This window comes from Streptomyces sp. NPDC093097, assembly GCF_044754325.1.
GTDB lineage: Bacteria > Actinomycetota > Actinomycetes > Streptomycetales > Streptomycetaceae > Streptomyces.
In genome coordinates this window covers 229,034-341,993 of the sequence record NZ_JBIVOW010000007.1, presented here as the reverse complement: position 1 = coordinate 341,993, position 112,960 = coordinate 229,034, and the positions used below count along the sequence as shown (strand labels likewise).

Below are 112,960 nucleotides of genomic sequence, written 5' to 3'. Positions count from 1 at the left end.
CGGCGGCGGCACCGCACCGGCCAACGACTTCTCGGTGACCGCCGCGCCCGCCACCGGCTCGGTGACCGCGGGCGGCAAGGCCACCGCCACGGTGCGGACCGCGGTCACGGCCGGCGCGGCGCAGAAGGTGGATCTCACGGTCGGCGGCGCCCCCACGGGCGTCACCGCCTCGCTCAGCCCCACCTCGGTGACGGCGGGCGACTCCTCGACGCTGACCGTCTCCACGACCTCGGCGGCCGTCAACGGCACCTATCACCTGAGCCTCACCGGGACGAGTCCCTCCGGCAGCCACACCGCGGACTACGCCCTGACCGTCACCGGCGGGAGCGGCAACCAGTGCACGGCCGCGCCGTGGTCCAGCGGCGCGGTCTACACCGGCGGCCAGCAGGTCTCGCACAAGGGGCACACCTGGAAGGCGAAGTGGTGGACGACGGGCGAGGAGCCCGGCACCACCGGCCAGGAGGGTGTCTGGCAGGACCTCGGGGCCTGCTGACGCACGCCGCTCACCACCGCCTACGCAGGTGCAGCCGCACGCCCTCGGGCGTGCGGCTGCACCTGCGTACAGGGGGGTGATCACGCGCTCCAGGTGTCGGGGCGGGTCGGGTCGAGTGCCTGGAACTCCCAGGCGAAGTCCAGCAGGCGCCGGGCGGCGGCGGCCGGGATCGCCTCCTTGACCACGACGTGGCCGTAGGTCTGCCGGAAGGCGAAGTCCGCTTCGGACAGCACCCGCAGTTCGCGGGTCTTGCGCAGTTCCCGCAGCGGGGTGCGCGCCCGGTAGGTCTCGCCGTCCGCGCTGAAGTACGGGACGGGCGAGGGGGATCGGTACAGGTGGTCGTCGGTCGCCGGCATGCAGCGCTCCAGGGTTCGCGGGGTGCGGTGACGGTGCGGACGCCTCTCGGGCGGGTCGGTCCGCCGCCCGGGCAGGGGCGGATCCGGTCCCGTGGTCGGCGCCGCGCACGCAGTCCGCGCGCGCCGGCGTGCCGCACCGTCGCGAGGAGCGCGGTCGCGGCCGTGGAGCGGCGAGGCGGCCGTCCCGCCGCTCGCCGTGCGGCGACGCGGCGCATCCGCGCCCCCGGGGCGAGGGCCGGGCGACGGATCCCTTGACATCGCGGATTGGCCTAGGCCAATATCCGCTGGTCTGTACCAACCAACCCTGATCGATGCCTCGCCCCAACCGGAAGGCCCCGTCGATGTCCTCCACCACGCACAGCAAGGAGTTGCGACGTCTCGCGCTCTCCGTCCTCCAGCCGGGCTTCGTGGGCACCGAGGCACCGGACTGGGTCCTGCGCGCCATCGGTGACGGCCTGTCATCCGTGGTGCTCTTCGCCCGCAACATCGTCTCGGCCGAACAGGTCGCCCGGCTGACCTCTCAACTACGCGCGGAGAACCCGTCGTTGATCATCGCGATCGACGAGGAGGCCGGCGACGTCACCCGGCTCGAATCCGCGACCGGCGCCACCCGCCCCGGCAACTTCGCCCTCGGCACCGTGGACGACGTCGAACTGACCGAAGCGGTCGCCCACGACCTCGGGCGCCAACTGCGCGCCGCCGGGGTGAGCCTGGACTACGCGCCCAGCGTCGACGTCAACTCCAACCCGGACAACCCCATCATCGGCGTCCGGTCGTTCGGCGCCGACCCCGCGCGCGTCGCCCGGCACGCCACCGCATGGGTCCAGGGCCTGCAATCGGCCGGTGTGGCCGCCTGCGCCAAGCACTTCCCCGGGCACGGGGACGTCGCCGTCGACTCCCACCACGGCCTCCCCAGCTACGACGCGAGCCCCGACGAGATCGCCGCGCAGGCACTGCCGCCCTTCCGGGCCGCGGTGGCGGCGGGCGTGGGCGCGGTGATGAGCGGCCACCTCCTGGTGCCCGCCTACGACCCGGACCTGCCGGCCACCCTCAGCCCCCGCATCCTGGGCGACCTGCTCCGCAAGGAACTCGGCTTCGACGGCCTGATCGTCACCGACGCCATCGAGATGGGCGCCGTCGCGGACCGCTACGGACTCGGCGGCGCCACGGTCCGGGCCGTCGCCGCCGGCGCCGACGCGGTCTGCGTCGGCGGGGAGAACGCCGAGGAGGCCACCACCGCCCTCCTCGTCGAGGCGCTCACCGGCGCCGCGTCCCGCGGGGAACTCACCGCGGAGCGCCTCGCGGAGGCCGCCGACCGCGTCCGGACGTTCGCCGACTGGTCCCACCAGCTGGGCCGCACCCTCCCGGTGGATCCCGTCCACGGCGACATCGGCTTCGTCGCCGCCCGCCGCGCGCTCCGGCTGCGCGGCGCGGTGGACACCGCCCTCCCGCTGACCGCTCCCCCGCACGTGGTGGAGCTGGTGCCCTCGACCAACCTCGCCATCGGCAACGAGACCCCCTGGGGCGTCGCCGCCCCGCTGCGCGAGCGGCTGCCCGGCACCACCTTCGTCCGCCTGCCGCACCGGCAACTCGCCGACCGTCCGGCTGTCCTGCCCGACCACGCCCTGGCCCCCGCCGCCGGACGGCCGCTGGTGGTCGTCGTCCGGGACGCCGCCCGGCACGCGTGGATGGGCCGCGCCCTCGCCGACCTCACCGCGGCCCGTCCGGACGCGATCGTGGTCGAGATGGGCCTGCCGGGCGACTCCCTTCCCGGAGCGGTCCAGATCTTCACGCACGGTGCCACCGCCGCCTCCGGCGTCGCCGCCGCGGAGGCGCTGGCCGGCGGGCCCGCGGGCCGCGCCGCCTGAAGTCCCCTACGGACGGCGCCCGGTCGTCGAGGCGGCGGGGACGGAGCCGGCGGCGGTGCGGCCGGAGATCCGCCGGCGGCCCGGCGCCCGTTCACCGGCTCAGGCGTGCCGGCGGTGCGCGGCGTCGGCGAGCAGCCGGACGCAGTCCGGCGGCAGGTCCAGGTGATGGCTGACCCAGGCGGCGTCCCGGCCGTGGTCGAGCAGGATCCATGCCGTGTGCAGTTGTTCCAGGTCGGGAGCGTCGGGTGCGTCGAGCAGGGGCCGGAGTTCCTGGAGGGGGAAGCCTTCGAGGGCTTCGGTCTCGAACCACCCTTCAGGCCCGGCCCGCGGAGGCGCGGGGTGCCGGACCCCGTGGGCGGGGGTGTGTTGTCGGTTCCACAGTGCCCGGAACAGCACGAGTACCACGACGACGGTGCCGACGAGCGCGCCGCTGAGGGCGGTGTGCACCGGGCCCGGTGCCAGGCGCAGCACGGTGATCACGGCCGCCCCGCCGACGATGACGATCAGCGCGGCGGTGAGCTCGGGGCTCCAACGGCGCCGTGCGGGCCGCTGGTTCGGCGGGACCGGCGCGGGCCGCCGCTCCGCGGCGGGGCTGTCGTCGCGGTGGCGGAGGCGGAGTACGGGCATCTCGCTCATCCGATCTGGATCGCCTTGACCAGCAGCAGCAGGACGGCGATCACCAGGTAGCCGCGGAGCAGGCCCATGCCGAGTTTCAGCCCCGCGGACCAGGCGACCGGTTCGAGGAGGGCGAGCGGCGGCATCCGCCAACTCTCCCGTTCGGCACGGGAGAGCGCCGCGGCAGGCGGCCGGCGGGTGCGGGCCAGGCGTAGCCAGACGGCGGCGCCGAGCAGTCCGACGACGAGGCCGCCGCCGACCCACAGACCGACCTCGATGGCGTTCAGGGTCGGGAAGAGGGTGGTGGCGACGAGGATGCCGGAGAGCGCCAGCAGCACCGCGATGATCAGGGAGGCCACGGCGTTGAGCCAGCGCGGGTTGGTCCAGGGGCCCAGTACGGCGCGGTCGTTGCACAGGAGCAGCAGGAAGGTGCTGGCGGAGGGCAGCAGCAGTCCGGCCAGGGCCTGGACGGCGGTGGTGATGAGTCCGAGGGGGGCGCCGGGCAGGAGCACCACGGTGGCGGCCACCAGGACCATGCCGGTGTAGCTGGCGTAGAACGGCTTGGCCTCGCGGAAGCTGCGGTGCAGGGAGTGGCTGCGGTTGAAGACGTCGCCGAAGGCGTAGCTGGTGGCCAGCGTGACCGCGGCCGCGCCGATGATCGAGGCGTCCAGCAGGACGACGGCGAAGAGCGCCCCCAGGACCCGGCTGTGGTCGCCCAGGGCGTCGGCGACGCCGAGTGCGTCGGTGAAGTGGCCGGCCGCGGGGGTGCCGCGGACCGCGAAGTCGGCGACGAGGACGATCGCGATGGCGCCGCCGACCACGAGGAGGGAGCCCAGGACGGTGTCGGCGCGCTCATGGCCGATGAACCGCGGGGTGATCCGCTTGTCGATGATGTTGGACTGCTGGAAGAACAGCTGCCAGGGCGCCACGGTGGTGCCGACGATCGCGATGATCAGCAGCACCGCGAGCGGGGTGACGCCGCCTTGGACGCCGGGCACCACCAGGTGGTAGGCGGCCGCCCCGTAGCGCGGATGCGAGAGCAGGGCCAGGGGTATCAGCAGCAGGCTGACGGTGATGAGGACCAGCATCGCCCGTTCCCAGCGGCGGAAGCTCCCGGTCGCCGTGATCGCCACCAGCAGACCGGCGGAGACCGGCACGGCGACGTACTTGCTGATGCCGAAGTAGCCCAGGGCGAGCGAGATCCCGATGAACTCGGTGACAAGGGTGAGGACGTTGAGCACGAAGAGGTCGGCGACGCTGAACCAGCCCCAGAACCGGCCGAACCGCTCCATGATCAGCCGGGCGTGCCCGACCCCGGTGACGGCGCCGAGCCGCACCACCATCTCCTGGTTGACGATCAGCACGGGGACGAGCAGCAGCAGCACCCACAGCAGGCTGTAGCCGTGGTTCTGGCCGGCCTGCGCGTAGGTGGCGACGCCGCCCGCGTCGTTGTCGCCGACCATCACCACGAGCCCGGGGCCGACGATCGCCAGGAACGTCAGCAGGCGCCGTTTCAGGCTGCGGCCGACGACCGCGTCGTCGCCGCGGATGCTTCCCAGGGCGCCTTCGATGTCGCGGTCGCCGGTGGTCCGTGCGCCGTGCGCGGTGGCGCGGACCGCGGCCGGGCGCGGCCGTCGGTCGGCGTCGGCCCTGGTCCTGGCCGGTGGCGGGCGGGTCCCGGGCGCGGGGCCGGGGGCGGCGCGCGGGGGCGCCGTGGGGCGCGGGTGCGGGTCGCGGGGCGGTGCGGAGGGGTGGGTGCCGCGTTCGGGCGGCGGGGTCTGCCGCTCCTGGGGCAGGGGCGGCTCGGGCGTCCGGTGCGCGCCAGTCCGCGGGGCCGGTGCCGCGGCGCGCGAGGGCCGCTCGGGCCGCCGCCGCTCGCCGCCCGTCACGGCCGGTCCCCCTGGTGGGGCGCGATCGCGGTCCGGTGCACGGCCGGCGCCGGCGCCAGGTCCCGGCGCCGCCAGTCCTCCGGCAGCATCGCCGCCAGCACGTCGTCGACGGTGATCAGGCCCAGGAGGACCTCGTCCTCGTCCACGACGGGCAGGGTGGTCAGGTTGTAGTCGGTCATCAGCAGCACGACGTCCACCAGGTCGGTGTCGGGCCGCACCCGGACCGGATCCGGCTCGCTCACCTCGCCCAACTCGGCCTCCGGATCGGCCTGGAGGAGCTCCACCAGGCGCACCGCGGCCACCAGCCGCCCCTCGTCATCCGTGGCGTAGGCACTGGTCAGGGCCTCGGACTGGAGGTGGCGGGAGTTCCGCACCGCCGTCACGGCCGCGGCGACGCGGCTCTGCGCGGACAGGGTCAGGAAGTCCATCCCCATCAGCCCGCCCGCGGTGTCGGGATGGAACCCCAGCAGGGTCATCACCTTGGTGCGCTGCGCCGTCGGCAGCAGGTCCAGTACGCGGCGGCGACGGGGTTGCGGCAGGTCTTCCAGCGCGTCGGCGGCGTCGTCGGCGCACATCCGGCCGAGCACCGCGGCGATGTCCTGGTCGCTGCGGGTGCCCAGGAGCCGGGTGGCCCGCTCCTCGTCCAGCTCCTCGAAGACGTCCGCCTCCAGTTCCGGGTCCTGGTGGACACGGCCGAGGATCTCGTTCTCCTCGTCCTTGGAGGCGTCTTCGAGCAGATCGGCGATCTCCGCGGGGCGCAGGCCGCGGATCCGTGCCGTCGGGCGGCGGACGAGGACGCTGCCGCGGTGGCCGATCAGCGGCTCGAAGCCCTTCCAGTCCCGGCAGCGGTCCCCGCGGGGGTGGCCGCCGAGGGGACGCAGCAGGCCGCGGGGGCGACGGGTGTCGAGGCCGGAGAGCAGCCAACGGCCGTCGCGGGGGGCCAGTTCCACGTCCGAGGCCCGCACCAGCCGCGCCTTGGCCACGTCGATCAGCCGGTGGCCGAGCACATCGGCGCGCAGCAGCACCTCCCCCTCGCGCCGCCGGAACGGCCGCAGGTCCAACTTGGCGCTCTCCAGCAGCACCTGGCCTCCCCCGTCGAACGACCTCAGCTGCTCGACGGGGACGAACAGGTCACGGCGCCCGACCCGGACCACCAGCCCGGTGACCTCCGGGTAGTCCGTGCCGCGCAGCCGCACGATGACGTCCGCCAGCCGCCCGAGCGTGCGCCCCTGCCGGTCGGCCACGGGGCGCCGCACCAGTGCGGAGAGGTGCAGCACGGACGGCCGCCGGTCGGCGGGCGGCGGTGTGGAGATGAGGGGGCTGACGGCCATTGCTCTGCCCTGCCCGGGGTGTGCGGATCGGGGCGGCGTCGCCGCCGCGTGAGCGGCTGCGCGCCGGGGCACCTGCCCGCTGTCGCGCACGAGGCAGGCGCGTCGCGCGCAGGGCGTTTCCTCGGGGACGGAGCGGGTCCGCGCGCCGTCGCCGTCCCGTCGCGCCCTGCCCCTCCATCTTGCGAGGTGTCCGGCCCCGGCGCGACACCTCCCGGCACCGGCGCCCCGCGGCGCGCACGGAGCGGCGTCCCGCGGCGACGCCCCGCGTCTATTTGCATAAGAATGCAACAAGCGGCAGACTTTGCGCGGTTCCGCGGCACACGCGCGACACCAGGACCCAGGAAGGGAGACGGCCGTGAGCGACGACCCGCACCGTCCCGGCCGCCTTCCGGGCGGCGACTGAACTCCCGCTTCCTCCCCCTTCCTTCTCCTTCCCGTCTTCTCTGTCCGCCCTGCCGGCGCCGGCGTTCCCGGACCCGCGCCCCGACCGTTCCGTCGTGACCCGGCTGTGTCATCGTCGGTCCGCAGACCGCCGTGTTCCGGGGGGTGTCCCGTGACGTTTCCGCCGTTCTCCGCCGTGTCCCGCGCGCCGCTGCCCGCCCGGGTGGCCGGGCGGTTGGTCCGCCTGCCCTGGGTGGACGCCGCGGTGGCCGCCGCGGTGCTGGTGGGGATGTATCTGCTGCTGCGGGCGGGCGGGGGCACACCGGTGTCGTTCGACCCGTCCCATGTCGTCGCGGTGGACACCGACCCCGCCGAGCTGCCGTACTACGCGGCGCGGAGCCTGGCCCGGATGTTCGCCGCGCTGGCGGCCGCCGTCACCTTCGCCGTGGGCTACGCCTACGCCGCGGCCCGCAGCCGGCGGCTGGAGCGGGTGCTGATCCCCGCGTTGGACATCCTCCAGTCGGTGCCGGTGCTCGGCTTCCTCACGGTGGCGGTGGCCGGCTTCGTCTCGCTCTTCCCCGGCTCGCCCCTGGGCCTGGAGTGCGCCTCGGTCTTCGCGATCTTCACCTCGCAGGCCTGGAACATGGCCTTCGGCTTCTACCACTCGCTGATCACGCTGCCGCGCGAGCTGGACGAGGTGTCCCGTTCGCTGCGCTTCACCCGCTGGATGCGGTTCTGGCGGATCGAGCTGCCGGCCGGCGCGATCGGCCTGGTGTGGAACGGCATGATGAGCTTCGGCGGCGGCTGGTTCTTCCTGGTCGCGTCCGAGGCCATCAGCGTCGCCGGCCGCACCTACGCACTGCCCGGCGTGGGCTCGTTCGCCGGCACCGCCATCGCCGACGGGGACCTGGGCAAGGTCGGCTGGGCGGTGGCCGCCATGGCCGTCATGGTCATCGGGGTCAACTTCGTCTTCTGGCGCCCCCTGACGGCCTGGGCCGAGCGGTTCAAGAACGAGCAGTCCGAGGCCACCGACGTCCACCGCTCGCTGGTGCTGGACTTCCTGCGCCGCTCGCCCTGGCCGCGCCGGTGGGGCCGACTGCTGCGCCCGGTGGGCGAGTTGCTGGGCCGGGCCGGGCGGCTGCTGGGCACCGACGACCCGCCGCTGGCGGTCGGCCGGGCCCGCCGGCGCACCGGCGACCTGGTCTTCACGGCGGTGGCCGGCGGGCTGGTCGCCTGGGGCCTGGCCGACCTGCTGGGCTACCTCCACCACCGCACCGGACTCGGCGTGTTCGCCGAACCGCTGCTGCTGGGGCTGGCCACGCTCGCCCGCGTGGTGCTGCTGGTCGCGGTGGCCACGGTGGTGTGGGTGCCGATCGGCGTGCGGATCGGCTTCTCGCCGCGGCTGGCCCGGATCGCCCAGCCGCTGGTCCAACTGCTGGCGAGCTTCCCCGCCAACTTCCTCTTCCCGCTGGCCACCTGGGCCTTCCTGCGCACCGGACTGTCCCTGAACGTCGGCGGCGTCCTGCTGATGGCGCTGGGCGCCCAGTGGTACATCCTCTTCAACACCATCGCGGGGGCCGCCGCCATCCCCGCCGACCTGCGCGAGGCGATGGACGACCTCGGCGTCCGCGGCTGGCAGCGCTGGCGCCGCCTGATCCTCCCCGGGATCTTCCCGGCGTACGTCACCGGTGCGGTCACCGCCTCCGGCGGCGCCTGGAACGCCTCCATCGTCTCCGAGGTCGTCACCTTCGGCAGCACCTCGCTCTCCGCCACCGGCCTGGGCGCCTACATCTCCCGGGCGACCGCCGAGGGCAACTACCCGCATCTGCTCGCCGGGGTCGCGGTGATGGCCGGCTATGTCCTCGCCCTCAACCGGCTGCTGTGGCGCAGGCTCTACCGTCTCGCCGAGACCCGCTACGCACTCTGACCCCCACCGACGAAAGGAGCCGCGCCGTGGACCCGGACACCGCCGGGGGCGCCAGCGCCCGCCCGGCCGACGGCGAGGTCCTCCTCGCCGCCCGCGCCCTGGCCAAGTCCTATGCCGGCGCCGGCGGGGAACTCCCCGTCCTGGCCGGTATCGACCTGGAGATCCGCACCGGCGAGATCGTCGCCCTGCTCGGCCGCTCCGGCTCGGGGAAGTCCACCCTGCTGCGCTGCCTGGCCGGTCTGATCCCGGCCGGCTCCGGCAGCGTGGTCTACCGGGGCGAGCCGCTGTCCGGTGCCAACCCGGGCAGCGCCATGGTGTTCCAGACGTTCGCCCTGCTGCCGTGGCTGACGGTGCAGCAGAACGTCGAACTCGGGCTGGAGGCCCGGGGGTTGCGCCGCGCCGAACGGGCCGCGGCGGCCCTCCAGGCGATCGACCTGATCGGGCTCGACGGCTTCGCCTCCGCCTACCCCAAGGAGCTGTCCGGCGGGATGCGCCAGCGCGTCGGCTTCGCCCGCGCCCTGGTCGTCGAGCCCGACGTGCTGATGATGGACGAGCCGTTCTCCGCCCTCGACGTGCTCACCGCCGAGAACCTCCGCGGCGAACTGCTGGAGCTGTGGGAATCGGGCCAGTTCCCCACCCGTGCCGTCGTCATGGTCACCCACAACATCGAGGAGGCGGTGCTGATGGCCGACCGCGTGGTGGTCCTCGACGCCCGGCCCGGCCCCCTCAAGGCCGTCTTCGACATACCGCTGGCGCGCCCCCGCGACCGCGGCGCGCCCGCGTTCGGCGCCCTCGTCGACCGCCTGTACGGCGTGATGACCGGCCGCGCCCAGGAACCCGGGCCCGCCCTGCTGGGCCGTCCCGGCCCTCAGGCCGGCGGCCCCGGGCGCCCCACCCCCGCCAACACCCCCTTGCCGCAGGCCGGGGTCGACGGGCTGGCCGGTCTCGCCGAGATCCTGGCCCGGCACGGCGACCGCTGCGAGCTGGCCGACCTGGCCGACGAACTCGGGCTGGAGGTCGACGACTTGCTCCCGATGGTCGACGCCCTGGAACTGCTCGGCTTCGCCGTCGTCCACGGCGGCGAGCTGCTGCTCACCCCGGAGGGCAGCGGCTTCGCCGACGCGGACGTCCAGGACTCCAAGAAGATCTTCGCCGGCGCGGTGCTCGACGCGGCCCCGCTGGTCCGGCTCATCGTCACCAGCCTCCAGCGCCGGGAGGGCACCCTGCGCGCCGGCTTCTTCCGCGACCTGCTCGCCCACCACTACACCGGCGAGCAGATCGCCCAGCAGTTGGAGACCGCCACCGACTGGGGCCGCTACGCCGCGCTCTTCACCTACGACGCCGGCCCCGAGCAGTACACCCTCGACGAGGGCGGGGCCGCTTGGGACGTCCGGCCGCCCCGCGCCGCGGCCCCCGCCGGCTGACCGGCCGACGCGCCGCGGCCCGGGACCGCAACGCCCGTCAGCCGCCCGGCGCCGGCCGCGGACGCAGCCGGCCGCGCACCGCGCCCCGGGCCACCACCGCCTCGTCCGCCGCGGCGGCTGCCACCGGAGCCCCCTCGGTGACGCCCGCCGCCGGCGGCGCCTGCGCCGCCACCACCGCGCCCTCCAGCAACGTGCGCACATGGTCGCCCGCGACCCGGTAGAAGATCCTGGTGCCCTCCCGGCGCGAGACCACCAGCCCCACCGCCCGCAGCCGCGCCAGATGCTGCGAGACCGCGGCGACATGCGCACCGACCAGCTCGGCCAACTGCCCCACCGCGTACTCGCGTTGGGTCAGCGCCCACAGCACCCGGAAACGCGTGGTGTCGGCGACGGCCTTCAGCACGGCGACGGCCTGCTCGGATCTCTGGTCGGCATCGGGTGGGACTTGGGCATCCATGAAGGGAGTTTAACGACTGGCGCCCGCAGACAGCACGGGCCGGAAGACCTCTGTCCGCGCTGCCGGATGCCGGTGTCCGGTGCCGGTGTCCGGTGCCGGTCACGCCTCGGGCCGCCACCGGGCCTCCAGTCGGCGCCGCCCGTCGGGATCGGTGACGGTGTGCCAGTGGGCGCGCGGCCGCCGGGGAGTGCGCCGCGCCGCCTGCCGACGGACGGGCGGCGTCGCCACCGCGTGCAGCGCGGGACTGTCGGCGGCGCCCCGGGCGATGCGCGCGACGACTTCGCGCAGGACGGTCCGCAGGGCCGGTCCCGCGGACGGCCGCAGCGGACGGATGTGGATCGCGGACAGTACGGACATGACGCACTCACCTCCGTGCGGATGACTGGCCTCCGGGGCGGCGGTCGGTGGGCGCGCCGCCCCGGAGGCGGTCCGTGGCGCTCAGTGCCCCAGGGCGAGTTGGACGATGCGGACGGCGACCAGGACCATGGCGGCCAGCAGGTAGGTCCGCAGGGCGGTGAGGCCCACCTTGCGTCCGGTGGAGAGGATCGGCTTGGGCAGGTGGTCGAGCGGCGGCATCCGCCAGTCCTCCTTGCCCGTGCGGTCCACGGGCGTGGCCAGGGCCCAGCCCTTGCGGCGCCGGCGGGCCTCGGCGTAACCGAGGGCGAGGATGCCGGCGACGCCGCAGACGCCCATGATGTCCAGGATCGCGTCCGAGCTGATGTGGGGGAAGAGCACGGCGGCGGTCAGGATGATGGACAGGGCGACCAGGACGGCCACGACGACGGACGTGAAGGCGTTCATCGCCCGCCCGTTGACCCACGGGCCGAGTACCGCCTTGTCGTTGCAGAGCAGCAGCAGGAAGACCGAGGCGGAGGGCAGCAGCACCCCGGCCAGGGTCTGGACGCCCTCGGTGAGCAGGCCGAGCGGGGAGCCGGGGATGACCACGATGACCGCGGCGGCCAGGATGAGCCCGGCGAAGACGGCGTAGAAGCCCTTGGCGCTCCGCACGCCCCGGTGCAGCGAGTGCTTCAGGCCCATCACGTCGCCGATGGCGTAGGCGGTGGACAGGGAGACGGCGGAGGCGCCGATGATGGAGGCGTCCAGCAGCGCGATGGCGAACAGCACCCCGGCGGTGCGGCCGGCGTACTTCGTGAGGCCGGCGGCCACGTCCTCGGCGTCGGTGAAGTGGCCGAACTCGCCGTGCCCGGCGAACGCGGCGGCGCAGAAGCCCATCATCGCGGCGGCGCCGACCACCACCACCACGATACCCAACCACAGGTCGGCCTTCTCGTAGCCCATGAAGCGCGGGGTGATGCGCTTGTCGATGACGTAGGACTGCTGGAAGAACAGCTGCCACGGGGCGACGGTGGTCCCCACGATGGCGATGATCAGCAGCATCACGTCCGAGAGCTGGGAGTGCTGCGGCAGGCCCGGGACGACGAAGTCGTGCGCCATCTGCGCGGCCGGCGGGTGCACCAGGAAGTAGATCGGCACCAGCAGCAGCGATCCGGCGCACAGGGCGATGGCGGTGCGTTCGAACCGGCGGAACGAGCCGGTCGACGCGGCCAGCACCACGATCACCGCCGCCAGCAGCACGCTCGGCACCTTCGGCAGCCCGAGGTAGCCGACCGCCAGGGTGATGCCGATGAACTCGGTGACGATGGTGAGGGCGTTGAGGAGGAACAGGTCGATGACCGAGAACGCGCCCCAGAACTTCCCGAACCGCTCCAGGATCAGCCGGGCGTGCCCGACCCCGGTGACGGCGCCCAGCCGGAGCACCATCTCCTGGTTGACGTAGAGCACCGGCACGAGCAGCAGCAGCGTCCACAGCAGGCTGGTGCCGTAGTTCTGGCCGGCCTGTGTGTAGGTGCCGAAGGCGCCGGCGTCGTTGTCGCCGACCATCACGATCAGGCCCGGGCCGACGATCGCGAGCAGGGTCTTGAGCTTGGCGGACAGGCCGCGGCGGGGCGCGGTGTCGTCGTGCCTGATGGTGCCGAGCGCACCGCGGATGTCGCCGACGTGCGCGTCGTCGAGGACCGCGGAGGCGGGCTTCGGGGCGGGCGGGGCGGTGGTGGTGGACAGATCGGTCATGACAGCCTCCCGGTCCCCCGGTCTGGGGGAGGTTCGGGGCACGCGGCAGCACCGTTCCGCGGGCGGGCGGCCCGCGCCCGGGCGGCATGGAGCCGCACCGGTGCGGACTGCTACGGGGCGCGGAAGCGGGCGCGGGGAAGAGGGGTGTTATCGCGTGCCGGAGGTCAACGAGGACATGCGGATGCGGGGCCGACTGTGGCCCGGACTACTGCAATGGCCGTCCATGTCTCTCGCCTCCTCACGGCCGGGGCGCCAAGGGCGCCATGACGGACACGTCAAGGAGCGGACCGGCCGCATGGGCCGGCTCACCCCAACTCGTCAGAGCTTTGGCACTCCACGGCGTAATCCCCTTGCCGGGGCAGCCACTTGGGGTCACCCCTTAATCCGGGGAGACCTGTCCTGAACCTGGGCGTCTCTCGACGTCGTGGGGTCAGTGGCCTGTGTCCGTGCAGACGCCTCACCGAACGAGGTGCCTTCGAATTTCTCGAACGTCCAGCAGCATACCGACCTACTTGCGCATCGACGCAAGTACTTGACCGAACCTTGACGCCGGCACACACCGACGAACCCGGCGCGCACACCGCACGGTTGGACCTCCACGCAGGTCAACTGCCCCTCATTGTCCGGGAGTTGATCGTCGTTTCCTGGCACGCCGTCATGCGCCGGGAGCCCCCGGCGGGGCCCACGCCTCCACGGAACGGGCCCGAGCCGCCCGCTCCCCTCCCCCGCACGGGCCGCCGGCCTCGCCGCGCGGGCCCGCCACGGCCAGGCACCCCGCACCGGCCGCGGCCCCGGGCGTCCGGCGGGCGCGACGCGACGGAGCGCGCTCAGCACGAAGGGCCGCCCGGTCACTGTGGGTAGTGGGCCGCCCGGTGTCCGTCCACGGGCGGGCTCGCCCCGTCGGCAGGCGGGCCGGCCGGAAGGCGCCCGCACGGGGCAAGCAGGGCGGCAGGCCCGCCCGGGGAGTGTTAGAAATAGCAGCATGGCCGCAGGGTCCGGCCGCTACCGGCGCACAAGAGGACGGTCACTGACCGAACGACGCCCGCAGAGCGTCGCGGGGCAAGTCTTCCTGCTCCAGCTCACCGTGGGACTGCTGATCGTCCTGGTCGCTCTGGCGGCGCTGCTGCTGACCTCGCGGCACGACGCCGAGCAGGCGGCCCGCAGCCGCTCGGTGGCCGTCGCGGAGACCTTCGCCCACTCCCCCGGGCTCACGGCCGCGCTGCGGTCCCCCGATCCGGCGAAGGAGCTGCAGCCCCTCACCGAGGCGGCCCGGAACCGCGCGGGCGTCGACTTCATCGTCGTGCTCGACACCCATGGCGTCCGGTACACGCACCCGCAGCCCGGGCAGATCGGCAAGCAGTTCATCGGCAACATCGGTCCCGCGCTGGCCGGCCGGGTGCAGATCGAGAACGTGACCGGCCCGCTCGGCCACGAGGTGCAGGCCGTGGTCCCGGTCACCGATCCGCACGGCTCGGTGGTGGGCCTGGTGTCCGCGGGGATGAAGGTGGCGAGCGTCAGCCGCGCCATCGCCGGCCATCTCCCGGTGATCTTCGGGATCAGCGGCGCGACGCTGGCGCTCGCCACCGCCGCCACCGGGGTGATCACCACCAGGCTGCGGCGCCAGACCCACGGGCTGGGGCCGGTCGAGATGAGCCGCATGTACGAACACCACGACGCGGTGCTGCACGCCGTCCGGGAGGGCGTGGTCATCGTCGACGGCGACGGCCGTCTGCTGCTGGTCAACGACGAGGCCGCACGGCTGCTCGCCCTGCCCGGGGACGCCGAGGGACGCCAGGTGTCCCAGCTGCCCGACCTCGCCCCGGGCCTGGCCGAGCTGCTGTCCTCGGGCCGCAGCGCCACCGACGAGATCCACCAGGCCGGCGGCCGGCTCCTGGCGGTGAACCAGCGGCCCACCGACCCCGACGCCCCCGGCATGGGGACGGTCGCGACCATCCGCGACTCCACGGAGCTGCGGCTGCTCTCCGGGCGGGCGGAGAGCGCCCGCGAGCGCCTGGGCCTGCTCTACGAGGCCGGGGTGAGCGTCGGCACCACCCTCGACGTCACGCGCACCGCCGAGGAGCTCGCCGAGGTCGCGGTGCCGCGGTTCGCCGACTTCGTCACCGTCGACCTGGCGGCGCCCGTCCTGCACGGCGACGAGCCGGCCGGGGGCGGCGCCCACCAGATGGTCCGCTCCGCGGTGCACGGCATCCGCGAGGGCCTCGCGTTCTTCCCGCCCGGTACGCCGATCACGTGGGTGGAGGCCACGCCCCAGGCACGCGGCATGGTCAGCGGCCGCTCGGAGGTCGTGCCCGACCTGGCGGCGACCCGTGCCTGGCGGTTGCCCGACCCCGAGGGCGCCGAGGGCATCCTGGCGTACGGCATCCACTCGCTGATCATCACGCCGCTCAAGGCCCGCGGCATCATCCTGGGCGTGGCCAACTTCTGGCGCGCGCAGAAGCCCGAGCCGTTCGACGACGAGGACCTGTCGCTGGCCGAGGAGCTGGTGGCGCGCGCCGCGCTGAGCATCGACAACGCCCGGCGGTACACCCGGGAGCACGCGCTGGCGGTGACCCTGCAACGCAGTCTGCTCCCACGCACGCTGCCCGAGCAGAGCGCGATGGAGGTGGCCCACCGCTATCTGCCGGCCCAGTCGGGGGTGAGCGGTGACTGGTTCGACCTGATCCCGCTGTCCGGGAGCCGGGTGGCGCTCGTGGTCGGTGACGTCGTCGGCCACGGGCTGCACGCCGCGGCCACCATGGGCCGGCTCCGCACGGCGGTGCACACCTTCTCCACCCTCGACCTGACACCGGACGAGCTCCTCGGCCACCTCAACGACCTCGTCGACCAGATCGACCAGGAGGAGGCGGACACCGGCAGCGGCACCGCCATCACCGGCGCCACCTGCCTGTACGCGATCTACGATCCGGTCACCCGGCGCTGCGACATGGCCCGGGCCGGCCATCCTCCTCCGGCGCTCGTCCACCCCGACGGCACCGTGGAGTTCCCCGACCTGCCGGCCTGCCCGCCCCTGGGGGTGGGCGGCGTGCCCTTCGAGACCGCGGAACTGCGCCTGCCCGAGGGGACCCAGATCGTGCTCTACACCGACGGGCTGGTCGAGGAGCGCACCCGGGACTTCGACGAGGGCATGGAGCTGCTGCGCGGGGCGCTGTCCCATCCGGGCCGGTCGCCGGAGGAGAACTGCCGGGCGGTGCTCGACCGTCTGCTCCCGGACCGCCCGCGGGACGACGTGGCGCTGCTGATCGCCCGCACCCGTGTGCTCGGCCCGGACCGCGTCGCCGGGTGGGACGTGCCGTTCGATCCGGCCGCGGTCGCGGGGATGCGTTCCCGCATCGCGGACAAGCTCGCCGAATGGGGCCTGACCGAGGCCGTTTTCGCGACGGAGCTGGTGGTCAGCGAACTGATCACCAATGCGATCCGGTACGGCTCGCCACCGGTGGCGGTGCGGCTGCTGCGGGACCGCAGCCTGGTCTGCGAGGTGGCCGACGGCAGCAACACCTCGCCGCACCTGCGGTACGCGGCATCGACCGACGAGGGCGGCCGCGGCCTGTTCCTGGTGGCCCAGCTCACCGATCGCTGGGGGACCCGCTACACCGCGCAGGGCAAGGTCATCTGGGCGGAGCAGCCCCTGCCGCCGCCCCTCCCGAACAGCGGGGACGGGGGCGGGCCCGCCGCGCCGTAGCGGAACCGGTTCCCGCGTCGACCGGGGCGGAGCCCAACGCCCGTCGTGCGGCGTCGACTTGGGCGGCCGGTCAGCTCTCGGTGCGGCGGGCCGCGTCGAAGCCGGCGAGCATGGCCTCCAGCGCGAAGTCGAACCGGGAGTCGGCCCCCGAGCGCGGCCGTTCGGTGCGTGCGGCCGCGGTGAGCAGGGGGAACTCGTCGGGGTCCAGGTCGAGCAGCGGGTGCAGGTGGTCGGTGGCGGTCCGCCGGTCGTCGCGGCGGGCGGGGTCCGCCTCGGCGGCGACGTGCCCGACGACGAAGCCGGAGATGGCGTAGAGGACGTCCAGCGCCCGGTCCAGGGGGAAACCCGCGGTGCGCAGGGAGGCGAGGGCGTTCTCCATGGCTTGGAGGTTGCGCGGCGTGGTGGCCGGTCGGGACACCACCAGCGGGACCACGTGGGGGTGCGCGAGCAGCGCCGTGAGCAGGGCGTCCGCGTAGTCGCGCAGGTCGGCGCGCCAGGAGGCGGCCTGGAAGCGCGGCGGGGCGACCTCGGCGAAGACCTGCTCGACCAGGCCGTCCAGGAGGGCGTCCTTGCTGGCGACGTGGTGGTAGAGGGTCATCGCCTCCACGCCGAGTTCGGCGCCGAGGCGGCGCATCGACAGGGCCTTGAGGCCCTCGCGGTCGGCGAGGGCCAGGGCCGCTTCGAGGACGGACTGTCGGGTCAGCCCCGCACGTTGACCGCGGGTCCGGTTGCCGGGCATCGGGCCCGCCCTTCCCGTTTGACGATACTTACGGCGTAAGTCTAGCGTGAGGACACCGACTTACGTCGTAAGAATCGGGGTGCCGCGGATGGGTCGGCGCCCGAACGGGAGACAGAGGAAGCGTCTTGACTACGATCACGACTCCCCGTGCCACCCGGCCCGGTCTGCGCGCCAGTTGCGCGGGGCTGGTGCTCACCGTGGCCGCCACGCTGGCCCCGCTCGTCGACGTGGCCACGGCCGACAGCCTGACCGCCCATGTGCGGGCCGCCTACCCCCGCTGGTCCGCGGCCCTGGTGGCCGCCGACCGGAACGCCATCGTCACCTACCTCGCCGTCGTCGGCGCACTGGGCCTGCTGGCCTGGTCGTGGGCGATCCTGGGCATAGCCAGGCGCAAGCACTGGTCGCGCGGGCTCGTCACCACCCTCTTCGCCCTGGGACTGACCACCGCCGCCTTCGACCTCACATTCTCGGAAGGCGCGTACGCCCAGGTCATCCCGCGCCCGTACGGGCTGCTGGGCATGCTGCCCGTGGCGGCCGGGCTGGCCGCGGTCGTGCTGGTGTGGCGCCGGTCGCCACAGGCGCGCGGGTGAGCGTCGAGCGGTCGTGACGTGCGTGCGGGGTACGTCCGGCGCACCCCGCACGTCGACCACTCGGCCACCCAGTCGCTCAGTCGCTCAGTCGCTCAGTCGCTCCGGACGAGCGTGCAGGGGTGGCTGAGGTAGTTGCCGAGCCAGCCGTCCCCCTCACCGCTCTTCATCGCACGCGCCGCACCGGTCAACCTCCCCTCCGATCCGCCGAGTTCGAGCAACAGCAGCGGGCTGTCGATCCGGGCGTCGGCGGTCGGCAGCTGGAGCGGCACCAGGGTCCGCACTCCCCAGTCGGCCGAGGCCCGGCCGGCGGCGGTGGCCTCCCCCACCCCGTCGAGCCGCACCGAGACCTGCTGCCCGGCGAGAAGGGCGATCCGGAGCGGGAGGTCGCCCTCGCGCGTCTCGATCCGGCCGGTCCAGCTCCCCTCCGGCAGCGTCATCGGACGGTCGGTGGCGGGGATCGCGCACAGGCCGGCGGGATCGAAGCCCGGCGCCAGGCGCTCCAGGAGGTGGTGCAGGATCGCGTTGCGGGCCGACTTGTCGGTGCTGTTGGTGAGGACGGCCAGCGAGAGCTCCCGCTCCGGGACCCGGACCACCATGGTGGCGACCCCGCCCATCCCACCGCTGTGACTGTGCAGCACCGGCCCGGGGCCGGTCGACACGCTCCAGCCGAGCCCGTACCCCTGTGCCGGGTCGATCGGCACCGCGTCGTACACGGCGGTCGCCGTCTCCGGCCTCAGCAGCGTGGCGGAGTGCTGCGCGAACAGCGCCACGTCCGTCGCCGTCGCCCAGGCGTCCCCGGCGGCCGGATGGCCGGACCGGCAGACCGGGTAGGCGCGACCGTCGACGGTGTACCGCGCCGCGGTCGGCCCCGAACCGCGGTACTCCGCCCCGACCTCCAGGCTTGCCAGGCCGAGCGGCTCGGCGACCCGGGCCCGGATCTGCGCGTCGACGTCGCCGAGGAGCGAACCGAGCGCGTCATAGCCGAGGTTGGCGTACTCGAAGCCGCTGCCCGGCTCGCGGTAGAGCCGCTCCGCGTACCAGCGCGTCGGGATCGACGACGCCCCCTCGCCGTAGTGCCAGTCGTAATGACCGCCGAAGCCCCCGCGGTGCTGGAGCGTCTGACGGATCGTCGGCGCGCCGCCCGGTCGGCCGTAGTCGCCCGGCAGCGGCGCGTCCAGGTCCAGCAGCCCCTCGTCGGCGGCGGAACAGATCGCGGTCGCGGTGAGCGGCTTGGTGATCGAGGCCAGCCGGTACACGGTCTCGGCGGTCGCCCTGCGCCCGGCCTCCCGGTCCGCCATGCCGTACGCCTCGGCGAACACCACCGCACCGCGCTCCACGACCGCGACGGAGGCCGAAGCACAGCCGTGCCGCTCAAGTGCCCGGGTGCAGAACTCCGCCACGCCGTCCATCGCGTCCCCCTTGATCACTGATCCGCTCCGCGTCACCCTAGCCAACGGCCGCCGGGCGGAGGCCGGCAGCACTCATGGGGCGCACGACCGGCGCTGGCTTATGACCGCACGCGCCCTGTTATGCCCGCCTTCACGTCCTGTACCTTCTTTGCTCAGTAGATTCAGCAGCTTCAGCGGCATTGATACTGACGGTCGGCGCGGCCTGGTAGGGAACTGCCGCCCTCCCCCCACCGGTGCGGGTGGTGGTGCCACGTCGGCGCGTCAAGTCCGGCCTGTATCCATCGAGTTCCCTCCGCCGGGCTCCGTCTGCCGGGCGCCGTGCGCGCAGGCCAGGGGCGCGGTCCGGGACATCTGCGTACTCCCGACCGGGAGACGAGGGGAGATCACCTGTGGCTGACCGGTCCTACCCCTACCGCACCGCGCTGATCACCGGTGCCTCCAGCGGCATCGGGACGGCCCTGGCCCGGCAGTTGGCGGCCCGGGGCGTCGCTCTGGTGCTCGTCGCCCGCCGCGCCACGCGCCTGGAGGACCTGGCCGAGGAGCTGCGCCGCGCCCACGGCGTCGACGTGGAGACGCTGCCGGCGGACCTCACCGACCCCGATCGGCTCCACCGGGTGGAGACCCGTCTCACCGACCCGGCCAAGCCGGTCCAACTGCTGGTCAACAACGCCGGTTCCGGGGCGGCCGGGGTCTTCGCCGACCTCCCCGTGGACGGCGAGGAGGCCACCCTGCGGCTCAACGCCCAGGCACCGGTGCGGCTGACCCGCGCCCTCCTGCCGCGCCTGCGGACGGAAGGCCACGGCGGCATCCTCAACGTCTCCTCCCTCACCGGCCAGTTGCCGTCGCCCTCCCTGGCCACCTATGCCGCGACCAAGGCGTTCCTCACCCACTTCTCGGAGGACCTCGCCATCGAGAACCGCGGTTCCGGCATCCACATCACCGCGCTTCTGCCCGGCTTGACCAGGACCGACTACTTCACCTCGAACGGCTTCGGCCCCGCCCGGATGCCGGGATTCCTGTGGCTGGGCGCGGAGCAGGTCGCCGCCGCCGGGCTGAAGGCCGTCGCCGCGGGCAACCGGCGGTGCGTACCCGGGGTTTCCTACAAGGTCGCGACCGCCCTCCTCACCGTCACCCCGCCGCCGCTCAAGCGGACACTCGGACGGTATCTGTGGCATCGGTGAGGTGCCCCGCCCCGGGCGAGGTGGGTGCGACGGGTGGCGAAAGGTCCTACGGAACGGCCGAGGTGGTCGCGTCCGCGGTACCGGAACTCCCCTTCCGCCCAGGGGTGTCGGCGCTGCGGTCGGCGCCTGTTCGGGTACCCGTGCTCGTGCCGGTCAGGAGCCGGTCGACGAACGCGGTGACGGCGGGCAGCACCGTGGTCATGCGGGGGCGCCAGCCGGGCACGGCGTTGACTTCGCAGAGGGTGTGTCCGCCGTCGGCGGTGAAGAGCAGATCGACCCCGGCGATGCTCAGGCCCAGCGCCGCGGCGGCCCGGACCGCCAGGGCCTCCGCCTCGGGGTAGCGGCCCAGGCAGAGTTCCGCGGAGCCGCCCCGGGCGAGGTTGGCGGCGAGGGAGCCGTCGTGGGAGGTGCGGATCTGGGCCGCGACGGGCTCTCCGTCCACGACGAACACCCGGAGGTCCCGCCCGTGGGAGGGGGCGACGTACTCCTGGAGGATCAGCGGCACGTCCTGGGCGAGGCTGCCCGCCAGGGCCCGGAGCAGGTCCGTGTCCGGAGCGAGGAACACATGCGCCCCGTTGCGTCCGTTGATGGCCTTCACCACGCACGGCTCGGGCACCTCGGGACTGCGCACCACGCCGACGAGGGGCGCCGTGGCGTACGACAGGGAGTCGGGCACGGGGAGTCCGGCGGCGGCCAGTTCCTGGAGCTGCCAGACCTTGTTGCCGCAGCGCTCCTGGGACGCGGCCGAGTTGACCACGATCGCCCCCATGTGCTCCAGCTGCCGGAGCAGGGTCAGCTCGCGGTGCTGCGTCATGGTGCCGGGAGTCTGCCGCACCAGGACGACCCTGGGTGGCGGGATGTCCTGGCCGGCGAAGGTCTGCAGCACCAGACGGCCGTCCCGTACGCCGAAGAGGAGTTCGTCGGTCCGCCAGACCGCGAAGCGCGGGCCGTAGGTCTTCCTCAGCGCCGCGGCCAGTACCGCGGTCGCCTTCGGCAGCGGCGCCGGATGCTCCCGGCCCAACACCCACACCTCGGCAGGCGCTTCGATCGCCGATGCCATCCCACACGCTCCTCTCCCCGACGTGGCCGCTGAGGCAGGGGAGGTCTTCTCCGCTGCCTGATCAACGACACCCCAGACTGGCACGGGCAGCCGGCCGCCGGGGCGGATTCCGCGTCCTCGGTCTGTCGGCTGCGAGGCTCGGCGCCCTCCTCCGGGGCGGTGCCGGACTCGCCCCGCCCGTGGGCGTGCGCCCCGCGCGGCCTCAGCCGTCCGTGTCGAGGCTGAGCACGGTGTGCAGCAGGCCGGGGAACCGCTCGTCGAAATCGGGGCGCAGCGAGACCCAGCAACGGGTGCCCTCCGGGCGGCTGCGGGCGATGCCGCCCTGGCGGAGCTTCTTCATGTGGTGGCTCAACGTGGACTGGGCGACGCCGAGATCGAAGTCGCCGGCCGGGTGCTCCCGGCCGTCGGTCAGTACCCGCACGATCGCCCGGCGGGTCGGGTCGGCCAGCGCGGCGAGGGCGTCGGAGAGCGTCACCGAGGAGAGTTGCGGGTGATCGAGCGAGCGCATGGGGCCAGTGTAGCCACTTCATCGATAATCGACGAACATCGATGTATCGTGGAGAGCGAGACATCGCAGGCGAACCGGGAGGGGCTTCATGATCGTCGACCATCGCGTGTACACCATCCAGCCCACGCGGGTGGCGGACTGGGTCGCGCTGTACCGCGAGAAGGGCTACCCGCTCCAACAGCACCATCTGGGCCGGTGCGTGGGCTGGTACGTCCCCGTGGAGGGCCGCCTGGACCAGGTCGTCCACCTGTGGGCGTACGAGGACCAGGCCGACCGGGAGCGCCGCCGGACCGCGCTGTACGCCGACCCGGAATGGCAGGCGTACCTCGCGGAGATGAAGCGCGAGGGCCTGGTGCTGAGCATGGAGAACCGGATCCTCGCGCCGACCGACTTCTCCCCCGTGCAGTGAACCCGGCGGCGGCCTGGCCGCCGCGGAGGGCGGCACCTTCCGTCCACCGGTGGGGTGTTCAGGCGTCCAGACCGCCGCGTTTCACCAACTGGCCGGCGATCACGTTGCGCTGGATCTCGTTGGTGCCCTCGCCCACGATCATCAGCGGCGCGTCGCGGAAGTAGCGCTCCACGTCGAACTCGGTGGAGTAGCCGTAACCCCCGTGGATGCGCACCGCGTTGACGGCGATCTCCAGGGCGGTCTCGGAGGCGAAGAGCTTGGCCATACCGGCCTCCATGTCCACGCGGCGGCCGGCGTCGGCCTCGCGGGCCGCGTAGAGGGTGAGCTGACGGGCGGCGGTCAGCGACGTGGCCATGTCGGCGAGGTAGTTGCCGATGGACTGGTGCTGCCAGATCGGCTTGCCGAACGACTCCCGCTCCTGGGCGTAGGCGAGGGCGTCCTCCAGCGCCGCCCGGCCGACGCCGAGGGCGCGGGCGGCGACCTGGAGCCGGCCGGTCTCCAGGCCCGTCATCATCTGCGTGAACCCCTTGCCCTCGGCGCCGCCCAACACGGCCTCGGCCGGCGCCCGGTAGTCCTCGAAGGACAGCTCGCAGCTCTCCACCCCCTTGTAGCCGAGCTTGGGCAGGTCCCGGGAGACGGTGAGGCCGGGGCCGTGCTCGACGAGGAGGATGGACATGCCCCGGTGCGCGGGCTCGGCGTCCGGGTCGGTCTTGCAGAGCAGGGCGATGAGCTGTGAGCGGCGGGAGTTGGTGATCCAGGTCTTCGATCCGTTGACCAGGTAGCCCGCGCCGTCCTTGCGGGCGACGGTGTGCATGGCCTGGAGGTCGGAGCCACCGCCCGGTTCGGTCAGGGCCATGGTGGCGCGGATCTCGCCGGTGGCCATCCGCGGCAGGTAGTGCCGCCGCTGCCGCTCGGTGCCGAAGCGCAGCAGGAGTGTGGCGACCACGGTGTGGCCGCCCATCGCGCCGGCCAGGCTCATCCAGCCGCGGGCGAGTTCCTCGGTGACCAGGACGTAGCAGGGGGTGGAGACGCGGGTGCCGCCGTACTCCTCGGGGACGGCCAGGCCGAAGACGCCGAGCCGCTTCATCTGCCCGATCAGGGCCTCGGGGTAGGTGTTGCCGTGTTCCAGTTCGCGGACGACGGGCTTGACGTCCCTGTCGACGAAGTCCCGCACCGTGCGGACGATGGCCCGCTCGTCCTCGGAGAGTGCGTCGAGAGTGCTCATGGGTGACATGCTCCTCGTTGATCGGTGGAGGGTGGTCGGGTCGGCGGCCCGCCCCGTCCGGCTGATCACACCAGCCCGCCGCGCCGCATGGAAGGACGCAACGATGCCCAACTCCCGGTCCCCGTTCGGCTCCGCCCTCGATGCCTGGCAGCCGGAACCCGTCACCGGCCAGGACCCCTTGCATCCCGGGCCGGTCGACGCCGCCTCCGCGCTCCTCGATCTGCCCGCGGCGGCCGCCGCGGCCGGCGATCCGCTGCCTCCGCTGTGGCACTGGTTCTTCTTCCTGCGCTGGCCCGCCCAGCGGGAGCTCGGCCCCGACGGGCACCCGCTGGAGGCGTCCTTCCTGCCGCCGGTCCCGGACCGGCAGCGGATGTTCGCCGGCGGACGCTGCGAGATCGTCGAGCCGCTGCGGCTCGGCCGGCCCGCGGAATGCGTCAGCAGCCTGGCCGCCGTGACGCCCAAGCGGGGCCGCACGGGAGAGCTGCTGTTCGTCACCGAGCGCCGGGAGTACCGGCAGTCCGGGCGCCGGTGCCTGGTCGAGGAGCAGGACTTCGTCTACCGGTCGGGCCGCAGCACCGACCCGCAGCACCCGACCGCGCTCGACGACGCGGCCGGCCCCGCGGCCGAGGGCCCCTGGCAGCTGCCGCTGCGCCCCGATCCGACACTGCTGTTCCGGTTCAGCGCGCTGACCGCCAACGCCCACCGGATCCACTACGACGCGCCGTACTGCCAGGACGTGGAGGGGTATCCGGGGCTCGTCGTGCACGGGCCGCTGCTGGTGCTGCTGATGCTGGAAGTCGTCCGCCGCAACGCCCCCGAACGCCGGGTGCGCACCCTGGCGTACCGGCTGCGGCGCCCGGTGTTCGCGGGCGAGCGCCTCCTGGCCGACGGCGCGCCCTCGGACGGGCGGGCCGCCCTGCGCATCGCCACGCACCGTGCGGCGCGGCACGCCACCGCCGAGGTGGCGTTCGCCTGAGGGCCGAAGGGGCGTTCGTCGAGAAGGGGGCGGTCTCCTCCGGGGCCGCGGGGCCGGTCCCTGGTGAGTGCAGGGCGCACGGCGGGGCGGTTCCGGGGTCGGGGCCGCCCCGCCGGGTTCCGGGCCGGCGGCCGGGGGGAGTTGGGCCGGCCGCCGGGCGCCGCGGGGTCAGACCTCCAGGGCGAGATGGATGCCTTCGTAGGCGAGCCACTGGGCGTGGGTGTGCAGCCCGTAATGGAGGTCCGTGGCGGGCTTCCAGCCGGGTGGGGGCGCGGGCCAGGCAGGGGCGTCGGGAGTGGTGCGGGGCGCGGGTGACGCCGGTGGTGTCAGGGGGACCGGGCGGACGGCGGTGCGGACCGCCTCCGCCACCTCGGCGGTGGTGATCGGGGCGTCCGCCAGGCCGGTCACCGGCTCGGTGGGCGGTGTGCGGAGCAGTGCGGACAGGGCGGTGACCAGGTCGCGGGTGTGCAGGGGGCGCAGGGTCCCGGCGGGGTCGTCGAGGGTGAGGGGGTAGCTGCGCAGGGCGTCCCAGACCAGGCGTCCGATGCGCGACTCGGGCGGGCAGCCGGGGCCGTAGAGGTCGCCCGGCCGGAGGGTGAACTCCGCCGGGTGGCCTGGGACTTGGAGGGTGATCGTGGCGGGGGGTGCGGGGTTCGGGTGGGTGAGGGGGGTCAGGTCGAGGAGGGCGCCGGCGGGACGGTCTGGGTGGTCGTGCGGCCGGTGGGTGAGCGGGGTGACGTGGAATCCGGCGTCGGTCAGTCCGCGGACGAGGTGTTCCCCGAGCGGGGTTGCGGCGCCGAGCACCGCGACGGGGTGGGCGTCGGTCCGCCGGGCGTCGGTCCGCTGCGGGGCGGTTGTCCCGGGGCCGGTCTCGGACGGGGCGGACGTCGTGGGGCGGGCGGTCCGGCGGGGCGGGCGCAGGGCCTCGGCGGCCTCGCGGCCCGCCGCCAGGCCCGCCGTGGTGATCCGGGCCAGTGCGTCCCGCTGTTCCGCGATCCGTTCCTCGCTCTGGACGTAACTGATGCCTCCGGGGCCGACGGTGGCGAGTGCTTCGGCCAGCACGGCGGGGTCCGGGCCGGCGTCCGGAACGGCGTGGTTCCTGGTCGCGCCGGGGGCCGGAGCGCAGCGGAGGCCGTCGTTCCGGTGGACGAATCCCATCGTGAAGGCGGTGAGCCAGGCGCCCTGGGCCGCCTCGGGGGTGGTGGCTTCGGCCATTCGCAGGTTGGCCGGTTGGTGTCTTCCCACGCGGACGCCGACGCCCTCCAGATACTGCTCGCAGTCGAGGTGGAGCCAGTGGCCGGGACCGGAGGTCCGGGGAGCGCGCGGGTCGTAGGCGTTTCCGGCGTCATCGACGCGTACCGCGCACTGCGCCACGCCCTGTTTGAAGAACGGGAGTACCCGCAGGCCGGTCAGGCGGGCGGCTTCGTTCCCGGGAACGTCGTGCGGCAGAAAGCACACCGAACGGCGCGGTCCGCGGAAGGCATTGCCGGAGATGCTGCCGTGGTCCTCGTGTTCGGCGAGACTGGGCACCGAGACGTATGCCGGGATTCCGTGCGCCCTTAAGTAGCGGTTCATCAGGATGTCGTCGGGCCAGCTGTCGAGGTGGCGGCGGCCGAATGCGGCGTACCCGGCGGCGACTTGTCTGGGAAGAATGATGGCGACACAGGGAAAGTACTCATTGACCGCGCCCACCCACCGCGCGCCGGTCATCGCGCCAAAACGCACCGCGGCGCCGTTCCGGGAGTCCCAGAGCGCGAATAGCGCGAGAGCGGCGTCCGGCATCTGCGCAATCGCCTGCCGGGCGCGGGCGAAGAAGGTATCGGAGAGGATCATGTCGTCCTGGACGACGAGTTGGTGCGTGGCGCCGTCCTCGATCGCCTCCCAGGCGCACAACGCGGTCCGCAGTACGGACGGTTTGCCGGCCGGGTCCGGGTCCATGACAACGCGCAGGGCCCCCGGTGGAGCGGAGCTCGCCAGCCGTTCGGCCGCCGCTCGGCGTTTGGGGTGGGTCATCACGGCCCCGCTCAACCGATAACGCGTCATGAATTCCTCCGGTTCGCCGCTTTTCCGGCCCGTCGGTCTTTTGCACCGCACCTGATCGATCCGGCACACGTGAATCCGGACAGTACGGCGGTGTGCGTATAGCCCGCAAGACTGCCGAAATGGCGCTCTGGCCACCGGAATCGGCGCCGGACATGCTGACCGCTGGCCCACGCAGGGCCGGCTCGTGCTCCGTTATGCGAAGAGAGGGATCCATGCCCGGAACGCTGAACGGAAACAGGAACGTCGGGGGAAACGGCAATACGAGCGGTAATGGCGGCGCCGGAGCGGGGACTGTGGCGCACGGCGTCTTCGAGGAATCGGTGGCGGCCCGGCTGGAGAAACTCCGGGATTCCCGGGTGGTGGTGACCGGCGGTGCCGGACTGGTCGGCAGCCGGCTGGTCCGGCTGTTGCGCCAGGCGGACGCCGAGGTGACGATGCTGGACCGGCTGGACGCCTATCCGGACGATGTGCACTCCTCGCTGTTCGGGGCCGACCGCCTCGGCGCGACCTTGGTGGTCGGCGACATCTGCGACCGCGCGGCGGTGCGCCGGGTGCTGGCCGGCGCCGACTACGTGGTGCACGCCGCGGCCTACGCCGATGTGGCCGCGTGCACCCGCCGGCCCGACATCGCCTTCCGGGCGAACGTCGAGGGCACCCAGGTGGTGTTGGAGGAGGTCGCGGCCTCCGACGTGCGCCGGCTGGTACTGGTGTCGTCGGCGGCGGTGTACGGGAACGGCGACCCGGCCGTGCAGGGCCCGCAGGTGTTCCACGAGGACCAGCGGCTGCTCCCGGTGTCGGTGTACGCCAACTCCAAGCTCTGGGCGGAGCATCAGACCCGGTTGCTGCTGAGCGGCCCGCAGACCCCGGAGTACGCCGTGCTGCGGTACTTCTCCGTCTACGGCGATCCGCAGGTGCCCAAGCCGGGCAGCCACTCGTGGATGGTCGCATGGCTGTCCATGCAGGCTCGGCTGGGCCGCCCGATGCGGCTCAACGGCGGCGGGGTGCAGGTGCGCGACCTCGTCCACGTCGAGGACGTGGCGGCGGCCACCGCGCTCGCGCTGGTGGAGGAGGGGATGGCCGGGGCGACCGTCAACGTCGGTACCGGTGTGCCCACTTCGGTCCGCGCGGTCGGGGAGCTGATCGCCCGCCACTTCCCGCGGGCGGAGTTCCGCACCACTCCCCTGCCGGAAGGGGACCCGCTCGGCGGCTACGCGGCCACCGAGCAGTGCCGCGAACTGCTGCGCTGGGCACCGCGGATCGATGTGCGGGCGGGTGTCGATCGGTATGTGCGCTGGCTCTCGAACACCCCGCGGGCGCTGCCGAGTTGGCTGTCCGAGCAGCCCGCGACATGACCTGTCCCAACGGGGACGCCACCCACCGCTTCGCGCTGTGTTTCGTGGCCCGCCGCTGGTCCGGGGAGCTCTCCCCGGGCCGGGACGAGGTGGTCCGCGCGCGGTTCCGGGCGCTCGGGGATCCGCCCCGAGCGCTGCATCCGCCCACCGCTGTGGTCCTGGAGAGGTTCCGGGAGTTCAGCCCGACCGGAAGGTTCCAGGCCCGATGAGTGGAGGGACGAGAGTGACGGAAGCGGAGGAAGGGGCGGCATCGGTGCACGGCATCGTGCCGGCCGTGGGGCGTGCGGTGGTGCCGTGCCGGGCCTGTCTGTCCGGGGAGGACCTGGACTGGCTGGGCGGTAGGTCGGTGAGCCTGGCCCTGGACCTGCCGACCTCGGTCGTCGTCGGCCCCCTGGGTGCCGCGGTGCCGGCCGGCGGCGGGGCCGGGTCCTGGGCGGACGAGGTGTGGGCGTTCCTGCGCCGCCGGCTGCCGGGGCTGGGCCCGCGCCCGCCGGCCGTGACGGCGCGCAGTCAGGCTCCGGCGGCCAGCGGCCTGTCGTCGTCGACGGCGCTGATCGTGGCGCTGTTCCGGGCGTTCACCCAGGCCGCGCTGCCGGCCGGCGGGGACGGCGGGGAGTGGCCCGTCCCCGCGCGGACGCTGGCCCAGTGGGCGTACGAGTTCGAGTTCGCGATCTTCAACGGCGGGGGCATGGACCACCTCGCGGTCATCGCGGGCGGATTGCTCCTGCTCGACGGCCGGACCACCGGCCTGCCGGAGATCCGGCACCGGACCGCCTTCCCCGACGAGTGGGCCGTGGTGGTGCTGGACTCGGGTACCCGGAAGGACACCAGCGACCACATCCGGTCGGTGCGTGCCCAACTCGCCGCCGGGGACGCCCGGCTCGCCGCGTACCGGAGGCGGTCCGACGCCGCCTCCGGCGCCGTGTGGGAGGCCGTGCGGGACCGTGATCTGGCCGCCCTCGGCGCGGCGATGAGCGAGGCGCACAGCGCGATGCGGGACCTCCAGCGGATGTCCACGCCGCTGCTGGAGGAGCTGCGGTCGCTGGCCCTGCGGACCGTCGGGCTGCCGCTCAAGCTGAGCGGGGCCGGCGGGGGCGGGGCGCTGGTCGGCGTCTGTCCGGCCGCCGACCGGGCCGAGGTGGTGGCGCGGCTGCGGCGGGCGCTGGGCCCGGCACACCCCCGGGTGCGGGTGATCGAGGCCCGGGCCGCGGCGGGCCTCGCCCCGGAGGTCGCCGCGGCGCCGGCCCCGTAGGCGCGCCCTAGTGCCGCGGCACTAGATGAACGGGTCGTAGTCCGTGCCGGGTTCCGGCGCGGCCACCGTTCCCGCCGCCGTTCCGGCCCCGATGCTGTCGAGTTCGAGGTTGGAGCGGTGGCGGGCGCAGTGGAAGCGGCAGTCCCGGCTCGGGTCCACGATGCCGCGGTCGGAGGTGCGCCAGATGTCGGGGAGCGACTCGGTCACCGCGTCGCCGATCCGGGCCCCGGCGTTGCCCCGGTGGTAGGAGCAGACGTACACCCCCGACGGGGTCACCAGGGTCCGCAGCTCGGCGACCCGGCAGCGGTGGTAGTCCTTCTCCTGGACGGGGCCGACGCGGTTGCGCAGGGACGTCAGCGTCGAGGAGTTGACGACCTCGAAGCCGTCGCCGGCCAGGACGGCGGCCTTGGCGAGCTGCTCCTCCACGGAGGCGAGGAGTTCGTCCGGGACCTGGATGACGTGGTGCCCGTCGTCGAACATCGCCTTGGTCTCGAAGTAGTCGCAGCCGATGTCGTGGGCGAGTTCGGCGGCCTGGAGGACCTCGTGGTGGTTGCTGACGACGGTGCCGTCCGGCTCCTGGCGGGTCATGACCAGGAACGAGTAGCCCAGGGCGCCGCGCTTGGCCTCGGCCAGCAGCCGCATGTTGCCGATGACCTTGTCGAAGACGCTGCGGCCCTTGCGGTCGGGGCGGAAGCGCCGGTACGTCTCGCTGGTGCCGGCGTCCACGGAGACCCGTATCCAGGAGGCGTAAGCGGCGAGTTCGGCCAGGTTCTGCTTGATCAGGGTGCCGTTGGTGACCACGCCGATGGCGATGCCGGCCTCCCCGAGGGTGCGCAGCACCCGGCGGGTGCCCCGGTGGGCGAGGGGTTCCCCGCCGCCTATGAGGACCACCGCCCGGACGTCCATCTCCACGAGTTCGCGGGCCAGTTCGGCGAGCCGCTCGGGGGTGAAGCGGCCCTGGTTGAGCAGCTTTCCGCTGATGCACTCGGGGCAGGCCAGGTCGCAGAAGGTCGTCGGGTCCAGGTCCACGACCAGGGGGCCGCTGGAGCGGGTGCCGGTGGCGGCTTCGAGGATCCGGGGCCAGCCGGACGGCTGGTACAGCTTGGACACCAGGTCGAGACGGTCGTACGTCACGGGTTCTCCTGCGGGGTCGAAAGGTGCGGTCTCCCGGCGGCGCGTCACGTCCGCCGGTCGTGCGCGTGCGACATGGCTCTGGGGCGGCATGCCCGTGGCAGGGGTGGGAGCGGTGAACGGGTGCCGGCCGGGCGGTAGTTGGCTTCCGCACCGCTCAGGGGAGGCCGCCGGGCCGTCTTCGGCGGCTCATCCCTTGACCGCGCCGGTGGTCAGGCCCGCGGCGATCCGCCGTTGGACGAGGGCGAAGAAGACCGCCACCGGGAGCGCGGTGAGCGTGGCGCCGGCCATCAGGCCCCCGTAGTCGGTGCCGAAGCTGGTCTGGAAGGACATCAGCCAGATGCTGAGGGTCTGCTTGTCGTTGCTGGACAGCAGGACGTAGGCCAGGACGTACTCGTTCCACGCCTGGACCAGCGCGTAGATGGAGGTCGCCACCAGTCCGGGGGCGAGCAGCGGCAGGACGACCCGGCGGAAGGCGCCCAGCCGGGTGCAGCCGTCGGTCATCGCGGCCTCCTCCAACTCCACGGGGACGGCGGCGATGAAGCCGCGCAGCAGCCAGACCGTGAACGGCAGGGTGAAGACGAGGTAGGTGAGGACGACCCCGGTCAGGCTGTCGGTGAGTCCGGCGTCGCTGAGCAGCAGGTACACGGGGATGATCAGGCCGGCCAGCGGGATCATCTGGACGCCGAGGATGACCAGGACCAGGGCCTTGCGGCCGGCGAAGGAGAAACGGGCGAGGGCGAAGGCCGCGAGGGTTCCGACGAGCAGGGAGACCAGCACGGTGCCGACGCCGATCAGCACGCTGGCGCGGACGTTGTCCCAGAAGGTCGGGGTGCCCAGGGCGCGGCGGAAGTGCTCCAGCGTCAGGTGGTCGGGCCAGAAGTGCGGCGGGTCGGCGTGGATCTCGGTGGCCGGGCGGAAGGCGGTCAGCAGCATCCAGTAGAGCGGGAAGGCCATCAGCGCGCTGAAGGCCAACCCGACGGCGTTGGCCGCCGCGCGGCGCCGGCGGCGCGGGTTCCCGGCAGCAGGGCCTTTGGTCACTGCGCCGCTCCCAGGTGGAGGAGTTGGCGGACGTAGACGACGGCGCCGACCAGCAGCATCAGGACGGTGAGGACGGCGATGGCGGCGCCGGCGCTGTAGCGGTTGACGGCGAAGGACTCGATGAACGAGTAGACGCCGAGCAGGTAGTACTCCTTCTCGGGTTGGCCGCCGCGCATCAGCCAGATCTGGTTGAAGACGCCGAAGTCCCAGATGGCGCTGAGCGAGGTGACCAGGACGGCGGTCGGTTTGATCACCGGCCAGGTGACGTGCCGGAACAGCTGGCGGGGGCGGGCGCCGTCGACCAGCGCCGCCTCCTCCAGCTCCGCGGGGACCTGGCTGAGGGCGGCGTGGAGGGTGAGGGCGGCGAAGGGGACGGCGCCCCACACCACCACGCCGGTGATCACGGTGAAGCCCTGCCAGGGGTTCTCGAACCAGTTGTGCTTGCTGAAGTCCAGTCCCGGCAGCAGCCCGAGGAGCCAGTTGACGACGCCGTAGTCGGCGTCCGACAGCCAGCGGAAGATGGAGGCGGCGACCATGACGGGCATGGCCCAGACGGCGACCAGGACGCCGGTCATCGCGGTGCGCACCCAGGGCGCCACCCGCCGCATCAACAGCGCCACCAGCAGCGAGATCACCATGGTGGCGACCACACAGGCCACGGTGAACAGGGCGGTGCGGCCGACGACGGTCCAGAAGAAGCCGTCGGAGAGGATCGAGCGGTAGTTGGTGAGCCCGGCCCAGGGCGGCGCGGCCCCGGAGAACAGCTCGCGGCGGGTCATGCCCTGGAAGGACAGCACCACCAGGTCGACGAGCGGGTAGCCGAGGACCGCGGCGAGGGCGAGCACCGTCGGGGCGATCAGCAGGTACGGCAGCAACCGCCGGCGGACGGTGTGCCGGGCGCGGGGGGCTGGGGCCGCCCGGCCGTGCCGCGGTGGGCGGGTGGGGCCGGGCGGACCCGGCAGGTCCAGGGTCGGCACGGCGGTCAGTGCTCGTTGATCACGGCGTCGATGCGGCGGTCCGCGGCCCGTGCGGCGTCGGCCACCGACTGCTTCCCGGTCGCGATGTCCTGCAACATCTCCGGCAGGACGTTGGATTTCTCGACGGCTCCCCAGCCGGGGGCCAACGGGGTCACCCAGCCGCGTTCGGCGGCCTTGGCGGCGGGTCCGTTGATGCCGCCGGCGGCCACCTCCTTGAGCTGGGCGGTGTTGTTGGGCAGGGTGTCGACGGCGATCAGCCGGCGCTGCGAGGTGCGGTCGGTGAACAGCCTGATCCAGTCCTGGGCCAGGTCCTGGTTGCCGGACTTGGCGGGGATGGCCAGGGTGGAGCCGCCCAGGAACGGCGGCAGCAGTCTGCCCGACGGGCCGGGGAAGGCGAACGTGCCGAACTTCCCGCGCAGCGCGGGGTCGCCGCCGGACCTGCTGTCCGTCGCGGCCTTGGCCTCCCAGGTGTTGCCGTAGAACATCCCGACCTTGCCCTGGCCGACGACCGCCGGTTCGTCGCCGTTGTCCTTGGAGCGGTCGCCGGTGTAGTAGGCGTCGAGGAGTTCCTTCCACTGCGTGAGCCCGGTGACGGAGCGGGCGGAGGAGAGGGTGCCGTGCCAGCGGCCGCCCGTGCGCCGCGCGATGTCGCCGCCGGCGTCCTTGACGTAGGCCATCGCCGCGTTCCAGTAGCGGCCGGGCATGTAGAAGGCGGAGAAATTCTTGTCGGCGGTGCCGAACTTCGCCTTGAGCTTGTCGAGATCGGCACGGAGTTCCGGATAGCTGCGCGGGGCCTGGTGCACGCCGACCTGGGCGAGGAGATCGGTGCGGTAGATCCCCACCCGGGCACCCACGTAATACGGCACGCAGTAGGTCTTCCCGCCGTCCTGGCAGGCGTCGCGAAGCGCCGGGAGCCATTCCGCGGAATGGTCGAATTTCGCCGGATTTACGGTGCTGAAGGCCCCGTTGACGAGGTAATTGGTGGTCTCGCTGTTGCCCATCTCGACCACGTCGGGGACTTTCCGCCCGGCCAGCGCGGCGTCGAGCTTCTGGTTCTTGGTGGTCCACTGCTGGTACTGCACGGTGACCTTGATCTTCGGATGGCTCTTCCGGAAGCGGGCGTTGACCTCGGACACCAGATCCGGCCAGCTCTCCTGGGCGTCCACGGTCAGCCAGACCGTGAGTTCGCCCGTCCGGTCCCCGGCGGCGACGGGTTTGCCGCCCCCGCAGCCGGCCACCGCGCCCAGCACGGCTATCGCCCCCAGGCCCGCCGCTATTCGGGAGATACGTTCGGCCATGATCTCCTCCGTCGGGTTGTCGGAACCGGCTGTATCTACCCCGGGGATCTCGCCTCTCACCCCGAGAGTCCTTTCCGGCCAGAAAATCCAGCGGCCGGAAGTGGTCTGGCCAAGAATGCGGGGACGACCGCCCGGCAGGCCGGGCCATATTCCGATCTTGAGTCGGCAGCGGAAAATCCCGCATCGGATTGACGCAAAAGGCGCGCCGCGCGAATGATCGGCTCTTGACGGTGCCGCCCCCGCTGCCTCAGTTTTGCTCGGGTGTCTCCCACGTCCCCTATCGAAGGGTTTGCACGTGACTGAGTACGGCACGACGGCCGCAGATCAGGCCACCCGCCCGGTGAAGGTCAACTCCTGGAACGGCTGGGACCCGCTGCGGCACGTCGTCGTGGGACGTGCCGACAACACGGTGGTTCAGGCCCCCGAGCCCGCGATCCGGCGGGACTTCCCCGATGACGGATTTCCGCTCGGCAGCCACGGCCCGATGCCGGCGGAGATGACCGCCGAGGCCAACGAGCAACTGGACAACTTCGCCGCGCTGTTGCGGCGGCGCGGAATCCGCGTCGACCGCCCCACGCCGGTCGACTTCGACCAGCGCGTCAGCACCCCGGACTGGACCCAGGAGACCATGTCCGGCTGCATGCCGCCGCGCGATCTGCTGCTCACCGTCGGCAACGAGATCCTCGAAGCCACCATGTCGTACCGCAGCCGCTGGTTCGAGTACCTCTGCTACCGGCCGCTCCTCCAGGAGCTCTTCAAGGCCGACCCGCGCATGCGCTGGGAGGCCGCGCCCAAGCCCCGGCTGACCGACGCCTCCTACACGCCGGGGTTCTGGGACACCTACAACACCCTGCCCACCGACGTGCAGTTGGCCCGGGTGCGCGACTACGACCTGGTGCTGACCGAGGAGGAGCCGCTGTTCGACGCGGCCGACATCGCGCGCTTCGGCAAGGACCTCTTCGTCCAGCTGTCGTTCGTCACCAACCGCAGCGGCTACCAGTGGCTCAAGCGCCACTTCCCCGACCACCGGGTGCACGCGGTGACCTCGACCAACACCCACCCCCTGCACATCGACGCCACCTGGGTGCCGCTGCGCCCGGGACTGGTGCTGCACTGCGGTGAGCGGCTCGCCGACGCGGAGCTGATGGAGTTCTTCCGGCGCAACGACTGGGAGATCGTCGAGGCGGTGCAGCCCGCCAGTTGGGACCATCCGCCGAAGCTGTCGTACTGCAGCCCGTGGCTGGCCGGCAACATGCTCAACCTCGACCGCAACACCCTGTGCATCGAGGAGAAGGAGGTGGCGCTCGCGGACCAGCTGTCCGGCTACGGCTTCGAGATCGTGCCGGTGCCGTTCCGCGCGGTCGGCCCGTTCGGCGGCGGACTGCACTGCGCCACGTTCGACATCGAACGGGAAGGGGAGCTGGAGGACTACTTCCCGCACCGCCACGGACGGTACTGAGCCCGGTGCCGGCCCCGTCGCCGCCCGGCCGGACCGCCGTCCGGGGCGTGATCCTCGACTTCTACGGCACGCTGGTGCGGCTGGTCGAGCCGCTGCCGCCCAGTCACCGGTCGCTCTTCCTCCGCCGGGGCCTGGCCGAGGCCGCCGACGCATGGGGCGACCAGTGGTCGGTCGGCCCCCGGGACGGCGAGGAGCACACCGCACACTCCGTCAGCGAACGGGCCTACCATGCCTGGGAGTTGGACCGGTTGCGGCGCCGCGCGCTGTCCTGCGGCGTCCCCGAGCCGGTGGCCGGCCCGCTGGCCGCGGAGATCGACCGGGCCATGAAGGACCTGCGCCTGGCCCTCTTCGACGAGGTGCCGGCCGCGCTGGCCGGGCTGCGCGCCCGCGGTCTGACGGTGGCGGTCTGCTCCAACTGGTACTGGGATCTGGACCGCGCCCTGGAGGACGTGGGGCTGGCCGGGCTGGTGGACGTGGCGGTCACCTCGGCCCGGGCCGGCGCCCGCAAACCGCACCCGCTCATCTACCGGACGGTGCTGGCGCGCTGCGGGCTCCGTCCCGAACAGGCCCTGTTCGTCGGCGACATGTGGGCGGCGGACGTCGCGGGGCCGCTGGCCTGCGGGATCCGCGCGGTGCACCTGTGGCGTCCGGACCGGGCGGTGGCGGGCGCGGCCCCGCCGCTGCCGGACGGGGCCGCGCGCATCCCCTCGCTGGCCGCGCTCAGTGGTCTGCTGTGACCGGGCCGGGGGCGGAGAGCCGGTCCAGGACGTTGCGGGTCACCCGGACGACGCCGGCATCGAGCTCCCGGCCGCAGACCACCGGCCAGTCGGTCGTCCCGGCCGTGAACACCGTGCCGCCGGCGGTGTAGAGCCCCATGGTGGCGGCGCGCGGACCGGTGAGCGCCGCTTCGCGCGCCGGGCAGTTCCAGTGCCCCCATTTCAGATGGTGGAAGTCGTCGTGCACCGGATCGAGGAGGTAGATCCCCAGGATGAGGAAGGACTCGGGCGTACCGTCCGCGCCGGTGGCGTACGCCACGCCGTCGGCGTCCCGGGCGAAGGCCGCGCCATCGCACTCGTAGCCGATCAGCGGCGTCCCGGCCCCCAGGGCGTCGGCCGGCCCACCGCCCGTGCCGTCCCGCAGCCCGGTGCCCTCGTACACCCAGTGGTCGGCGTGCTGGACCCGGTACCCCTCGCGCGGGCGGTCGCCGGGCCATTCGCCGGGCCACATCCCGCCGTTGCGGAAGCTGACGCCGGTCAGGGTGTTCTCGGGCTCGCCGACGCCGTCGGGCGGCGCCGGCCACCACTGGTCGGTCGCCGGGAGGTGCGGATACTCCTCGCCCACGTGGTGGTCGGTGTCGGAGACGAACGCGGTGTTGCCGTCCACCGGGTGGATGCGCCACCAGCAGGTGTTGGCGCTCAGGAACGCCACGTTGCCGCCGCCGGCGATGAACCGGGCTACCCGGCCGCGCATCGCCGCGCTCCAGTACTCGTCGTGGCCGACGCTCAGCAACAGCCGGTACGGGGCGAGCAGTTCGGGCTCCTCGTGGAGGTCGAGGTCGGTGCAGTACTCGACCTCATAGCCGCCGCGTTCCAGCCAGGCGATGAACGGCGCGTCCCAGTAGGCGAGGTCGATCACGCCGCCGGGCCGGTGCAGGCTGAGCCGGTGGCCGCGCGGGCCCTGCGGGCCGGCCTGCTGGTAGACCGGGTTGTCGTAGAGGCTGGCGGCCCGCTGGACGTCGGCGCGGTCGGCGCGGTTGTAGGCGTGCCGGGTGTAGGTCGATTTCTTGTAGAGGATGCGGGCCCCGGTCGCACCGGGCCGGGACGGCCGGACGACGAAGAACTCCCGGCCGAATCCCTCTATTTGAGAGTCGTCCAGGAGTGGCGTGCGCCGGATCTCCTCCGCCTCGATGAAATGGGCGAGGTAGATTCCCGGCGGCCAGTCCTCGGGCACGGTGTGGTGGTACGACGGCCAGTGCCAGTCCACGGCGGGCGAGGCGTGCTCCGGGACGCCGTCCGGATGCGGCGGCGCGGCGGCCGGCACCCCCGGATACGGGCCGGTCTCCGCCATGAACGACAGTTCCTTTCCCCATCGGTAGAAACGGACCCGGAATTCCGCGGCGTCCGTCGACACATGAAATCCGAGACGCCGGCCGACTATCACGCTCTCACGTTCCATATATCCCTCGATCATCCGCGTCATGTTAGGGACGCGGTCGAGGGCCCGACAACCGAACTTCCGGCCAAGGGAGACAGGACGACATGGACAAGGAATTCCGGGTGCGCGAACTCATGCTGGGCATCGAGGGGATGGCGCTGCTGCGCCACTCGCTGGACGCCGACGAGGATTTCCTGAAGGCCCGGCTGGAGGAGATCCGGGCCCTGGTGGCGGGTGAGGGGATCGCACTCCCGGACGGCGGGGCGGCGGTCGGCGAACTGGACGCGGCGGCCGGCTACGCCTCCTGGGCGGCCCGCTACGACTCGCTGCCCAGCGCGTACATCGAGGTCGAGGAGCCGGTGGTGCACGGGCTGTTGGACCGCGGTCCGGTGGGCACCGCGCTGGACGCGGCCTGCGGCACCGGCCGCCAGAGCGCCGCGCTGGCCGCCCGCGGCCACCGCACCATCGGCGTCGACCAGTCACCGGAAATGCTGGCCCGGGCCGGCGACAAGGTACCGGCTGCGGAATTCCGCTGCGGGCACCTGGAAAACCTTCCGCTCGACGACGAAAGCGTTGACCTCGCGATCTGCTCGCTGGCCCTGACGCATCTGCCCGACCTGTCCCGCGGAATTTCCGAACTGGCCCGGGTGGTGCGCCCCGGCGGCCGGATCATCGTCTCCGATCTGCATCCGTTCGTCGTCTCCGTCCAGGGGCAGTGCGTGTTCGTCGACGGCGAGGACCAGTTGGCCTTCGTCCGCAACCATGTCCACCTGCCCGGCCGCTATCTCGACGCCTTCCACTCCGCCGGGCTGACCGTGCGGGAATGCCATGAGCCGGCCTTCAACGGGCGGCTGGCGCCGGGAGGTTACGAGGAGACCATCGGGGACGCCGCCCGGGCCGCCTGGAAGGACCTTCCGCTGGTCATCGTCTGGGCAGTGGAGAAGCCCGCCGCACACGGGCAGGAGCGCGCCGTATGACCCTTCGGTTCGTGCATCATTCCCAGCGCCCGGAATTGTGGGACCGGATCGACGGGGAATTCGCCGGAGTGGTCCCCGAATACAACCTGCACGGCGATATCAACGCCGGTTTCTGGGAGCGCCTGTTCAGTGACTTCCCGGACCACCAGTTCCTGCTCCACGACACCGCCACCGACACCATCCTGGGCACCGGCCGCACCCTGCCCCGCACCTGGGACGGCACCCCCGAGGGGCTCGGCACCGGGCTCGACGCCTCCATCAAGGCGGCCTTCGACGACCACGATTCCGGCGCGGCACCGGACGCCCTGTGCGCCCTGGGCATCGAGATCGCCCCCGCCCACCAGGGCCGGGGGCACTCCGCCCGCCTCCTGGCGCACATGGCCGACATGGCCCGTACCGCCGGGCTCTCCCATGTGATCGTCCCGGTCCGCCCCACCTGGAAGGACCGCTACCCCCTCGCCCCCATCGAGCGGTACGCGTCCTGGACCCGGGCCGACGGCGCCCCGTTCGACCCGTGGATCCGCGCGCAGGTGCGGCAGGGCGGCGCGGTCTCCGCGGCGGTGGCCAAGTCCTCCCGGATCACCGGCACCGTTGCCGAATGGGAGGCCTGGACCGGCCTGGCCTTCCCCGACGACGGCCGCTACGTCTTCCCCGGCGGCCTCGCCCCGCTCGACATCGACCGCACCCGCGACCGCGGCGCGTACTGGGAACCCTGCGTCTGGATCACCCACGACGTCCGGGAACGCACCGCGTCGACACCTGCCCCCTAAAAGCTCTCAACTGCCGGGCAAGCAACGAGAGTTCACGACGAGGGAAGCTAGCCCCGAGTTCCCGCAGCCGGCCCCAGCAGCAGGCCGCCCCACCGCACCGCGCTCTCGGCGTACGCGGCCAGCAGCGCGGTGCGGTCCGGGGTCGCCTCGGGCCGCCGCTCGGGCGGCAGTCCGGCCGGGCCGACCGTGGAGAGCGCGGCGGCCCGGACCCGGGCGGCGGCCGCGCCCGCCGGCCCGGCCGCCGCCGGCGGTGCCGCGTGCCGGCGGGCGGCGTCCTCGGCCTGCCGGCCCAACAGCAGGCAGTGGATCCACAGTTCGTCCGCGAAGGCGGTCCCGAACAGCCTCCCCACCTCCGCCGCGGCGTCCGCCGGCCGGTGCCGCCGCGCCACGTCCCGCACCTGCCCCTCCGTCAGCCCGGTGTCCGGCAGCGCCTCGGTCCACCGCAGATGACGGCGCGGATCGGCGTCGCGTTCGTGCCCCGCCGGCCGCAGGTACCCCTCGCCGTACCGCATGTACGGCAGCCAGCCGCACTCCTCCAGCACCCAGCCGCGGTCCAGCAGCGGACGCGCGTCCGCGGCCCCGACCGGGCACACCGCCAGCCGGATGCCCTGCGCGGCATGCCCGTTGATGCTGCTCGTCCCGATGTGTTCGACCACGCTCGGCACCGCCAGCAGCGCGGACCGCCCGGTGGTGCGCAGGAACGTGGCCATCACCTCGTCGTCGTGGCGCTCGCCGGTGTCCGCGGCGAACGACCGGAAGGCGTCCGCCGTGCGGACCGGCAGGCAGATGGCCAGCGTCGGTGCGAACTCCTCCGGCACCGCGCGCACCCAGCCCGCGCCGGCCAGCGCCGCCAGGCGGGCCGCGGCGCCGTTCCGGGCGTGCCAGTTGGTGTAGAAGATCAGCGCCTCGTCGGGGAACCGCGCCACCGATCCGGCCACCAGCTCCAGCAGTTCCGGCGGTGCGGCCACATCGTCCTGGACGACCAGGTGGTGCGCGGCGCCCTCGGCCCGCGCCGCCCAGGCCACCAGTGCGGTGCGCAGCGCCGACGGCGGTCCGTCCGGGTCGGGGTCGCGGGCCAGCCCGTCGAGCCCCAGCCGGGCGGCGAGCGCCGCGGCCTGCTCCTCGCGCACCGGGTGGGTCATCACGGCCGAACTCAGGGGCGCTGTGCTCACCGGGCCACTCACTCCTCACGTCGCGCGGACCTCGCCGTCGGGCCGCCTCATGGTGGCAGATCACCGCGGCTCGCCCACCCCGCGGGCGGAGAGTGGCCGAATCCCTACGTTCGCGACAGGGGCCCAACGGGCGGCCGGGGAGAACCAGTAGGCCGCTTTGCCCGGCTTCATGGGGACGGCGACGCGGCGACCGCGCAGCACGGCTCCAGCGGACGGACACCGGTCGCGCCACCCATAGCCCTAGGGGGTATGGTCGGGCCGCAGAGGCGCACCGGGAGAGCTGTGCCCGATGGTGCGGAGGGGAGGGGACGGACGTGAGCATACGGTCGCCGCGCGTGACGCGGGACGGGGCGGGTCGCCGCACCGTGCGACCGCGCCCGGCTCCGTCCGGACGCCGCCGGCCGGCGGTCCTGCTCGCCCTCCTGTGGTTGATCGCCGCCGTGGTCTCCCACCACAGCCTGCCCGGCACCGCACTGCCGATGGCCTCGTCCATGCCGCACCCGTCAGCCATGCGGCCGGCGGCGACGCAGCCCGCGGCCGCCGCCCGCCACGACGGCACACCGCCCCGCCATGCCGGCTCCCCGCACGCGCACCCTGCCGACTCCCGGCTCGGTCGTGCCGAGCCCGGCCATCGCCCTCCCGGCCAACCACTGGTCCGCCAGGCGCAGTCCGATCACGCGGACCACGGCGGCGCCCACTGCTCGTCGTACGACGTCCGGTCCGAGCAGTTCGTCTCGCCGCCACCGCTCATCGGTCATGCCCGCGCACCCGAGCACGCGGCCGCCGTTCCGCCCGAGCCCCACCGCGCCGGCGGGCCCTCCCCGCCCGATCCGGCCGCCCTCTCCGTCCTGCGCATTTAGGCCGTCACCCCTTTCCCCACGGCCTTTCCCCCCGCGGTGCCGACGCGCTGCGCCCTCATGGCGCGCGCCCGCAGCGCCGCGCACCCCTGCGTAAGGACAGCACCGATGAACACGCTCAACCGACGTTCCCTCCTGCTGGCCGGCCTGGGCACGGCAGGCGCCGGCCTGCTCGCGGCCTGCTCCGGCGAGACCCGGAGCACCGCGCCCGCCCTGGTCAGCCCGTCCGGGCCGGCGGTGGCGGCCGCCGAGAAGAAGCGGCGGCACTCCGGCGGCCGGGAGCACCGGGTCCGGCTCACCGCGACCCACGGCACCGTGGACCTGGGCGGCGGAAAGACGGTGCGGACCTGGAGCTTCGACGGGCGGCTGCCCGGCAAGGAGATCCGCCTCACCGCCGGCGACACCCTCGTCGCCGACCTCGCCAACCACCTGCCGACCAGCACCTCGGTCCACTGGCACGGCCTCGCCCTGCGCAATGACATGGATGGCGTGCCGCCGATCACCCAGCGCGCCGTGGCGCCCGGCGGCTCCTTCGGCTACCGCTTCATCGCCGACACCCCCGGCACCTACTGGTTCCATCCGCACGTCGGCGTCCAGTTGGACCGCGGTCTGTACGGCCCGCTGATCGTCGAGGACCCGCACGAGCCGCTGCGGTACGACGACGAGTGGGTCGTCGTGCTCGACGACTGGCTCGACGGTGTCACCGGCACCCCGGACCAGGCGTTCGCCGCGCTGCGCCAGGGCATGGACCACGGCTCCATGTCCCATGGGGGCGGCTCCTCTTCGCACGGAGGCGAGGGGGGCGGGCACGGCGGCATGGACGGGATGCCGGGCATGGACGGCATGAGCGGCATGGGCGGCATGGACATGGGCAGTTCGGGCGGCGGTATGGACATGGGCGGCTCGGGCGGGGGCATGGACATGGGCCCGTTCATGCTCATGGGGGCGTCCAGCACGCTGCTGGGCGGCGATGCCGGCGATGTGAAGTACCCGCACTATCTGGTCAACGGCAAGGTCCCCGCCGCGCCCGCCACCTATCGGGGCAAGCCCGGCCGTCGGCTGCGACTGCGGATCATCAATGCCGGTGGGGACACCGCGTTCCGGGTCGCGCTCGGCGGCCACCGGCTGACGGTCACCCACACCGACGGGTACCCCGTCGTGCACGAGCCGGCCGACGCCCTGCTGATCGGCCCCGGCGAGCGGTACGACGCGCTGGTCACGCTGGACGACGGCGTCTTCCCGCTGGTCGCCCTGGCCGAGGGCAAGGGCGCGGCCGGCCTGGGCGTGGTGCGCACCGGCTCCGGCGACACCCCCTCCCCCACCGTCCGCCCCAAGGAGCTCGACGGCCGGATCCCGAACGCGGCCGCCCTGCGCCCGGCCGACGGCGTACGGCTGGCGGCCCGCAAGCCCGACGTCACCCACCGCATCGAGCTGACCGGCGGCATGGCGAAGTACGGCTGGGGCCTCAACGGCCGGCGGTTCGACATGAACCGCCCGGACGCCCGTCCCTTCACCGTGGACGCCGGTCAGCGGGTGCGCCTCCAGTTCCACAACGCCACCGAGATGTGGCACCCCATGCACCTGCACGGGCACACCTTCCGACTCGGTGCGGCCGGCCCGCGGAAGGACACCGTCATCGTCCTGCCCGGCACGACGGTCAGCTGCGACTTCGACGCGGACAATCCGGGCCGGTGGATGCTGCACTGCCACAACGCCTACCACGGTGAGAGCGGCATGATGGGCCTGGTCGCCTACCGCGCCTGACTCACCGGGCGGCACGGCCCGGGAAGCCGTGCCGCCCCGGGCCCGCTCCGTACGCGGCGCGGATCACCTGGGAGTCAGCGCCGTGCGCAACGACCCTTCGCCGGTTCCGCACCAGGCCACGAAGCCGTCGGGGCGGACCAGTACCGCGCCGTCCCGCAGGCCGAGTTCGCGGGCGTGCGCGGCGTCGAGCCGGTGGACGTGCGGGGTGGGGCGCAGGCCCGCGGCGACCGCGCGCCAGTGCGGGGCGTCCGCGCCGGTGAACAGCGTCCAGCGCGAACCGATCACGTCCAGCGTGGAACGGCGGCCGCTCTCAGGGGAGTTCAGCCAGCGGTGCGGGAAGCGGTGGCCGAGCCGGACGGTGTCGCCCAGGGGGTCGGGACGGTGCTCGGTGGCGCCGTCCTGCGGCTCGGGCCGGTGTCCCTCGGTGTCGTGGGGCGGGTAGCCGTAGCAGAGCATGCCGCGCACGTAGTCGGCGGCGAGCCGCTCGTAGAGGGCGTTGGGGTCGCCGGACAGGGACCGGTAGCCCTGGAGCAGGCCGCGGGAGACGGCCAGGGACGCCTGGGCCGCGGTCCGGCGCTCGGGCTCGTAGGTGTCGAGGAGGGCCGGTGCGCACTGGCCGTGCAGGACGGCGGCGAGCTTCCAGGCGAGGTTGTGGCCGTCCTGGATACCGGTGTTCATGCCGAGGCCGCCGGCCGAACTCTGGACATGGGCGGCGTCACCGGCGAGGAAGACCCGGCCGCGGCGGAAGGCGGAGGCCAGTCCGGTGGCGGCTTCCCAGGCATGGACGGCGTCCAGCCGGATCGGGATCGCCGGGTCGCCGATGGCGGCCCGCAGCAGCGCCAGGGTCGCGTCCTCGGTCAACTCCGCCGGACCGGCGGCCGGTTTCCCGGGGAAGTCCATGATGTGCGAGGACCACTGGTCTCGCCCGTTCTTCGACATCAGCGTGGCGTGCACGGCGTCGTTGCGGACGAAGCACAGATGCGTCCCCCAGTCCGCCATCGCGTCGCCCAGGTCGGCCCGGAAGAAGGCGGTGTTGAGGTGGGCGGCGGCCGTGCGGTCGGGCATGGTGACACCCAGGAACCGGCGCACGTCGCTGTGCGCGCCGTCGGTCCCGATGAGATAGTCGGCGGTGATCTCCCGCTCCTCGCCGGTGGCGGCGTCGACGAGCCGGGCACGCACCCGGTCGCTCTCCGGCGTGAGGCCGACCAGCCGTACGCCGAACCGGACGCGCCCGCCCCGCCGGCCCAGTTCCTCCTGCGCCAGCCGCTGCACCTGGTCATGTGTCAGCACGCGGCGGACCGGCACCGGGGTGCAGCTCTCCAGCCACGTGGCGTACCGCGGCGGCAGCCCTCCGCGGTGCCGGGTCGCGCCCAGTCCGCTGTCCTTGAAGACCCACCGCATCGGCTCGCCGCCGTCCCAACCCTCCCGCTCCAGGGTGGACTTCAGGCCAATCGACCGGAACAGCTCCAGGGTCCGCAGGCTGGTGCTCGCCCGCGGCACCGCCCCGGCCATCGGGTCCCGCTTGTCGATGACCAGGGCCCCGACTCCCCAGTGGGCGAGGAACATCCCCGTCGCGAGCCCGACGGGCCCGGCGCCCACCACCAGCACCGGCACGTCCGGGGGCCCGGCGGCGGCGCCTGCCGCCCGCTCCCCCGACGCACCGGGCATCCCCCGCACTCCTCGTTCCGCCTGTCGTCCACCCATGGCACGCTCCCTTTCCCCACGTCGCGACGGAGCGACGTATCGGCGTTCGGTGGCCATCACGCTCCCCGCTCAAGTCGGCTTGAGCGCAACATGGCGGCATGACCGACACGCTCTACTCGATCAGTCAGGCCGCTCGGTGCTTCGATGTGCCGGTGTCGACGCTGCGTTACTACGACGATCTGGGTCTGCTCCCCGCGGCCGCCCGCCGGGCGAACGTGCGCTACTACGGCCGCACGGAATTGCGCCGGCTCGCCCTGATCCAACGCCTGCACCACCGCGGCCTGGTGAGCCTGGCCGACACCGCCGTGCTGATCAGCGACAGCCCGGCCGACGACCAGCCCTCCGGCCGCGAGGTGCTGACCGCCTCCATCGAGGCGATCAAGGACCGGATCGCACATCTCCAGACCGCCCAACGCCTTCTCGAACACCTGCTGACCTGCCCGAAGTCCGATCCGGTCCGGGAGTGCGCACCGCTGCGCTCGGAGCTCGACCGGGACGTGGCCCAGGCGTTGGCGGGGCGCGTGCCGTCCCGGGGCGAGCCCTCGCGTCGGGTGCCGCCGCCCGTGCGTGATGCGCGGCCGGGGTGCTGAGCGGGCAGACCGCGCGCCCAAGTGCGGTACGTTCTGGCCCGGTTCGGCGGCAGGCCGGAAGTCGCCGGGTGGAACCGCCGCCACCGCCGCGTGGTGCGCCCGACAGTCTTGCCGGGCGCCACGCTCTGCGACATCTTTGAATCCCCGTTGCCGACGGGGGCGGTCCCGCCGATCCTGGACGCCGCCGACTGCGCACACGCCTCCCGTCGAGGAGCCTGGGCCGGCGCGTCGGGAAGCCCTAGGCCGCAAGGCCGAGGCGAAGATCCGTTCGTGGGTGGTGCCGGCGGTGGGACGGCGCGGCAAGAGTGAGTGGGGCAGCAGCCCGACTCACCGACCCATCTGCCCGGAGGCTGACGGTGGATACCTCGAACCCGACCGACCAACCCGGACGGTCCGACGCCGCGGCGCACGCGGCGGCGGCGCATGTGATCGAACAGTCGCTGGGGCACCTGTACTCCGCGGCGCTGCGGACGGCCGTCCTCCACCACCTGGCCGACCATCTGGCCGGCGGCCCCCGCACCGCCGCCGAACTCGCCCGCCGTACCGGCACCGACGCCGGCGCCCTGCGCCGCACTCTGCGCTACCTCGCCTCGCGCGGGGTCTTCCGCGAGGACGGCAACGGCGCCTTCCACATGACGCCGGCCGGGCAGTTCCTGCGCGCCGGGGTGCCCGGCTCGCTGCGTGAGGCGGTGCTGATGCTCACCGACGACATCTTCGTGCGCTCCTCGTCGGCGCTCGACGAGACCGTGCGGACGGGCGCCCCGGCCTTCCCCAAGGTCTTCGGCGCCCCGTTCTTCGAGTACCTCAAGGACGATGACGCGACCCGGGAGCTGTTCGACACCGGTATGGCGGCGTTCTCCGAACCGCTCGACGACCTGGTGGCGGGCGCCTATCCGTTCCCGGCACGCGGGACCGTGGTCGATGTCGGCGGTGGGCGGGGCGGGTTGCTGCGCCAGGTCCTGCTGCGGCATCCGGGGCTGACCGGGGTGCTGTTCGACCAGGCCCCCGCGCTGCGGGAAACCGTCCTGGGCGACGCGGAACTCGCCGGCCGGTGGCGCGCCGAGCCGGGGGACTTCTTCACGTCCATACCGGACGGCGGTGACGTCTACGTCCTCAAGCACGTGCTGCACGACTGGGACGACGCGTCGGCCGTGCGCATCCTCAGCGGCTGCCGGCGCGGCCTGGCCCCGGAGGGCAGGGTGCTGGTCGTCGACTCCGTGCCCGAACCGGGCAACGACCCGCATCCGGGCAAGACGCTGGATGTGGCGATGATGACGCTGGTGCCGGGCAAGGCGCGCGGGCCGAAGGAGTTGGATGTCCTCTTCGCCCGGGCCGGTCTGCGCCGCACCCGGATCCTGCCCACCCCCGCCTTCGCCGCCATCGTGGAGGCGGTCGCGGACTGAACTGCCGCCCGCCGCATACTTGTTGCCCCCTGCTCGCCCCTGGTTCAGCCCTCGCCCGGTGTTCCGGTTCCGGCGGCCGCGGCCGGAACCGACGGGGTCCGCATCCGTGCGGCCCCCTCCGGAACGGCTGCCTCCGGAACGACTGGCTCCGGAACGGCCGCGTCCCGAACGTCTCGCTCCGGAACTGCCGACTCCACAACGCCGTTCTCCACAAGGCCCTGCCCCACAAGGCCCTGCCCGACAACGCCCTGTTCCGGAGCACCCTGCTCCATAGCTCCCCGTTCCGGAACGACCGGCAGGGCGACCACCATGGTCAGCCCGCCGCCGGGCGTCTCCTCCGGGGTGAGCGTGCCGCCCATCGCCTCCGTGAGGCCGCGGGAGAGCGCCAGGCCAAGCCCGAGACCGGTGGTGTTGTCGGTGTCGCCGAGCCGCTGGAACGGCTCGAACGCCCGCTCCCGGTCGGGGACTTGGATACCGGGCCCGCGATCGGTGATGCGCAGCTCGACGCGTCCGGCGAGCGCGCTGGCGCCGATCGTGACCGGCAGGCCGGCCGGCGAGTGGCGGACCGCGTTGGACACCAGGTTGGCGATGACGCGCTCCAACAGGGGCGGATCGGCGAGCACGTCGGGGGCGGTCTCCAGCCCCTGGGCCACGATGCGCCCGAGCACCTGCGGGGGCGATCCTGGCAGGGTGTCCAGCGCCGCGGGCAGCACCTCGGCGAGCGCGACGGGCTCCAGGTGCAGGGTCAGCGCCCCGGCCTGGAGCCGGCTCAGGTCCAGCAGGTTGTCGACCAGGCGGCTGAGCTTGGCAAGGGACTCCTCGGCGGTGGCGAGGAGTTCGTCCCGGTCCTCGGGCGAGAAGTCCACCTCGCGGCTGCGCAGCGAACTGATCGCGGCCCAACTGCCGGCCAGCGGCGTGCGCAGGTCGTGACCCACCGCGGCCAGCAGCGCGGTGCGCATCCGGTCGGCCGCCTTGACCGGTTCGACCTCGGCGGCGGCCTCGGCGAGCCGGGCGCGTTCGACGGCCGCGGTCAGATGCGCGGCGAAGGCGGTGAGCACCCGGTGCTCGGAGGCCGGCAGACGGCGCCCGATCAGCACCAGCACGCTGTCGTCCCCTATGGCGACCTCGGTCCGGTGCTCCGCACCGGGACCGCCGGCGGCGACCACGGCGTGCAGTGCGGCGTCCACGGTCCCGTCGGCACCGCCCTCGGCCGCCCCCGCGCCCCCGCCCGCGCCGGCTTCCGGGGACGTCCCGCTCGCCACCGGCGGGCGCGGCTCCGGCACGTCCCCGCGCGAGCGCAGTGCGATGCGGTCCATGCCGAAGGTCTCCCGGGTGCGCTCCAGGAGGGCGGGCACCGCCCGGTCCCCGCGCAGGATGCCGCCGGCCAACGAGCTCAGGGTCTCGGCCTCCGCGGTCGCCCGGGCCGCCCGCCGCCCCAGGCGCAGCGAGCGGCCCACGATGGCGGCGACGGTCACCGCGACGGTGGTGAACGCGGTCTGCGCGACCACGATGTTGGCCTCGGCGAAGGTGAACTCGCCGATCGGCGGGATGAAGTAGTAGTTCAGCAGCAGCGACGTCGTCACCGAGGCGAGCAGCGCGGAGACCACTCCGCCGATGCAGGCCACGCCCAGCACCGTCAGCAGGAAGAGCAGCGCCTCGCTGGTGAGGTTGAGCGAGAGCGGGCCCGAGACGCCGCCCAGGATCAGGGTCAGCGCGGCGGGCAGCACCAGGCCGGCGACCGGTCCGGCCACCCGGCGGGCGCGCGGCAGACCGCTGCCGGGGATGACCCAGCTGCGTCCCTGGCCGGCGTATTCGTGGTTGACGGTGCGGACGTCGATCTCACCGGAGCGTTCGACGACGATCTCCCCCACTCCGCGCGGGGCGAGCAGTCGCCGCAGCCGGCCGCGGCGGCTGGCGCCGACGACGAGCTGGGTGGCGTTCTGGGCGCCGGCGAAGTCCAGCAGCGCGGCCGCGACGTCGTCGCCGACCACCGCGTGGTAGGTGCCGCCGAGGCTCTCGGTGAGCCGTCGTTGGGCGGCCAGTGCGGCGGGTGAGGCACCGGCCAGGTCGTCGCTGCGGGTGATGTGCACGGCGAGCAGGTCGCCGGCGGAGGACCGGTCCACGATCCGGGCGGCCCGGCGGATCAGTGTGGTGCCCTCCGGTCCGCCGGTGAGCGCCACCACCACCCGCTCGCGGGTCTCCCACACCGGCCCGATCCGGTGCTCGTGCCGGTACCTGCGCAGCGCCTCGTCCACCCGGCCGGCGAGCCACAGCAGCGCCAACTCGCGCAGGGCACTGAGGTTTCCGGGCCGGAAGTAGTGCGACAGTGCGGCGTCGACCTTCTCCGGCGGGTAGATGTTGCCGTGCGCCATCCGGCGGCGCAGCCCCTCGGCCGGCAGGTCGACCAGTTCGATCTGGTCGGCGTGGCGCACCACTTCGTCGGGCACGGTCTCGTACTGCGGCACCCCGGTGATCTTCTCGACGACGTCGGTGAGCGACTCCAGGTGCTGGATGTTGAGGGTGGCCACCACGTCGACGCCGGCGCGGAGCAGTTCCTGGACGTCCTGCCAGCGCTTGGTGTTGCGGCAGCCCGGCGGGTTGGTGTGGGCGAGTTCGTCGATCAGCACCACCTCCGGGCGCCGCTGGAGCACCAGGTCCAGGTCGAGTTCGGCGAACTCCGCGCCGCGGTGCCGGCGGACCGTCCGCGGCAGCACGGCGAGCCCGTGCAGCATCGCCTCGGTGGCCGGACGGCCGTGGCACTCGACGAACGCGACCGCCACGTCCGTGCCGCGGGCGGTCCGCCGCCGGCCCTCGTCCAGCATCCGGTAGGTCTTGCCCACACCGGGGGCGGCCCCGAGAAAGACCTTGAGCCGGCCGGGACGCGGCCGCCCCGGCCCCGCGGCCCCCTCGCTGCCCCGCCTCATGACACCCGCTCCCTTCCGGTACGACAGCGCGCCGGGCGGAGCCGCGGGGAATGCCTCCCCGCCGTCTGCCACCGGCCGGCGCGCGGGCTCCTTCTCCGGGCCCTGCGAGCATCGTCACCGCCGCTGCGCACGAACCGCGCCGCGCTGCGCGGACGTTGACGCAACTCTGACCCGGGGTGGTGGTGGGACGGCCGGTCCGGCGGCCGATACTCGGAGGATGACCTCCCTCTACCGCAGTGCGCAGGGCCGGGAGCGCGTCCGGCGCTGGTGCCTGGACCGACTGGACGCCTGGCCGGTACCGCACCAGCGGGCGACCGTCACCGCCCGGGGTGCCCGCACCCACGTCGTGACCGCCGGTGCCGGCGCCACGACGGTGGTGTGCGTGCCGGGCACCAACTTCTCCGCCGCCGTGTCCCTGCCGCTGGCCTCGGCCCTGGTCGCGGCGGGCCATCGGGTCGTCCTCCTGGACGTCCCCGGGCAGCCCGGTCTGAGCAGCGACCGACGGGGGCTCTCCGGCGGGCACTTGGCGTGGTACGGCGCCTGGTTGGACGAGACGCTCTACGAGCTCGCCGCGGGACCCGTGACGGTGCTGGGGCACTCCTTCGGCGCCGCCGTCGCGCTGTCCGCCGCCTCCCGGGCCGTCGACCGGTTGGTGCTGCTCTCCCCCGGCGGGCTGACCCGCCTGCGTCTGACGCCCGGGGTGCTGGCCGCCTCCGCGGCCTGGTACCTCCGCCCCGCGCCCCGGCACAGCGCCAGGCTGCTGGGCACCATGCTCGCGCCCGGCCACCGTCCGCGCCCGGAGCTGGTGGAGTGGATGACCCTGGTCGCCCGCCACACCCGTTCCGGCGGCGCCCCGGGAATCGCCAGGCTGCCCGCGCGCGCTGTACCCCGCCGGGTCGTCACCGGCGCGCACGACGTCTTCCTCCCCCCGCGCCGTCTCGGACCGGCGGTGCGCAGCGCCCTGGACACGGACCTGGAGGTGCTTCCGGACTCCGGTCATCTCCTCCTGGACGAGCAACCCGCGTACGCCGCCTCACTGGTGGGCGAGCCGGCCTGGGGGTGAGGGCCAAGGGCTGTCCCCGGCGGCCCCCGGTGTGCACCGGTAGAGCCGGTACGCCTGTGCCGGGACGGGGGCGCAGTGGTCACGGACCCACGGGCCGATGGCGCGGCCCGGGTCGGTCGCCGGGCCGCCGAGGACGACGTAGCGCACCTGCCCGGTGGCGACGAGGTGGCGGAAGCCGGACGCGGTGGGCGTGGGCGCGGTGCCGGTGAAGCCGCCCATGGGGAGCACCGGGGCGCCGGCGTGGAGGATGTACGGGGAGGCGGTGCGCCAACTGGTCGTGGCGAAGAGGAAGGTGGCGCCGTCCCGGTGGGTGCGGGTGTAGGCGAGGAGGTGACGCTGGGCGGTGCTGAGCGCCGTCCCGTCGTAGGGCCGGTCGGGCGTCGTGCGGGCGCCCTGGCCCGGCGTGCGGTGGGCGCCGTCGGGGTCGGCGGGCCGGTGCGGGCGGGGTGGGGGCGGGGTGTCGGTGTGGTGGGTCGCGGGGTGCCGGGCCGCGGTGCGGTGCCGGAGGGCGACCGGCCCGGTGGACCCCATGCCGGAGTGGCCGTATGCCGGGTCGAGGACCGAGGACGCCCAGGCGGCGGACGGCAGGAGCACGGCCACGAGCGCGGTGCCGAGGCCGAGCAGTGCCGTCCGCCGTCGTGCGGTTTTGCCCCTGGGGCCGTCGGGGCGGGAGTTGGCGGCCGAGCCGGAATCGGCGACCGGACCGGGGGCGGCCGCCGCACCGCCGTCGGCGGCCGGGCGCGTGCGTGCGGCGGCGCGGCCGCGGACCAGCAGCGCGAGCGCGACCGCGCCCAGGCCGAGCACGGTCGGCGCCAGCCACGGCAGGAAGTCCGGGAACAGCCGCGCTATCGCCGCCGACCAGGCCACCGTGCCCGCCACGACGGTCGGCAGCGCCCAGGCCCGCGACCGGCCGCCGCGCAGCCAGGCACGCCAGAACTGCACCGTCCCGGCGCCGAAGAGCGCCGCCAACGGGACGGCCACCACCCCCAGGTAGTAGGTGTGGCCCCCGATCGCCCCGGCGCTGAACACCAGGAAGTACGTGGCCAACCACACCCCCCACAGTGCGAAGCCGGCCCGCAGCGGGTCCGTCCGCGGCCGGCCGCGCCGCCACACCACCCCGCACACCGCGGCGAGCACCGCGGCCGGATAGAGCCAGCCGATCTGCGAGACGATCGACGGGGCGAACATCTTGGCCCACTGGGCGGCGGTGGGGCGGGCGTGGCCGGTCGGTGGCGCCGGTGCGGTGCCGGCCATGGTCGACACGGCGACGCTTCCGGTGTCCTCGGCGCTGATGTGGAGGGTGGAGAAGCGGTTGAGGAAGTTGTAGCCGACGACCTGGCTGACCGCGGAGTTGTCGGTCGTCCCGTCGATGTAGGGGCGGTCCTGGGCGGGGGTGAAGGTCACCAGCAGCACCCACGACGCCGACACCGCCAGGCACAGTGCGCCCGCCGCGGACAGGTGCGCCAGCCGTCGCCGCAGGCTCGCGGGGGCCGAGAGCAGGTAGAGCAGGCCGAGTGCCGGCAGCACCGCCCATGCCTCCAGCATCTTGGCCTGGAAGCCCAGTCCCACCCAGGCACCGGCCGCCAGCAGCGGACCCAGCCGGGCCTGGCGTGCCGCGCGCAGTGCGGCGTTGGCGGCCAGCAGCACGCACAGGGTGAACGCCGGGTCCTCGACCTCGGTGCGGAACAGGCCGGATATCGCCGGGGTGAGCGCGAAGGCGCCCGCCGCCAGCAGCGCCGCGTTCTCGCCCGCCCAGCGGCGGACCGCACGGTGCAGGACCGCGACGCCCAGCACGCCCTCGATCACCTGGGGCAGGGTCAGTGCCCACGGGTGGAAGCCGAAGATCCGGACGGCGAGCGCCTGCGGCCACAGGAAGCCCGGCAGTTTGTCGATGGTGATGGAGTTGCCGGGGTCGAAGGAGCCGAAGAGGAATCCCCACCAGCTCTCCGCCATGCTGCGCGCGGTCTCCGCGTAGAAGGCGTGGAACGCGCTGTGCTGGATGTCCCAGGCGAACAGCACCGCGGCCACGGCGAGGATCGCCGGCAGCGCGGCCCGGGCGTGCGCCGGCCGGGGCCCTGGGGCCTGCCGCGTCGCCCCGCCACGGGCCGGCGGCCGGCCGCCGCGCGCGGGCCCGGCCGGCGCGGGTATCGCCGGGGGTGCGCTCCTCGCTGAGGCGGTGCTGGCCATGGACGGTCCTCCCTGGTGGAACTCGCCGGTCGGTGTGCCAGATGGCCACAGGGGTCCCGCGGATCCCCGGTCCGCCGTTTGTTCAACGAACGTTCAGCTCGCCCGACCGAGGACCACGACCCGGCGGCCCCCACCCCGAACCGCCCGCTCCCCACACCGCAACCGCCAGCAAATCCCCACTTTCCCGAATTTCGCTACATTCCTCCCATGACTCACGAAACGATGCGCTTCCCCGACCTCTCCGACCGTCCGCACCACCTCTCCGTCGACCGACTGATGAGCGCCCCGCCCACCGCGCTCTACGGTGCCTGGACCGAGGGGTTCGACCGGTGGTTCGCGGCCCCCGGGTCGGTGCTGACGGCGGGCCGGGTGAACACTGCGTTCTTCTTCGAGACCGAGCACGAGGGGAACCGCCACCCGCACTACGGCCGGTTCCTGCGGCTCGATCCGCACCGGCTGGTCCAGCTCACCTGGGTCACCGGCGAGGGCGGCACCGAGGGCGCGGAGACCGTGGTCACCGTCGAGCTGGCCGCCGAGGGCGCCGGGACCCGGCTGCGGCTCTCCCATGCCGGTTTCGCCGGCGAGGCGGCGTGCGACCGGCACCGGGAGGCATGGCCGTACGTCCTGGAACAGCTCGACCTGCGCACCACACCCTGACCCGGACCGGCGCGGCGGCCGGCGACAGCACCCCGCCCCGCCGTGTCGCACACAGGCACACGGGCACACCGCCTCCCGATGGCCGAAATTCCCCTGGAAACACGCCACTTGACGCCACGTCAAGATCCTGGAACGCAAAAAAGGCGGACTCGATGTTTTGCCTCGCGATCGAAGGGCAGACGCGGCTTACCGGACCATGATCCAAATTATGGGAGGGCAGCCATGGCATCCGCAGGCACCACGTACCCCGGAACGCGACACGGTCAGGACCACCCCCTGGGCCACCGGACCGTAAGCTCCGGCACCGGCGGACTGCCGTATGTCGCGAATGCGTCCAAGGTCGCGCCCAGGGACGCCAAGGCGCTGTCCAGGCCGTTCTTCGAGCGCCTCGCGACGTTGGAGGAAGGCACCCACGCGTACCAGTACGTGCGCAACACCCTGGTGGAGATGAACCTCTCCCTGGTCCGCTACGCCGCTTCGCGATTCCGCAACCGCGGCGGTGCGCCCGGGGAGATGGAGGACATCGTCCAGGTCGGCACCATCGGGCTGATCAAGGCCATCGACCGCTTCGAACTGTCCCGCGAGGTCGAGTTCACCACCTTCGCGGTGCCATACATCATCGGTGAGATCAAGCGGTTCTTCCGGGACGCGACCTGGGCGGTGCATGTGCCGCGCCGGTTGCAGGAACTCCGGATCGAGATCGCCCAGGCCAAGGAGCGCCTGTTCACCCGCCTCGACCGGGACCCCACGGTCGCCGAACTCGCCGCGCACCTCGGCCTGCCCGAGGACGAGGTGATCGACGGCCTGATCGCCGGCAACGGCTACACCGCCGGCTCGCTGGACCAGCCGACCGACCCGGCGGAGGACGAGTCGGCCCGCACCCTCGCCGACGCCCTGGGCGACGAGGACCCCCGGCTCCAACTCGCCGAGGACCTCCATGCGTTGACGCCCCTGGTGCAGAAGCTGGACGGCCGCGACCGCCGGATCCTGACCCTGCGCTTCGTCCAGGAGAAGACCCAGTCCGAGATCGGCAGGGAACTCGGCGTCTCGCAGATGCACGTCTCCCGGCTGCTCGCCAGGATCCTGGGCAGGCTGCGGACGGGGCTGATCGGCCAGTACTGAGGCGGCCGGCGGTCAGGCGCGCCCGCGGGCCTGCTGGAACCGGTGCAGGCCGTCGGCCAGTTCGACCAGGGGCGCGGGGTAGTCGTAGCCGGCGCGCTCGTCGGCCGGCAGGGTCCACGGCTCGTGGACGGCGGGCGCGGCGAGCCCGGCGAGCTCGGGGACCCAGCGGTGGACGTAGGCGCCGTCCGGGTCGTATCGCCTGGCCTGGCGGACCGGGTTGAGGACGCGGTTGGGCCGGGTGTCGGTGCCGGTTCCGGCCACCCACTGCCAGTTGAGCTGGTTGTTGGCGAGGTCGCCGTCGACCAGCAGGTCCAGGAAGTGCCGGGCGCCCACCCGCCAGTCCACGTACAGGGTCTTGGTGAGAAAGCAGGCGGTGAGCAGGCGGCCGCGGTTGTGCATCCAGCCCTCGTACCGGAGTTGGCGCATGGCCGCGTCGATCACGGGGTAGCCGGTGCGGCCCTCCTTCCAGGCGGCGATCTCGTCGGCCGCCGCTTCCGCGGTGCGCCAACGGTCGTGCCGGGGGCGGTAGTCGGCCGTGGCCGCGTCCGGCCGGGCGGCCAGGACCTGGTGGTGGAAGTCCCGCCAGGCGAGCTGCCGGACGAACGCCTCGGCGCCGGGGCCGCCGCGCTCGCGCGCCCGCCGGACCACCTCGACCGGCGAGAGGGTGCCGAAGTGCAGATGCGGGGAGAGCCGCGAGGTGGCGTCACCGGCCAGGTCGTCGTGGCGGTCGGCGTAGTCCGCCGCGCCGCTGCGCAGCCAGGCGGTCAGCCGCCGCCGGCCGGTCGCCTCGCCGCCCGCCATGAGCCCTTCGGAGACCCCGGCCAGCCCCCGGGACGAGGGGATGTCCTGCGAGCCGACGTGTGCCGGGACCGGGACGCCGCGGGGCGCCGCCAGGACGTCGCGCGGAACCTGCCGGGACCAGTGCCGGAAGTAGGGGGTGAAGACCGCGAAGTGGTCCGAGCCCGCCGGGGTGAGCGCACCGGGAGGGACCGCGGTGACCACCGCGTCGTGCACGCGCAGCCGGCGCCCCTCGGCCGCCAGCGCGCGGCGCAACCGCTCCTCCCGGCGCAGGGCATAACCGCTGACCCCGGCCGCCAGATGCACCTCGGCGGCGTCCGCCTCGGTCGCCACCCGGCACACCTGGTCGACGACGTCCCCGGCCCGGACCACCAGGCGGCCGCCGCGGTGGCGCAGGCCGGCGTCCAGTTCGGTGAGGCAGTCGGCGAGGAACGCCTGCCGGTTGGGGGCGGCGAACCCGGCCGCCGCGACGGCGTCGTCGCGGACGAACAGCGGGACGACCGCGTCGGCGGAGCGCAACGCCGCACGCAGCGGCGGGTGGTCGTGCAACCGCAGGTCGGAGGTGTAGAGGACGACGGCGACGGTCATACGTCAACTCCCGTGCTCGGCAGGAACACCAGCCCCGCACGCCGCGCGACCGAGGCGGCGCCGACGCGCATCGCGGCGCCCCACCATCACACCGCCACCGCGGCCCCACCCGGCCACGCCACGCCGCCGGGGCCCCAGGGCCAACTCCCGGACCCCGTCAGCCCAGTCGACGCCGCAGCCTCACTTCTTCGTCCGCACCACCGCGCGGGCGTCGGAGAGCAGCTGGAACGCGTGCTCCCGGTCCTGCTTGAGCGTCTCGTCCGTCACCCCCTCGACGGAGACCTCGACGGTGCGCCGGCCCTCACTGGCGTAGGCACGGATCGTGCCGCCGCGCAGGTACGCCCCGGCAGGTTCCGGGGCAAAGGTGCCGCATGCGAGCTGCGGGCCCCGGAAGACCTTGGTGATATCGCTCCTGCGCCGGGTGTCGCAGGCGTCGTTGGCGAACTTGGCGGCCAGCCCGGGGCTGCGCAGGTCGTCCACCTCCAGCGACAGGTACGGAACGTTGCCCCGGGGGCCGTTGGGGGCGGCACCCGCGGTGGCCGAGATGTTCACGGTGCAGCCACCCGGCACATGATCCGGCCCCCTGAACGACCCGGTGACGTCGACGAACCTCTCATGCCCCAGCGCGGTGGCGACCGTCTCAGGCTTCAGGTACTGGCGGCACCCCTTGTTCACCCCGTCGACCAGCGCCTTGTCGGCGGCGGCGGACGGTTTCCCAGCGCCTCCCCCATCGTTCCCCCCGCAGCCCGCCACCAGGAGCAGCCCCGCCCCCCACACGGCACACGCATACCTGTACCGCCCCATGCTCACCCTCACCCCCCGGCGCGCCACCGCCGCATATCCATGGCAGCAGGACCTTAGCAAGCCGCGCCGGGGCCGCCGGAGGGAGCAACTCCGTACTGCCCCGTGGAGTTGACGACTGCATCGGGTACGGGCGGACGAATGACCGCCCGGAGTACAGGCCGCGCCCTCGGGAAAGAGAGCCTGCGGGGAGGCGGTCTTGAGCTCGGCGACGCCGGTGTCGGCGTGCTCCCGCCGGCAGCACCGATCACGCCGGCGGTGTGCCCTCCGTCCCGTAGCGTCCCGCCAGGGCCGCGACCGCCTCCGTGACGGCCTGGCGCAGGGCGGGCGGGCCGAGGACCTCTGCCTCCGGGCCCAGTCTCAGGAGGTCGCCGACGGCCACCTCGGGCCCCTCGACCGGCAGTTCCACCAGGGTCCAGCCGTCCGCGTCCGGTGCTCCGGCGTCGTCCACCGCCCGTCGGCCCGCCGCGCCGAAGAACATCGGCAGCAGCCGCTGCGCCCGCGGTGAGATCCGCAGCTGCGCCGTCTGGCGGTGCAGCGCGGCCTCCAGGCGCCGGGCGGACTCCGCCCAGTACCCGGCCAGATCGAAACCGGTCGGCCGCGTGAACACCTCGTCCGTGACGTCCACCGCCAGGAACCGGGCGATCCGGTACGTCCTGACCGCCTCGTCGACGCGCGCCACCAGGTACCAGATGCCGCCCTTGAGGACGATGCCGAGCGGGCGCAGCTCCCGGTGGACCTCGCCGCGCCAGCGCCGGTAGTGGGTGCGCAGCACCCGCTGTTCCCACACCGCCCGCGCGATCGGCGCCAGGTGGGCGACCGGGTCGGCGTCCCGGAACCACCCGGGTGCGTCGAGGTGGAAGCGGTCCTGGATCCGGCGGGTGCGCTCGGCGAGTTCGGCCGGCAGCGCCGCCTGGACCTTCAGCTGGGCGGTCGTCAGCACCGCGCCGAGCCCGAGGTCGTGGGCGGGCCCGGGGGCACCGGCGAGGAAGAGCGCGCCGGCCTCGGCGTCGGTGAGCCCGGTCAGCCGGGTGCGGTAGCCGTCCATCAGCCGGTAGCCGCCGTCGGGCCCGCGGTCGGTGCGGACCGGGACGCCGGACGCGCCGAGCGCCTCGACGTCCCGGTAGACGGTGCGGACCGACACCTCCAGTTCCGCGGCGAGTTCGGCGGCGGTCATCCGTCCGCGGTTCTGGAGCAGCAGGAGCAGGGCGAGGAGCCGGTCGGCGCGCATGGCCCGATTCTCCCGTGTACCTGACAGAAGACGTCAGGTACGGGCGGCAGGCTGGTCGGGCACCGCACGGGGAACCGCCGTGCGGCACGACGAAAGGACGCCCATGCCCACGCAGACCACCGGACACCTCACGTACGCCGACTGGCAGGAGAAGCCGGTCGGTTCACCGGAGGCGAGCCCGCGCCTGGCCCGCGCCTCCGTCGTCAACACCTTCTCCGGCGGCATCGAGGCCGCCCGCACGAGCTGCGAGTACAGCATCGTCTACACCTCGGACAAGACCGGGACGTTCACCGGCCTGGAGCTGCTCACCGGCCGACTGGACGGGCGGGAGGGCACGTTCGTCCTCGAACAGCGCGGCGGGTTCGGCGCCGACGGCACGGTGCACTGCACCTTCGAGGTCGTCCCCGGCTCCGCCACCGGGGAGTTGACCGGGCTGAGCGGGTCGGGAAGCTTCGCCTGCACGGCCGGCACGCCGTCGTTCCCCTACGACTTCGCCTACGAGGTGGGGTGAGCCGCGCCGGGCGGGCCGGCGGGCGCGCACCCACCGGCCCGCCCACAGGCACCTCCGCCGGCCGGCCCGCGGTCAGCCGCGGCCGAGCAGTTCGGCGATGCGGATGAACCCGTCCGCGCCGTGGCCCTGTCCGATGGCGCGGTGGGCCAGCCCCTCGGCGGCCCGCAGCACCCCGGTGTCGATGCCGTGGGCCTCGGACGCCCGGACGATGTGGGCCATCGCCGAGGCGGCCGAGGTCAGCGGATTGCCCTCGCCGGAGTAGGTGCCGCGGTCCGCCTCCTCGGCGGTCTGCGCGAAGATCGGCGGGAGGATCGCGCCGATGCCCTGGGCGAACGGCGCCAGCTCCCGGGCGGTGATGCCCTCGGCGCGGGCCAGCGCCACGGCGTGCGCGTATCCGGCCATCGCGGTCCAGAAGACGTCCAGCAGCGCGATGTCGTGGGCCGCGGCCCGGCCGATGTCCTCGCCGAGGTGGGTGTGGGTGCCGCCGAGCGCGTCCAGCACCGGCTTGTGCTCCTCGTAGAGCTCGGCGGGGCCGCTGTGGAGGAAGACGGCGTCCGGGGTGCCGATGGTGGTGGTCGGGGTCATGATCGCGCCGTCGAGGTGGCGGATGCCGTGGGCGGCCGCCCAGTCGGCCGTGGCCCGGGCCTCGTCCGGTGTGCCGGCGGTCAGCACGACGACGGTGCGTCCCCGGAGCGCGTCGGTGACCTCGGGGCGGCGCAGAACGGCCGCCACCGCCCCGTAGTTCACCACGCAGACCACCGTCAGATCGCCGGCGGCAACCGCCTCCTGCGGGGTCCCGGCGCCGGCCGCGCCCCGCTCGACCAGGGCGTCCGCCCGGCCCGGCGTCCGGTTCCAGACCGTGGTCCGCAGCCCCGCGGCCAGGAACGCTCCGGCCAGGGCGCGGCCCATCGGCCCGAGGCCGAGCACGGTGACGGAGCGCCGGGCGGCGGGCGCCGCGGAGGTTGCGGAAGTGGGCACGGTGGTGGGTGTGCTGGTGGACATGGTGCTGATCGACTCCTTGAAGATCCGGAAACCGCCGGATCGGGAAATACCGAACCGGCGACGGTGATTCGTAAGAGAGGAAGAACGAGGCGGGAGACCGCGCGGAGGGGAAGGAACGGGGCGACGATGACGCGCAGCCGAGCCCGGGATCTGGACGTGTGTGGCACGACCGCGGCGATCGCGGTGATCGACGGCAAGTGGAAGACGCCGCTGCTGTGGCTGCTGGAGCCCGGCCCGCGCCGGCCCAGCGAACTGCTCCGGTGCCTGCCGGGGCTCAGCGAGAAGGTGCTGACCCAGGCGCTCCGCGAGATGGCGGAGGACGAACTGGTGCACCGCGAGGTCTATGACGCGGTGCCGCTGAAGACCGAGTACTCCCTGACGGCCTTGGGGCGCGAACTGGCCGAGGCCCTGGCGCCCCTCGATGCCTGGGGGCACCGCCGCCTGGCGCGGCTCGCGGAGGCACAGCAGGTCTCTTGACGCGGCGTCATAGCGACGCATCCCTCCGTTCCCGCCGCGCCGGCGGCCCCGGTGGCCGCCGTGATCAGCTTCTCCCGGTGGCGGGCCGGTGGCCAAGTACCCACTAATAAGTGGGTATCGCGCCGGCGGGGCAGGGCGGCCGCCCCTGCCCCGCCGGTGACTGCGTGACGTCGTCGCCGGCCGGCCCCGCACCGCGGGCGGCACCGGTCATCCGATGCCGGTCAGGGGTCATGGGTGACCCTCCTGATTCACGGAGTGAAGGCGTGGGGGGACGGGGAGCGTGCTCCCGCCGTCGCATGCTTCAGCTTCGTGAAGGGTGCGTCAAGAAGCCCTACCGGAGTGCGGCGGTGGGTGCCGGTCTCCGCCAAGTGCGTGTCACCAGGGAGAGTTGAGCCTCCCCGGCATCGCCGTACGAGGCGACCGGCGCCGCCCCGCCGCCTTCGAGAGGTGTCCGGTGCGGTGGTTCAGTCCACCGTCTGGTCCCCGTCGGGGAGGTCCTGGACGGTGACCTTGCCGTGCGGTCGGCCGAGTCCGTCCGCCACCGCGCGGGCCAGGCCGTCGGGGTCGGGTGCGGTGGGCACGGGCACCTGCGCGCCGTCCGGGTAGCTCTCGATCGCCCGGCTGAAGTAGCTCGGGTGCCAGGCACCGACCGCGCCGCGCACCTCCACGGCGCGTACCTCCCGGGTCCCGATCCGCTGCCCGACCGCGGCGAGGATCCGGTCCGACCGGTACTCCCCGGGCACCTGGAACAGGCTGGCGTGCGCGCCGACCAGTCCGCCGTTCGCCAGGCGGACGGTGACCGTCAGACAGCTGGTCACCGCGGGATAGATGAGGGTGCCGCCCGGCCCGACCTCGCCGACCTGGCCCTCGGTGATCCGCAGCGCCGCCGGGGACGCGGCGGGGGCGCTCGCCACCGCCGGTCCCGCCTGGGCCAGCGCCACGCCGGCCGCGCCTGTCTGGAGGGCCAACACCGCGGCGAGCAGCGGTATCGCGCGGTTCCGCTTGCCTGCCCTCGCGCCGCCGCCCCTCACTCGAACCGCGACGGGTCGCCGGCGCCCCGCCGGACGATCTCCACGCCGCCGCCCGAGAAGTCGATGACGGTGGTGGGTTCGGTGCCGCAGTCGCCGGAGTCGACCACCGCGTCGATGACGTGGTCCAGGCGTTCCTTGATCTCCCAGCCCTGGGTCAGCGGCTCGGCCTCGTCGGGCAGCAGCAGGGTGCTGGAGAGCAGCGGCTCGCCGAGTTCGGCGAGGAGTGCCTGGGCGACGGTGTGGTCGGGGATCCGGACGCCGACGGTCTTCTTCTTGGGGTGGAGGAGCTGGCGCGGGACCTCCTTCGTCGCGGGCAGGATGAAGGTGTAGCTGCCGGGGGTCGCCGCCTTGATCGCGCGGAAGACGTCGTTGTCGATCTGGACGAACTGCCCCAGCTGCGCGAAGTTCTGGCACACCAGGGTGAAGTGGTGGCGGTCGTCGAGGTTGCGGATCGAGCGGATGCGGTCGATGCCGTCGCGGCTGCCGAGCTGGCATCCGAGGGCGAAGCAGGAGTCGGTCGGGTAGGCGATGAGCGAGCCGGAGCGGATCGCGTCGGCCACCGTGCTGATGGTGCGGCGCTGGGGGTTGTCCGGGTGAACGTCGAAGTACTTGGCCATTTTCACGAGTCTAAGGGCTGTCCCGTAATCCCCGGCGGGCGCGCGACGACGGCTACGGCACTCCCCCAAGCTCTTCGAGCAGGGGGCACCCCCACGCCGCGTTGTCGGAACGCCCGAATACATCCAGTATTCGGACGCCCCTCCGCCTTGCGATGCAGCTCGGCATCCAGAGGACTAAGGCCGGAGCCGAGACGGAGCGAGCGCAGCGAGTGCAGTGCATCCGACGCCGCACGCTGACCCACCAGGGATTACGGGACAGTCCTTAGGGCGCTTCCGACGGATCTCCGTGACGCCGCGGAGATCCGCCAGAAGCGCCCCAGTGTCTGGCCGGGCCGGTCGGTGTGCCCCGGGCGGGGCCGGCCGGGTCCGGGCGGCGTTTCAGCAGGTGCGGCGGAGGTGGCCGTCCTCGCCGGGCCGGCTGACGTCGCGGTCACGCAGGACGAAGGAGAGCCGGTCGCCCCAGGCACGGCAGGCGGTGGCGAGGTCGGTGCGGCGGTATTCGATGTCGAAGACCCGGTCGTCGTAGGTCGTGGCGTACGCGGGGCACTCGTGGTAGCGGGCGCACTCCTCGGTGACGGCGAAGTCGAAGCCGGTGCGGCGGGCTTCGGGGAGGAGGTCGGCGGCGTTCTTCTGTGCGGCGGCCAGGCCCCGTTGGTGGGCCCGCCGGGTCAGGAGGGTGGCGAAGGCCCGTGCGTGGTCCTTGGTGAGCAGGCCCTCGGAGCGTTCGTAGGAGTCGAGGTTGTCCGGTTCGACCGCGTCGAAGCCGGCCTTGGCGCAGCCGTCGATCCAGGGGCCGACGATGTCGAGCAGGGCGGTGCGCTTGGCGGCCGTGGAGATGTCGAGCAGGGGTTCGTTCCAGTCCTCGTCGATGACGGGAGAGCCGTCCCGGTCGCGCAGGAGCAGGTCGGGGTGGTTGCGCTGCCACCACCGCCGGGCGTCGGCGCCGGGCTGCGCCTGGAAGGCGTTGAGGTAGCAGAGGGTGTAGCGACCGGGTGCGGGCGGTGCGGTGCGGTCGCGGGAGACGACCTCGACGTCGTCGGCCGGGCGGTACGGCCCGCCGATCTGGTAGTCGAACGCGGCGTGCGCGGCGGGCAGTTCGACGCCGGGCCGGGCGTGGGGCGTCGGGGTCGGGCGGCCCGCTCCGGCCGGGGTGGCCGGGGAGCAGCCGGCGAGCGGCAGGGCGAGGAGCGCGAGGGCGCCGGCGGCGCGGCGGAGCGGCGCGGGCATGCGGGCCATAGCGGGCAGGGGAGGCACGACAGGCCACCTTAGCCGCCCACGCGACCGCCGCTCGCACCCACCCGTCGCACGCCTGAATCCTCCTCCGCGCCACGGAACATGAGGCATCGGACCCCGCTCGGCACATTGGTCCAGTCCAAAGTGTTGACCTGCTCACCGCGAGGGTTCACGCTGTGGGGCAATTGGTCTGGACCACCCCCCTCGTCGGCTTGTTGGAGGGCCTGTGCCACCTCGTCAGATCAGGACTCTCGCCACCGCCGTCTCGGCGGCCGCGCTCGCGCTCGCCGCCGCCGGCACCGCGCTCGCCACCGGACACCGGGCCGCCCCACCGGCCCCGGCCGCCGCCCCCGCCCCCAAGGCCCTGGACAGCAACTGGTACGCGGCGGCGCCGTACTTCATGCCGCTCGACAACGACCCGCCGGACGCCGGCGCGGTGATGGACGCCACCGGCATCAAGGCGTTCCAGCTCGCCTTCATCCTGGCCCCCAACGGCGGCGGCTGCTCACCGACCTGGGACGGCCTGCACCCGGTGGCCTCGGACACCGCGGTGAGCGGGGTGATCTCCGCGATCCGCGCGAAGGGCGGCGATGTCTCCGCGTCCATCGGCGGCTACAACGGCACCAAGCTCGGCCAGGCGTGCGGCACGCCGGAGGCGACCGCCGCCGCCTACCAGCAGGTCATCGACAAGTACGGCCTCAAAGCCCTCGACTTCGACCTGGAGGAGCCGGAGTACGAGAACACCGCGGCCATCCACAACGAGATCGGCGCCGCCAAGATCCTCCAGCAGAAGAACCCCGGCCTCTACCTCTCCGTCACCACCGCCGGGACCGCGGACGGCACCGGGTGGTTCGGCAAGCAGATGCTGAACGAGGCCAAGTCCCAGTCCTTCGTCCCGGACAACTTCTCCATCATGCCCTTCGACGGCGGCTTCAACGGCGCCGCCGCCCAGACCGCCGCGCTCACCAACCTCAACGCCGTGCTGCGCACCACCTTCGGCTGGGACGAGGCCACCGCCTACGCCCACGAGGGCATCTCTCAGATGAACGGCCGCAGCGACACGGGGGAGTTCTTCACCCAGGCGGACTTCCAGACCGTGCTGGACTTCGCCACCTCCCACCACATGGCGCGCTTCACCAACTGGTCGGTCAACCGCGACCGGCAGTGCACCCCGCCGGACAACAACGGCCGGACCTCGGGGACGTGCAGCAGCGTTCCGCAGGGTGACTGGGACTTCACCAAGTTCTCGGTGAAGTTCGCCGGCGCCACCCCGCCCACCACGCCTCCGACCACCCCGCCACCCACCACTCCCCCGGGCGGCAGCTGCGCCGCCGGCCCGTACAGCGCCGGCACCGCATACGTGGGCGGCGACACCGTCTCCTACAACGGCCACACCTGGAAGGCCCGGTGGTGGACACAGGGCGAGACGCCCTCCTCCGGCGGCTCCGGGGTCTGGCAGGACCTCGGCGCCTGTTGAAAGACCGCGGAGGGGAGGAGCACACCCGACCGGACAGCACCGCTCCTCCCCTCCGCCCCGTCCCCCCGGCGCGCCGTAGATCGCGCATCCCGGCGCCGGGCCGGGGCAGACTCGGCGGTATGAGCGCCCTGCCCCCAGACCCGTACCCGCCCCGGTTCATCGACGCGGCCCGGCTGCTGCACGCCCTCCCGATGGCCGCGGCCGTCGACGCGCTGCGCGCGGCCCTGCGCGACGGCCCGGACCCGGAGGCCGATCCGCCGCGCACCATCGTGCCCGTCGAGCACGGCCAGTTGCTGCTGATGCCCGCGCACCGCAGCCGGTACACCGGCGTCAAGGTGGCCACCGTCGCCCCGGACAACCCGGCCGCCGGACTCCCCCGCGTCCAGGGCCAGTACCTGCTCTTCGACGCCGCGACGCTCACCCCCCTCGCCCTGCTCGACGGGATCGCGCTGACCACGGTGCGCACCTCCGCGGTCTCCGCCCTCGCCGCCGATCTGCTCGCCGTCCCCGAGGCCGGCCGCCTGGTGGTGTTCGGCACCGGGCCCCAGGCCCGCGGCCATCTCGACGCGTTGCGCGCGGTGCGGCCGCTCACCCATGTCACCGTCGTGGGACGCACCCCGGCGAACGTCGAGCACTTCATCGCCGCCGTCCGCCGGGACACCGGCCTGTCCGTCGAGGCCGGCGACCCGTCCGCGGTCGCCGGCGCCGATCTGGTCGCCTGCTGCACCACCGCCCGCACCCCGCTGTTCGACGGCGCCCTGCTCCCGCCGCACGCCATGGTGACCGCGGTCGGCTCCCACGAGCGCGGCAGCCGCGAGGTGGACGGCACCGCCGTCCTGCGCAGCACGGTCGTGGTCGAGTCCAAGGCCGCCGCGGCGCGCGAGGCCGGCGATCTCATCCCGGAGCTGGAGAGCGGCCGGCTCGCCCCGGAGTCCCTGGTGACGCTCGCCGCGCTGGCCACCGGGGCGTCCGCCGTGGACCCCGAACGCCCCCGCCTCTTCAAGAGCGTCGGCATGGCCTGGGAGGACCTCGCGGTGGCCGGCGCGGCGTACGAGGCCACCTGACGACGCACGCCAGCGCCGTTCGGCCGGTCCTCGTGCGATGCTGAGGACGCCCGGCCGATGGCGCGTGACCTCGGCCGATGCCAGAGATGGGGAGCGAACGGCAGCGTGAAGGCAGCGATACGACGGACCGGTACCGGCATCTGGGACCGCTTCGCGGCGTCCGACCCGGGACTGCTGCGGCTGATGGCGGGGTTGCGGACGGTGGGGGCGATCGTCCTGGCCCTCGTCGTCCTGGCGCTGCTGGGCACCAGCGTCACGCTCATGGTCGCCGGTGCCATGGTGGCGATGGTCGCGACCTTCGCCGTCCGGGAGAAGGAGGTGCGCGGTCAGGCTGCCACCCTCGCCCTGGGGCTGCCGGTCGCGCTGGCCGCGGTGGCGCTGGGGGTGCTGCTGCACAACCAGGTCATCGCCGGTGACCTGGTCTTCATCGCCCTGATCTTCGGCGCCGCCTACGCGCGCCGGTTCGGCGACCGCGGGACGGCACTGGGGCTGATCGGCTTTCAGATCTACTTCATCTCGCTGTTCGTGCACGCCACGGTGCCCACGCTGCCTGAGCTGTTCGTGACCCTGACCATCGCGTTCGCGTGCAGCGCGGTGATCCGGTTCGCCGTCGTGCCGGACACCCCCGAGCGCACGCTGAGCCGGCTGCGGGAGGCGTTCCGGGCCCGCCTGGCCCAGCTGGTGGCGACCCATCGGGAGCTGGTGGACGCCGGTCCCGAGGAGATGGACGGGGTCCTCGACGACCTGCGCCGGCACACCGCCCGGCTGCACGAGACGGCGCTGATGATCCAGGGCCGCCTGGAGGAGGGCACCCGCGACGCGACGACCGCGGCGCTGCTCCAACGCCGCGTCGCGGACGCCGAGATCGCCGCCGAACGCCTGGGCATGACGCTGCTCAACGCCCGCAGCGCGGAACGCACCGACACCCTCACCCTGCACCTGCCGCACGCCCCCGTACCGGCCGGCGCCAACCGCATGCACTCCGAGGGCGACTCCGTGGCCACGCTGCGCCGGGGCCTCGACGCGCTGGGGCTGCTGGTGGCCCGCCGCGCACCCGAGGACCGCGGCACCGCGCTGGCCCACGTCCGCAACCGGCTGCTGGGCTACCGCGACGAGGACAACCTGCCGCGCGGTTCGGGGGCCGTCCAGGACGCGTTCCGTGCGCTCGGCGAGGCCGCCCGCGCGGTGCTGGGTCTGCGGCTGGCGCTGGACGGGCCGCAGGACGAGTCCGACGACACCTCGGCGACCAGCCGGTCGCGGGAGGAGTTCGACGCGGAGGACCTGGCGATCGTCGGGGTGGAGGAGGACGAGGAGGACGGGCGCACCGGGCTCCGGCGGCCCACCACCCGGGCCGCGTTCCAGGTGGCGGTGGGTTCCGCGCTGGCCATCGTCGGCGGGGAGTTCCTGTCCACCCAGCGCTGGTACTGGGCGGTGCTGACCTGCTGGGTGGTGTTCCTCAACACCGCCTCCACGGGCGAGATCCTGGTCAAGGGCTACCGCCGGCTGGTGGGCACGGTGCTCGGTGTGGTCGCCGGTGTGGCGCTGGCCGGGCTGGTGGGCAACCACACCTGGACGGCGTTCGCGCTGGTGCTGCTCTGCGTCTTCGGGATGTTCTTCACCGCGCCGCTGTCGTACGCGCTGATGTCGTTCTTCGTCACCGCGATGCTCGGTCTGCTCTACACCCTCCTGGACACCTACAGCGTGGCGACGCTGGTGCTGCGCATCGAGGAGACCGCGCTGGGCGCGGCGTGCGGGATCATCGCCGCGGTGCTGGTGCTGCCGGTGCACACCGACCGGCGCACGGACGAGCTGCTGGGCACGGTCCTGGAGCGGTTGCAGGAGGCGGTGTCGGCGGCGGTGGCCCAGCTGTCCGGCGGCCAGGCGGTGGACCTGCTGACCCTGGCACGCGATCTGGACACCGCGCTGAACGACCTGCGCGGTTCGGCCCAGCCGCTGGTGCACCCCATCACCCCGCTGCGGGTGCGCCGGCAGACCGCGCGCTATCTGGTGGCGATGCTGGAGACCTGCGCCTATCACGCGCGGTCGCTGGCGGCGACGGCCGAACTCCTGCCGTCCAGCCGGTCGGTGGCGGCCGATCCCCGGCTGGAGCGCGCCGGCCGGCGGATCGCGCGCAACATCGATCTGATCGCCGCGCGGGTGCAGGACCAGCCCGTCGACGGCGAGGTGGAGGGCGGCGCCAGCATCGCCTCGCTGCTGGGGGCGGACGGCTCGCCGGTGCCGGCGTCGCACACCGTCACCTTCCGTGTGCTGCGGCACCTCCAGCGCCTCGACGAGGGTGTGGTGGGTATCGCCCGCGCCCTGGACGTGCCGGTGGCCGGCCGGTCGGGGCGGAAGCACGGCTGACGCCCGGGGCGGGGCCGGGCCGGTCGGCGGACTGCGCGCGACCGGCCCCGCCCCGCCCGTCCCGGTCCGTCACCTCCCGGTAAAACCTTTCCCTCGTTTCCGTTGGGCGTCCCGCCTGCCGGCCGCGCTGCCCGGCGTCCGCCCCCTCGGCGAAGCCGCAGTTCAGCGCGGCCGCACGGGCCGCCGCCGAGCCCTCGCGCAGGCCCGGGAGCGTCCGTGGACGCCCCGTCCCGCGAGACACCCCCGGTTGACGCGGCGGGCCCCTGAGGAAGACCCTCATTACATAGGTGCTCGATACAACTGACTCTGGTGGAGCGGGTCGGGCGACCGCCCAACGGCCTCGCCCGCCCCTCCCGACCCCCGGCCCGCAGCGGCACCTCCCCGTGCCCGCGGCTCCGGCGGCCCCCAGGGCTCGGAGTAGGAGGACAAGGCATGTGCGGCATCACCGGATGGATTTCCTTCGACCGCGACCTGCGCGCCGAGCAGGCGACCGTGGACGCGATGACCGAGACGATGGCCTGCCGCGGGCCCGACGCCCGCGGCACCTGGGTGCAGGGCTCCGCCGCACTCGGCCACCGTCGCCTGGCCATCATCGACCTGCCCGGCGGACGGCAGCCGATGACCGCCGAACGCGCCGACGGCACCCAGGTCGTCATCGTGTACTCCGGTGAGACCTACAACTTCGGCGAGCTGCGCGGCGAACTGGCCGGCAAGGGACACCACTTCACCACCGACTCCGACACCGAGGTGGTGCTCCGCGGCTATCTGGAGTGGGGCGAGGCGGTCGCCGAACGCCTCAACGGGATGTTCGCGTTCGCGGTCTGGGACGAACAGCGCCGACGGCTGGTGATGATCCGCGACCGGATGGGCATCAAGCCGTTCTACTACTACCCCACCGCCGACGGCGTGCTGTTCGGCTCCGAGCCCAAGGCGATCCTCGCCAACCCGCTCGCCGAGCGGCGGGTCGCCCTGGACGGGCTGCGTGAGCTGTTCGCCTTCGTCAAGACCCCCGGGCACGCCGTGTGGGACGGGATGCACGAGGTCGAGCCGGGCACCGTGGTCACCGTCGACGCGGACGGGCTGCGCCGGCACGTCTACTGGTCGCTGCGGACCCGGGCCCACCAGGACGACCGCGAGACCTCCATCGGCCACGTCCGGACGCTGCTCGACGACATCGTCCGCCGCCAGCTCGTCTCCGACGTACCGCGCTGCACCCTGCTGTCGGGCGGGCTGGACTCCTCGGCGATGACCGCGCTGGCGGCCCGCCAACTCGCCGAGGCCGGCGAGACGGTGCGCAGTTTCGCCGTCGACTTCGTCGGCCAGACCGAGAACTTCGTCGCCGACGATCTGCGCGCCACCCCCGACACGCCCTTCGTGCACGACGTGGCCCGGCTCGCCCGCACCGAGCACCAGGACATCGTGCTGGACTCCGCCACCCTGGCCGACCCCGACGTCCGCGCCAAGATGATCCGGGCCCGCGACATACCCATGGGCCTGGGCGATATGGACGCCTCCCTCTACCTGCTGTTCAAGGCGATCCGGCAGCACTCGACGGTGGCGCTGTCGGGCGAGTCCGCCGACGAGGTCTTCGGCGGGTACAAGCAGTTCTTCGACGAGGACGCCCGCAACGCCGACACCTTCCCCTGGCTGGTGCGCCACGCCCAGCACTTCGGCGACGACGGGAACATCCTCACCTCCGGCGTCACCGGCGCCCTCGACCTGGGGACCTACATCCAGGACGGCTACGACCGCGCCGTCAAGGACGTCGAACGGCTCGACGGGGAGAGCGACTTCGAGTTCCGCATGCGGAAGATCTGCTATCTGCACCTGACGCGCTTCGTCCGCATCCTGCTGGACCGCAAGGACCGGGCGAGCATGGCCGTCGGGCTGGAGGTCCGCGTCCCCTTCTGCGACCACCGCCTGGTGGAGTACGTCTACAACACCCCCTGGTCCCTGAAGTCCTTCGACGGACGGGAGAAGAGCCTGCTGCGCGAGGCCACCGCCGATGTGCTGCCCAGGTCGGTCTACGACCGGGTGAAGAGCCCGTACCCCTCCACACAGGACCCGCAGTACGCGGTCGCGCTCCAGCAGCAGGCCAAGGAGCTGCTGGCGCGCCCCTCGCACCAGGTGTTCGACCTCGTCGACCGCGACTGGCTCAAGCGGGCCGCCAACCACGACGCACCGCAGATCACCCAGGCACCCCGGCGCGGTCTTGAGCGGACCCTGGACCTGGCCCTGTGGTTGGAGATGTACTCCCCAACCATTACGCTCTCCTGATCCACCGCGGGGGCCTTGGACAGGCCCCCGCCGCGGAGCACGTCCGGCACGGCAGGCGATGGGTGAGCAATGACGATCGGTGACGACGCGGCGCTACAGCTGGTGATCTCGCTGCACCGGCTCACCCGGAGCCTGCGCAGGTCGGCCACGGCGGGCAGCATCCAGCTCACGCACACCGCCGTGCTGGCGCTGCTGAACCAGCGCGGACCCTCCCGGATCGGGGAGATCGCACAGTGGGTGCCGTGCTCCCAACCCACCGCCACCGCAACGGTCCTCGGGCTGGAGTCCGCCGGCCTGGTGCGCCGGGAGGCCGACCCCGAGGACCGGCGCGCCAGCCGAGTCCTGCTCACCGAACAGGGCACCGCGGCACTGGCGGACGTGGCCCGCGGCGAGGCACACGTCCTGACCCGGCGCCTGGCCGGACTCACCCCGGAGGAGATCCGCCTGCTCACCGAGGTGGAACCACTGCTGCGCCGGCTCGCGGAAGCCGGCGACTGACCCGGCGCACTCCACCGCTCCTCAGAAGTCGGACGTCCGCCCGCTGAACACGCCGGCGAAAAAGCCGTCGTGGCGTGAAAGCAACCTTCCTGCGAGCGCTCCGCGTCCACACCAGCACGTCCAACTGCTACGGAGGAGCCTCCAGGTGGAGAACGCGAACATCCTTGTCTCCGGTGCCAGCATCGCCGGACCGGCCCTGGCGTACTGGCTGAGCCGCCACGGGTTCGACGTCACCGTGGTGGAGCGCGCCCCGGACCTGCGCCCCGGCGGCCAGGCGATCGATGTGCGGGGGCCGGCACTGGACGTCGCCGAGCGCATGGGCATCCTGTCCGAGATCCGCCAACTCACCACCGACATACGCGGCATGACCGTCGTCGACGCGGCCGGCGAGGAGCTGTACAGCAGCACCGAGCAGACGTTCACCGGCGGCCGGATCGACAACCCCGACGTCGAGATCATGCGCGACGACCTGTGCCGCATCCTCCACCAGGCCACCGACAACACGGTGGAATACCTCTTCAACGACTCCCTCACCTCCCTCGCCCAGGGCGACCGGGAGGTCCACGTCACCTTCGAGCGCAGCGCTCCCCGCACGTTCGACCTGGTCGTGGGCGCCGACGGGCTGCACTCCACCGTGCGCAGGCTCGCCTTCGGCCCGGAATCCGCGTACCTCCACCATCTGGGCAGCTACATCGGCCTGTTCACCACCCCCAACTTCCTCGGTCTGGACTCCTGGCAGGTCTACCACCAGAGCGGCGAGGTGGGCGGCATCATCATGAGCGCCCGGAACAACACGGAGTCCAGGGTGTACCTGGGCTTCCAGCAGGCGGAGCCGCTGGAGTACGACCACCGCGACCTCGCCTCGCAGAAGCGCCTGCTCGCCGAGCGTTTCGCCGGCGCGGGATGGGAGTTCCCCCGCGCGCTGGAGCACATGTGGGACGCGCCCGACTTCCACTTCGACTCCATGAGCCAGATCCGTATGGACAGCTGGTCGCGGGGCCGGGTGGCGCTGCTCGGCGACGCGGGTTACTGCGGTTCCCCCGGGACGGGCCAGGGCACGAGCCTGGCGCTGATCGGCGCCTACGTCCTCGCGGGCGAGCTCAAGGCCGCGCACGGCGACCACCGCGCGGCGTTCGCCGCCTACGAGCGGGAGCTGCGGGAGCACGTCACGGCGACCCAGCAGATCGCGCTGGACAACAGGCAGCAGATGGAGGAGGCGGGGGCCGCCGCCGACCAGGCCCCGGCGGAGACGGCACAGGCCGTCGGCGACCGCGACATGCGGGAGTTCTACGCACTCGTCAACTCCCTTACGCTGAAGGAGTACTGAGCGGGCCGACTGACTGGCGGAGGGCCGGGTGCCTGGTGACGGACCCGGTCAGCCCTCCCCGGCGGCCGAGCAGCCGCCCACGCCGCGCCGCGGCGCCCTGGTACGACAAGCGGGCGTACGCCGTCCCCGGCACGGCCGGGGCTGCGCGGGTGACCGGCCGGCCCCACCCTAAGGTGAGGCCGTCCCCGGGCAGACCGGACGCCCGGGCCCGGAAAGCAGGAGGCGATCGCCATGCACGACCGACCCATCCTTGTCACCGGCGTGGGCGGCGGAGTCGGCGGAGTCGGACGAACGGTCCTCGACGGGTTGCACGCCCAGGGTGTACCGGTCCGGGCGCTGGTCCACCACGACGACGAACGGGCCGCGGAGCTACGGGCGATGACCGGCGTGGAGGTGGTGGTCGGCGACCTCACCCGCGGCGCCGACGTGGTCCGGGCCCTGGCGGGCTGCCGCCGGGCCTACTTCGGGATGAGCGTGTCGCCCGCCTATCTGGAGGCGGCGACGACCGTCGCGGCGGCCGTCCGGGAGCGCGCCGACCTCGACCTGCTGGTGAGCATCTCGCAGATGACGGTCTCCCAGATGGACCTCACCAGCGATACCGAATCCCGGCAGCAGCGACTGCACTGGCTGGCCGAGCACGTCCTCGACTGGTCGGCGGCACCGGTCGTCCACGTCCGGCCCACGGTCTTCATGGAGAATCCGCTCTTCACCCGCGTCGCGGTCGCCTCCATCCGGCAGGACGGCACGATCCGCCTCCCGTTCGGCTCCGCCCGGACCTCGCCGATCGCCGCGGCCGACGTGGCGGAGGTCATCGCACGACTCCTGCTCGACCCGGCCCCACCGTCCCGTCACGTCTACGAACTGACCGGGACACCCTCCCGCGACATGGCCGCCATCGCAGCCGAGTTCTCCACCGCCCTGGGCCGTCCGGTGACCTACGTCGACGTCCCGTACGAGGACTGGCTCAAGCACGATCTCGGGAAGCAGGACCTGCCGCCCCACGTCTTCGAGCACATCGCCACGATGGCGCGGCTGCACGGCGAGAACCGGTACGACCGGGCCACGGACGACGTCGCCGAACTGCTCGGGCGCCCGCCGCTGGGGTTTGACGACTTCCTCAGGAACACCCCCGCTCTGCGCCCGTAGCCGGCCTGGCCGCCGCCTGGCTCGCGCCCCCATCCAGGCCCCTGTTTGCCCTGCCTGCTCACCCGTCACGTTGATCACTTAGACCACATGGCCCCCAGACGTGAGGTGACGCAGCATCAGATCAGCCATGCTGCGAACTCCTCATGGAGGTCATCGTGGAGGTGCTCGCCTAATGGCTGGAGACAGACAGCAGACCACCGACCCGCGCGTGGGGTCCTCACGACGACGCGTGCTCGCCGCGGGGGCGCTCGCCCCCCTGCTGGCCGCGGCGCCCACCCCCGCCCGCGCCCACCCCGCCGTCCTGCCGACCGCTTCGGGCGGCGGGAGCAAGTTGATCGATCCCGTCCAGACCACCCGCGCCGACTGGAAGGACGTCGCCAAGGCGCTGGGCCGGACCGGCGACATCAAACGCAAGATGATGTACCACATCGGACTCCCCCGCCGGGACCTCCGGGTGGTCTCCCAACGCATCAACGTCACCGCGCCCCTCGCCCTCGGCTCGCACGTCTCCTTCGTCCGCTATGCCGACGACAGCACCCTGCTGATGGGCGACGTGGTGGTGACCGAGCCCGAACTCCAGGACTTCGTCGACGTCCTGCAGGAGCACGGCATCGGCCTGACCGCCCTGCACAAGCACCTGCTCTCGCACCGCCCCGACGTCTGGTGGGTCCATGTGCACGGGCACGGACACGACCCGGTGGCCCTGGCGCGCGGCCTCCGCGCCGCGTTCGACTGCACCGCGACCCCGCCCCCGGCGACGCACGACCTGGCGGTCAAGGTCCATCTGGACACCGCCCGCATCGACCGCGCCCTGGGCGCCAAGGGGTCCGTGGACGAGGGGATCTACAAGTGCGTCTTCGTCCGCCGCGAGCGGATCACCGACCACCACCTGGTGCTGCCGCCGGGCCTGGGATCGACCAGTGCCCTCAACTTCCAGGCGCTGGGCCACGGCCGGGCCGCGATCAGCGCGGACTGCTGCATGATCGCCAGCGAGGTCCAGGACGTCCTGCGGGCCCTGCGGCGGGCGGGCGCCAAGCTCGTGGAACTCCACAACCACGGGCTGACCGACTCCCCCCGCCTGTTCTTCGTCCACTTCTGGGCGGTCGGCGACGCCGTCCGGCTCGCCCGCGCACTGCGCCCCGCGTTGGACGCCACCGACGTCATCCCGGCCGGCTGAGCCGGCACACCCGACCTTGGGAGGAGGACCAAAAGCCGATACCCCGCACGGCACCCGCCCGGCAGAGTGAGCGTCGCTCCGCACCGCCTGCCGAAGGGAACACGCCGGTGCCCGTGCTGCTGCTCGACGACGACGATGTCCGCGCCCACCTGGACGCCGGGACGGCGGTGACCGCGGTGCGCCAGGCGCTGCTCGCCGCGCACCACGGCACCCTCGACGCACCGCCCCGGGTCCAGGCCCGGCTCGGGGACGGCGATCTGGTGGTCACCGCGGGGCGGCTGCGTTCCCAGGGGCTGTTCGGCTTCCGCTCCTACGACACCGTCGTCGGCGCGGAACAACTCGTCGCCGTATGGGGCACGGAGGACGGCCGGCTGCGGGCCGTGGTGCACGGCGACGAACTGGGACCGCGGCGGACCGGGGCGATCGGCGCCGTCGCGGTGGACGTGGCGGCCCGTCCCGGCCCGGTCCGCGTCGCGCTGGTCGGGGCCGGGCCGCAGGCGTGGACGCAGCTGTGGGCCCTGTGCGCGGTGCGGGAGGTGGTGGACGCCGTGGTGGTGGCCCGCCACCGGGAGCGGGCCGCCGCCTTCGCCCGCCGGGCCGCCGACGAACTCGGCGTCGAGGCACGGGCGGTGGCCACGGTCGAGGACGCGGTCCGCGACCGGGACGTGGTGATCGTGGCCACCGGCAGCGCGGTCCCGGTGCTGGACAGCGACTGGCTCGCCCCCGGCGCCCACGTCACCACCCTGGGGCCCAAGACCGCCACCCACCACGAGGTGCCCGTCACCCTGGCCGACCGGGCCCGGACCGTCCTCACCGACTCCCCGGCCCAGGCGGCCGGTTCTCCCGCGCCGCCCCTCTTCCCCGCCGACCGACTGGTCTCCCTCGGCGCCGTCCTCGCCGGAGCGGCCCCCGCCCGCACCGGACCGGACGACCTCACCGTCTTCAGTTCCGTCGGCCTGGCCGGCACCGAGATCGCGGTCGCCGCCGCCCTCTGCGAAGCCGTCCCGCGCTGACCCGGCCACCTCTCGCCCCACCTGTCAACTCCCGCCCACCGAAAAGACGTTGCGGGCGCTCCCACGCTCGGGTAAAACTCGCTGCCGGGTCCCGCCACCAGGGCCGTGGGATCACGACTACGAGAGGAGGGATATGCCGATGACCGCCATGACCACCGCGCCTGTCTCCTCCCGGGGTTCCGACCACAGCTGACCCCGGAGCGGACGGGCACCTTCAGGGGAGCATGCCTCAACCGTGGAACCGAACGACCTGACCCTGCGCCCGCTCGCCGGGCCGCACGAACTCGACCTCTTCAACCACCTGCCCTACGTCCTCAACGAGGAACTGGCGGACGACCTCGCCCAGGGCCGCCGACGGCCGGAATGGATGTGGCTGGCGCTCCGCGGCGACCGGCCGCTGGCCAGAGTCGCCTGGTGGGGCCGCCCGGGAAGCACCGCACCGGCCCTCCTCGACCTCCTCGACATCGACGACGGCCTCCCGGCCGGCGACCGCGTCGACCTCGGCGAACGGCTGCTGCGCACCGCCATGGCCGCCACCCTCCCGCACGGCGGCCCGGCGCCCGAGTACGGCCGCTACGTCCCGCCCGACTGGCGCGACACCCCGGCCACCCGGCAGGCCGTCCAGGACCGGATGACGATCCTGGAGCGCACCGGCGCCCGGCTGTTCGTCGAGCGGTTGCGTCTGGAATGGCGCCCGGAGACCCCGTTGCCCGCGCCGAGCGGGCGGCTCACGTTCGCCCCGGCCCCGGACACCGAGGAACTCCTCTCGCTGATGACCGCGGCCCTCACCGGAACGCTGGACGCGCACAACCGTGCCGACCTGGCCCGGATGTCCCCCCGCGCAGCGGCCGTCAGGCACTACGAGGAGGAGCTGGCGCGGTACACCAGCCCCCGGGACTGGTGGCGCGTCGGTGCCCTGCCCGGGGGTGAGCCGGTGGGTTTTGTCCTCCCCGCGCGCAACGCCTACAACGCCGTCATCGCCTATATCGCCGTGCTGCCCGAGCATCGCGGCAACGGCTATGTCGACGACCTGCTCGCCGAGGGCACCCGCGTCCTCGCCGCGGAGGGCGTCCCCCGCATCCGGGCCTCCACCGACCTCGGCAACTCCCCCATGGCGCACGCCTTCCAACGCGCCGGATACGTCCATTTCGAGGGACAGATCACCATGACCTGGAGCTGAGCGAGGGCGCGGGGATCCCGCACCGCCGCTCCCGCACCCGCCTCGCCCTGCCCGCCTGCCTGCCTGCCTGCCTGCCTGCCTGCCTGCCTGCCTGCCTGCCTGCCTGCAAGGACGCGGCTGGTGCGGCAGCGATCGCCCAAACCTGCTTTCCTGCCCGGGGGTTGCGGTTGCTCGCCCTCAACTCCGGTGCGAATCACGTCAGATCACCACGCCTACCGGTGAGTTTTGTAGACTCGGGGTACCTGGTTCACGAACAACGGGAGGACCCATGAATGCCCGGCTCGGCCGTTTGACCACGCGCATCGCCACGTTCCTGCGCGGCCGCCCGTCGCGGTTCGATCACGCCGACGCGCACCGCGACGCCCGCCCCAACCAGCACGCGGGCCTCATCAACCACTACCGCCCTTCCACTCCCTACGGTGGCGGTAGCGGAGGCCCCGGCATCCGCTGACGAGCCCGTAGGCAGGCCGGCTCGTCTGCGCCGGCGGACCACGGCCGGGCGGCCCCCGAAAAACTGCCGCGCAGTGGGCCGGCCCGCGCAGTACGGTCCCGCCATGGAGGACGTGGAAGGCGCGGACGGATACTTCAGGGAGAGCGTCGCGGCGAGGTATGACGATGCGTCAGGGGGCTGTTCGCGGCGGATGCCGTGGATCCGGCCGTGGCCTTCCTGGCCCGGCTCGCCGGGCAGGGACGGGCGCTGGAACTGGGCATCGGGACCGGTCGTCTCGCACTGTCCCTGGCCCGCCGCGGGGCCCCGGCCCAGGGCATCGACCTGTCCCGCGCGATGGTCGCCCGGCTGCGGGAAAAGGTCGGGCCGGGCGGGGGAACCGTTCACGGACGAGAGCGAGAAGCACGTGTCCGTCTGGGAGAAGCCCGCCGCCGACGGCGCCTGAGTGCGATCCAGCGGTGCGCCGGCCGCCGCCCGGTCCGCCGGGGCGGTGGCCGGTATGCGTTGCCGGTGCGAAAACCAGTTGGCCGCCGGGCGCCCTACCAGGAAGAGTGCGGCGGGAGATCGTCACGCGGGGCGCGGTTCCCCTTCCGATACAGTGACAAAGCGGGATGTGGTCCCGGTCATGGGGGGGTGCCGGCCGTCGCTAGGCGTCCGGTTTCGCGTTCTTCGGTTTTCGCAACGATTCCTGAGTTTGGGCCGATCATGGGGCATGTAGAAGTCGCGCACGTCGAGTATTACCTGCCGGACGGGCGGGTGTTGCTCGATGACACCTCCTTCCGGGTGGGCGAGGGTGCCGTCGCCGCCCTCGTCGGGGCGAACGGCGCGGGCAAGACCACGCTGTTGCGCCTGGTCTCGGGCGAGTTGAAGCCGCACGGCGGCTCGGTGACGGTCAGCGGGGGGCTGGGGGTGATGCCGCAGTTCGTCGGGTCGGTACGGGACGACCGGACGGTGCGCGACCTGCTCGTGACGGTCGCGCCGGAGCGCATCCGGCACGCGGCGCGCGCCGTCGACGAGGCCGAAACCGCCATCATGGAGCGGGACGACGAGGCGGCGCAGATGAGTTACGCCCAGGCGTTGAGCGACTGGGCGGAGGCGCGCGGCTACGAGGCCGAGACGGTGTGGGACATGTGCACCATGTCGGCGTTGGGCATCCCGTACGAGAAGGCGCAGTGGCGGGCCGTGCGGACGCTCTCCGGCGGCGAGCAGAAGCGGCTGGTGCTGGAGGCGTTGCTCCGAGGGCCGGACGAGGTGCTGTTGCTCGACGAGCCGGACAACTACCTCGACGTCCCGGGGAAGCAGTGGCTTGAGGAGCAATTGCGGGAGACCCGCAAGACGGTGCTGTTCGTCTCGCACGACCGGGAGTTGCTGGCGCGGGCGGCGCAGCGGATCGTGAGCGTGGAGCCGGGGCCGGCCGGTAGTGATGTGTGGGTGCACGGCGGTGGCTTCGCGACGTATCACGAGGCGCGGGCGGAGCGGTTCGAGCGGTTCGAGGAACTGCGGCGGCGCTGGGACGAGAAGCACGCCCAGTTGAAGCGGCTGGTGGTCGATATGCGGCAGTACGCCTCGCGCAGCGATGAGATGGCGTCGCGGTACCACGCGGCGCAGACCCGGTTGCAGAAGTTCGAGGAGATCGGTCCGCCGCCCGAGCCGCCGCGTCCGCAGAAGATCACCATGCGGCTCAAGGGCGGCCGTACCGGGGTGCGGTCGGTGACCTGCCGGCAGTTGGAACTGACCGGGCTGATGAAGCCGTTCGACCTGGAGGTCTTCTACGGGGAGCGGGTCGCGGTCCTGGGCTCCAACGGGTCGGGGAAGTCGCACTTCCTGCGGCTGCTGGCGGGCGAGGAGGTCGCGCACACCGGTCAGTGGAAGCTGGGCGCCCGGGTGGTGCCGGGGCACTTCGCGCAGACCCACGCGCGGCCGGAGCTGCTGGGGCGCACCCTCGTCGACATCCTGTGGACCGAGCATGCCAAGAGCCGGGGGCCCGCGATGAGCGCCCTGCGCCGGTACGAGTTGGACCAGCACGGGGACAAGCCGTTCGAGAAGCTGTCGGGTGGCCAGCAGGCGCGGTTCCAGATCCTGTTGCTGGAGATCGGCGGCGCCACCGCGCTGCTGTTGGACGAGCCGACGGACAACCTGGATCTGGAGTCGGCCGAGGCGCTCCAGAAGGGGTTGGAGGCGTACGAGGGGACGGCGCTGGTGGTCACGCACGACCGCTGGTTCGCCCGGTCCTTCGACCGGTACCTGGTCTTCGGGCAGGACGGCCGGGTCCGGGAGACGTCGGATCCGGTGTGGGACGAGCGGAGGGTGGAGCGCCGCCGGTAGCCGGCGCGGCTCGGCCGGGTGTCCGCGCCACCCGTGGGGCGGACTCTCGGCCGTGTTCGGGCTGGTTTTGGCTGGGCCGTTCGGGCTGCCGGGCTCCGGTCGGAAGGGGATTCCGCCTCGGAGCCGGCCTCTTGCGGCGGTGGGAGCGCGCGCATGCGCCCCACGGCCGTGCATATGCCACAGCGTCCCCAACGCTGTCGGCGAGCGAGCCGCGGACAGACCGGGAGAGGCCGCGCCGGCGCTTTACCGTACCGGACATTCTCCGTCAAGAAGGTGAATTCCCGTCCGGAAACCGGCAGTTGACCCCCTTCTTGACGCGGTGATTGACTTCCCGCGTCACCCGGCACCTCCCCGCGCCCGCGGCAGCCATGTCTGCGCATCACGACGTTCGTCGACGACCGCGGGCACCCGGCACGGCTCCGGGTGAGCAGTGGTCACGCATGTCCTTCACTGAGGGCTGTCCCACCAGGGATGACGGGACAGCCCTCAGGCTGCCGCCCGTCGAGGATCAAGGCCCATCGGAGCATGAGGATCACCATCGCATGAGAATCAGCGTCATCGTCCCCGCCTACCGCGCCCGGGACGCGCTGGAGTTATGTCTGTTGTCCCTGGCCCGCCAGTCACTCGACGCGCAGCACTCGGCCGAGGTGATCGTGGTGGACGACGGCTCGGCCGACGGCACGGACCGGATGGTGGCCGCGCTGCCGGCCGGCCTCGACGTCCGCTACGTCTACGAGCCGCGCTCCCCCGCGTCCGGCCGGGCCCGGGCCCGCAACCTCGGGCTGGCGCGCGCCTCCGGCGATCTCGTCGTGCTGCTCGACGCGGACCAGGTGGTGGCGCCGACGTTCCTCGCCGAGCACGTCCGGGCCCATGCCGAGGACGACGACCTGCTGGTCGTCGGCCGGAGGTTCCAGCTGGGGGACGGTCCGGTCGACCGGGAGCGGCTGCGGTACGAGTTCAGTTTCGAGGCGCTGCCGCCGGTGGTGCGCGGCGACGAACGGGAGCCGGTGCTGGAGGCGTTCGGCTGCGAGCTCGCCGGGCTGGTGACCGGCTGGCACTACGTGTGGGCGTGCAACGCCTCGGTCCGGCGCAGCCATCTGGTGGCGGCCGGCGGTTTCGACGAGGCGTTCGTCGGCTGGGGGCTGGAGGACGCCGAGCTGGGCTACCGGCTCACCCGCCGCGGCCTGCGGCTGCGGTACGCCACCGAGGCGGCCGTCTACCACCTGTACCAGGAGCCGGCCGTCGCGAGCCGGCACCGCGAATGGCGGCGCAACCTCGCCCACTTCGCCGATGTGCACGACGACGTGGTGGTCCTGCTCCAGCGGGTGTTCGAGCCGGCCGTCGACCCGACCGGGCAGGGCCGAAGCCGGCACGAGTGCGCGCTCCGCTTCGAGCTCGCCGCCCGCGCGCTCGCCGGTCGGCTGCGGCCCGCGCCGGTGAGCTGAGTCGGCGGGCTGAGTCGGCGTCGCGCACCCGCCCCGCAGGCGGGCCGCCCGGCGTGGGGCGGTACGGCGCTCGCCCGTGGCCCGGGCGGGGCCGCATGGCGTGCGCCGCCCGCGGAAACCCCGTGGTCCCGGGGAGAGGCCCGGTGGCGTGTCTACTCTGGAGGTGCGGCGGTCCGCCCGTCCCGCGGGCGGGGCGCCGGACGGGGCCCGGTGTCCGCAGTCCCGGGCCGCACGACGCGACACGAAGGAGAGTTGTGTCCGGCGCACCCTCCCTCCCCACCACCGGGACGCGCGGCCCGGACCCCTTCTGCGTCCTGCTCAAGCACGGGGAGATCTTCCTCAAGGGGCGCAACCGCCCCCTGTTCACCGAGCGGCTGCACGACAACCTCCGGCTGGCGCTGCGCGGCGTCGGCGGGTCGACCTGGATCAAGATCGCGCAGAACGTCACGGTGCTGGGCGGTCAGGTGCCGCAGGAGGCCCTGGTCGAACGGGCCCGCCGGGTGATCGGCTTCAACTCCGTCGAGCCGGCGATCCGGGTGCCCAGCTCCGTGGACACCATCACCGCGGCGGCGGTGCGGGCGCTGTCCGCGGTGGTCGCGAAACGGCCCGTGGCGAGCTTCGCGGTGCGGGTCAAACGCCGGGACAAGGCGTTCCCGATGACGTCGTCACAGCTGGAGGCCCATGTGGGGGCGCGGATCCAGGAGGCCCTGGACGGCCTGCCGGTGGACCTCTCCCACCCCGATGTCCGACTGGCCGTCGAGGTCGACCACAAGGAGACCTATCTGTCCTGGGTGCGGTATCCGGGCCAGGGCGGGCTGCCGGTCGGGGCCAGTGGGCGGGCCCTGGTGCTGCTGTCGGGCGGCTACGACTCTCCGGTGGCCGCCTATCGCGCCATGCGTCGCGGCCTGGCCTGCGATTTCGTCCATTTCACGGGCGCGCCGTACACCGACGCGTCCTCGGCGTACAAGGCGTACGCGCTGGCTCGGGAGCTCAACCGCTACCAGCCGCCGGGCCGCCTGTACGTCATCGCCCTGGGCCGGGCGCAGCGGCAGTTGGCGGTGGCCGGGGCGGGGCGGCTCCAGGTGGTCGCCCAGCGGCGGCTGATGGTGCGGGCCGCCTCGGCGCTGGCCGGCCGGATCCGGGCGCAGGCGCTGGTGACCGGGGACAGTCTGGGGCAGGTGGCCAGCCAGACGCTGGCGAACCTCGCGGCCGTGGACGAGGCCACCGCACTCCCCGTCGTCCGGCCGCTGGTCGGCTGGGAGAAGCAGGAGATCATCGACGAGGCCCGCGCCATCGGCACCGCGGAGGTCTCCGTCCTGCCGGACGAGGACTGCTGCCGGCTGCTCGCCCCGCCCCAGGTCAGCACCCGGGCCACGCTGCCCGGTCTGCACGCGGTGGAGCGGCGCCTGGACCTGGACGAGCTGATCGTGGAACTGCTGGCCGGCGCCCAGGTCATGCGGCCTGGCGGGGACGATGCGGAGGGCGCCGGGCGCCGGCACCGGGCCAGGCGCGGCGCCGGCGGCTCGACGGAGGCGTCGCGTGGCGCGCGGGCGCCGCTCACGGTGTGAGGCGCCGCGGTCCGGCCTGAGCGATCAGGCGTCTCTGCCGCCGTTCGCTGACCTCGCACCTCAGCCGACCGCCCCGCAAGCAGCACCTCCGACGCCTCCAACGGCCCTCTCGCACTGAGGTGTTGGGCGCCGCCGCTTAACCCTGCGCCGGCCTGGATCAGGACCCGGACTCCGATGCCGGCTGCGGCTCCGGGAGGAGTTCGCCCGTCTCCAGCAGGGTCTTGAGGTTGGACAGCAGGGCGGGCCAGCCGTGTTGGACCATGCCGCGGGCGGTGGAGTCGGCGGCGAAGCCGTCGTGGACGACGGTGAGCTTGACCATGTCGCCGAGCGGCTCGATCTCGAACGTCACCTTGGAGCGCGGTTCGGCCGCGAGCTCGGCCCGTACGTCGTCGGCGATGCCGGCGCTCTCGGCCCACTCGGGGGTGAAGGTGTGCCAGGTGTACGACAGCCGCCGGTGCGGGGTGGATTCCAGGACGATCTGCTCGGGGTGGGCGGTGGTGGCCCCGCGCTCGGTCCAGGTCATGGCCGATCCGGTCCGCCAGTCCGTCGCGAACTCCACCCCCCAGTAGCGGCTGGTGAAGGACGGGTCGGTGAGGGCCTGCCAGAGCCGTTCCGGCGTGGTGCGGATGTAGGTGGTGTAGACGAACGCGTTGCGGTCCATGGGGGGTGCCTCCAGTGCGTCTTTGAGGTCGGCGAGGGCGCGTGCCCGGTCGCGGTCGTAGTGGCTGATCCAGCGGTCGGCGAGGGCGTTGATCGGCTCGGCGTTGAGGTAGTGCAGCTTCTCCCGCCCCCGTCGGAGCGTGGTGATCAGGTTCGCCGCCTCCAGTACGGCCAGGTGCTTGCTGACCGACTGCCGCGTCATGTCCAGCTCCGCGCACAGCTCCCGCAGGGTCTGTCCGTTGCGGGCGTTGAGGCTGTCCAGCAGCCGGCGGCGCCCCGCGTCGGCCAGCGCCTTGAAGACCTCGTCCATCGCCCGCTCTCCTGTCCCACCCCTATATGCAACCGAATGGCTGCGTAAATAAAATAGGCAGCCATTCGGTTGCATGTCAATCGGGACGCGGCGCGTACCGTCGGCGCGTGCCGTTACTGCGGAGGCGGAACGGACCGGGCAGGTCGGGCGGGGTGCGGCGCGGTGGTGCGAAGGTCCGCGCCGCGATCCACCTCCTCGAACAGTGCCGCCGCGCGCACGGCGGTCACCCCGGCCCGACGCCCGGTGCTGAGCAGCCCCAGGGCGACGATGCCCAGGCCCAACACGAGCACCATCCACCACACGCCGCGCACCGCGTCGATGAACTCCGCCCCGCCGCGGGTCGCGGCCCCTCCCACGACCGTTCCGGAGATACGGGGACAGCACGAGGACCAGCGCCCCGACCGGGAGCAGGCAGAGCCCCGCCGCCAGCCCCGAGAGGCCGCGCACGTCCTGGAGGTACTGGGGTGTCACGAACAGGAACGAACCGAACCCGCACAGCGCGAAGGCCGCCATCACCAGCGCCGATCCGAACGGCACGCTGCGGAACAGGCGCAGCTCCAACAGCGCGTCGGCGCGGCGCGGTTCGTAGGCGAGGAGCCCCAGCACGCCGAGCACGGCCATGGCGAGCAGACCCAGGATGACCGGCGAGGTCCAGCCCGCCTGCCGGGACTCGATGATCGCGAAGACGACCCCGCCCAGCACCAGGATCATCAGGATCTGCCCCACCGGGTTGAAGCGGCGTGCCCGGGCCGCGCGGGACTCGGGCACGAACAGGGCGGTGCCCACGAGCGCGACGGCCACAATCGGCACGTTGATCCAGAAGATGGCGTGCCAGCCCAGGCCGTCCACCAGGGCGCCGCCCACGATGGGCCCCAGCGCCAGCGCCAGGCCGGATATCCGAGCCGAACACCCCGATCGCCCTGGCGCGCCCGGCCGGGTCGGGGGACCCGGTGGCGACGATCGCCAGCGCCACCGGGTTGAGCATCGTGCCGCCCACGGCCTGCAGCGCACGCGCCGCGATCAGCCAGCCGATGCTCGGCGCCAGGGCGCACAGCAGCGAGCCGAACCCGAAGGCGGCGAGGCCGATGTGGAAGACGCGCCGACGGCCGAACCGGTCGGCGGTGGACCCGGCCAGCACGAGGAAGCCGGCGAGCACCAGGGTGTAGGCGTCGACCGTCCGCTGGAGGCCGGACTCCGAAGCGTGCAGGCCGCGGCGGATCGCCGGCAGCGCGACATTGACGAGGGAGATGTCCATCACCACGACGACCATGCTGGCGCAGCAGATCGCCAGCACCAGGCGTTGGCGACGGGGGCTGAGTAAAGGTGTGTGCTCGGGCATGTCCGGGACGCTGGTTTTTAGAGCGTGGTCGAAGTCAACGGAAAGCCGTACGGACCCGTGCCCGAGGCGGGGTTGAGCATCGCCGAGGCGGCGCGCCGTACCGCAGTGAGCGCGCACACCCTGCGGTACTACGAGCGCGCCGGTCTGGTCGTCACCCCCGTGGACCGCACGTACGGCGGGCGGCGCCGCTATCGCGAGCTCGACCTGAAGTGGATCGTCGTCTGCACCAAGCTGCGGGCAACCGGCATGCCCATCAAGGGCATCCGCCGCTATGCCGAACTCGTCGCGGCGGGCCAGGGCAACGAGAAGGAGCGGCTGGACCTGCTGGAGTCGCATCGGGACGAGCTGCTCACCGGCCTCGCCGAACCCCAGGAGAACCTCAGGCTCATCAACCGCAAGATCGACACCTACCGGGACCGACTCGTCGCCGGCGACGCCGGGCAGCTGTGGGCGCCCACGGGCCCGCAGGACAACGCCCGCTGATCCCTCCCCCGTACGACGTCCGGCTCCTCAACCGGCCGGTGATCGCGGCCGGTTGAGGAGCCGGAGCGGGGTGTCGGATGAACGGCGTCGGGTGAACGGCGTCGAGCGAAGGGAGTCGGGCGGTATCGGGGCGACGGGCCTGCCGGCTCGCCGCGTCAGTCCGTGATCTCGATGTGCCGAGGGGTCGCGGCCTCCGCCTTGGGGAGGGTCACGGTCAGCACGCCGTCGGTCAGGTTCGCCGTGACCTCGTCGGTCCTGACGTCGACGGGCAGCGCCGACCGGTAGGTGAAGCTGCCGGTGCGGCGGGTCGTTCGGCGCAGTACGCCCTCGCTCCCGCACTCCTTGTACTCCCCGCTGATGGACAGTTCCCGGTTGTCGATCGCGACGTCGATGGCGTCGCGTGGCACACCGGGCAGTTCCGCCTCGACGACGTAGGCGTCGTCGGTCTCGTGCAGGTCCGCCAGCGGGGCCCACTGGGTCTGCCCGCCGTGCGCGGGGGCGCCGGCGGCGGACTCCAGCAGCCGGCCCATCCGCTGGTAGAGGTCGTCGAACTCGGAGGCGATCGGCTCGCCCCAGCCCAACGGCGGCAGGATCTGTTCGAGGAAGCTGCCGGGACGGTGTCGCACGGGCATGTTCATCGCGGTCACCTCCACGGGGCGACGGATTTCGGGTGCTGCTGAGTGATGCGTGCGATGTGCCTGATGAGTGTGGTGTGTGTGGTGTGTGCTGCGTGCCTGGTTTCTTGTTCCATGCTGCGCGCCCCGGTCCGGCCCGGCGACTTCGGCGAGCGGGCCGCTGGTCGGCGGTCGGGCCGCCGGTTCATCCGAAGAGGCCGGGCACCCGGATCGTGTGGATCGGCCGCTTGGACTTCGGTTCCTGGCGCGGTGGCAGCCGGCCGCCGGGGGCCTGGTCGGCCCGCGGGGGCTCGCCCCCGGCGCCCGGATTCCCGGTGGCGCCGGTGCGGCCCGGCTTTCCCGCGCGGCCCGGTTTCCCGCCGTGGCCGGGGTTCCCGGTGCGGCCCGGTTGTCCTTTTCCGGCAGGCGCTCCGCGGTGGCGGCGCGCTGGCGCTTTGCGTCCCATGAGGACTACACCGTGTGCCGGGGCGCGTCGGCCCGCGCGGGGTGTGCCCCGGCGGTGCTCTCGGTGACGCAGCCGGGGCCGGGGAAGATCTCCGTCTCGTGGCCGTCCTCGTAGCGCACCCGGTACGGGGGTTGGCCGTTGGGGCCGAGCACCTCGACGACCGTGGCCCGGTGCTCCGGACTGCCCACCGCGCGTCCGGTGATGCGCAGTACGTCTCCCTTGTGTGCCTGCATCGCCACTCACCCTTCCCTGCACTGCCGTGACTGTCCGCGCACGTCGCTCGGGGCGCGTGCGGCGCCTGCCTCTCCAGTGTGCGTACGCGTTTTCCAGTGTGTGCGTACGCGGCGGCGGACCGCACGAGGGGCGGGCGGCCGGCCGCCGGGCCGAGCGTGGCGGTGCGGTCCGCGGCGCCGGGACCGGCGGCGGCGATCGGCTGCCGCGCCGGGGCGGTTCAGACCTGGATCTCGACGTGGCGCGGCGTGGCGGCCTGCGCCTTCGGGATCGTCACGGTGAGGACACCGTCCACGAGCGAGGCGGTCACCTCCGCGGACTTCACGTCCACCGGCAGCAGTGCCCGGTACTCGAACTGGCCGGTGGGGCGGCCGCGGCGGCGCAGTGCGCCGGCCCGCCGGCACGCCGTGAGCTCACCGGAGATGCTCACCTCGTGCTCGCCGACCTCGACGTCGATGTCCTCGCGTGCGATGCCGGGCAGCTCGCACTCGACCACATATGCCTCATCGGTCTCGTGCAGGTCGGCGGGCGGGGCGAAGGCCATCGTCTCGGTCAGCGGCGAGGTGAAGGCGGCGGACTCCAGGAAGTGGTTCATCCGGTCGAACAGCTCCTGGAACTCGGCCATCGGCTGGGGCCAGCCCATCCCACGCTCCCACGGGCTTCCGGACCGGTGGCGGATCGGCAGATTCATCAGGGGGCACCTCCCCGTACGGCGGCAAGGAACGCTTCTGCTGTCTCCATGCTGGCCGCCCCCGGTGCACCGGCGCGACTCGGGAGGCCGCCAGACCACTGACGGGCCGTCAGGCAGGGGTCCTCATTCGCCGTGGTAGAGCCGGTCGGTGCCGACCAGCAGCACCTCGCCCTTGGCCTCGGCGGCGCGCAGTTCCGGGCCGAAGCCGACGCTGCTGTAGCAGGCCGGGACGGTCTGGCCGATGTCCTCGCCGGACGCAGCGACGAGGGCGAGGATGCGGCGCAGCAGCGCCAGGTGCGGGGCGTCCATGACCTCCTTCCAGCGGGCCAGGCCGACCGACAGCAGCACTCCCGGTCGCCCGTCGGCGGTCCCCCGGACGACGACTTCGGCGTCGAGCCGGGTGTCCCCCTGCGGGTCGGGGACGGTGCCGCGGACGGCCGTTTCCACGTCACCGCCGAAGGTGTCCCAGGCGGCGTAGCGGGTGGCCCAGTCCCGGCAGAGCTGGGCGAAGTGCGGCGCGACCACCGTGGTGTCGAAGAGCGGGCGGACCCGGCGCCAGACGTCGGTGGTGTTCTGCTGTTCCAGGGCGGCGCGGTGCGGCCAGGCGATGGCGTGCTCGAAGGCCAGCAGCGGTTCGGCGATGCGGTAGCGGGTCAGGCCCGGACGGAACGCGTCGGGTTCGCCGTGCAGCAGTCCGTGGTTCCGCATCGCGGCCAGGACGTGGGAGACGTCGTGCAGGGAGGCCCCGAGGCGGTCGGCGATCCCGCCGGGGGTGGAGCGGCCGCCGGCGATGGCGACCAGTACGGAGTGGCACAGGGCGCGGTCGGTGCAGGTGCCCTCCTGTTCCAGCAGGTGGCGGGCCTCCCAGAACAGCGGCACCCGGGGGTTGAGGACGGTCCGGCACACCCAGGCGTCGAAGTCGTCGGGGCCGGCGGGTGCGTCGTCGCAGACCAGGTCGCCGCGGTAGGCGGGGGTGCCGCCGACGACGGCGTGCACCTGCACGGCGAGGCGGGGTGCCCGGATGCCCCAGAAGCGGGCCGCCTTGCGGAAGCCGAACGGCCGCACCGCCACTTCCAGGGAGGCCAGGCCGTGCAGCGACGAGGGGCCGGAGAACAGCCGGCGGATGACGGCGGGGCTGGCGCCGCTGAGGATCAGGCGGGTGCGGTTGCCGGGGCGTTCCTGGTGCACGCGGAGGAAGGCGCCGTGCAGGACCGAGGAGAGTGCGGGGCTGTGTCCGACGAGTTCGGGGAAGTCGTCGATGATCACGGCGGCGGGGTGCTCGTCGCCCAGTGCGAGCAGGGCGTTCGCGGCCTCGTCCCAGTGGTGCCAGTGCGGTGGCCGGTCGGCTCCGGTGTGCTCGGCGAGCCGTTCGGCCAGGCGGCGCAGGGATTCGGCCTCGGCCGCCGCCTGGCCGTCGAAGTAGAAGCCGCCGGTGGCCTGGCCGACCGCTTCCAGCAGCACGGTCTTGCCCTGCCGGCGCTGCCCCGAGACCAACGCGAGGGTGGCCCCGGGGCGGGGGTCGCAGACGAACGTCGTCAGGTCCGTCCACTCTTCGGCGCGGTCGAAGATCCGGTCGGGCCGGGCCGGAAGGGCCGTGGCATCCGATGGCGACACGGGCCCGCTCCCCTCGTTCACGGGCCGCCGGCGGCGACCGGCGGCCGACCTTGCTGTCCCTACGGGTCGCTGTGGGTCAAGTACACCTCCGGCGTGCGGTCACTGTCCGCCCCGGTGGGCCGTACGGGGGCACCGCTCCGGGGTGCCGGTCACCCCGGTTCGGGGGCCGGCTGGCCGGGCCGGGCGACGGCGGCGTCCGGCACGCTGCCGTCCCGGGCGGTGTCGTCGCGTTCGTAGGTGAGCCGGTCGATCACCTCGATGACGCCGTCCACGTTCTCGCAGAGCCGGACCGCGATCGGGACCAGGCTCCTGCGCTCCAGCGCGCCGATGAGCGTCACGGTGCCGTCGGCGACGTCGACGGTGACCGCGGAGGGTGCGACGCCGAGCGTGCGGGTCAGCACCTCTTCCAGGATCTCCTCCTGGATCGCCCGGTCGCGGCGCAGGAACAGCTGGACGAGGTCGCTGCGGCTGATCACCCCGATGAGCCGGCCGGCGTCGTCGACGACGGGGAGCCGCTTGACCTTGCGCTGCTCCATCTCCCGGGCCGCCTCGACCACGCTCCACTCCGGCCGTGCCACGACGGCGGGGCTGGTCATGATCGCTCCGGCGGTGGCGCCACCGGCCTTGGAGAGCTGCCGGCGCAGCAGGTCGGCTTCGGACACCACCCCCACCGGTCGTCCGTCGTCGTCGACGACCGGCACGGCGGTGATGTCGTACTCGTCGAGGAGGCGCGCGATCTCCCGGAACAGGGTGCCGTGCTGGACGGTGACGGCGTTGGGGGTCATCAGGTCGGCCACTGTGCGGTGCCTCATGGTGGGCCACTACCTCCGGATGTGCCTTGTTCGGTCGGCTCCGGCCGGTTTCGACCGGAGTCCTGTCTTCATGATCCCGCGTCGCGCCGCGGAACGGCGCACGGGGCCGTCGGGGCGCGACCTCCCAGCCGTGTTCCTAGCCGTGCGGGACGACGGCGACGGGGCAGGTCACGTGGTGGATGGCGGAGTGGGCGACCGGGCCGATCCGGGGGGCCGGGAGCCGTCGGTGCGGCCGGCGGCCGACCACCAGGAGCCCGGCTCCGCGGGCGGCCTCGACGACGGCGCGGGCCGGGCTGTCCGGCAGCACGGTCCGTTGCACCGGTACCTCGGGGAACCGCGCGCACCAGGGGGCGAGGGCCTCGCGCAGTTCGTTCTCCGCCGCCGTGGTCAGCTCGGTCGCCGCGTCGGGGTCGATGCCCCACGGGGTGTAGACGTGCGCGGGGAACGGGCGGCCGTGGACGAGCTGGAGCAGGACCCCGCGGCCGGCCGCGGCGTCGAAGGCGAAGTCCAGGAGCCGTTCGGCGGGGCCGCTGAGGCTGATCCCGGCCACGATCCGCGGGCGGGCGGCCTCGGCCACGGCAGGGGCCGGCGGTCCCCCGGCCGTCGGTCGCGCATGATCCGGCGGTTCGGGCCCCTCGGCCCGGACGAGGACGACCGGGCTCGCGGCCCGCGCCAGCACGCTCAGGCTGATGTCGCCGAGGACGAAGCTCTGCCACACGGTCAGGGCGCGGCTTCCCAGGACGAGCAGACGGGACTCCTCGGCGGCCCGCAGCAGCGCCGGTTCCGGCTCGTCCCCCACCAGGTCCTCGATGATCCGCAGGTGCGGATGGCGGCCGCGGACCGCGTCCGAGGCGTCGCGGACGACCTGGCGGGCGCAGATGTTCTGGTCGCGTTCGGGGGCGGTGTCCGGTGCCTGGGCGGCCAGCAGGATCCAGGCGTGCAGCAGGCGCAGCACGGCGCCCCGGCGGTGCGCCTCGTCGGCGGCCCAGTGCGCCGCGGCCAGGCTCTCGGCCGAGCCGTCGAGCCCGGCGGTGATGATCTCCGGCTCCATGGCTGTTCCCCAGACGCGGACGACGGTCGGCGGGCTCGCCCCGCGCTTTCGAGCCTGCGCGTCCGCGCCGTCGGGGGCCAGTGGGCCGAAGGGCACGTCATCGGGGTCGAAAGTCCCGGTCCGGCGGACCGTATGCCTCCGCCGCGGCCTCCTCCGGTCCGTCGGCCGGGCGGCTCGTCGGCAGGCTGACTGTGAACGCCGTCCGCCCCGGGCGGCTGGACAGCGCGGCCGTGCCGCCGTGCGCGGTGACCACGGCGTGCACGATGGCCAGGCCCAGCCCGGTGCCGCCGGCGGCGCGGGAGCGGCCGTGGTCGGCGCGGACGAACCGGCCGAAGACCTCGGACCGGAGTGCGTCGGGGACCCCGGGCCCGTCGTCGGCGACCGTCAGGCGCACGGTCCGGGCGCCGGCCCGCAGCCGTACGGTGACGGCGGTGCCGGCGGGGGTGTGGGTGCGGGCGTTGGCCAGGAGGTTGCCGATGACCTGGTGCAGCCGGTGTTCGTCGCCGGTCACCGTCACCGCGGTTTCGGGCAGGTCCAGCAGCCAGCGGTGGCCCGGGCCGGCCGCCCGGGCGTCGTCGGTCGCGTCCAGGACCAGGCGGGTCAGGTCGACCGGGGTGCGTTCCAGGGCCCGGCCGGCGTCGATCCTGGCGAGCAGCAGCAGATCGTCGACCAGGCGGCTCATCCGTACCGACTCGGCGTCGATCCGCTCCAGTGCGTGCCGGACCTCGCCGGGTACCGGTCCTCGGTGGCGGAGGGCGAGTTCGGCGTGGCCGCGGACGTTGGCCACCGGGGTGCGCAGTTCGTGGCTGGCGTCGGCGGCGAACTGGCGCAGCCGCTCCTCGCTGGCCTGGCGGCGCTCCAGGGCGTTGCCGACGTGGCCGAGCATGCGGTTCAGGGCGGTGCCGACCCGGCCGACCTCGGTCCGCGGGTCGGCCACCGGCACGGGTGCCGGCATGGCCACCTCGCCGCTGGCGAGCGGCAGTTCGGCCACGCCGTCGGCGGCCGCGGTGACCCGCCGCAGCGGACGCAGCGACAGCCGCACCCACAGCGCCCCGACGACGCCGGTGACCAGCAGCGCCCCGCCGAAGACGCCCGCCTCGACCGCCTCCAGCCGGTGCACGGTCTCCTCGACGGGGTGCAGGGGGAGCCCGGTGACCAGGACGTCGCCGTCGTCCCCGGAGACCGCGTTGAGCCGGTAGCCGCCCAGTGCGGACAGGTGGACGGTGTGTGCGGTGCCGTCGGCCGGCAGTGCGGCCAGTGCGCTGCGGTCGTGGGCGGTGAGCGGTACCGGGGCGTCGGTGGCCTGGCGGACGACGGCGGCCCGGGCGGGGGCGGCGGACAGCAGCCGGGCGCCGAAGGTGCCGTCGGCCTGGCCGCGGGTGTCGGGCCGGTTGTCGGCGTCGGGCCTGGCCTCGTGTTCCAGGCTGGCGGCGAACCGGCCGGCGGAGGCGGACAGCTGCTGGTCCAGGCGTCCGACGAGGAATCCCCGGAGGGCGAGGACGGTGGTGACGCCGACCGTCACGCAGGCGAGCGCGAGGAGGGCGACGAGCCCGGTGGTGAGCTGGCCGCGCAGGCTGCGCGGGAGCGGCGGCCTCATGCGGGTTCGGGCTTGAGGACGTAGCCGACCCCGCGCACCGTGTGGATCATGGCCGGCCGGCCGGCGTCGATCTTCTTGCGCAGATAGCTGATGTAGAGCTCGACGACATGGGCGCGGCCGCCGAAGTCGTAGGACCAGACCCGGTCGAGGATCTGGGCCTTGGAGAGCACCCGGCGCGGATTGCGCATCAGGAACCGCAGCAGTTCGAACTCGGTGCGGGACAGCTCGACGAGGTCGCCGCCGCGGAGCACCTCCCGGGCCTCCTCGTCCATGACGAGGTCCCCGACGACCAGCCGGTCGCCCTCGGGCTCGCGGGCCATACCGGCCCGGCGGAGCAGGCCGCGCAGCCGGGCGAGGACCTCTTCCAGGCTGAACGGTTTGGTGACGTAGTCGTCGCCGCCCGCGGTGATGCCGGCGATCCGGTCCTCGACGGAGTCCCGGGCGGTGAGGAAGAGCACACAGACCGTCTCCAGTTCCCGGCGCAGCAGGCCCAGGAGGTGGAGGCCGTCGGTGTCGGGCAGCATCCAGTCCAGGACGACGGCGTGCGGGCGGAAGGACCGGGCCTCGGCGAGCGCGGTGGCGCCGTCGGGCGCGGTCCTGACCTGCCAGCCCTCGCCGGCCAGGGCGCCGGAGAGGACGTCGGTGAGGTCCGGCTCGTCGTCGATGACCAGGACCCGGACCGGTGAGCCGTCCGCGCCGGTCGGGCGGGCGGGGGTGGTGCGGTGGTTCGTCATGGTGCCTCCAGCATCCCTTGTCCCGGGAGGTGCCCGGTGCCCGGCCGGCTCTGAGTTTCCTGTGAATCCGGGGGCCGGGTGGTCGCTCAGAGGTTCCTCAGAGGTTGCGCTGCCACGCTGGCGGCCCCTTGGAACGGAGCCCCATGAGTGTTCTCGCCCCTCCCCGTACCGATGTGCCCACCAGCCGGTTCGTGCGTCGGCCGGCCGTCGTGGTGCCGGTGCTGGCGCAGCTCGCCGTCTGGGCGGGCGCGGCCGGTGTCCTGGCCCTGTGGTGGGCCGACACCGCGTCGGTGACCGGGGTGGCGGGCTGGCTGACCGGGGCCGGGCGGATCACGGGGCTGCTGGCCGGGTACGGCTGTGCGGTGCTGGTGGCGCTGATGGCGCGGGTGCCGCTGCTGGACCACACCGTCGGGACGGACCGGCTGGCCCGTTGGCACGCGTGGGGCGGGCGGTACACCGTCGGCCTGGCGCTGGTCCACACCCTGCTGATCGTCTGGGGCTCGTCGCTCACCGTGCACAGCGGTGTGGTCCAGGAGACCGCCACCCTGGTGTTCCACTATCCGGACATGCTGAAGGCCACCGCGGGCTTCCTGCTGCTGGTCGGCACGGGTGTGGTCTCCGCGCGGGCCGCCCGCCGCCGGCTGAGCTACGAGACCTGGCACTACCTCCACGGCGCCACCTACGCGGCGCTGTTCCTGGTCTTCGGGCACCAGCTGTCCAACGGCGCGGACTTCGTGGGCGACCGGGCCGTCCAGCTGGCCTGGTACGCCCTGTACGGCGGGGTGGCGGCGCTGGTGGTGTGGTTCCGCTTCCTGCTCCCCCTCCGCCGGGCGCTGCGCCACCGCCTCCGGGTGGCGGAGGTCCGCCCGGAGGCGCCGGGGGTGTGCTCGGTCCACCTCACCGGCCGGCGGCTGACGGACCTGGGGGCCGAGCCGGGGCAGTTCTTCCGCTGGCGCTTCCTGGCGCCCGGGCTGTGGTGGACGGCCGCCCCTTACTCGCTCTCCGCGCCCCCGCTCCCCGACCGGCTGCGCATCACGGTGAAGGCGGCCGGCGGCCACAGTGCGGCGCTGGCCCGGCTGCGGCCCGGTACCCGGGTCTGGGCGGAGGGTCCCTACGGGGCGTTCACCGCGGCGCGGCGCAGCGCCCCGAAGGTGCTGCTGCTGGCGGGCGGCGTCGGCATCACCCCGCTGCGTGCGCTCTTCGAGACCCTCCCGGGCGAGGTGACCCTGCTCTACCGGGCCCGCCGTCCCGAGGACCTCGCGCTGCGCGGGGAGCTCGACGCGATCGCCGCCGCCCGGGGCGCGGTGGTGCACTACGCCGTCAGCCAACCCGCCGGATTCTCCTGCCCGTTGACGGCCCGCGCGCTCGGCCGGCTGGTTCCGGACCTGGCCGCGCACGACGTCTATGTCTGCGGGCCGCCGGGCATGGCCGAGGCCGCGCGCCGCGCCCTGCGGGCGGCCGGCGTCCCGCGGCGCCGCATCCACCACGAGTCCTTCGACTTCTGACACCGTCTCCCGATTCCGATCCGCCCCGCAAGGAGCCACCGCGTTGCGCCGATCCCTCCTCACCACCGCGTCCACCAGTGCGCTGGTCGTCCTGCTGCTGTCGCTCAAACCGCACCAGCCGCCGGAGCCGGCGGCGCTCGCGCCGGCGCCGTCCCCGACCGGCGCCCGGCACCCCGGTGCCCGACCCGCCGACGGCACCTACACCGGTGCGGCGGTCCCCACGCGCTACGGAACGGTGCAGGTCGCGGCCACCGTCAAGGCCGGCCGGCTGACCGCCGTGAAGGTCCTCAGCGCCCCCTCCGACAACGGGCGCGACCGGGAGATCGCCGCCTACGCCCTGCCCCGTCTGACGCAGGAGGCGCTGAGCGTGCACGGTGCGGCGATCGATGCGGTCTCCGGCGCCAGTTACACGAGTGCGGGCTATGTCCGCTCGCTCCAGAGCGCGTTGGACCGGGCCAGTGCCTGAGCGCGTGCGGCCCGGGCGGGCGCCGGAGCGGGAGGGCGCCGGGCTGCGGCACGTCGAGCACGTCATGGGCACGGTGTTCTCCTTCGACGTCCGCGGTCCCGTCACACCCGCCGTGACGGCTGCTCTGGAGGCGGCCGTGGACTGGCTGCACCACGTCGACCGGGTCTTCTCCCCCTACCGCCCGGACAGCGCGGTGAGCCGCCTCGCCCGCGGCGCGGTGCAGCCCGAGGAGTGCTCGGCGGAGGTGCGTGCGGTCCTCGCCCTGTGCGAGACGGTGCGGTGCGCCACGGACGGCTGGTTCAGCCCGCTCGCCGGCGGTGTCCTCGATCCGTCGGGCCTGGTCAAGGGGTGGGCGGTGGAAGGGGCCGCGGAACGGCTCCGGGCCGCCGGCGCGCGGCACATCTGCGTCAACGGGGGTGGCGACCTCCAGCTCATCGGCGGCGCGGCCCCCGGTGTCCCCTGGCGCATCGGCATCGCCGATCCGCTGCGCCCGGACGCCCTGTGCGCGGTCGTCACCGGTCATGACCTCGCCATCGCCACCTCCGGCACCGCCGAGCGCGGTGCGCACATCCTCGATCCGCACACCCGCGCCCCGGCCCGCGGGCCGGCCGCCCTGACCGTCGTCGGCCGGTGGTTGGCCATGACCGACGCCTACGCCACGGCCGCCTACGCGATGGGGGCGCGGGCGGCCGGCTGGCTGGCGTCCCGGCCCGGTTACGAGGCGCTGGCGGTCACCGAGGACGGCGGGTCCTGGCACACCCCGGGCTTCCCCGCCCACGGCACACCGCTGCTCGCCGCCCGCCCCTGACCGCGCCCCGGCGGTCACCGCAGCGGCAGCGTCAGCTCGGCCGGGCCGTCCGCCGGGGAGCCGAACGCCACGCTGCTCCCCCGCGGTGTGCGGCCTCCGTACAGCGGGTCCGCGGTGTCCAGGACCAGGGCGAGGCGGTGGCCGGCGGGCAGGTCGTAGGCGGTGGGGAAGAGGGTGACGTCGAGCGGGACGGGGCGGCCGGGCCGGGTACCGGTCCAGCTCTGCGGGGCGTGCGAGATCAGTTTGCCGACGCCGAGGGCGTCCACGTCGTAGAGGTAGGCGAAGGCAGTGCCCTGCGGTGCGGACGCGGTGACGGCGGTGTGCAGGTGCGCGGCGCCGCGGAGGTGTTGGGCCGTCGCGTACGGTGCCGTCTGCCAGACCGCGGCGGCGTGCGGCGGCAGCAGCGGGACGAGGACGGTGGGCGGCAGGCCGACGACCTGGTCGAGCAGTCCGGACAGTTCGGCGATGCCGCCGTCGGCCCCTGAGTCGGTGCCGCCGGCCACCCGGCGCCACCAGCCGGTCGCGGGGGCGTTGGTGCCGAGCGTGCCGGTGCCGTGCGGGTCGGGGCGGCCCAGCGGCAGGTGCGCGGTGCGGGAGCTGACGGCCTGCCAGCTGGGATGGTCCTCGTGGCCGCCGGTCGGCCGGACCTGGAGTTCCACCCCGTCGCGCGCCCCGTTGGCCGGGGCGGAGCCCTTGAGGTGCCGGTCGAGCCAGTGCCGGGCGTCGGTCCAGGTGGCGTTGTCCAGTCCGAGCAGGCCGGTCACCTCTTGGGTGGCGTGGTCGCCGGGGCGCAGTTCGAGGCGCTTGGGGACGGTCAGCCGCTGGTAGAAGGCGGTGATCTGGCCGGGGTTGAAGATGCTGTCGCCCCAGGCGTTGGCCAGGAAGACGGCGGTGCCGTGGGCGTTGATGCGGTCCACGTAGGCGGCCGGTGAGCGGGTGTGCGCCCACTGGACGACGCGGGGCAGGTCGCGGTCGGCGAAGAGGTCCGCCAGCGTCCGGGCGAACTCGGGGCTGCGGCGGCCGGTCGGGATCTGGATGGCGGCGAGCAGGCCGGCGGCCTGGAGGTGCCGGGTCCGGCCGCTGTAGAGCGCGTCGGCCAGGTCCGCCCAGCCGCTGAGCGAGGCGACGGCCTTGACCCGCGGGTCGAAGGCGGCGCCCATGAGCGTCAGGCCGCCGCCCAGGGAGAGGCCGACCATGCCGACCCGGTGCCGGTCGGCCGGGGTGTGGGCGAGGGACCAGTCGATCACCGAGGAGACGTCGGCGGTGTCCTTGGGGCCGGCGACGTCGATCTGTCCTCCGGAGCCCCAGAAGCCGCGCACGGTGTAGGTCACCGCGACGTAGCCGTCGGCGGCCAGCTTCCTGCCCTGGGCCACGTACTCCAGGTCGTTCTGCCCCCAGCTGGCGGGCTGGACGACGAGGGGGTAGTGGCCGTTCCGGTCGGCGCCGGGGGTGCCGGGGGCGGGGGTGAACACATCGGCCTTGAGGACGGTACCGTCCTTCATCGGGATGTCGGCCAGGCGGAACGACGGGGCGGCGGTGGCCGCGGGCCGTTGCCGGCCTACCGACGCCGGCGACGCCGCCGCGGGACCGATCGGCACGGCGAGGGCCAGGGAAACGGCAACTGCCGTTGCGCACAAGCCCGTTGCCGCACGGCGTCGTCGACTCAAGGGGTTGCCTGCGGTACGGCGGGATCGCGCCATCGCTGCTCCAGGGGTTCTGTCCGCGGCGCCACGACGGCGTCCGTGCGGTGCGGTGATCGGGAGCGTAGGACCGCACGGCCGCCCGGGGCGAGAGCACGATCGGCCAAATTACCGGCCGGTAACGCGCCGTGACCTGCGGCGATTTGAGCGGCCGGCGGGTGGCGAAATGCGAGGGATATGGCAAATGATTTAAGGTATCCGGATGATCTTTATCGTTGTGAAGTTCCCCGTGAAGCCCGAGCACGTCGAGGAGTGGCCCGAGAAGGTCGCCGCGTTCACCGACGCCACCCGGCAGGAGCCCGGCAACCTCTGGTTCGAGTGGTCGCGCAGCATGGCGGACCCGAACACCTTCGTGCTGGTCGAGGCGTTCCAGGACGACGCCGGCGAGGCGCACGTCAACTCCGACCACTTCCGCGCCGGTCTGGAGGCGATGCGTCCGCTGCTGCGCCGCACCCCCGACATCGTCAGCACCACGATCGAGGGCCAGGACGGCTGGAGCGCGATGGGCGAGCTCAAGATCGGCTGACGCCCGTGCCGGAGGGGAAGCGGCGGGTCGCCTTGGGGGCGGCCCGCCGCTTCGTCGTCCCCGCCCGCGGGGCTACCGCCCGGACGGGGTGCGGGTCACCGTGCGGTCCGCGGCGGCCGCCGCGCGGGCGAAGCGGACGGCGTCCAGGACGGCGGCGCCGCCGGGGTCGTTGTTGAAGTACGCGTAGACGTCGGCCCGGTCGGGCCAGGCGTCGGCGATCCGGTGCACCCAGGCGTCCAGGGCCTGCCGTCCGTAGCGCGGCCAGGGTTCGGCCCGGCCCTCGTGGAAGCGCAGATATCCCCAGTCGGCGGTCCGCCACAGTGGCGTCACGGGCCGGGAGCCGCGGTCGGCCCAGCACAGTGCGGCGCCGCGGCGCTCCAGTACGGTACGGATCCCGTCGGTCCACCAGGAGTCGTGGCGGGGTTCGACGGCGACCCGGGTTCCGGCGGGGAAGCAGCCCAGGCAGGTGTCCAGCAGGCGGGCGTCCGCGGGCAGGGTGGGCGGCAGTTGGAGCAGGACGGGGCCGAGCCGGGGGCCGAGGTGCGTGGCGCGGGACATCAGGCGCTGGACCGGTTCCTCCGGATCGCGGAGCCGTTTGATGTGGGTGAGGTAGCGGCTGGCCTTGACCGCCATGACGAAGCCGGCCGGCGTCCGCTCCCGCCAGTCTTCAAAGGTCCGGGCCTCGGGCAGCCGGTAGAAGGCGGCGTTGCTCTCGACGGTGGCGAAGTGCCGGGCGTACTCCGCCAGCCACTGCCGCTGCGGCACGTCGGGCGGGTAGAGGACGCCGCGCCAGTCGCGGTACTGCCAGCCGGAGGTTCCGAGGTGGAGGGTCATGCCCGGATGCGTCCCCGGTCCGGTGCGCGGCGTACCGGCCGCCGGGGTGGGTGGCGGAGGCCCCGTGGGCAGGGCCTCCGCCTGGTCTGGGCTAGTCGGCGGCCGGATCGGGCGGCCGACTGGTTCAGAACGGAACGGACGAGTCCCGGGTCACCTCCGGAACGGACAGGACGGCGTCGAACGCCGCGGGGATCGCGGTGGTGACGACGGCGCTCTGCGCCCGGATGCGGTTGAGCAGCGGCGTGCCGGCGGTGTCGCGCGGTGACCGGCGGAGGTCGGTCAGGGTGATCCGGTCACCGAGCCCGGCGTCCAGGAGGGCGGCCTCGACGCTGCCGGGCTCCGGGGACGCCAGCGGGGTGTCCCGCACGGTGAAACCGACCGGGCTGTGCTCGTCCAGGCACATCTCGGGGATGTGGTCGGCGGTGTGGGTCACGGCCACCGTGCGGTAGGCGTCGCCGAGCGTGCGCACCAGGTGTCCGCCCATGGGCAGCGCACTGAAGGCGTCACCGAACTCCACCGGGGTCTTCTGGATGTGGCTGTTGTGTGCGACGAGGGCGATGCGGGTGCCGGGGGCACTGTGCTCCAGGTGCCAGCGCACCGACTCGGCCAGGTAGACCTCGCGGACCCCGAGGTCGGCGCCCTGGCCGCGGCCGGTCTGGAGGGCGTGCATCGCCTGGAACAGGTAGTCGGTGTGCGCGGCGGCCTCCACCCGGCGCACGGCGATGTCGTAGCGGTCCTGGCCGCCGTGTGCCACGCACTGCGGTGCGGTGGCCCGCAACCGCAGCCGGAGCCGCGCCAGGGCGGCGGTCAGTGCGTTCTGGTCGGCCGGGTCGAGGCGGGCCCAGGCGGGTGCCGCCGCGGCGCCGGAGCCGCCGCAGAAGCGGTCCCCGATCTCCAGGGCGGTCTCCAGCAGGGGCAGCGCTTCGGGGTCGGCCTCCCGGAGGTAGTCGCCCACCGGTTCCAGGGCGGGCCGCAGCGCGCCGCCGGCTTCGGGAAGGTCGAGGCCGGCGAAGCGCAGGGGGTGGCCGCTCTCTCGGTTGTGCCGGCGCAGCCAGTGCAGGAAGCCGGCGGCGCCCCACTCGGCGGCCGCCCGGCTCACGTCCGCCAGGCCGTCGTCGGCGCCCTCCCCCTGCGTCCAACGGTCCAGCGCGAAGGCTTCGCTGAAGCCGAATTCGAGGGCGAGGACGGTGAATCCGCACCGCTCGGCGAGGAACCGCACCACCCTCTGGCGGGCGAGCCAGAACTCCTCGACGAAGTGGGCGCCCTCGCCCACGGCGACGACCCGGGCGCCGTCGGCGATCTGCCGGAGCGGTTCGAGGTCGTCGAGGGGTCCGTGGGGGTCGAGGGAGGACAGTTCGGTGGCGTGGACGCGGAACCAGTCGGCGAGCGGGCGGGGCGCGGGGGTCTGGTCAGGCATGGATCACAGTCTCTTCTCGTGCGGAGGTCCGAAAGGGGCGAGCGTCCGGGGGCCGGATCGGCGGCGGGACGCGTACACGCAGGCGTGGTCGGCACCGGGCCGTTGGCCGACCGGTGCGCCGCGCCTGCCAGAGGACGCCGTCAGAGGAAGTTGCTGTGTGCGGGCATGCGGCGGACCGTAGCACCGGCCGCGGCGCCCCCGCAGCCGAATTTCGGCGGACTCGGGCACGGCCCGCCCACCATGGGGAACATGGGCGACAAAAGGTGCATCTTGACACGCGCCGGGGCACGTTCTATGCAGATGATGTAGCCGGCCTGGCCGCGATATCGGCAGGTGAGAGGGGTTACGAGGGATACGGCCGAGCGCCGCCCCTCGGGGCGGACCGTCCGCCGCGCCGTCGCCCCGGATCGGGCCGCAAGACGAGGAGAAGACCATGGCACGAGCAGTCGGTATCGACCTCGGGACGACGAATTCAGTGGTCAGCGTGCTGGAGGGCGGCGAGCCCACGGTCATCGCCAACGCCGAAGGGGCCCGGACCACCCCCTCGGTGGTCGCCTTCGCCAAGGGCGGCGACGTCCTGGTCGGTGAGATCGCCAAGCGCCAGGCCGTGACCAACATCGACCGCACCTGCCGCTCGGTCAAGCGCCACATGGGAGACGCGCAGTGGCGCTTCCCCGACAGCGGCGATATCGACGGCAAGCGCTACACCGCGCAGGAGATCTCCGCGCGGGTGCTCCAGAAGCTCAAGCGGGACGCCGAGGGCTACCTGGGCGAGGACGTCACCGACGCGGTCGTCACCGTCCCCGCGTACTTCAACGACTCCCAGCGCACCGCGACCAAGGAGGCCGGCGAGATCGCGGGGCTGAAGGTGCTGCGGATCGTCAACGAGCCCACCGCCGCCGCCCTGGCCTACGGCCTGGACAAGGAGAACGACCAGACCATCTTGGTCTTCGACCTCGGCGGCGGCACCTTCGACGTCTCCCTGCTGGAGATCGGCGAGGGCGTCGTCGAGGTGAAGGCCACCAACGGCGATACGCACCTGGGCGGCGACGACTGGGACCAGCGGGTCGTCGACCACCTGACCAAGCAGTTCAAGAACGCGTACGGCATCGACCTCTCCCTGGACAAGATGGCCACCCAGCGGCTGCGCGAGGCCTCGGAGAAGGCCAAGATCGAACTGTCGGCGGCCAGCGAGACCACGATCAACCTGCCGTATCTGACCGCGTCGCCCGAGGGGCCGCTGCACCTGGACGAGAAGCTCACCCGCGCGCAGTTCCAGCAGATGACGGAGGACCTGCTGGAACGCTGCAAGGCCCCGTTCCACAATGCGATCAAGGACGCCGGGATCAAGGTCGACGACATCAACCACGTGATCCTGGTGGGCGGTTCGACCCGGATGCCGGCCGTGACGGAGCTGGTCAAGGAGCTGACCGGCAAGGACCCGCACAAGGGCGTCAACCCGGACGAGGTCGTCGCCATCGGCGCCTGCCTCCAGGCCGGTGTGCTCAAGGGCGAGGTCAAGGACGTCCTGCTGCTGGACGTCACCCCGCTGTCCCTCGGTATCGAGACCAAGGGCGGCATCATGACCAAGCTGATCGAGCGCAACACCACGATCCCCACCAAGCGCTCGGAGATCTTCACCACGGCCGAGGACAACCAACCGTCCGTCCAGATCCAGGTGTTCCAGGGCGAACGGGAGATCGCGGCCTACAACAAGAAGCTCGGGATGTTCCAACTCACCGGTCTGCCGCCGGCCCCGCGCGGCGTCCCGCAGATCGAGGTCTCCTTCGACATCGACGCCAACGGCATCATGCACGTGACCGCCAAGGACCTGGGCACCGGCAAGGAGCAGAAGATGACCGTCACCGGCGGCTCCTCGCTGCCGAAGGACGACATCGACCGGATGGTCCGCGACGCCGAGCAGTACGCCGAGGAGGACCGCCGCAAGCGGGAGGCCGCCGAGACCCGCAACCAGGGCGAGCAACTGGTCTACCAGACCGAGAAGTTCCTCAAGGACAACGAGGACAAGGTGCCCGCCGACGTCAGGACCGAGGTCGAGAGCGCCGTCGGCGAATTGAAGGAGAAGCTCAAAGGCGAGGACACGGCCGCGATCCGCACCGCCTCGGAGAAGGCCGCGGCCGTCTCCCAGAAGCTCGGCCAGGCCATGTACGCCGACGCCCAGGCTTCCCAGGCCGCGAGCGGCGACGCCACGGGGGCCGGTTCGGGAGCCGGCCAGGCCAAGGGCGAGGACGAGGTCGTCGACGCGGAGATCGTGGACGACGGCAAGCAGGAAGGAGGCGGACGATGAACCGTCCGACCGATGTCGGTCGTCTCCCCCGCCCGCCGCTCGCGCTCGTCGGGCGCACCGGACCGGAGGGGGGACCGGCCCCGCCGCCCCGGCCGGAGTCGGACCCCGGGCGGCCGGGGCAGGACACCGGCCGCACCGCCCGGCGCGGCTCCGCGCCGCCCGACGCCGGCCGCACCGGTGCCCAACAGGCCGACGCCGAGCGGCTGGCGGCCGAGCTCCGGGAGCGCACGGCCGATCTCCAGCGGCTCAAGGCGGAGTACGACAACTACCGCCGCCGGGTGCACCGCGACCGGCTGGCGGTCGGCCAGATCGCCCTGGTCAACGTGCTGGAACGGCTGCTGCCGGTGCTCGACGCGCTGGCCGAGGCCACCGAGCAGGGCGAGGTGACCGGCGGTTTCCGGCGGGTCGCCGACGTCCTGGAAACGGAGTTGGCGTCCCTGGGCCTGGTGTCCTTCGGCACCGTGGGCGAGCCCTTCGACCCGACCGTCCATGAGGCGATGGCCTACCGCCCGACCTGGTCGGGCGGTAGGGCCGCGGCGGGCGCACGCCCGGTCTGCACCGAGATCGTCCGCCGGGGCTTCCGGGTGGGCGACCGGCTGCTGCGTGCCGCCCAGGTGACCGTGACCGGCCCGCCACCGCCCTCACGGTGAGCCCAACTCGGCCGGTGTGACGCCGCGTTGCCGGGGCCTGCCCGACGCTGAACCGTCGGGCAGGCCCTGGCCGGGGCGTCAGGCGGACGGCCGGCGCCGGGCGACCGCGCCGGCCGTCAGCAACGCGCCGACGCCCGCCAGGCACAGCCAGGCGAAGGCGTCCCCGATCCGGTCGTAGACCGTGGTGGTGCCGTGCAGCGGTACGTACGCGACGGTGGCCTGTCGGTCGGTGGTGAAGTAGTCCGTGGCGGCCAGCGTCCGGCCCTGGTTGTCGAAGGCGGCCGAGACGCCCTCGGCGTCCTGGCGGAACAGGGCGTAGCCGGACTCGACGGCCCTGACCGCGGCCTTGCGGGTGTGCACGCGCCCGAACTCCGGCCAGTCGTGGGAGGGGACCAGCATGAGGTCGGCCGGGACCCGCATCAGGCCGGGGAAGTCGGCGTCGTAGCAGAGGGCGTTGGCGATCCGGCCGTACGGGGTGGTGACGGTCGGGACGCGGCCGTCGCCGGGGGTGTAGGTCTCCGAGCCGGGGATGGGGTGGGCCTTTTGGTACGTCCATCGCACGGTGCCGCGGGGGTCGATGAGCAGCGCCTCGTTGCGGCCGTAGTCCGGTGCGTGGGCGGTGTGGATGCGCAGGCCGATCTCCAGGTAGATCCGGGGGCCGCGGGCCGCTTCCCGGGCCGCCTCGATGGCCGCGGACTCGTCCGGGGCCAGGACCCGGGCCGCCTCCTCCGGCCAGACCACGATCTTCGCGCCGGCCGCGGCCTCCCGCCGGGTGGCGGCCAGCAGGCTGTCGAGCACGGCGCGCAGGGCCGGCCGCAGGCCCTGCGGCGGGTGGGCGACGAGACCGGCCGGCCCGCCGGTGACCTGGGCGTACTGCGCCTTCTGGGCCCGGACCAGGGCCGCGTCCGCGCTGACCCCGGCGATCCGCACCGTCGGGCCGTCGGGCGGGGCCAGCGCGAGCCGCGCGCCGCCGGCGAGGACGACGGCCAGCAGCACCGCGGCGCAGGTGACGACGGCGCGCCGGGCGGCGGCCCATGAGGCGCTCTCCCAGAGGTGGTTGAGGGCCGAGGCGCACCAGGCGAGGAGGAAGCCGATCCCGTAGGAGCCGGTGACCGAGACCAGTTGCAGCAGCGGCAGCACGCCGGTCTGGGTGGCCGCCAGCGAACCGTAGACGGTGCCGAACGGGCTGAGCAGGGTGATCAGGAACTCGGCACCGGCCATCGCCGCCGGGAACGTCAGCAGCGCCGCCCAGGGCCGCAACCGCCCTATGAGCAGACGGTCCAGGAGGTAGGGCAGGGTCAGCAGCGCCGCGAGTCCGGCCACGCCCGCCAGGACGACGGGGTTGAAGCCCAGCGCCGATTCGGCGACCCAGAAGACCGCGGCGCCGGTGTTGGCCAGCCACAGCCACAGGGCGCCGGCCCAGGGGCGGCCGGTGCGGGCGAAGCGGAGCAGCAGGACGGGGAAGATCCAGGCCGCGGCGGCGATGTCCCAGCGGCCGCCGACGGCGAGGAGGTGTGCCGCGGTGCCCAGGGCCAGCAGCGTCCAGCGGGTGCGGGCCGATGGCGTCCGGGCGCGGTCGCGTCCCGTCCGGCCGTCGGGGCTCGTCGTGTTCACGTGGTCCGTCGGTCCTCTCGGTGTGGTGGGCGGTGCGCCTCGCGCCGCCCGGTCGGGTTCCGACGTTAGGAAGGCGGGGGTGTCCGCGGCGTCGTCCCGGATGCCGAAACCCCGCCGGTCCGCGCACCTTTGGTTGCGTCGGCGGGCGGTCCCGTCCCCTCCCTGCGGACGATCACGGCCCGCGGTGTGCCTGGTTAGCCTTGCGGTCAGTCATGAACACTCATTCCTCGGCCGCGCTGCGCGGCGCCTGCCGCCGGCTCGCCGACCGGCGTCCCTGGCTCGGTGATCTCGCGCTCGGCGGCGGGCTCACCGCGATCGACATGCTGACCCTGCTGGCCCGGCACCCGGCGCCGGGAGCGGTGGGGGTGCTGCTCTGGGGGCTCCAGACGCTGCCGTTGGTCTGGCGCCGCCGGTGGCCGCGCTCGGTCCTGTGCGCGATGACCGTCGCGTTCGTCGTCTTCGAAGCGGCCGATCCGGTGCCGGGCAAGATCCCGGGTCCCTATCTGCTGATCTTCGCGGTGTACGCGGTGGCCCGCCGCACACCGGTCCGCTCCGGGCTGCCCTGGACGGCGCTGTCGCTGCTGACGGCGGTGGCCACCGACCTGCTCACCGGCCGGGGCGGGCCGCCGCAGCTCGGTTCGCTGGAGCCCGTCACCGCCACCACCTTCGTCGTCTTCTACGGCGTCGCCTGGGTCCTGGGGTACGGGCGGCGGCGGATCACGCGCCAGGCGGACCGGCTGCGCGATCTCAACCTCCGGCTCGGCGAGGCCAACGGGCGTCTACGGGAGGCCAACTCCCGGCTCCGGGACGCCAACGAGCACCTGCGCGCCGCGCGGGAGCGCAACGCCCGCCAGGCGGCGGTCACCGAACGGGCCCGGATCGCCCGCGACCTGCACGATGTGGTCGCCCACCATGTGAGCGCCATCGCCGTCCAGGCGCGCGCCACCGAGGAGGTGCTCCAGGACGACGTGGCCGACGGTCGGCGGGGCGTGCTGCGGATCGCGGAGACCGCCGACACCGCGCTCGTCGAAATGCGCCGGATCCTCGGCCTGTTGACCGCCGGCGAGGACGGGGACGGCGGCGCCGGACTCGCGCCGGAGCCGTCCCTCGACCATGTCGACCGGCTGTTCGCGGCGGCCGAGGCGGCCGGCTGCCGGGTGACCGCGGCGCTGGACGACACGCTCGGCGTACTGCCGCCCGCGCTCCAGATATCGGCGTACCGCATCGTCCAGGAAGCGCTCACCAACGTCCTCAAGCACGCCGGCCCCACGGACGTGCACCTCGCGGTGCGCCGCAGTGGGGCGGCGCTGACCGTCGCCGTCGACAACGGGCCCGCGGCCGCGGGGCACCGGCCGCTCCCCGGGTCCGGCCGCGGCCTGATCGGCGTCCGCGAACGCGCCGCGGCGTTCGGCGGCACGGTGCACACCGGCCCACGCCCGCACGGTGGTTGGCAGCTGACCGCCACCCTTCCTCTGGAGGCCCCGGCATGACGATCCGGGTACTGCTCGCCGACGACCAGGAGATGGTCCGGGACGCCCTGCGGGCCGTCATCGACCGCCGCCCGGACTTCGAGGTCGTCGGCACCGCCGCCGACGGCGCGGAGGCGGTCGCCCGCGCCGTCGAACTGCGCCCGGACGTGGTCGTCATGGACGTCCGGATGCCCGGCACGAACGGCGTGGAAGCCACCCGTCTGCTGCTCGCCGACTGGCCGCACCCCGGGCCGCCGCCCCGCGTGCTGGTCCTGACCACCTTCGACCTGGACGAGTACGTGCACGCGGCGCTGCGCGCCGGCGCCGGCGGCTTCCTGCTCAAGAACAGCCCGCCGGACCAACTCGCCCACGCCCTGCGGGTGGTGGCCGATGGGGAGGCGATGCTCGCGCCGAGCGTCACCCACCGGCTGATCGGCGCGTTCACGGCGCTCCCCGCGGGCCTGCTGCCGGGCGCCCCGCCCGGGCCGACCGCCGCCGACCGGCGCCTCGACGCGCTCACCGCCCGCGAACTGGAGGTGCTGGTCCTGGTCGCCCGGGGGCAGTCCAACCGCCGGATCGCCGACGGGCTCGGGCTGTCGCAGGCCACCGTGAAGAGCCGGGTCAACCGCATCCTGACCCGGCTCGGCCTGGACAACCGCGTCCAGGCGGCGCTGCTGGCCCATGAGGCGGGCCTCCTCGACCCGGCCGCGGACCGGCCCCGGAAGGACGGCGGCGCTCACGGCGGGCCGGGCCGCCCCTGACCGGGCGGCCCCCCGGCCCGCTCCGCACCGGGACGGCGCCGGTGGCGGCCGGCGGCCGGCAGCGGTGCGCCGTACGGGCGTTGGGCGGGTGCGGCGCCCTTGCGGGGCGGTGCGGTGGCGGCCAGGGTGGTCGTCGTCCCGTCCGCTGCCGGGGGCACCCGGCCCGGAACCGCACTGGAGAGCACGTGACACCCTTCGTCCTCCCGCACGCCCTGCACGGCGGGGGCCCGCACAAGGTCATCGCGGTGCACGGGTGGCTGGCCGACCGGTCCGCCTTCGACCCCGTCCTGCCGGACCTCGACCGGGAGGCGTTCCAGTACGCCCTGGTCGATCTCCGGGGCTACGGCGCGGCGCGGGCGGAGCCGGGAGCGTTCACCACGGCCGAGGGCGCGGCCGATGTGCTGGCGCTGGCCGACCGGTTGGGCTGGCAGCGGTTCTCGCTGGTCGGCCACTCGATGGGCGGGAGCGTGGCCCAGCGGGTGGTGGCCGCGGCGCCGCGGCGGGTCCGCCGGCTCGTCGGGGTCTCCCCGGTGCCGGCCTCGGGGCTGCCGCTCCCGCCGCCGCAGCGGGAGCTGTTCTCCGCCGCCGCGCACGTCTCGGAGAACCGGCGGACCATCCTCGACCTGACCACCGGCGGGCGGCGCCCCGCCGCGTGGCTGGACCGGATGGTCGCGCGGTCCCTGGAGCGCAGCGAACCCGGCGCGTTCCGGGCCTGGTTGGATTCCTGGGCCGGCGAGGATTTCGCCGGCGAGGTGACCGGCTCGGCGGTGCCGGCGCTGGCGGTGACCGGGGCACTGGACCCCGCGCTGAACGCCGAGTTGACCCGCCGGACCTGGCTGCGCTGGTTCGCCGCGGGCCAGGTGGTGGAACTGCCCTCCGCCGGTCACTACGCGATGGACGAGACGCCGCTGGAACTGATCCGGACGGTCGAGGACTTCCTGCGCGCCGACGGCGACGACGGGGACGGCGGCTCCCCCGGTGGTACGGACGGCGCCACCGCCGCCGGCGACGGAACGGCGGCCGGATGACCGGCGGGGACCGCACGCCCGCGCCCCGGCCGGGCCCCGCCACGGCCCAACTCCCGGACGTCCCCGACGTCTTCGACCCGCGCCGCTACGCCGACGGACTGCCGCAGGACGCCTACCGGCGCCTGCGCGACCACCACCCGGTGGCCTGGCAGGAGGAGCCCGAGGTGCTCGGCTGGCCGGCCGGCCCCGGCTTCTGGGCGGTGACCCGGCACCGGGACGTGGTCCGGGTCCTGAAGGACGCGCGGACCTTCTCGTCCCATCTGGGCGCCACCCAGATCCGCGACCCCGATCCGGCCGATCTGCCGTTCCTCCGGCAGATGATGCTCAACCAGGACCCCGCCTCGGGCTCCCCCCACCGTTCGGACGAGGCCGGCTCCAACGATCACGGCCGGCTGCGGCGCCTGGTCAGCCGGGCCTTCACCCCGCGCCGGGTGGACCGCTTCACCACCGTCGTACGGGAGCGGGCCCGCGCCCTGCTGACCGCGGCGGTCGCCGCCGCGCGCACCGACGGCGACGGGGTGTGCGACCTGGTCACCGCCGTCACCGACGACTACGCGCTGCTCAACCTCGCCGACCTGCTGGGCGTTCCGCCCGGCGAGCGCGGGCTGATGCTGGAGTGGACCCGGCGGGTGATCGGCTACCAGGATCCGGACGAGGCCGGTCCGGCGGTGGCCGGCGCAGACGGCCGGCCCGCCAACCCGCGTTCCCCCGCGCTGCTCCAGGACATGTTCGCGTTCGCCCGCGAGCTGGCCGCGCACAAGCGGCGGCACCCGGGCGACGACGTCATGACGGCGCTCGCCGCCGACCGCGAACTGGCCGTGCCCGAACTGGAGATGTTCTTCTTCCTGCTGACCATCGCCGGCAACGACACCGTCCGCAGCGCCGCCCCCGGCGGGCTGCTGGCGCTGGCGCGGCACCCGGACGCCTATCGCGCACTGCGCGGCGGTGCGGTGGCCGTGGAGTCGGCGGTGGAGGAGTTGCTGCGCTGGCACACGCCGGTGCTGAGCTTCCGCCGGACCGCCGCCGAGGACACCGAACTGGCCGGCCGCCGGATCCGCGCCGGCGAGAAGGTGGTGGTCTTCCACGGTTCGGCCAACCACGACGAGCGGGTCTTCGCCGCCCCGGACCGGCTCGACCTCGCCCGCACCCCCAATCCCCATGTGTCCTTCGGGGACGGCCCGCACGTCTGCCTGGGCGCCCATCTGGCCCGCCTCCAACTGCGGGTGCTCTACGAGGAGACCTGCGCGCTGCTGCCCGCTGTGGCGGTCGCCGGACCGCCACAGCGGCTGGTCTCGAACTTCATCCACGGGCTGAAGTCGCTGCCCCTGCGGGTGGCGGCATGAGGCGCGAGGTCAGCGCGGCGCCGGGGTGACGTGCCGTTCCGGGGCGGGTGCGGTGGTGGTCCAGTCCACGATCTGCACGGCCGCCCCGGCGGCCTCCTGCCCCTGGCAACGGGCGTGGTGGCGGCGGGCGATGGCGTCCAGGTCGAGGTGGCGGGCGAAGGCGGGGTGGGCGGCGAGCCGGCGGGCGTAGGACCACAGGCCGCGGTGGTCGGCGATGCGGTGCACGGCCGCGGCGTCCAGGTGCCAGCGGTGGACGGTGTCGAGCTGGACCAGGGTGACCCACAACTGCACGTCCGCCGCGGTCGGTTCGTCGCCGAGGAGGAACGGGCGGTCGGCCAGTCGGCGCTCCAGCGCGGCGAGCGCGCCGAGCAGGGTGGCCAGGGCGGCGGCGTAGCCGGGGCGGTCGCTGCCGAGGCTGCCGGCGTGCTGGGCGGCCTGGTTGATGTCCCGCTCGCAGCGGTGGGCCAGCGTCTCGATCGCGTCCTGGGCGTGGGCCGGGTACAGGGCGGGGCCGTGGGTGCCGAACCGTTCGGCCAGGTCGCGGAGGATGTCCGGTGCGTGGTTGCTGACGATCCGCCCGGTCCAGCCGTCGCTGAGCACCGGGACGGTGGCCGGGGCACGGTAGGGGTGCGCGCCGGCCTCGTAGAGCGGGCGCAGCGCGGTGTAGCCGCCGTCCGGGGCGTCGGGGACGGCGGGGAGCAGGGTCATCGGAAGGGTGGTGTCGAGGTCGAGCAGGCTGTGGGTGAGGGCGATGGCCAGACAGTGCGGACAGGACGGGGAGAGGTACAGGCGGTAGCGGTGCGGGACGGGGTAGTGGCCGCTGCGCGCGTCGGGGCCGATGCGGCCTCGGAAGGCCGGCGCGGCGGCGGTGGCGGACGTCTCGGCGGAGGCTGCGGCAGCGGTGGTGGTCATACGAGTCCCTGGGTGCGAGGTCCGGTAGGTGGTCGTACGGGCGGGCGTCCGGCGGCGGTCACGCACGGACGTGCAGGGGCGGCGCCGTGACACCGGGCACCGACCAGGGGCCGCAAGGGGCGCGGCTATGGATGGGCCCGGCGCGGACGCCTCGTGGCAGCCCCTGGTGGCGGACTACGCCGCGCTGCAGACGCGCAGCAGGTCGATATGGCGGCGGGAGGTGAGAAGAGGAAGCGGCCGGTCCGCGCGTGCCCCGCGATCACCGTCCCGCTCGGTGTGCCCCATCGGTTCCCATCCGTTCGCCAGGATTCCTGCCTTCGAGTGTCGAGGTGCCACCGGGCCGCGTCAAGGGTGGTGCGCCGGCTCGGTTCCGGTGGTGAACCGACCGGCCCTCGGCGGTGTGCCGACGCCCCGCGCGCCCGCCCCGCCCGCTCGGGGATAATGCCGCCATGCGGATTTCAGCCAGAGCGGACTACGCGGTGCGCGCCGCGCTGCAACTCGCGCACGCCCGGGACGGGGGCCCGCTCAAGGCGGAGGCCATCGCCGACGCCCAGGACATCCCGCACAAGTTCCTCGAGGGCATCCTCAACGACATGCGGCGGGGCGGTCTGGTCCGCAGCCAGCGTGGCGGTAACGGCGGTTACCGCCTGGCCAAGCCCCCGGAGGAGATCACCGTCGCCGACGTGATCCGGGTCGTGGACGGACCACTGGTGTCCGTACGGGGCGTGCGCCCGCCGGAGTTGTCGTACACCGGCCCCGCGGAGTCCCTGCTCCCCCTGTGGATAGCGCTGCGCGCCAACGTCCGCCAGGTCCTCGACGGCGTCTCGCTGGCCGATGTGGCGTCGGCCGAACTCCCCAGCCGGGTGTCCGCGTTGACCCGCGACCCGGCGTCCTGGGCGAACCCGTAACGCTCCCGCGCGCACCCCACCACGGACCGGCGCCCCCGTCCGACCGCACGCCCTCCGTCCGCCGCACTTCTGCCTTTCCTCAAGCCCCCGGCCTACCCCGGGGCCGTCATCCCCCAGCCCCTGAAGGACAACGGGGGGCAACGGCCCGACCTGGCTGCCGTGCGCCGGTCGCGCCGGGCGGCGCGCCCCGATCCCGGCCGACCCTGCCGACGCCCAAACGGCCCGCGACGGCCGGTCCGGGCGTCTGGCGTGCGTCCGGAATTCGGCCCCGATCCGTCCACCCCTCGAACGCCCCTTGCCCGGAACGAAGTTCAGGCCGCATCATGCAGCCATCCCCATTCCCTACCAATCCAGTGGGAAAACTGGGGAAGTCCGACCGGGGGACTCCCCCACAGCCCGGTTCCAGCCGACGAGGACGGTGAACGGCGCCATGCCGAAGAGGTCCGCAGCACGCCCCGCCGCCCCGCCGGCCCAGCCCCCGGCGGACGAGGAGATCTGGCGGCGCGTCACCCGCGAACTCGCCGACGACCTCGCCGTCGACGCACTGGCCCGCGACCGGGCCGGCAAGCCGCCCGTCGACGAACTGTCCCGGCTGCGCGAGGCCGGCCTGCCGGCCCTGCTGACCCCGCCCGGCCCGCTGTGCGGCGGCAGCGACTGGCGCACCGCCTGCGCCGTCATCCGCGAGATCGCGGCGGCCGACAGCTCCGTCGCCGAACTCCTCGCCCGGCACTACGCGTTGTCCTGGAGCGCCCGCTTCGTCGGCACCCCGCACCAGGCCGACGCCTTCGAACGCCGGGTGGCGGCGGAGCGGTGGCTGCTGGCCGGCGACACCGGCGACCCGGCGGCCGACACCGAGCCCGCCGCGCCGGACACCGTCCCCGACCTCACCCTCACCCCGAACCGGAACGGCTATCTCCTGCACGGGCACCGGGCGTTCGCCGCCGGGGTCACCGTCGCCGACCGCCTGGTCGTGGGCGCCGTCTGTACCGAGACCGGCGACCGGCTCACCGCGCTCGTCGACCCGGCCCACCCCGGCCTCAGCACCGACCCGGCCCACGACCGCCTGGGTCAGCGCCTGACCGGCGCCGGCAGCGTCACCTTCGACGGCGTGCCGGTGCCGTCCGACCAGATCCTCGGCACCGTTCCCCACGACGAGCACCACCTCTCGCCGTACGCCACGCTGGCCCCGCTCACGCTGCGGCTGGCCCTCGTCCACGTCGCCCTGGGCCTCGCCGAAGGGGCGCTCGCCGAGGCCCGCGACCTCAGCCGCGCCACTCCCCGCACCTGGCAGGGCGCGGCCTGCGCCCCGGCCCCGTACGCGGAGCAGCCGGGCGGCGACCCGTATGTGCTGCTCGCCTACGGCGAGTTGGTCGCCGCCGCGCACACCGCGGCGGCGGTCGTGGAACCGGCCACCGAGGCGCTGGCCAGGGGCCTGCTGATGGGCCGGGAGCTGGGCGTCAACGAGTGTGCCGACATCGCGGTGCTGGTCGCCGCGGCCGAGGCGGTGACCAACCAGTCCGCGCTCCAGATCACCACCCGCATCCTGGAGTTGACGGGCACCGCCGGCACCGCCGCCGGCGACCCGGGATTCGACCGGTTCTGGCGCAACGCCCGCGTACTGACCGCCCAGCGCTCCCCCGCGCACAGCCTCCGGGCCATCGGCGACCACTATCTGAACGGGACGCATCCGCCGCTGCCCCTGCGGATCTGAGCCCGCCGGCCGCCGGTGCCGCGCTCCCCGGACGACGCGGAAACGGCACCGGCCGCCCGGCCTCTTTGCCGCTCGCCGTACGCCACGGGGCGGGGTGCCGGCCCGGACGAATCCGGGCGGCACCCCGCCCCGGTGCTTGTCTCCCGCGGTGTCAGCCGGCGGCCAGCATGCTCCGGCCGAGCCAGTCCGAGCTGTCCCGGACGCCCGGCAGCGCGAAGAAGTACCCGCCGCCGGTCGGCGAGATGTAGTCCACCAGCGGCTCGTCGATCAGCCG

97 protein-coding genes, 3 pseudogenes and 1 riboswitch (2 of these 101 cut by a window edge) are annotated in these 112,960 nt (G+C 73.6%); of the genes and pseudogenes, 52 read left to right on the top strand and 48 right to left on the bottom strand.

The features are described from left to right. A protein-coding gene (locus ACIQE0_RS15590) for a chitinase (RefSeq protein ID WP_402332197.1) crosses the window boundary here: on the top strand, positions 1-493 show its end. The gene continues 1,031 nt to the left of window position 1, outside the view; 493 of the gene's 1,524 nt are visible here — the last part of the coding sequence; the start codon falls outside the window, past its left edge; its stop codon occupies positions 491-493. A gap of 89 nt (positions 494-582) precedes the next feature. On the opposite strand, the pseudogene ACIQE0_RS15585 reads toward ACIQE0_RS15590, so the two are convergent. Next, a pseudogene (locus ACIQE0_RS15585) lies at positions 583-849 on the bottom strand (phytanoyl-CoA dioxygenase); the annotation flags it as partial. 341 nt (positions 850-1,190) lie between these two features. Between ACIQE0_RS15585 and ACIQE0_RS15580 the strand changes: the two are divergent. Beyond that, positions 1,191-2,717, top strand: a complete 1,527-nt coding sequence (locus ACIQE0_RS15580) for a glycoside hydrolase family 3 protein (protein WP_402332194.1) — start codon at positions 1,191-1,193, stop codon at positions 2,715-2,717. Between the two features lie 99 nt (positions 2,718-2,816). Here the strand turns inward: ACIQE0_RS15580 and ACIQE0_RS15575 are convergent, their stop codons facing one another. The 3 genes from ACIQE0_RS15575 to ACIQE0_RS15565 are packed head-to-tail and all read right to left on the bottom strand — an operon-like array spanning position 2,817 to position 6,552. Further along, complete coding sequence (locus ACIQE0_RS15575; RefSeq protein WP_402332191.1) at positions 2,817-3,353, bottom strand: hypothetical protein; 537 nt, start codon at positions 3,351-3,353, stop codon at positions 2,817-2,819. Then, the gene (locus ACIQE0_RS15570) at positions 3,350-5,221 is read right to left on the bottom strand and encodes an NRAMP family divalent metal transporter (protein WP_402332188.1); all 1,872 of its coding nucleotides are present in this window, start codon (positions 5,219-5,221) and stop codon (positions 3,350-3,352) included. The genes ACIQE0_RS15575 and ACIQE0_RS15570 overlap by 4 nt, the downstream gene beginning before the upstream one ends. Next, a complete protein-coding gene (locus ACIQE0_RS15565) occupies positions 5,218-6,552 on the bottom strand; it encodes a magnesium transporter MgtE N-terminal domain-containing protein (protein WP_402332185.1) in 1,335 nt (444 codons plus the stop codon). The genes ACIQE0_RS15570 and ACIQE0_RS15565 overlap by 4 nt, the downstream gene beginning before the upstream one ends. Positions 6,553-7,222: 670 nt before the next feature. Between ACIQE0_RS15565 and ACIQE0_RS15560 the strand changes: the two genes are divergently transcribed. Then, complete coding sequence (locus ACIQE0_RS15560; protein ID WP_402332294.1) at positions 7,223-8,860, top strand: ABC transporter permease; 1,638 nt, start codon at positions 7,223-7,225, stop codon at positions 8,858-8,860. Positions 8,861-8,886: 26 nt separating this feature from the next. Next, entirely contained in the window at positions 8,887-10,284 is a 1,398-nt protein-coding gene (locus ACIQE0_RS15555) for a nitrate/sulfonate/bicarbonate ABC transporter ATP-binding protein (protein ID WP_366328691.1), read from the top strand. Positions 10,285-10,321: 37 nt separating this feature from the next. Here the strand turns inward: ACIQE0_RS15555 and ACIQE0_RS15550 are convergent, their stop codons facing one another. From ACIQE0_RS15550 to ACIQE0_RS15540, 3 genes are all read right to left on the bottom strand, one after another. Further along, positions 10,322-10,741 (bottom strand): ArsR/SmtB family transcription factor, encoded by a 420-nt coding sequence (locus ACIQE0_RS15550; protein ID WP_402332181.1) that lies wholly within the window; start codon positions 10,739-10,741, stop codon positions 10,322-10,324. A gap of 99 nt (positions 10,742-10,840) precedes the next feature. Further along, on the bottom strand, positions 10,841-11,098 hold the full coding sequence (locus ACIQE0_RS15545; protein ID WP_402332178.1) for a hypothetical protein: 258 nt from the start codon (positions 11,096-11,098) through the stop codon (positions 10,841-10,843). Positions 11,099-11,179: 81 nt separating this feature from the next. Then, the gene (locus tag ACIQE0_RS15540; protein ID WP_402332175.1) at positions 11,180-12,832 is read right to left on the bottom strand and encodes an NRAMP family divalent metal transporter; all 1,653 of its coding nucleotides are present in this window, start codon (positions 12,830-12,832) and stop codon (positions 11,180-11,182) included. Between the two features lie 302 nt (positions 12,833-13,134). Further along, a riboswitch (M-box (ykoK) riboswitch) is annotated at positions 13,135-13,308 on the bottom strand. 506 nt (positions 13,309-13,814) lie between these two features. Here ACIQE0_RS15540 and ACIQE0_RS15535 point away from each other — a divergent pair. Further along, a complete protein-coding gene (locus tag ACIQE0_RS15535; RefSeq protein ID WP_402332173.1) occupies positions 13,815-16,532 on the top strand; it encodes a SpoIIE family protein phosphatase in 2,718 nt (905 codons plus the stop codon). Between the two features lie 70 nt (positions 16,533-16,602). Here the strand turns inward: ACIQE0_RS15535 and ACIQE0_RS15530 are convergent, their stop codons facing one another. After that, on the bottom strand, positions 16,603-17,271 hold the full coding sequence (locus ACIQE0_RS15530) for a TetR/AcrR family transcriptional regulator C-terminal domain-containing protein (protein WP_402332170.1): 669 nt from the start codon (positions 17,269-17,271) through the stop codon (positions 16,603-16,605). A gap of 125 nt (positions 17,272-17,396) precedes the next feature. On the opposite strand from ACIQE0_RS15530, the gene ACIQE0_RS15525 reads away from it, so the two are divergent. Next, entirely contained in the window at positions 17,397-17,861 is a 465-nt protein-coding gene (locus ACIQE0_RS15525; protein ID WP_402332167.1) for a hypothetical protein, read from the top strand. 92 nt (positions 17,862-17,953) lie between these two features. On the opposite strand, the gene ACIQE0_RS15520 is transcribed toward ACIQE0_RS15525, so the two are convergent. Beyond that, positions 17,954-19,288 (bottom strand): serine hydrolase domain-containing protein, encoded by a 1,335-nt coding sequence (locus tag ACIQE0_RS15520; protein WP_402332164.1) that lies wholly within the window; start codon positions 19,286-19,288, stop codon positions 17,954-17,956. Positions 19,289-19,659: 371 nt separating this feature from the next. Between ACIQE0_RS15520 and ACIQE0_RS15515 the strand changes: the two genes are divergently transcribed. Further along, on the top strand, positions 19,660-20,451 hold the full coding sequence (locus ACIQE0_RS15515; RefSeq protein WP_366328707.1) for an SDR family oxidoreductase: 792 nt from the start codon (positions 19,660-19,662) through the stop codon (positions 20,449-20,451). A gap of 46 nt (positions 20,452-20,497) precedes the next feature. Here ACIQE0_RS15515 and ACIQE0_RS15510 read toward each other — a convergent pair whose 3' ends face one another. Together ACIQE0_RS15510 and ACIQE0_RS15505 are read right to left on the bottom strand one after the other, a co-directional pair. Then, positions 20,498-21,511 (bottom strand): RimK family alpha-L-glutamate ligase, encoded by a 1,014-nt coding sequence (locus ACIQE0_RS15510; RefSeq protein ID WP_402332160.1) that lies wholly within the window; start codon positions 21,509-21,511, stop codon positions 20,498-20,500. A 202-nt stretch (positions 21,512-21,713) separates the two neighbouring features. Beyond that, positions 21,714-22,019, bottom strand: a complete 306-nt coding sequence (locus ACIQE0_RS15505) for a metalloregulator ArsR/SmtB family transcription factor (RefSeq protein ID WP_366328711.1) — start codon at positions 22,017-22,019, stop codon at positions 21,714-21,716. 88 nt (positions 22,020-22,107) lie between these two features. Between ACIQE0_RS15505 and ACIQE0_RS15500 the strand changes: the two genes are divergently transcribed. Further along, positions 22,108-22,428 carry an NIPSNAP family protein gene (locus ACIQE0_RS15500; RefSeq protein WP_366328713.1) on the top strand — a complete coding sequence of 107 codons (321 nt, stop codon included), beginning with the start codon at positions 22,108-22,110 and terminating at the stop codon, positions 22,426-22,428. A gap of 58 nt (positions 22,429-22,486) precedes the next feature. On the opposite strand, the gene ACIQE0_RS15495 is transcribed toward ACIQE0_RS15500, so the two are convergent. Further along, the gene (locus ACIQE0_RS15495; RefSeq protein ID WP_402332155.1) at positions 22,487-23,653 is read right to left on the bottom strand and encodes an acyl-CoA dehydrogenase family protein; all 1,167 of its coding nucleotides are present in this window, start codon (positions 23,651-23,653) and stop codon (positions 22,487-22,489) included. A 103-nt stretch (positions 23,654-23,756) separates the two neighbouring features. Here ACIQE0_RS15495 and ACIQE0_RS15490 point away from each other — a divergent pair, with 103 nt between their 5' ends. Continuing rightward, positions 23,757-24,629: a hypothetical protein gene (locus ACIQE0_RS15490; RefSeq protein WP_402332152.1), complete on the top strand. Its 873-nt coding sequence runs from the start codon at positions 23,757-23,759 to the stop codon at positions 24,627-24,629. A gap of 168 nt (positions 24,630-24,797) precedes the next feature. Here the strand turns inward: ACIQE0_RS15490 and ACIQE0_RS15485 are convergent, their stop codons facing one another. Next, the gene (locus ACIQE0_RS15485; protein WP_402332149.1) at positions 24,798-26,672 is read right to left on the bottom strand and encodes a hypothetical protein; all 1,875 of its coding nucleotides are present in this window, start codon (positions 26,670-26,672) and stop codon (positions 24,798-24,800) included. 293 nt (positions 26,673-26,965) lie between these two features. Here ACIQE0_RS15485 and ACIQE0_RS15480 point away from each other — a divergent pair, with 293 nt between their 5' ends. The 3 genes from ACIQE0_RS15480 to ACIQE0_RS15470 are packed head-to-tail and all read left to right on the top strand — an operon-like array spanning position 26,966 to position 29,276. Continuing rightward, entirely contained in the window at positions 26,966-28,024 is a 1,059-nt protein-coding gene (locus ACIQE0_RS15480) for an NAD-dependent epimerase/dehydratase family protein (RefSeq protein ID WP_402332147.1), read from the top strand. Continuing rightward, positions 28,021-28,233 (top strand): hypothetical protein, encoded by a 213-nt coding sequence (locus ACIQE0_RS15475; RefSeq protein WP_402332144.1) that lies wholly within the window; start codon positions 28,021-28,023, stop codon positions 28,231-28,233. The genes ACIQE0_RS15480 and ACIQE0_RS15475 overlap by 4 nt, the downstream gene beginning before the upstream one ends. Positions 28,234-28,247: 14 nt before the next feature. Then, complete coding sequence (locus tag ACIQE0_RS15470) at positions 28,248-29,276, top strand: mevalonate kinase (protein WP_402332141.1); 1,029 nt, start codon at positions 28,248-28,250, stop codon at positions 29,274-29,276. Between the two features lie 21 nt (positions 29,277-29,297). Here ACIQE0_RS15470 and ACIQE0_RS15465 read toward each other — a convergent pair whose 3' ends face one another. The 4 genes from ACIQE0_RS15465 to ACIQE0_RS15450 all read right to left on the bottom strand — a co-directional run bounded on the left by ACIQE0_RS15465 (position 29,298) and on the right by ACIQE0_RS15450 (position 33,723). After that, on the bottom strand, positions 29,298-30,410 hold the full coding sequence (locus tag ACIQE0_RS15465; protein ID WP_402332138.1) for a radical SAM protein: 1,113 nt from the start codon (positions 30,408-30,410) through the stop codon (positions 29,298-29,300). A 186-nt stretch (positions 30,411-30,596) separates the two neighbouring features. Beyond that, positions 30,597-31,448, bottom strand: a complete 852-nt coding sequence (locus tag ACIQE0_RS15460; RefSeq protein WP_402332135.1) for a carbohydrate ABC transporter permease — start codon at positions 31,446-31,448, stop codon at positions 30,597-30,599. Then, entirely contained in the window at positions 31,445-32,425 is a 981-nt protein-coding gene (locus ACIQE0_RS15455; RefSeq protein WP_402332132.1) for a carbohydrate ABC transporter permease, read from the bottom strand. Before ACIQE0_RS15455 ends, ACIQE0_RS15460 begins: the two co-directional genes overlap by 4 nt. A gap of 5 nt (positions 32,426-32,430) precedes the next feature. Beyond that, positions 32,431-33,723 (bottom strand): extracellular solute-binding protein, encoded by a 1,293-nt coding sequence (locus ACIQE0_RS15450; protein ID WP_402332129.1) that lies wholly within the window; start codon positions 33,721-33,723, stop codon positions 32,431-32,433. A gap of 295 nt (positions 33,724-34,018) precedes the next feature. On the opposite strand from ACIQE0_RS15450, the gene ACIQE0_RS15445 reads away from it, so the two are divergent. Together ACIQE0_RS15445 and ACIQE0_RS15440 are read left to right on the top strand one after the other, a co-directional pair. Then, positions 34,019-35,182, top strand: coding sequence for a serine/threonine protein kinase (locus tag ACIQE0_RS15445; protein WP_402332127.1), 1,164 nt, complete (start codon positions 34,019-34,021; stop codon positions 35,180-35,182). Positions 35,183-35,187: 5 nt separating this feature from the next. Next, positions 35,188-35,919, top strand: coding sequence for an HAD family hydrolase (locus ACIQE0_RS15440; RefSeq protein ID WP_402332124.1), 732 nt, complete (start codon positions 35,188-35,190; stop codon positions 35,917-35,919). On the opposite strand, the gene ACIQE0_RS15435 is transcribed toward ACIQE0_RS15440, so the two are convergent. Beyond that, positions 35,903-37,357: a N,N-dimethylformamidase beta subunit family domain-containing protein gene (locus ACIQE0_RS15435; protein WP_402332291.1), complete on the bottom strand. Its 1,455-nt coding sequence runs from the start codon at positions 37,355-37,357 to the stop codon at positions 35,903-35,905. The genes ACIQE0_RS15440 and ACIQE0_RS15435 overlap by 17 nt on opposite strands. A gap of 83 nt (positions 37,358-37,440) precedes the next feature. Here ACIQE0_RS15435 and ACIQE0_RS15430 point away from each other — a divergent pair, with 83 nt between their 5' ends. Together ACIQE0_RS15430 and ACIQE0_RS15425 are read left to right on the top strand one after the other, a co-directional pair. After that, positions 37,441-38,313, top strand: a complete 873-nt coding sequence (locus ACIQE0_RS15430) for a class I SAM-dependent methyltransferase (RefSeq protein ID WP_402332121.1) — start codon at positions 37,441-37,443, stop codon at positions 38,311-38,313. After that, on the top strand, positions 38,310-39,083 hold the full coding sequence (locus ACIQE0_RS15425) for an N-acetyltransferase (protein ID WP_402332118.1): 774 nt from the start codon (positions 38,310-38,312) through the stop codon (positions 39,081-39,083). The genes ACIQE0_RS15430 and ACIQE0_RS15425 overlap by 4 nt, the downstream gene beginning before the upstream one ends. A gap of 47 nt (positions 39,084-39,130) precedes the next feature. On the opposite strand, the gene ACIQE0_RS15420 is transcribed toward ACIQE0_RS15425, so the two are convergent. Beyond that, entirely contained in the window at positions 39,131-40,255 is a 1,125-nt protein-coding gene (locus ACIQE0_RS15420; RefSeq protein ID WP_402332116.1) for a hypothetical protein, read from the bottom strand. 335 nt (positions 40,256-40,590) lie between these two features. Here ACIQE0_RS15420 and ACIQE0_RS15415 point away from each other — a divergent pair, with 335 nt between their 5' ends. Together ACIQE0_RS15415 and ACIQE0_RS15410 are read left to right on the top strand one after the other, a co-directional pair. Beyond that, positions 40,591-41,115: a hypothetical protein gene (locus ACIQE0_RS15415; RefSeq protein ID WP_402332113.1), complete on the top strand. Its 525-nt coding sequence runs from the start codon at positions 40,591-40,593 to the stop codon at positions 41,113-41,115. A gap of 105 nt (positions 41,116-41,220) precedes the next feature. Further along, entirely contained in the window at positions 41,221-42,876 is a 1,656-nt protein-coding gene (locus ACIQE0_RS15410; protein ID WP_402332110.1) for a multicopper oxidase family protein, read from the top strand. A gap of 63 nt (positions 42,877-42,939) precedes the next feature. On the opposite strand, the gene ACIQE0_RS15405 is transcribed toward ACIQE0_RS15410, so the two are convergent. After that, positions 42,940-44,544: an FAD-dependent monooxygenase gene (locus ACIQE0_RS15405; protein WP_402332107.1), complete on the bottom strand. Its 1,605-nt coding sequence runs from the start codon at positions 44,542-44,544 to the stop codon at positions 42,940-42,942. Between the two features lie 134 nt (positions 44,545-44,678). On the opposite strand from ACIQE0_RS15405, the gene ACIQE0_RS15400 reads away from it, so the two are divergent. After that, positions 44,679-45,170: a MerR family transcriptional regulator gene (locus tag ACIQE0_RS15400; protein ID WP_402332104.1), complete on the top strand. Its 492-nt coding sequence runs from the start codon at positions 44,679-44,681 to the stop codon at positions 45,168-45,170. Positions 45,171-45,526: 356 nt separating this feature from the next. Further along, entirely contained in the window at positions 45,527-46,573 is a 1,047-nt protein-coding gene (locus ACIQE0_RS15395; RefSeq protein WP_402332101.1) for a methyltransferase, read from the top strand. 44 nt (positions 46,574-46,617) lie between these two features. Here ACIQE0_RS15395 and ACIQE0_RS15390 read toward each other — a convergent pair whose 3' ends face one another. Next, on the bottom strand, positions 46,618-49,497 hold the full coding sequence (locus ACIQE0_RS15390) for an ATP-binding protein (RefSeq protein ID WP_402332098.1): 2,880 nt from the start codon (positions 49,495-49,497) through the stop codon (positions 46,618-46,620). 217 nt (positions 49,498-49,714) lie between these two features. Between ACIQE0_RS15390 and ACIQE0_RS15385 the strand changes: the two genes are divergently transcribed. Beyond that, entirely contained in the window at positions 49,715-50,560 is an 846-nt protein-coding gene (locus ACIQE0_RS15385; RefSeq protein ID WP_366328759.1) for an alpha/beta fold hydrolase, read from the top strand. Here ACIQE0_RS15385 and ACIQE0_RS15380 read toward each other — a convergent pair. After that, positions 50,531-52,747: an ArnT family glycosyltransferase gene (locus ACIQE0_RS15380; RefSeq protein WP_402332095.1), complete on the bottom strand. Its 2,217-nt coding sequence runs from the start codon at positions 52,745-52,747 to the stop codon at positions 50,531-50,533. The genes ACIQE0_RS15385 and ACIQE0_RS15380 overlap by 30 nt on opposite strands. Before the next feature lie 207 nt (positions 52,748-52,954). Between ACIQE0_RS15380 and ACIQE0_RS15375 the strand changes: the two genes are divergently transcribed. Both ACIQE0_RS15375 and ACIQE0_RS15370 read left to right on the top strand, forming a co-directional pair. Next, entirely contained in the window at positions 52,955-53,404 is a 450-nt protein-coding gene (locus ACIQE0_RS15375) for an SRPBCC domain-containing protein (RefSeq protein ID WP_366328763.1), read from the top strand. 222 nt (positions 53,405-53,626) lie between these two features. Continuing rightward, positions 53,627-54,526, top strand: coding sequence for an RNA polymerase sigma factor SigF (locus tag ACIQE0_RS15370; RefSeq protein ID WP_402332091.1), 900 nt, complete (start codon positions 53,627-53,629; stop codon positions 54,524-54,526). A 12-nt stretch (positions 54,527-54,538) separates the two neighbouring features. Here the strand turns inward: ACIQE0_RS15370 and ACIQE0_RS15365 are convergent, their stop codons facing one another. From ACIQE0_RS15365 to ACIQE0_RS15355, 3 genes are all read right to left on the bottom strand, one after another. Further along, positions 54,539-55,912 carry a cryptochrome/photolyase family protein gene (locus ACIQE0_RS15365; RefSeq protein ID WP_402332088.1) on the bottom strand — a complete coding sequence of 458 codons (1,374 nt, stop codon included), beginning with the start codon at positions 55,910-55,912 and terminating at the stop codon, positions 54,539-54,541. A gap of 180 nt (positions 55,913-56,092) precedes the next feature. Next, entirely contained in the window at positions 56,093-56,689 is a 597-nt protein-coding gene (locus ACIQE0_RS15360; RefSeq protein WP_402332085.1) for a hypothetical protein, read from the bottom strand. Between the two features lie 271 nt (positions 56,690-56,960). Continuing rightward, positions 56,961-57,944: a helix-turn-helix transcriptional regulator gene (locus ACIQE0_RS15355; protein ID WP_402332082.1), complete on the bottom strand. Its 984-nt coding sequence runs from the start codon at positions 57,942-57,944 to the stop codon at positions 56,961-56,963. A 103-nt stretch (positions 57,945-58,047) separates the two neighbouring features. Between ACIQE0_RS15355 and ACIQE0_RS15350 the strand changes: the two genes are divergently transcribed. Next, on the top strand, positions 58,048-58,455 hold the full coding sequence (locus tag ACIQE0_RS15350; RefSeq protein ID WP_402332079.1) for a DUF3224 domain-containing protein: 408 nt from the start codon (positions 58,048-58,050) through the stop codon (positions 58,453-58,455). Positions 58,456-58,527: 72 nt separating this feature from the next. Here ACIQE0_RS15350 and ACIQE0_RS15345 read toward each other — a convergent pair whose 3' ends face one another. After that, complete coding sequence (locus tag ACIQE0_RS15345; RefSeq protein WP_402332076.1) at positions 58,528-59,457, bottom strand: NAD(P)-dependent oxidoreductase; 930 nt, start codon at positions 59,455-59,457, stop codon at positions 58,528-58,530. Between the two features lie 126 nt (positions 59,458-59,583). Between ACIQE0_RS15345 and ACIQE0_RS15340 the strand changes: the two genes are divergently transcribed. Then, positions 59,584-59,934 (top strand): helix-turn-helix domain-containing protein, encoded by a 351-nt coding sequence (locus tag ACIQE0_RS15340; protein WP_366328777.1) that lies wholly within the window; start codon positions 59,584-59,586, stop codon positions 59,932-59,934. Positions 59,935-60,398: 464 nt separating this feature from the next. Here ACIQE0_RS15340 and ACIQE0_RS15335 read toward each other — a convergent pair whose 3' ends face one another. From ACIQE0_RS15335 to ACIQE0_RS15325, 3 genes are all read right to left on the bottom strand, one after another. Continuing rightward, the gene (locus ACIQE0_RS15335; protein WP_402332072.1) at positions 60,399-60,905 is read right to left on the bottom strand and encodes a hypothetical protein; all 507 of its coding nucleotides are present in this window, start codon (positions 60,903-60,905) and stop codon (positions 60,399-60,401) included. A 56-nt stretch (positions 60,906-60,961) separates the two neighbouring features. Next, positions 60,962-61,582 (bottom strand): L-threonylcarbamoyladenylate synthase, encoded by a 621-nt coding sequence (locus tag ACIQE0_RS15330; protein WP_366328781.1) that lies wholly within the window; start codon positions 61,580-61,582, stop codon positions 60,962-60,964. Positions 61,583-61,960: 378 nt separating this feature from the next. Further along, complete coding sequence (locus ACIQE0_RS15325) at positions 61,961-62,809, bottom strand: endo alpha-1,4 polygalactosaminidase (protein ID WP_402332288.1); 849 nt, start codon at positions 62,807-62,809, stop codon at positions 61,961-61,963. A 232-nt stretch (positions 62,810-63,041) separates the two neighbouring features. On the opposite strand from ACIQE0_RS15325, the gene ACIQE0_RS15320 reads away from it, so the two are divergent. From ACIQE0_RS15320 to thiI, 14 genes are all read left to right on the top strand, one after another. Then, positions 63,042-64,292, top strand: a complete 1,251-nt coding sequence (locus tag ACIQE0_RS15320) for a chitinase (protein WP_402332068.1) — start codon at positions 63,042-63,044, stop codon at positions 64,290-64,292. 119 nt (positions 64,293-64,411) lie between these two features. After that, positions 64,412-65,356 carry an ornithine cyclodeaminase family protein gene (locus ACIQE0_RS15315; RefSeq protein WP_402332065.1) on the top strand — a complete coding sequence of 315 codons (945 nt, stop codon included), beginning with the start codon at positions 64,412-64,414 and terminating at the stop codon, positions 65,354-65,356. Between the two features lie 183 nt (positions 65,357-65,539). Continuing rightward, complete coding sequence (locus ACIQE0_RS15310; RefSeq protein WP_366329243.1) at positions 65,540-67,720, top strand: FUSC family protein; 2,181 nt, start codon at positions 65,540-65,542, stop codon at positions 67,718-67,720. A gap of 432 nt (positions 67,721-68,152) precedes the next feature. Beyond that, positions 68,153-69,997 (top strand): asparagine synthase (glutamine-hydrolyzing), encoded by a 1,845-nt coding sequence (gene asnB / locus ACIQE0_RS15305; RefSeq protein WP_402332062.1) that lies wholly within the window; start codon positions 68,153-68,155, stop codon positions 69,995-69,997. A 69-nt stretch (positions 69,998-70,066) separates the two neighbouring features. Next, positions 70,067-70,495 (top strand): MarR family transcriptional regulator, encoded by a 429-nt coding sequence (locus ACIQE0_RS15300; RefSeq protein WP_366328789.1) that lies wholly within the window; start codon positions 70,067-70,069, stop codon positions 70,493-70,495. 145 nt (positions 70,496-70,640) lie between these two features. Then, complete coding sequence (locus ACIQE0_RS15295; protein WP_366328791.1) at positions 70,641-71,822, top strand: FAD-dependent monooxygenase; 1,182 nt, start codon at positions 70,641-70,643, stop codon at positions 71,820-71,822. Between the two features lie 231 nt (positions 71,823-72,053). Further along, positions 72,054-72,968 carry an NAD(P)H-binding protein gene (locus ACIQE0_RS15290; RefSeq protein WP_402332058.1) on the top strand — a complete coding sequence of 305 codons (915 nt, stop codon included), beginning with the start codon at positions 72,054-72,056 and terminating at the stop codon, positions 72,966-72,968. A 172-nt stretch (positions 72,969-73,140) separates the two neighbouring features. Then, positions 73,141-74,145 carry a DUF1259 domain-containing protein gene (locus ACIQE0_RS15285; RefSeq protein ID WP_402332055.1) on the top strand — a complete coding sequence of 335 codons (1,005 nt, stop codon included), beginning with the start codon at positions 73,141-73,143 and terminating at the stop codon, positions 74,143-74,145. Positions 74,146-74,252: 107 nt separating this feature from the next. Further along, a complete protein-coding gene (locus ACIQE0_RS15280) occupies positions 74,253-75,158 on the top strand; it encodes an ornithine cyclodeaminase family protein (protein ID WP_402332052.1) in 906 nt (301 codons plus the stop codon). Between the two features lie 235 nt (positions 75,159-75,393). After that, on the top strand, positions 75,394-76,338 hold the full coding sequence (locus ACIQE0_RS15275; protein WP_402332049.1) for a GNAT family N-acetyltransferase: 945 nt from the start codon (positions 75,394-75,396) through the stop codon (positions 76,336-76,338). Between the two features lie 268 nt (positions 76,339-76,606). Next, complete coding sequence (locus ACIQE0_RS15270; protein ID WP_366328801.1) at positions 76,607-76,789, top strand: hypothetical protein; 183 nt, start codon at positions 76,607-76,609, stop codon at positions 76,787-76,789. Between the two features lie 702 nt (positions 76,790-77,491). Then, positions 77,492-79,111, top strand: coding sequence for an ABC-F family ATP-binding cassette domain-containing protein (locus ACIQE0_RS15265; protein WP_402332047.1), 1,620 nt, complete (start codon positions 77,492-77,494; stop codon positions 79,109-79,111). A gap of 542 nt (positions 79,112-79,653) precedes the next feature. After that, the gene (locus tag ACIQE0_RS15260) at positions 79,654-80,556 is read left to right on the top strand and encodes a glycosyltransferase (RefSeq protein WP_366328805.1); all 903 of its coding nucleotides are present in this window, start codon (positions 79,654-79,656) and stop codon (positions 80,554-80,556) included. Between the two features lie 254 nt (positions 80,557-80,810). Continuing rightward, positions 80,811-82,124 carry a tRNA uracil 4-sulfurtransferase ThiI gene (gene thiI, locus ACIQE0_RS15255; RefSeq protein WP_402332043.1) on the top strand — a complete coding sequence of 438 codons (1,314 nt, stop codon included), beginning with the start codon at positions 80,811-80,813 and terminating at the stop codon, positions 82,122-82,124. 157 nt (positions 82,125-82,281) lie between these two features. Here the strand turns inward: thiI and ACIQE0_RS15250 are convergent, their stop codons facing one another. The 4 genes and pseudogenes from ACIQE0_RS15250 to ACIQE0_RS15235 all read right to left on the bottom strand — a co-directional run. Continuing rightward, on the bottom strand, positions 82,282-83,094 hold the full coding sequence (locus tag ACIQE0_RS15250) for an ArsR/SmtB family transcription factor (RefSeq protein WP_402332286.1): 813 nt from the start codon (positions 83,092-83,094) through the stop codon (positions 82,282-82,284). A 113-nt stretch (positions 83,095-83,207) separates the two neighbouring features. Continuing rightward, positions 83,208-83,450 carry a hypothetical protein gene (locus ACIQE0_RS15245; RefSeq protein WP_402332300.1) on the bottom strand — a complete coding sequence of 81 codons (243 nt, stop codon included), beginning with the start codon at positions 83,448-83,450 and terminating at the stop codon, positions 83,208-83,210. 73 nt (positions 83,451-83,523) lie between these two features. After that, positions 83,524-83,943, bottom strand: a pseudogene (locus ACIQE0_RS15240) (MFS transporter); the annotation flags it as partial. 109 nt (positions 83,944-84,052) lie between these two features. Further along, positions 84,053-84,349, bottom strand: a pseudogene (locus ACIQE0_RS15235) (MFS transporter); the annotation flags it as partial. Between the two features lie 108 nt (positions 84,350-84,457). On the opposite strand from ACIQE0_RS15235, the gene ACIQE0_RS15230 reads away from it, so the two are divergent. Further along, positions 84,458-84,916 carry a MerR family transcriptional regulator gene (locus ACIQE0_RS15230; protein WP_402332040.1) on the top strand — a complete coding sequence of 153 codons (459 nt, stop codon included), beginning with the start codon at positions 84,458-84,460 and terminating at the stop codon, positions 84,914-84,916. 155 nt (positions 84,917-85,071) lie between these two features. On the opposite strand, the gene ACIQE0_RS15225 is transcribed toward ACIQE0_RS15230, so the two are convergent. From ACIQE0_RS15225 to ACIQE0_RS15190, 8 genes are all read right to left on the bottom strand, one after another. Further along, positions 85,072-85,554 (bottom strand): Hsp20/alpha crystallin family protein, encoded by a 483-nt coding sequence (locus ACIQE0_RS15225; protein WP_366328815.1) that lies wholly within the window; start codon positions 85,552-85,554, stop codon positions 85,072-85,074. A gap of 447 nt (positions 85,555-86,001) precedes the next feature. Continuing rightward, complete coding sequence (locus ACIQE0_RS15220) at positions 86,002-86,229, bottom strand: DUF1918 domain-containing protein (protein WP_402332037.1); 228 nt, start codon at positions 86,227-86,229, stop codon at positions 86,002-86,004. 218 nt (positions 86,230-86,447) lie between these two features. Continuing rightward, the gene (locus tag ACIQE0_RS15215) at positions 86,448-86,870 is read right to left on the bottom strand and encodes an Hsp20/alpha crystallin family protein (RefSeq protein ID WP_402332034.1); all 423 of its coding nucleotides are present in this window, start codon (positions 86,868-86,870) and stop codon (positions 86,448-86,450) included. Positions 86,871-87,041: 171 nt separating this feature from the next. Further along, positions 87,042-88,532 carry an ATP-binding protein gene (locus ACIQE0_RS15210; protein ID WP_402332031.1) on the bottom strand — a complete coding sequence of 497 codons (1,491 nt, stop codon included), beginning with the start codon at positions 88,530-88,532 and terminating at the stop codon, positions 87,042-87,044. 149 nt (positions 88,533-88,681) lie between these two features. After that, positions 88,682-89,344, bottom strand: coding sequence for a CBS domain-containing protein (locus ACIQE0_RS15205; protein WP_366328823.1), 663 nt, complete (start codon positions 89,342-89,344; stop codon positions 88,682-88,684). A 136-nt stretch (positions 89,345-89,480) separates the two neighbouring features. After that, positions 89,481-90,395: a universal stress protein gene (locus ACIQE0_RS15200; RefSeq protein WP_402332283.1), complete on the bottom strand. Its 915-nt coding sequence runs from the start codon at positions 90,393-90,395 to the stop codon at positions 89,481-89,483. Positions 90,396-90,492: 97 nt separating this feature from the next. Then, positions 90,493-91,992 carry a sensor histidine kinase gene (locus tag ACIQE0_RS15195; protein ID WP_402332028.1) on the bottom strand — a complete coding sequence of 500 codons (1,500 nt, stop codon included), beginning with the start codon at positions 91,990-91,992 and terminating at the stop codon, positions 90,493-90,495. Beyond that, positions 91,989-92,726: a response regulator transcription factor gene (locus ACIQE0_RS15190; RefSeq protein ID WP_366328829.1), complete on the bottom strand. Its 738-nt coding sequence runs from the start codon at positions 92,724-92,726 to the stop codon at positions 91,989-91,991. Before ACIQE0_RS15190 ends, ACIQE0_RS15195 begins: the two co-directional genes overlap by 4 nt. A gap of 143 nt (positions 92,727-92,869) precedes the next feature. On the opposite strand from ACIQE0_RS15190, the gene ACIQE0_RS15185 reads away from it, so the two are divergent. From ACIQE0_RS15185 to ACIQE0_RS15175, 3 genes are all read left to right on the top strand, one after another. Beyond that, positions 92,870-94,231 carry a ferric reductase-like transmembrane domain-containing protein gene (locus tag ACIQE0_RS15185; RefSeq protein WP_402332025.1) on the top strand — a complete coding sequence of 454 codons (1,362 nt, stop codon included), beginning with the start codon at positions 92,870-92,872 and terminating at the stop codon, positions 94,229-94,231. Positions 94,232-94,274: 43 nt separating this feature from the next. Next, positions 94,275-94,697, top strand: coding sequence for an FMN-binding protein (locus ACIQE0_RS15180; RefSeq protein WP_402332022.1), 423 nt, complete (start codon positions 94,275-94,277; stop codon positions 94,695-94,697). 64 nt (positions 94,698-94,761) lie between these two features. Next, on the top strand, positions 94,762-95,505 hold the full coding sequence (locus tag ACIQE0_RS15175; RefSeq protein ID WP_402332280.1) for an FAD:protein FMN transferase: 744 nt from the start codon (positions 94,762-94,764) through the stop codon (positions 95,503-95,505). A gap of 14 nt (positions 95,506-95,519) precedes the next feature. Here ACIQE0_RS15175 and ACIQE0_RS15170 read toward each other — a convergent pair whose 3' ends face one another. Continuing rightward, entirely contained in the window at positions 95,520-97,205 is a 1,686-nt protein-coding gene (locus tag ACIQE0_RS15170; protein ID WP_402332019.1) for a CocE/NonD family hydrolase, read from the bottom strand. Positions 97,206-97,407: 202 nt separating this feature from the next. Here ACIQE0_RS15170 and ACIQE0_RS15165 point away from each other — a divergent pair, with 202 nt between their 5' ends. Beyond that, positions 97,408-97,731 carry a putative quinol monooxygenase gene (locus ACIQE0_RS15165; protein WP_366328837.1) on the top strand — a complete coding sequence of 108 codons (324 nt, stop codon included), beginning with the start codon at positions 97,408-97,410 and terminating at the stop codon, positions 97,729-97,731. A gap of 72 nt (positions 97,732-97,803) precedes the next feature. On the opposite strand, the gene ACIQE0_RS15160 is transcribed toward ACIQE0_RS15165, so the two are convergent. Both ACIQE0_RS15160 and ACIQE0_RS15155 read right to left on the bottom strand, forming a co-directional pair. Further along, positions 97,804-98,565, bottom strand: a complete 762-nt coding sequence (locus ACIQE0_RS15160; protein WP_402332016.1) for a DUF72 domain-containing protein — start codon at positions 98,563-98,565, stop codon at positions 97,804-97,806. A 124-nt stretch (positions 98,566-98,689) separates the two neighbouring features. Next, complete coding sequence (locus ACIQE0_RS15155; RefSeq protein WP_402332013.1) at positions 98,690-99,982, bottom strand: erythromycin esterase family protein; 1,293 nt, start codon at positions 99,980-99,982, stop codon at positions 98,690-98,692. A 433-nt stretch (positions 99,983-100,415) separates the two neighbouring features. On the opposite strand from ACIQE0_RS15155, the gene dnaK reads away from it, so the two are divergent. Together dnaK and grpE are read left to right on the top strand one after the other, a co-directional pair. After that, positions 100,416-102,290, top strand: coding sequence for a molecular chaperone DnaK (gene dnaK, locus ACIQE0_RS15150; RefSeq protein WP_402332010.1), 1,875 nt, complete (start codon positions 100,416-100,418; stop codon positions 102,288-102,290). Beyond that, positions 102,287-102,940 (top strand): nucleotide exchange factor GrpE, encoded by a 654-nt coding sequence (gene grpE / locus ACIQE0_RS15145; protein WP_402332007.1) that lies wholly within the window; start codon positions 102,287-102,289, stop codon positions 102,938-102,940. The genes dnaK and grpE overlap by 4 nt, the downstream gene beginning before the upstream one ends. A gap of 78 nt (positions 102,941-103,018) precedes the next feature. Here the strand turns inward: grpE and ACIQE0_RS15140 are convergent, their stop codons facing one another. Continuing rightward, on the bottom strand, positions 103,019-104,554 hold the full coding sequence (locus ACIQE0_RS15140; RefSeq protein WP_402332005.1) for a nitrilase-related carbon-nitrogen hydrolase: 1,536 nt from the start codon (positions 104,552-104,554) through the stop codon (positions 103,019-103,021). Between the two features lie 212 nt (positions 104,555-104,766). Between ACIQE0_RS15140 and ACIQE0_RS15135 the strand changes: the two genes are divergently transcribed. Next, on the top strand, positions 104,767-106,044 hold the full coding sequence (locus ACIQE0_RS15135; RefSeq protein ID WP_402332002.1) for a sensor histidine kinase: 1,278 nt from the start codon (positions 104,767-104,769) through the stop codon (positions 106,042-106,044). Next, positions 106,041-106,784, top strand: coding sequence for a response regulator (locus ACIQE0_RS15130; RefSeq protein ID WP_402331999.1), 744 nt, complete (start codon positions 106,041-106,043; stop codon positions 106,782-106,784). Before ACIQE0_RS15135 ends, ACIQE0_RS15130 begins: the two co-directional genes overlap by 4 nt. Here the strand turns inward: ACIQE0_RS15130 and ACIQE0_RS15125 are convergent. Continuing rightward, positions 106,760-106,969 (bottom strand): hypothetical protein, encoded by a 210-nt coding sequence (locus ACIQE0_RS15125; protein WP_402331996.1) that lies wholly within the window; start codon positions 106,967-106,969, stop codon positions 106,760-106,762. The two genes, ACIQE0_RS15130 and ACIQE0_RS15125, sit on opposite strands and share 25 nt — an antisense overlap. Here ACIQE0_RS15125 and ACIQE0_RS15120 point away from each other — a divergent pair, their 5' ends adjacent. Beyond that, positions 106,970-107,812: an alpha/beta fold hydrolase gene (locus tag ACIQE0_RS15120; protein WP_402331993.1), complete on the top strand. Its 843-nt coding sequence runs from the start codon at positions 106,970-106,972 to the stop codon at positions 107,810-107,812. Then, entirely contained in the window at positions 107,809-109,155 is a 1,347-nt protein-coding gene (locus tag ACIQE0_RS15115; RefSeq protein ID WP_402331990.1) for a cytochrome P450, read from the top strand. The genes ACIQE0_RS15120 and ACIQE0_RS15115 overlap by 4 nt, the downstream gene beginning before the upstream one ends. Positions 109,156-109,164: 9 nt before the next feature. Here the strand turns inward: ACIQE0_RS15115 and ACIQE0_RS15110 are convergent, their stop codons facing one another. Continuing rightward, positions 109,165-110,067: a glutathione S-transferase C-terminal domain-containing protein gene (locus tag ACIQE0_RS15110; RefSeq protein WP_402331987.1), complete on the bottom strand. Its 903-nt coding sequence runs from the start codon at positions 110,065-110,067 to the stop codon at positions 109,165-109,167. A 449-nt stretch (positions 110,068-110,516) separates the two neighbouring features. On the opposite strand from ACIQE0_RS15110, the gene ACIQE0_RS15105 reads away from it, so the two are divergent. Together ACIQE0_RS15105 and ACIQE0_RS15100 are read left to right on the top strand one after the other, a co-directional pair. After that, positions 110,517-110,975, top strand: coding sequence for an Rrf2 family transcriptional regulator (locus tag ACIQE0_RS15105; RefSeq protein WP_366328859.1), 459 nt, complete (start codon positions 110,517-110,519; stop codon positions 110,973-110,975). Between the two features lie 430 nt (positions 110,976-111,405). After that, positions 111,406-112,686 carry an acyl-CoA dehydrogenase family protein gene (locus ACIQE0_RS15100; protein ID WP_402331984.1) on the top strand — a complete coding sequence of 427 codons (1,281 nt, stop codon included), beginning with the start codon at positions 111,406-111,408 and terminating at the stop codon, positions 112,684-112,686. Between the two features lie 151 nt (positions 112,687-112,837). On the opposite strand, the gene efeB is transcribed toward ACIQE0_RS15100, so the two are convergent. Next, positions 112,838-112,960 carry the final stretch of an iron uptake transporter deferrochelatase/peroxidase subunit gene (gene efeB, locus ACIQE0_RS15095; protein WP_402331981.1) on the bottom strand. Its footprint extends 1,152 nt past the window's final position, so 123 of the gene's 1,275 nt are visible here — the last part of the coding sequence; its start codon lies beyond the right edge, outside the window; it ends in the stop codon at positions 112,838-112,840.

What these genes read in the sequence shown, in the direction of transcription:
- ACIQE0_RS15580 (WP_402332194.1), top strand. Translation starts at nt 1,191, where the DNA reads ATGTCCTCCACCACGCACAGCAAGGAGTTGCGACGTCTCGCGCTCTCC.
- ACIQE0_RS15400 (WP_402332104.1), top strand. Translation starts at nt 44,679, where the DNA reads ATGACCGACACGCTCTACTCGATCAGTCAGGCCGCTCGGTGCTTCGAT.
- ACIQE0_RS15365 (WP_402332088.1), bottom strand. Translation starts at nt 55,912, where the DNA reads ATGACCGTCGCCGTCGTCCTCTACACCTCCGACCTGCGGTTGCACGAC.
- dnaK (WP_402332010.1), top strand. Translation starts at nt 100,416, where the DNA reads ATGGCACGAGCAGTCGGTATCGACCTCGGGACGACGAATTCAGTGGTC.
- ACIQE0_RS15405 (WP_402332107.1), bottom strand. Translation starts at nt 44,544, where the DNA reads ATGCCCGGTGCGTCGGGGGAGCGGGCGGCAGGCGCCGCCGCCGGGCCC.
- ACIQE0_RS15475 (WP_402332144.1), top strand. Translation starts at nt 28,021, where the DNA reads ATGACCTGTCCCAACGGGGACGCCACCCACCGCTTCGCGCTGTGTTTC.
- ACIQE0_RS15430 (WP_402332121.1), top strand. Translation starts at nt 37,441, where the DNA reads ATGGACAAGGAATTCCGGGTGCGCGAACTCATGCTGGGCATCGAGGGG.
- ACIQE0_RS15170 (WP_402332019.1), bottom strand. Translation starts at nt 97,205, where the DNA reads ATGGCGCGATCCCGCCGTACCGCAGGCAACCCCTTGAGTCGACGACGC.
- ACIQE0_RS15215 (WP_402332034.1), bottom strand. Translation starts at nt 86,870, where the DNA reads ATGGGCTGGCCCCAGCCGATGGCCGAGTTCCAGGAGCTGTTCGACCGG.
- grpE (WP_402332007.1), top strand. Translation starts at nt 102,287, where the DNA reads ATGAACCGTCCGACCGATGTCGGTCGTCTCCCCCGCCCGCCGCTCGCG.
- ACIQE0_RS15425 (WP_402332118.1), top strand. Translation starts at nt 38,310, where the DNA reads ATGACCCTTCGGTTCGTGCATCATTCCCAGCGCCCGGAATTGTGGGAC.
- ACIQE0_RS15330 (WP_366328781.1), bottom strand. Translation starts at nt 61,582, where the DNA reads ATGGCCAAGTACTTCGACGTTCACCCGGACAACCCCCAGCGCCGCACC.
- ACIQE0_RS15450 (WP_402332129.1), bottom strand. Translation starts at nt 33,723, where the DNA reads ATGGCCGAACGTATCTCCCGAATAGCGGCGGGCCTGGGGGCGATAGCC.
- ACIQE0_RS15100 (WP_402331984.1), top strand. Translation starts at nt 111,406, where the DNA reads ATGCCGAAGAGGTCCGCAGCACGCCCCGCCGCCCCGCCGGCCCAGCCC.
- ACIQE0_RS15260 (WP_366328805.1), top strand. Translation starts at nt 79,654, where the DNA reads ATGAGAATCAGCGTCATCGTCCCCGCCTACCGCGCCCGGGACGCGCTG.
- ACIQE0_RS15160 (WP_402332016.1), bottom strand. Translation starts at nt 98,565, where the DNA reads ATGACCCTCCACCTCGGAACCTCCGGCTGGCAGTACCGCGACTGGCGC.
- asnB (WP_402332062.1), top strand. Translation starts at nt 68,153, where the DNA reads ATGTGCGGCATCACCGGATGGATTTCCTTCGACCGCGACCTGCGCGCC.
- ACIQE0_RS15510 (WP_402332160.1), bottom strand. Translation starts at nt 21,511, where the DNA reads ATGGCATCGGCGATCGAAGCGCCTGCCGAGGTGTGGGTGTTGGGCCGG.
- ACIQE0_RS15225 (WP_366328815.1), bottom strand. Translation starts at nt 85,554, where the DNA reads ATGAACATGCCCGTGCGACACCGTCCCGGCAGCTTCCTCGAACAGATC.
- ACIQE0_RS15250 (WP_402332286.1), bottom strand. Translation starts at nt 83,094, where the DNA reads ATGGACGAGGTCTTCAAGGCGCTGGCCGACGCGGGGCGCCGCCGGCTG.
- ACIQE0_RS15185 (WP_402332025.1), top strand. Translation starts at nt 92,870, where the DNA reads ATGAGTGTTCTCGCCCCTCCCCGTACCGATGTGCCCACCAGCCGGTTC.
- ACIQE0_RS15550 (WP_402332181.1), bottom strand. Translation starts at nt 10,741, where the DNA reads ATGGATGCCCAAGTCCCACCCGATGCCGACCAGAGATCCGAGCAGGCC.
- ACIQE0_RS15495 (WP_402332155.1), bottom strand. Translation starts at nt 23,653, where the DNA reads ATGAGCACTCTCGACGCACTCTCCGAGGACGAGCGGGCCATCGTCCGC.
- ACIQE0_RS15565 (WP_402332185.1), bottom strand. Translation starts at nt 6,552, where the DNA reads ATGGCCGTCAGCCCCCTCATCTCCACACCGCCGCCCGCCGACCGGCGG.
- ACIQE0_RS15485 (WP_402332149.1), bottom strand. Translation starts at nt 26,672, where the DNA reads ATGACGCGTTATCGGTTGAGCGGGGCCGTGATGACCCACCCCAAACGC.
- ACIQE0_RS15220 (WP_402332037.1), bottom strand. Translation starts at nt 86,229, where the DNA reads ATGCAGGCACACAAGGGAGACGTACTGCGCATCACCGGACGCGCGGTG.
- ACIQE0_RS15505 (WP_366328711.1), bottom strand. Translation starts at nt 22,019, where the DNA reads ATGCGCTCGCTCGATCACCCGCAACTCTCCTCGGTGACGCTCTCCGAC.
- ACIQE0_RS15375 (WP_366328763.1), top strand. Translation starts at nt 52,955, where the DNA reads ATGACTCACGAAACGATGCGCTTCCCCGACCTCTCCGACCGTCCGCAC.
- ACIQE0_RS15350 (WP_402332079.1), top strand. Translation starts at nt 58,048, where the DNA reads ATGCCCACGCAGACCACCGGACACCTCACGTACGCCGACTGGCAGGAG.
- ACIQE0_RS15165 (WP_366328837.1), top strand. Translation starts at nt 97,408, where the DNA reads ATGATCTTTATCGTTGTGAAGTTCCCCGTGAAGCCCGAGCACGTCGAG.
- ACIQE0_RS15155 (WP_402332013.1), bottom strand. Translation starts at nt 99,982, where the DNA reads ATGCCTGACCAGACCCCCGCGCCCCGCCCGCTCGCCGACTGGTTCCGC.
- ACIQE0_RS15345 (WP_402332076.1), bottom strand. Translation starts at nt 59,457, where the DNA reads ATGTCCACCAGCACACCCACCACCGTGCCCACTTCCGCAACCTCCGCG.
- ACIQE0_RS15205 (WP_366328823.1), bottom strand. Translation starts at nt 89,344, where the DNA reads ATGAGGCACCGCACAGTGGCCGACCTGATGACCCCCAACGCCGTCACC.
- ACIQE0_RS15290 (WP_402332058.1), top strand. Translation starts at nt 72,054, where the DNA reads ATGCACGACCGACCCATCCTTGTCACCGGCGTGGGCGGCGGAGTCGGC.
- ACIQE0_RS15175 (WP_402332280.1), top strand. Translation starts at nt 94,762, where the DNA reads ATGGGCACGGTGTTCTCCTTCGACGTCCGCGGTCCCGTCACACCCGCC.
- ACIQE0_RS15195 (WP_402332028.1), bottom strand. Translation starts at nt 91,992, where the DNA reads ATGAGGCCGCCGCTCCCGCGCAGCCTGCGCGGCCAGCTCACCACCGGG.
- ACIQE0_RS15435 (WP_402332291.1), bottom strand. Translation starts at nt 37,357, where the DNA reads ATGGAACGTGAGAGCGTGATAGTCGGCCGGCGTCTCGGATTTCATGTG.
- ACIQE0_RS15285 (WP_402332055.1), top strand. Translation starts at nt 73,141, where the DNA reads ATGGCTGGAGACAGACAGCAGACCACCGACCCGCGCGTGGGGTCCTCA.
- ACIQE0_RS15190 (WP_366328829.1), bottom strand. Translation starts at nt 92,726, where the DNA reads ATGACGAACCACCGCACCACCCCCGCCCGCCCGACCGGCGCGGACGGC.
- ACIQE0_RS15325 (WP_402332288.1), bottom strand. Translation starts at nt 62,809, where the DNA reads ATGCCCGCGCCGCTCCGCCGCGCCGCCGGCGCCCTCGCGCTCCTCGCC.
- ACIQE0_RS15270 (WP_366328801.1), top strand. Translation starts at nt 76,607, where the DNA reads ATGAATGCCCGGCTCGGCCGTTTGACCACGCGCATCGCCACGTTCCTG.
- ACIQE0_RS15500 (WP_366328713.1), top strand. Translation starts at nt 22,108, where the DNA reads ATGATCGTCGACCATCGCGTGTACACCATCCAGCCCACGCGGGTGGCG.
- ACIQE0_RS15560 (WP_402332294.1), top strand. Translation starts at nt 7,223, where the DNA reads ATGTATCTGCTGCTGCGGGCGGGCGGGGGCACACCGGTGTCGTTCGAC.
- ACIQE0_RS15575 (WP_402332191.1), bottom strand. Translation starts at nt 3,353, where the DNA reads ATGAGCGAGATGCCCGTACTCCGCCTCCGCCACCGCGACGACAGCCCC.
- ACIQE0_RS15300 (WP_366328789.1), top strand. Translation starts at nt 70,067, where the DNA reads ATGACGATCGGTGACGACGCGGCGCTACAGCTGGTGATCTCGCTGCAC.
- ACIQE0_RS15410 (WP_402332110.1), top strand. Translation starts at nt 41,221, where the DNA reads ATGAACACGCTCAACCGACGTTCCCTCCTGCTGGCCGGCCTGGGCACG.
- ACIQE0_RS15385 (WP_366328759.1), top strand. Translation starts at nt 49,715, where the DNA reads ATGACCTCCCTCTACCGCAGTGCGCAGGGCCGGGAGCGCGTCCGGCGC.
- ACIQE0_RS15315 (WP_402332065.1), top strand. Translation starts at nt 64,412, where the DNA reads ATGAGCGCCCTGCCCCCAGACCCGTACCCGCCCCGGTTCATCGACGCG.
- ACIQE0_RS15135 (WP_402332002.1), top strand. Translation starts at nt 104,767, where the DNA reads ATGAACACTCATTCCTCGGCCGCGCTGCGCGGCGCCTGCCGCCGGCTC.
- ACIQE0_RS15540 (WP_402332175.1), bottom strand. Translation starts at nt 12,832, where the DNA reads ATGACCGATCTGTCCACCACCACCGCCCCGCCCGCCCCGAAGCCCGCC.
- ACIQE0_RS15310 (WP_366329243.1), top strand. Translation starts at nt 65,540, where the DNA reads ATGGCGGGGTTGCGGACGGTGGGGGCGATCGTCCTGGCCCTCGTCGTC.
- ACIQE0_RS15370 (WP_402332091.1), top strand. Translation starts at nt 53,627, where the DNA reads ATGGCATCCGCAGGCACCACGTACCCCGGAACGCGACACGGTCAGGAC.
- ACIQE0_RS15115 (WP_402331990.1), top strand. Translation starts at nt 107,809, where the DNA reads ATGACCGGCGGGGACCGCACGCCCGCGCCCCGGCCGGGCCCCGCCACG.
- ACIQE0_RS15200 (WP_402332283.1), bottom strand. Translation starts at nt 90,395, where the DNA reads ATGGAGCCGGAGATCATCACCGCCGGGCTCGACGGCTCGGCCGAGAGC.
- ACIQE0_RS15390 (WP_402332098.1), bottom strand. Translation starts at nt 49,497, where the DNA reads ATGAGGCGGGGCAGCGAGGGGGCCGCGGGGCCGGGGCGGCCGCGTCCC.
- ACIQE0_RS15110 (WP_402331987.1), bottom strand. Translation starts at nt 110,067, where the DNA reads ATGACCACCACCGCTGCCGCAGCCTCCGCCGAGACGTCCGCCACCGCC.
- ACIQE0_RS15340 (WP_366328777.1), top strand. Translation starts at nt 59,584, where the DNA reads ATGACGCGCAGCCGAGCCCGGGATCTGGACGTGTGTGGCACGACCGCG.
- ACIQE0_RS15105 (WP_366328859.1), top strand. Translation starts at nt 110,517, where the DNA reads ATGCGGATTTCAGCCAGAGCGGACTACGCGGTGCGCGCCGCGCTGCAA.
- ACIQE0_RS15545 (WP_402332178.1), bottom strand. Translation starts at nt 11,098, where the DNA reads ATGTCCGTACTGTCCGCGATCCACATCCGTCCGCTGCGGCCGTCCGCG.
- ACIQE0_RS15490 (WP_402332152.1), top strand. Translation starts at nt 23,757, where the DNA reads ATGCCCAACTCCCGGTCCCCGTTCGGCTCCGCCCTCGATGCCTGGCAG.
- ACIQE0_RS15355 (WP_402332082.1), bottom strand. Translation starts at nt 57,944, where the DNA reads ATGCGCGCCGACCGGCTCCTCGCCCTGCTCCTGCTGCTCCAGAACCGC.
- ACIQE0_RS15130 (WP_402331999.1), top strand. Translation starts at nt 106,041, where the DNA reads ATGACGATCCGGGTACTGCTCGCCGACGACCAGGAGATGGTCCGGGAC.
- ACIQE0_RS15265 (WP_402332047.1), top strand. Translation starts at nt 77,492, where the DNA reads ATGGGGCATGTAGAAGTCGCGCACGTCGAGTATTACCTGCCGGACGGG.
- ACIQE0_RS15380 (WP_402332095.1), bottom strand. Translation starts at nt 52,747, where the DNA reads ATGGCCAGCACCGCCTCAGCGAGGAGCGCACCCCCGGCGATACCCGCG.
- ACIQE0_RS15530 (WP_402332170.1), bottom strand. Translation starts at nt 17,271, where the DNA reads ATGCCCGGCAACCGGACCCGCGGTCAACGTGCGGGGCTGACCCGACAG.
- ACIQE0_RS15535 (WP_402332173.1), top strand. Translation starts at nt 13,815, where the DNA reads ATGGCCGCAGGGTCCGGCCGCTACCGGCGCACAAGAGGACGGTCACTG.